At 55.1% G+C, this 115,343-nt stretch carries 105 protein-coding genes, 2 tRNA genes, 1 rRNA gene and 1 pseudogene (1 of these 109 running past the window's edge); 51 read left to right on the top strand and 58 right to left on the bottom strand.

The annotated features are described in order from the left end of the window. The 9 genes from nlpI to A3466_RS14010 form a co-directional block, all read right to left on the bottom strand. Positions 1-779: the 5' portion of a lipoprotein NlpI gene (gene nlpI / locus A3466_RS14050; protein ID WP_063451051.1), read on the bottom strand. The gene continues 106 nt to the left of window position 1, outside the view; the window shows 779 of its 885 coding nt (coding positions 1-779); it begins with the start codon at positions 777-779; its stop codon lies off the left edge, out of view. A 110-nt stretch (positions 780-889) separates the two neighbouring features. Further along, the gene (gene pnp, locus A3466_RS14045) at positions 890-3,028 is read right to left on the bottom strand and encodes a polyribonucleotide nucleotidyltransferase (protein ID WP_063451050.1); all 2,139 of its coding nucleotides are present in this window, start codon (positions 3,026-3,028) and stop codon (positions 890-892) included. Between the two features lie 242 nt (positions 3,029-3,270). Continuing rightward, complete coding sequence (gene rpsO, locus A3466_RS14040; protein ID WP_003861789.1) at positions 3,271-3,540, bottom strand: 30S ribosomal protein S15; 270 nt, start codon at positions 3,538-3,540, stop codon at positions 3,271-3,273. Between the two features lie 154 nt (positions 3,541-3,694). After that, a complete protein-coding gene (gene truB / locus A3466_RS14035) occupies positions 3,695-4,645 on the bottom strand; it encodes a tRNA pseudouridine(55) synthase TruB (protein ID WP_063451049.1) in 951 nt (316 codons plus the stop codon). Continuing rightward, positions 4,645-5,049, bottom strand: coding sequence for a 30S ribosome-binding factor RbfA (gene rbfA, locus A3466_RS14030; RefSeq protein ID WP_063451048.1), 405 nt, complete (start codon positions 5,047-5,049; stop codon positions 4,645-4,647). The genes truB and rbfA overlap by 1 nt, the downstream gene beginning before the upstream one ends. Positions 5,050-5,155: 106 nt before the next feature. After that, positions 5,156-7,843, bottom strand: a complete 2,688-nt coding sequence (gene infB, locus A3466_RS14025) for a translation initiation factor IF-2 (protein ID WP_063451047.1) — start codon at positions 7,841-7,843, stop codon at positions 5,156-5,158. A 24-nt stretch (positions 7,844-7,867) separates the two neighbouring features. Continuing rightward, positions 7,868-9,370, bottom strand: coding sequence for a transcription termination factor NusA (nusA, locus tag A3466_RS14020; RefSeq protein ID WP_014885374.1), 1,503 nt, complete (start codon positions 9,368-9,370; stop codon positions 7,868-7,870). Positions 9,371-9,398: 28 nt separating this feature from the next. Then, entirely contained in the window at positions 9,399-9,851 is a 453-nt protein-coding gene (gene rimP, locus A3466_RS14015) for a ribosome maturation factor RimP (protein WP_014833432.1), read from the bottom strand. Between the two features lie 207 nt (positions 9,852-10,058). Further along, positions 10,059-10,135: transfer RNA gene (locus tag A3466_RS14010), tRNA-Met, on the bottom strand. A 287-nt stretch (positions 10,136-10,422) separates the two neighbouring features. Between A3466_RS14010 and argG the strand changes: the two genes are divergently transcribed. Then, the gene (argG, locus tag A3466_RS14005; RefSeq protein ID WP_063451046.1) at positions 10,423-11,769 is read left to right on the top strand and encodes an argininosuccinate synthase; all 1,347 of its coding nucleotides are present in this window, start codon (positions 10,423-10,425) and stop codon (positions 11,767-11,769) included. Between the two features lie 182 nt (positions 11,770-11,951). Here argG and A3466_RS14000 read toward each other — a convergent pair. The 6 genes from A3466_RS14000 to rlmE all read right to left on the bottom strand — a co-directional run bounded on the left by A3466_RS14000 (position 11,952) and on the right by rlmE (position 17,544). Further along, positions 11,952-12,038: transfer RNA gene (locus A3466_RS14000), tRNA-Leu, on the bottom strand. Positions 12,039-12,047: 9 nt separating this feature from the next. Continuing rightward, a complete protein-coding gene (gene secG, locus A3466_RS13995) occupies positions 12,048-12,380 on the bottom strand; it encodes a preprotein translocase subunit SecG (protein ID WP_003861803.1) in 333 nt (110 codons plus the stop codon). 222 nt (positions 12,381-12,602) lie between these two features. Continuing rightward, positions 12,603-13,940 (bottom strand): phosphoglucosamine mutase, encoded by a 1,338-nt coding sequence (gene glmM / locus A3466_RS13990; protein WP_006812119.1) that lies wholly within the window; start codon positions 13,938-13,940, stop codon positions 12,603-12,605. Then, the gene (gene folP / locus A3466_RS13985) at positions 13,933-14,781 is read right to left on the bottom strand and encodes a dihydropteroate synthase (protein ID WP_063451045.1); all 849 of its coding nucleotides are present in this window, start codon (positions 14,779-14,781) and stop codon (positions 13,933-13,935) included. Before folP ends, glmM begins: the two co-directional genes overlap by 8 nt. Positions 14,782-14,880: 99 nt before the next feature. After that, complete coding sequence (gene ftsH / locus A3466_RS13980) at positions 14,881-16,815, bottom strand: ATP-dependent zinc metalloprotease FtsH (protein WP_003861810.1); 1,935 nt, start codon at positions 16,813-16,815, stop codon at positions 14,881-14,883. A 102-nt stretch (positions 16,816-16,917) separates the two neighbouring features. Next, positions 16,918-17,544, bottom strand: a complete 627-nt coding sequence (gene rlmE / locus A3466_RS13975) for a 23S rRNA (uridine(2552)-2'-O)-methyltransferase RlmE (protein WP_063451044.1) — start codon at positions 17,542-17,544, stop codon at positions 16,918-16,920. A 127-nt stretch (positions 17,545-17,671) separates the two neighbouring features. On the opposite strand from rlmE, the gene yhbY reads away from it, so the two are divergent. Then, the gene (yhbY, locus tag A3466_RS13970) at positions 17,672-17,965 is read left to right on the top strand and encodes a ribosome assembly RNA-binding protein YhbY (RefSeq protein WP_003861814.1); all 294 of its coding nucleotides are present in this window, start codon (positions 17,672-17,674) and stop codon (positions 17,963-17,965) included. A gap of 151 nt (positions 17,966-18,116) precedes the next feature. Here the strand turns inward: yhbY and greA are convergent, their stop codons facing one another. Continuing rightward, entirely contained in the window at positions 18,117-18,593 is a 477-nt protein-coding gene (gene greA / locus A3466_RS13965; RefSeq protein ID WP_063451043.1) for a transcription elongation factor GreA, read from the bottom strand. A gap of 228 nt (positions 18,594-18,821) precedes the next feature. On the opposite strand from greA, the gene dacB reads away from it, so the two are divergent. From dacB to pmrB, 3 genes are read left to right on the top strand one after another with little or no spacing between them, the layout of a single operon-like run. Then, positions 18,822-20,255, top strand: coding sequence for a serine-type D-Ala-D-Ala carboxypeptidase (gene dacB / locus A3466_RS13960; RefSeq protein WP_063451042.1), 1,434 nt, complete (start codon positions 18,822-18,824; stop codon positions 20,253-20,255). A 2-nt stretch (positions 20,256-20,257) separates the two neighbouring features. Next, entirely contained in the window at positions 20,258-20,920 is a 663-nt protein-coding gene (gene pmrA, locus A3466_RS13955) for a two-component system response regulator PmrA (RefSeq protein WP_063451041.1), read from the top strand. Further along, positions 20,917-21,960, top strand: coding sequence for a two-component system sensor histidine kinase PmrB (gene pmrB, locus A3466_RS13950; RefSeq protein ID WP_063451040.1), 1,044 nt, complete (start codon positions 20,917-20,919; stop codon positions 21,958-21,960). Before pmrA ends, pmrB begins: the two co-directional genes overlap by 4 nt. 31 nt (positions 21,961-21,991) lie before the next feature. Here pmrB and cgtA read toward each other — a convergent pair whose 3' ends face one another. The 4 genes from cgtA to rplU all read right to left on the bottom strand — a co-directional run bounded on the left by cgtA (position 21,992) and on the right by rplU (position 24,832). Beyond that, positions 21,992-23,167 carry an Obg family GTPase CgtA gene (cgtA, locus tag A3466_RS13945; protein ID WP_063451039.1) on the bottom strand — a complete coding sequence of 392 codons (1,176 nt, stop codon included), beginning with the start codon at positions 23,165-23,167 and terminating at the stop codon, positions 21,992-21,994. Between the two features lie 15 nt (positions 23,168-23,182). Further along, positions 23,183-24,148 carry a DMT family transporter gene (locus tag A3466_RS13940; protein WP_003861826.1) on the bottom strand — a complete coding sequence of 322 codons (966 nt, stop codon included), beginning with the start codon at positions 24,146-24,148 and terminating at the stop codon, positions 23,183-23,185. Positions 24,149-24,243: 95 nt separating this feature from the next. Beyond that, entirely contained in the window at positions 24,244-24,501 is a 258-nt protein-coding gene (gene rpmA / locus A3466_RS13935) for a 50S ribosomal protein L27 (protein WP_003861831.1), read from the bottom strand. Between the two features lie 19 nt (positions 24,502-24,520). Further along, the gene (gene rplU, locus A3466_RS13930) at positions 24,521-24,832 is read right to left on the bottom strand and encodes a 50S ribosomal protein L21 (RefSeq protein ID WP_003025032.1); all 312 of its coding nucleotides are present in this window, start codon (positions 24,830-24,832) and stop codon (positions 24,521-24,523) included. A 257-nt stretch (positions 24,833-25,089) separates the two neighbouring features. On the opposite strand from rplU, the gene ispB reads away from it, so the two are divergent. Beyond that, the gene (gene ispB / locus A3466_RS13925; RefSeq protein ID WP_063451038.1) at positions 25,090-26,061 is read left to right on the top strand and encodes an octaprenyl diphosphate synthase; all 972 of its coding nucleotides are present in this window, start codon (positions 25,090-25,092) and stop codon (positions 26,059-26,061) included. A gap of 228 nt (positions 26,062-26,289) precedes the next feature. Then, positions 26,290-26,577 carry a DNA-binding transcriptional regulator SfsB gene (gene sfsB / locus A3466_RS13920; protein ID WP_063451240.1) on the top strand — a complete coding sequence of 96 codons (288 nt, stop codon included), beginning with the start codon at positions 26,290-26,292 and terminating at the stop codon, positions 26,575-26,577. Between the two features lie 63 nt (positions 26,578-26,640). Here the strand turns inward: sfsB and murA are convergent, their stop codons facing one another. The 7 genes from murA to mlaF all read right to left on the bottom strand — a co-directional run bounded on the left by murA (position 26,641) and on the right by mlaF (position 31,434). Beyond that, positions 26,641-27,900, bottom strand: a complete 1,260-nt coding sequence (murA, locus tag A3466_RS13915; protein WP_006812128.1) for a UDP-N-acetylglucosamine 1-carboxyvinyltransferase — start codon at positions 27,898-27,900, stop codon at positions 26,641-26,643. Positions 27,901-27,950: 50 nt separating this feature from the next. Further along, complete coding sequence (ibaG, locus tag A3466_RS13910) at positions 27,951-28,205, bottom strand: BolA family iron metabolism protein IbaG (RefSeq protein ID WP_003861840.1); 255 nt, start codon at positions 28,203-28,205, stop codon at positions 27,951-27,953. Between the two features lie 126 nt (positions 28,206-28,331). Next, positions 28,332-28,625, bottom strand: a complete 294-nt coding sequence (gene mlaB / locus A3466_RS13905; protein WP_063451037.1) for a lipid asymmetry maintenance protein MlaB — start codon at positions 28,623-28,625, stop codon at positions 28,332-28,334. Then, a complete protein-coding gene (gene mlaC / locus A3466_RS13900; RefSeq protein WP_063451036.1) occupies positions 28,625-29,260 on the bottom strand; it encodes a phospholipid-binding protein MlaC in 636 nt (211 codons plus the stop codon). Before mlaC ends, mlaB begins: the two co-directional genes overlap by 1 nt. Positions 29,261-29,278: 18 nt before the next feature. Continuing rightward, entirely contained in the window at positions 29,279-29,827 is a 549-nt protein-coding gene (gene mlaD, locus A3466_RS13895; RefSeq protein ID WP_063451035.1) for an outer membrane lipid asymmetry maintenance protein MlaD, read from the bottom strand. Positions 29,828-29,831: 4 nt separating this feature from the next. Further along, a complete protein-coding gene (mlaE, locus tag A3466_RS13890; protein ID WP_003861848.1) occupies positions 29,832-30,614 on the bottom strand; it encodes a lipid asymmetry maintenance ABC transporter permease subunit MlaE in 783 nt (260 codons plus the stop codon). 7 nt (positions 30,615-30,621) lie between these two features. Beyond that, positions 30,622-31,434 carry a phospholipid ABC transporter ATP-binding protein MlaF gene (gene mlaF / locus A3466_RS13885; RefSeq protein ID WP_063451034.1) on the bottom strand — a complete coding sequence of 271 codons (813 nt, stop codon included), beginning with the start codon at positions 31,432-31,434 and terminating at the stop codon, positions 30,622-30,624. Between the two features lie 227 nt (positions 31,435-31,661). Between mlaF and A3466_RS13880 the strand changes: the two genes are divergently transcribed. The 11 genes from A3466_RS13880 (at position 31,662) to npr (ending at position 39,581) form a co-directional block, all read left to right on the top strand. Then, positions 31,662-32,639 (top strand): calcium/sodium antiporter, encoded by a 978-nt coding sequence (locus A3466_RS13880; protein ID WP_063451033.1) that lies wholly within the window; start codon positions 31,662-31,664, stop codon positions 32,637-32,639. 13 nt (positions 32,640-32,652) lie between these two features. Further along, positions 32,653-33,639 (top strand): arabinose-5-phosphate isomerase KdsD, encoded by a 987-nt coding sequence (gene kdsD / locus A3466_RS13875; RefSeq protein ID WP_003861853.1) that lies wholly within the window; start codon positions 32,653-32,655, stop codon positions 33,637-33,639. Between the two features lie 14 nt (positions 33,640-33,653). Further along, on the top strand, positions 33,654-34,220 hold the full coding sequence (gene kdsC / locus A3466_RS13870; RefSeq protein WP_063451032.1) for a 3-deoxy-manno-octulosonate-8-phosphatase KdsC: 567 nt from the start codon (positions 33,654-33,656) through the stop codon (positions 34,218-34,220). After that, positions 34,217-34,792 (top strand): LPS export ABC transporter periplasmic protein LptC, encoded by a 576-nt coding sequence (gene lptC / locus A3466_RS13865; protein ID WP_063451031.1) that lies wholly within the window; start codon positions 34,217-34,219, stop codon positions 34,790-34,792. The genes kdsC and lptC overlap by 4 nt, the downstream gene beginning before the upstream one ends. After that, positions 34,761-35,315 carry a lipopolysaccharide ABC transporter substrate-binding protein LptA gene (lptA, locus tag A3466_RS13860; RefSeq protein WP_063451030.1) on the top strand — a complete coding sequence of 185 codons (555 nt, stop codon included), beginning with the start codon at positions 34,761-34,763 and terminating at the stop codon, positions 35,313-35,315. Before lptC ends, lptA begins: the two co-directional genes overlap by 32 nt. A 6-nt stretch (positions 35,316-35,321) precedes the next feature. Then, positions 35,322-36,047: an LPS export ABC transporter ATP-binding protein gene (lptB, locus tag A3466_RS13855; RefSeq protein ID WP_003861862.1), complete on the top strand. Its 726-nt coding sequence runs from the start codon at positions 35,322-35,324 to the stop codon at positions 36,045-36,047. A gap of 47 nt (positions 36,048-36,094) precedes the next feature. After that, the gene (rpoN, locus tag A3466_RS13850; RefSeq protein WP_063451029.1) at positions 36,095-37,528 is read left to right on the top strand and encodes an RNA polymerase factor sigma-54; all 1,434 of its coding nucleotides are present in this window, start codon (positions 36,095-36,097) and stop codon (positions 37,526-37,528) included. 22 nt (positions 37,529-37,550) lie between these two features. Beyond that, entirely contained in the window at positions 37,551-37,838 is a 288-nt protein-coding gene (gene hpf / locus A3466_RS13845; protein ID WP_003861866.1) for a ribosome hibernation promoting factor, read from the top strand. A gap of 82 nt (positions 37,839-37,920) precedes the next feature. Next, on the top strand, positions 37,921-38,412 hold the full coding sequence (ptsN, locus tag A3466_RS13840) for a PTS IIA-like nitrogen regulatory protein PtsN (RefSeq protein WP_003861869.1): 492 nt from the start codon (positions 37,921-37,923) through the stop codon (positions 38,410-38,412). Between the two features lie 45 nt (positions 38,413-38,457). Next, entirely contained in the window at positions 38,458-39,312 is an 855-nt protein-coding gene (gene rapZ, locus A3466_RS13835) for an RNase adapter RapZ (RefSeq protein WP_063451028.1), read from the top strand. Further along, positions 39,309-39,581 carry a PTS phosphocarrier protein NPr gene (npr, locus tag A3466_RS13830; RefSeq protein WP_003861872.1) on the top strand — a complete coding sequence of 91 codons (273 nt, stop codon included), beginning with the start codon at positions 39,309-39,311 and terminating at the stop codon, positions 39,579-39,581. Before rapZ ends, npr begins: the two co-directional genes overlap by 4 nt. A gap of 39 nt (positions 39,582-39,620) precedes the next feature. Here npr and mtgA read toward each other — a convergent pair whose 3' ends face one another. From mtgA to lptF, 5 genes are all read right to left on the bottom strand, one after another. Next, positions 39,621-40,346 carry a monofunctional biosynthetic peptidoglycan transglycosylase gene (mtgA, locus tag A3466_RS13825; RefSeq protein ID WP_063451027.1) on the bottom strand — a complete coding sequence of 242 codons (726 nt, stop codon included), beginning with the start codon at positions 40,344-40,346 and terminating at the stop codon, positions 39,621-39,623. After that, the gene (gene elbB, locus A3466_RS13820) at positions 40,343-40,996 is read right to left on the bottom strand and encodes an isoprenoid biosynthesis glyoxalase ElbB (RefSeq protein ID WP_063451026.1); all 654 of its coding nucleotides are present in this window, start codon (positions 40,994-40,996) and stop codon (positions 40,343-40,345) included. The genes mtgA and elbB overlap by 4 nt, the downstream gene beginning before the upstream one ends. A gap of 232 nt (positions 40,997-41,228) precedes the next feature. Then, positions 41,229-43,562, bottom strand: a complete 2,334-nt coding sequence (arcB, locus tag A3466_RS13815; protein WP_063451025.1) for an aerobic respiration two-component sensor histidine kinase ArcB — start codon at positions 43,560-43,562, stop codon at positions 41,229-41,231. 137 nt (positions 43,563-43,699) lie between these two features. Then, a complete protein-coding gene (gene lptG / locus A3466_RS13810) occupies positions 43,700-44,782 on the bottom strand; it encodes an LPS export ABC transporter permease LptG (RefSeq protein WP_063451024.1) in 1,083 nt (360 codons plus the stop codon). Beyond that, a complete protein-coding gene (lptF, locus tag A3466_RS13805) occupies positions 44,782-45,882 on the bottom strand; it encodes an LPS export ABC transporter permease LptF (protein WP_063451023.1) in 1,101 nt (366 codons plus the stop codon). The genes lptG and lptF overlap by 1 nt, the downstream gene beginning before the upstream one ends. A 265-nt stretch (positions 45,883-46,147) precedes the next feature. On the opposite strand from lptF, the gene pepA reads away from it, so the two are divergent. From pepA to A3466_RS13790, 3 genes are all read left to right on the top strand, one after another. Beyond that, positions 46,148-47,659: a leucyl aminopeptidase gene (gene pepA, locus A3466_RS13800; protein WP_063451022.1), complete on the top strand. Its 1,512-nt coding sequence runs from the start codon at positions 46,148-46,150 to the stop codon at positions 47,657-47,659. A gap of 117 nt (positions 47,660-47,776) precedes the next feature. Next, entirely contained in the window at positions 47,777-48,220 is a 444-nt protein-coding gene (gene holC / locus A3466_RS13795; protein WP_063451021.1) for a DNA polymerase III subunit chi, read from the top strand. Next, positions 48,220-51,075: a valine--tRNA ligase gene (locus tag A3466_RS13790; protein ID WP_063451020.1), complete on the top strand. Its 2,856-nt coding sequence runs from the start codon at positions 48,220-48,222 to the stop codon at positions 51,073-51,075. The genes holC and A3466_RS13790 overlap by 1 nt, the downstream gene beginning before the upstream one ends. A 39-nt stretch (positions 51,076-51,114) precedes the next feature. Here A3466_RS13790 and A3466_RS13785 read toward each other — a convergent pair whose 3' ends face one another. Both A3466_RS13785 and A3466_RS13780 read right to left on the bottom strand, forming a co-directional pair. Further along, positions 51,115-51,633, bottom strand: coding sequence for a DUF943 family protein (locus A3466_RS13785; RefSeq protein WP_063451019.1), 519 nt, complete (start codon positions 51,631-51,633; stop codon positions 51,115-51,117). After that, complete coding sequence (locus A3466_RS13780) at positions 51,630-52,481, bottom strand: DUF3289 family protein (protein WP_063451018.1); 852 nt, start codon at positions 52,479-52,481, stop codon at positions 51,630-51,632. Before A3466_RS13780 ends, A3466_RS13785 begins: the two co-directional genes overlap by 4 nt. Positions 52,482-52,688: 207 nt before the next feature. On the opposite strand from A3466_RS13780, the gene A3466_RS13775 reads away from it, so the two are divergent. After that, positions 52,689-53,189 (top strand): GNAT family N-acetyltransferase, encoded by a 501-nt coding sequence (locus A3466_RS13775; RefSeq protein ID WP_063451017.1) that lies wholly within the window; start codon positions 52,689-52,691, stop codon positions 53,187-53,189. An 83-nt stretch (positions 53,190-53,272) separates the two neighbouring features. After that, positions 53,273-54,292, top strand: coding sequence for an NADPH-dependent aldehyde reductase Ahr (ahr, locus tag A3466_RS13770; protein WP_063451016.1), 1,020 nt, complete (start codon positions 53,273-53,275; stop codon positions 54,290-54,292). A 46-nt stretch (positions 54,293-54,338) separates the two neighbouring features. On the opposite strand, the gene A3466_RS13765 is transcribed toward ahr, so the two are convergent. Next, positions 54,339-55,976, bottom strand: coding sequence for a dihydroxyacetone kinase subunit DhaK (locus A3466_RS13765; protein ID WP_063451015.1), 1,638 nt, complete (start codon positions 55,974-55,976; stop codon positions 54,339-54,341). A 137-nt stretch (positions 55,977-56,113) separates the two neighbouring features. Here A3466_RS13765 and A3466_RS13760 point away from each other — a divergent pair, with 137 nt between their 5' ends. Next, a complete protein-coding gene (locus A3466_RS13760) occupies positions 56,114-57,616 on the top strand; it encodes a helicase HerA-like C-terminal domain-containing protein (RefSeq protein WP_063451014.1) in 1,503 nt (500 codons plus the stop codon). Here A3466_RS13760 and A3466_RS13755 read toward each other — a convergent pair. Next, entirely contained in the window at positions 57,596-58,537 is a 942-nt protein-coding gene (locus tag A3466_RS13755; RefSeq protein WP_120286598.1) for a TIGR01212 family radical SAM protein, read from the bottom strand. The genes A3466_RS13760 and A3466_RS13755 overlap by 21 nt on opposite strands. A gap of 687 nt (positions 58,538-59,224) precedes the next feature. Here A3466_RS13755 and gltB point away from each other — a divergent pair. The 4 genes from gltB (at position 59,225) to A3466_RS13735 (ending at position 67,821) form a co-directional block, all read left to right on the top strand. Continuing rightward, the gene (gene gltB / locus A3466_RS13750; protein ID WP_047367043.1) at positions 59,225-63,685 is read left to right on the top strand and encodes a glutamate synthase large subunit; all 4,461 of its coding nucleotides are present in this window, start codon (positions 59,225-59,227) and stop codon (positions 63,683-63,685) included. A gap of 9 nt (positions 63,686-63,694) precedes the next feature. Continuing rightward, the gene (gene gltD / locus A3466_RS13745; protein ID WP_063451012.1) at positions 63,695-65,113 is read left to right on the top strand and encodes a glutamate synthase subunit GltD; all 1,419 of its coding nucleotides are present in this window, start codon (positions 63,695-63,697) and stop codon (positions 65,111-65,113) included. A gap of 187 nt (positions 65,114-65,300) precedes the next feature. After that, positions 65,301-66,551 carry a cytosine permease gene (gene codB / locus A3466_RS13740; RefSeq protein ID WP_063451011.1) on the top strand — a complete coding sequence of 417 codons (1,251 nt, stop codon included), beginning with the start codon at positions 65,301-65,303 and terminating at the stop codon, positions 66,549-66,551. After that, entirely contained in the window at positions 66,541-67,821 is a 1,281-nt protein-coding gene (locus tag A3466_RS13735) for a cytosine deaminase (protein WP_063451010.1), read from the top strand. The genes codB and A3466_RS13735 overlap by 11 nt, the downstream gene beginning before the upstream one ends. Positions 67,822-67,911: 90 nt before the next feature. Here the strand turns inward: A3466_RS13735 and A3466_RS13730 are convergent. The 6 genes and pseudogenes from A3466_RS13730 to zapE all read right to left on the bottom strand — a co-directional run. Beyond that, a pseudogene (locus A3466_RS13730) lies at positions 67,912-68,217 on the bottom strand (MFS transporter); the annotation flags it as partial. 104 nt (positions 68,218-68,321) lie between these two features. Beyond that, the gene (gene sspB, locus A3466_RS13725) at positions 68,322-68,822 is read right to left on the bottom strand and encodes a ClpXP protease specificity-enhancing factor (RefSeq protein ID WP_028014588.1); all 501 of its coding nucleotides are present in this window, start codon (positions 68,820-68,822) and stop codon (positions 68,322-68,324) included. Positions 68,823-68,827: 5 nt separating this feature from the next. Beyond that, the gene (gene sspA / locus A3466_RS13720) at positions 68,828-69,466 is read right to left on the bottom strand and encodes a stringent starvation protein SspA (protein ID WP_014071978.1); all 639 of its coding nucleotides are present in this window, start codon (positions 69,464-69,466) and stop codon (positions 68,828-68,830) included. 307 nt (positions 69,467-69,773) lie between these two features. Further along, on the bottom strand, positions 69,774-70,166 hold the full coding sequence (gene rpsI / locus A3466_RS13715; protein ID WP_003860436.1) for a 30S ribosomal protein S9: 393 nt from the start codon (positions 70,164-70,166) through the stop codon (positions 69,774-69,776). Positions 70,167-70,181: 15 nt separating this feature from the next. Further along, complete coding sequence (gene rplM, locus A3466_RS13710; protein WP_006178824.1) at positions 70,182-70,610, bottom strand: 50S ribosomal protein L13; 429 nt, start codon at positions 70,608-70,610, stop codon at positions 70,182-70,184. Positions 70,611-70,912: 302 nt separating this feature from the next. Then, on the bottom strand, positions 70,913-72,037 hold the full coding sequence (gene zapE, locus A3466_RS13705; protein ID WP_063451008.1) for a cell division protein ZapE: 1,125 nt from the start codon (positions 72,035-72,037) through the stop codon (positions 70,913-70,915). A gap of 189 nt (positions 72,038-72,226) precedes the next feature. Here zapE and zapG point away from each other — a divergent pair, with 189 nt between their 5' ends. The 3 genes from zapG (at position 72,227) to degS (ending at position 75,323) form a co-directional block, all read left to right on the top strand. Further along, positions 72,227-72,625: a Z-ring associated protein ZapG gene (gene zapG / locus A3466_RS13700; protein WP_003860432.1), complete on the top strand. Its 399-nt coding sequence runs from the start codon at positions 72,227-72,229 to the stop codon at positions 72,623-72,625. A gap of 170 nt (positions 72,626-72,795) precedes the next feature. Further along, complete coding sequence (degQ, locus tag A3466_RS13695; RefSeq protein WP_063451007.1) at positions 72,796-74,163, top strand: serine endoprotease DegQ; 1,368 nt, start codon at positions 72,796-72,798, stop codon at positions 74,161-74,163. 92 nt (positions 74,164-74,255) lie between these two features. After that, on the top strand, positions 74,256-75,323 hold the full coding sequence (gene degS, locus A3466_RS13690) for an outer membrane-stress sensor serine endopeptidase DegS (RefSeq protein WP_063451006.1): 1,068 nt from the start codon (positions 74,256-74,258) through the stop codon (positions 75,321-75,323). An 86-nt stretch (positions 75,324-75,409) separates the two neighbouring features. Here the strand turns inward: degS and mdh are convergent, their stop codons facing one another. Beyond that, on the bottom strand, positions 75,410-76,348 hold the full coding sequence (gene mdh / locus A3466_RS13685; protein ID WP_006812159.1) for a malate dehydrogenase: 939 nt from the start codon (positions 76,346-76,348) through the stop codon (positions 75,410-75,412). Positions 76,349-76,745: 397 nt separating this feature from the next. Between mdh and argR the strand changes: the two genes are divergently transcribed. Both argR and yhcN read left to right on the top strand, forming a co-directional pair. Beyond that, a complete protein-coding gene (gene argR / locus A3466_RS13680; protein ID WP_003860428.1) occupies positions 76,746-77,216 on the top strand; it encodes a transcriptional regulator ArgR in 471 nt (156 codons plus the stop codon). A gap of 378 nt (positions 77,217-77,594) precedes the next feature. Further along, the gene (gene yhcN / locus A3466_RS13675; RefSeq protein WP_063451005.1) at positions 77,595-77,858 is read left to right on the top strand and encodes a peroxide/acid stress response protein YhcN; all 264 of its coding nucleotides are present in this window, start codon (positions 77,595-77,597) and stop codon (positions 77,856-77,858) included. Positions 77,859-77,914: 56 nt separating this feature from the next. Here yhcN and A3466_RS13670 read toward each other — a convergent pair whose 3' ends face one another. From A3466_RS13670 to aaeX, 5 genes are all read right to left on the bottom strand, one after another. After that, entirely contained in the window at positions 77,915-78,190 is a 276-nt protein-coding gene (locus A3466_RS13670; RefSeq protein WP_063451004.1) for a barstar family protein, read from the bottom strand. A gap of 45 nt (positions 78,191-78,235) precedes the next feature. Continuing rightward, the gene (locus A3466_RS13665; RefSeq protein ID WP_063451003.1) at positions 78,236-79,690 is read right to left on the bottom strand and encodes an NAD-dependent succinate-semialdehyde dehydrogenase; all 1,455 of its coding nucleotides are present in this window, start codon (positions 79,688-79,690) and stop codon (positions 78,236-78,238) included. Between the two features lie 86 nt (positions 79,691-79,776). Beyond that, positions 79,777-81,744, bottom strand: a complete 1,968-nt coding sequence (gene aaeB, locus A3466_RS13660; protein ID WP_063451002.1) for a p-hydroxybenzoic acid efflux pump subunit AaeB — start codon at positions 81,742-81,744, stop codon at positions 79,777-79,779. Between the two features lie 5 nt (positions 81,745-81,749). Further along, positions 81,750-82,682, bottom strand: coding sequence for a p-hydroxybenzoic acid efflux pump subunit AaeA (gene aaeA / locus A3466_RS13655; RefSeq protein WP_063451239.1), 933 nt, complete (start codon positions 82,680-82,682; stop codon positions 81,750-81,752). Positions 82,683-82,689: 7 nt separating this feature from the next. Beyond that, positions 82,690-82,893: a p-hydroxybenzoic acid efflux pump operon protein AaeX gene (gene aaeX, locus A3466_RS13650; protein ID WP_003860416.1), complete on the bottom strand. Its 204-nt coding sequence runs from the start codon at positions 82,891-82,893 to the stop codon at positions 82,690-82,692. 179 nt (positions 82,894-83,072) lie between these two features. On the opposite strand from aaeX, the gene aaeR reads away from it, so the two are divergent. Beyond that, a complete protein-coding gene (gene aaeR / locus A3466_RS13645; RefSeq protein ID WP_063451001.1) occupies positions 83,073-83,999 on the top strand; it encodes an HTH-type transcriptional activator AaeR in 927 nt (308 codons plus the stop codon). A 66-nt stretch (positions 84,000-84,065) separates the two neighbouring features. Here the strand turns inward: aaeR and tldD are convergent, their stop codons facing one another. From tldD to csrD, 8 genes are all read right to left on the bottom strand, one after another. Then, on the bottom strand, positions 84,066-85,511 hold the full coding sequence (gene tldD / locus A3466_RS13640; RefSeq protein ID WP_063451000.1) for a metalloprotease TldD: 1,446 nt from the start codon (positions 85,509-85,511) through the stop codon (positions 84,066-84,068). Positions 85,512-85,595: 84 nt separating this feature from the next. Beyond that, the gene (yhdP, locus tag A3466_RS13635; protein ID WP_063450999.1) at positions 85,596-89,396 is read right to left on the bottom strand and encodes an AsmA2 domain-containing protein YhdP; all 3,801 of its coding nucleotides are present in this window, start codon (positions 89,394-89,396) and stop codon (positions 85,596-85,598) included. Between the two features lie 42 nt (positions 89,397-89,438). Continuing rightward, positions 89,439-90,908 carry a ribonuclease G gene (rng, locus tag A3466_RS13630; RefSeq protein WP_063450998.1) on the bottom strand — a complete coding sequence of 490 codons (1,470 nt, stop codon included), beginning with the start codon at positions 90,906-90,908 and terminating at the stop codon, positions 89,439-89,441. Further along, on the bottom strand, positions 90,898-91,491 hold the full coding sequence (locus tag A3466_RS13625) for a Maf family protein (RefSeq protein WP_063450997.1): 594 nt from the start codon (positions 91,489-91,491) through the stop codon (positions 90,898-90,900). The genes rng and A3466_RS13625 overlap by 11 nt, the downstream gene beginning before the upstream one ends. Positions 91,492-91,500: 9 nt before the next feature. After that, positions 91,501-91,989, bottom strand: coding sequence for a rod shape-determining protein MreD (gene mreD, locus A3466_RS13620; protein ID WP_063450996.1), 489 nt, complete (start codon positions 91,987-91,989; stop codon positions 91,501-91,503). After that, positions 91,989-93,005, bottom strand: a complete 1,017-nt coding sequence (mreC, locus tag A3466_RS13615; protein ID WP_003860400.1) for a rod shape-determining protein MreC — start codon at positions 93,003-93,005, stop codon at positions 91,989-91,991. The genes mreD and mreC overlap by 1 nt, the downstream gene beginning before the upstream one ends. 62 nt (positions 93,006-93,067) lie before the next feature. Continuing rightward, the gene (gene mreB / locus A3466_RS13610; protein ID WP_000913396.1) at positions 93,068-94,111 is read right to left on the bottom strand and encodes a rod shape-determining protein MreB; all 1,044 of its coding nucleotides are present in this window, start codon (positions 94,109-94,111) and stop codon (positions 93,068-93,070) included. Between the two features lie 282 nt (positions 94,112-94,393). Then, entirely contained in the window at positions 94,394-96,334 is a 1,941-nt protein-coding gene (gene csrD / locus A3466_RS13605; RefSeq protein WP_063450995.1) for an RNase E specificity factor CsrD, read from the bottom strand. 183 nt (positions 96,335-96,517) lie between these two features. On the opposite strand from csrD, the gene A3466_RS13600 reads away from it, so the two are divergent. The 14 genes from A3466_RS13600 (at position 96,518) to A3466_RS13535 (ending at position 109,447) form a co-directional block, all read left to right on the top strand. Next, positions 96,518-97,492, top strand: coding sequence for an MDR family oxidoreductase (locus A3466_RS13600; RefSeq protein WP_063450994.1), 975 nt, complete (start codon positions 96,518-96,520; stop codon positions 97,490-97,492). A 77-nt stretch (positions 97,493-97,569) separates the two neighbouring features. After that, positions 97,570-98,571, top strand: coding sequence for a protein-methionine-sulfoxide reductase catalytic subunit MsrP (gene msrP / locus A3466_RS13595; protein ID WP_063450993.1), 1,002 nt, complete (start codon positions 97,570-97,572; stop codon positions 98,569-98,571). Continuing rightward, positions 98,572-99,171 (top strand): protein-methionine-sulfoxide reductase heme-binding subunit MsrQ, encoded by a 600-nt coding sequence (msrQ, locus tag A3466_RS13590; RefSeq protein WP_063450992.1) that lies wholly within the window; start codon positions 98,572-98,574, stop codon positions 99,169-99,171. A 234-nt stretch (positions 99,172-99,405) separates the two neighbouring features. Next, positions 99,406-99,858 (top strand): type II 3-dehydroquinate dehydratase, encoded by a 453-nt coding sequence (gene aroQ / locus A3466_RS13585; RefSeq protein WP_022649568.1) that lies wholly within the window; start codon positions 99,406-99,408, stop codon positions 99,856-99,858. 21 nt (positions 99,859-99,879) lie between these two features. Then, positions 99,880-100,344: an acetyl-CoA carboxylase biotin carboxyl carrier protein gene (gene accB, locus A3466_RS13580; RefSeq protein ID WP_063450991.1), complete on the top strand. Its 465-nt coding sequence runs from the start codon at positions 99,880-99,882 to the stop codon at positions 100,342-100,344. A 10-nt stretch (positions 100,345-100,354) separates the two neighbouring features. Beyond that, positions 100,355-101,704, top strand: a complete 1,350-nt coding sequence (gene accC, locus A3466_RS13575; RefSeq protein ID WP_003860388.1) for an acetyl-CoA carboxylase biotin carboxylase subunit — start codon at positions 100,355-100,357, stop codon at positions 101,702-101,704. A 108-nt stretch (positions 101,705-101,812) separates the two neighbouring features. Next, complete coding sequence (locus A3466_RS13570; RefSeq protein WP_022649569.1) at positions 101,813-102,055, top strand: YhdT family protein; 243 nt, start codon at positions 101,813-101,815, stop codon at positions 102,053-102,055. Beyond that, positions 102,045-103,496, top strand: coding sequence for a sodium/pantothenate symporter (panF, locus tag A3466_RS13565; RefSeq protein WP_063450990.1), 1,452 nt, complete (start codon positions 102,045-102,047; stop codon positions 103,494-103,496). Before A3466_RS13570 ends, panF begins: the two co-directional genes overlap by 11 nt. Positions 103,497-103,507: 11 nt before the next feature. Then, positions 103,508-104,389, top strand: coding sequence for a 50S ribosomal protein L11 methyltransferase (gene prmA / locus A3466_RS13560; protein WP_063450989.1), 882 nt, complete (start codon positions 103,508-103,510; stop codon positions 104,387-104,389). Between the two features lie 137 nt (positions 104,390-104,526). Further along, positions 104,527-105,267 (top strand): carbonic anhydrase, encoded by a 741-nt coding sequence (locus tag A3466_RS13555; RefSeq protein WP_063450988.1) that lies wholly within the window; start codon positions 104,527-104,529, stop codon positions 105,265-105,267. 328 nt (positions 105,268-105,595) lie between these two features. Further along, positions 105,596-106,561 carry a tRNA dihydrouridine synthase DusB gene (dusB, locus tag A3466_RS13550; RefSeq protein ID WP_006812176.1) on the top strand — a complete coding sequence of 322 codons (966 nt, stop codon included), beginning with the start codon at positions 105,596-105,598 and terminating at the stop codon, positions 106,559-106,561. 23 nt (positions 106,562-106,584) lie between these two features. Then, a complete protein-coding gene (gene fis, locus A3466_RS13545) occupies positions 106,585-106,881 on the top strand; it encodes a DNA-binding transcriptional regulator Fis (protein WP_000462905.1) in 297 nt (98 codons plus the stop codon). A 177-nt stretch (positions 106,882-107,058) separates the two neighbouring features. Continuing rightward, positions 107,059-107,223, top strand: coding sequence for a DUF2556 family protein (locus A3466_RS13540; RefSeq protein ID WP_063450987.1), 165 nt, complete (start codon positions 107,059-107,061; stop codon positions 107,221-107,223). 139 nt (positions 107,224-107,362) lie between these two features. Continuing rightward, on the top strand, positions 107,363-109,447 hold the full coding sequence (locus tag A3466_RS13535) for a putative bifunctional diguanylate cyclase/phosphodiesterase (protein ID WP_063450986.1): 2,085 nt from the start codon (positions 107,363-107,365) through the stop codon (positions 109,445-109,447). On the opposite strand, the gene A3466_RS13530 is transcribed toward A3466_RS13535, so the two are convergent. After that, positions 109,442-109,816 (bottom strand): TetR family transcriptional regulator, encoded by a 375-nt coding sequence (locus A3466_RS13530; protein WP_063450985.1) that lies wholly within the window; start codon positions 109,814-109,816, stop codon positions 109,442-109,444. The two genes, A3466_RS13535 and A3466_RS13530, sit on opposite strands and share 6 nt — an antisense overlap. A gap of 397 nt (positions 109,817-110,213) precedes the next feature. Between A3466_RS13530 and A3466_RS13525 the strand changes: the two genes are divergently transcribed. The 3 genes from A3466_RS13525 to A3466_RS13515 all read left to right on the top strand — a co-directional run bounded on the left by A3466_RS13525 (position 110,214) and on the right by A3466_RS13515 (position 114,945). Then, positions 110,214-111,350 (top strand): efflux RND transporter periplasmic adaptor subunit, encoded by a 1,137-nt coding sequence (locus tag A3466_RS13525; protein ID WP_063450984.1) that lies wholly within the window; start codon positions 110,214-110,216, stop codon positions 111,348-111,350. Positions 111,351-111,361: 11 nt separating this feature from the next. Further along, entirely contained in the window at positions 111,362-114,475 is a 3,114-nt protein-coding gene (locus A3466_RS13520; RefSeq protein WP_063450983.1) for an efflux RND transporter permease subunit, read from the top strand. A gap of 248 nt (positions 114,476-114,723) precedes the next feature. Beyond that, the gene (locus tag A3466_RS13515; RefSeq protein WP_003860364.1) at positions 114,724-114,945 is read left to right on the top strand and encodes a lipoprotein; all 222 of its coding nucleotides are present in this window, start codon (positions 114,724-114,726) and stop codon (positions 114,943-114,945) included. Positions 114,946-115,264: 319 nt separating this feature from the next. On the opposite strand, the gene rrf is transcribed toward A3466_RS13515, so the two are convergent. Further along, positions 115,265-115,343 (bottom strand): 5S ribosomal RNA (gene rrf, locus A3466_RS23890); the annotation flags it as partial.

Below are 115,343 nucleotides of genomic sequence, written 5' to 3'. Positions count from 1 at the left end.
GCTAATTTGAACAGTGCCGTAGCGCTGTCCATATCCCCCAGACTTAGGTAGTACTTACCTAAATAGAAGTTGGTTTCACTGAGATGCTCAGCGAGCGAGGTGTTATCCGTTGCGTCCGCCTTGAGGCGTTCCATCAGCGTTGCTTCGCTAATGTTGCCCAGGTAGAACTCGACAATGTTCCATCCCCACTGTTCCTTATCCGATTTCTCGAAGCGCTGTTGTAGTGCTTCTTTGGCCTGCTTCTCATCAAGCTTCTGCTCAACGATGTAAAGCCACAGGCTGCGGAAAGGATCATTAGGATCGTCTTGATAAAACGCCAGCAGATCATCTTGCGCTAACTTATCACGACCGCCGTAATACAATGCGATACCGCGATTCAAGTGCGCGTAGTTGTAAGTTGGATCAAGCTCAAGTACAGAATCAAACGCTTCATAGGCAGCATCAAAATTGCCTGCCTGCGTTAAATAAATGCCTAAGTAGTTGAATACTTCAGGCATATCAGGTCGAATCGCCAGCGCTTGTGAAAAATCATTTCGCGCCAGTGCCCTCAGACCGAGACTATCATACAACACTCCGCGCTCATATAAAAGCTGTGCGCGTTCGTCATCGGTTAAAGCCCGACTGGCAAGTATTTGTTCCATGCGTGCCAGAATCACTTCCTGCTGCAAAGTCGGTTGCAATGGCACTGCGAGGACTTCGCTCTTACGCCAGGCAGAGTTGCTGCATCCTGCCAGCGTTAAAGCTGTCGCAACGAAACACCAGCGCAAAAAAGGCTTCATTTCCCACTCCCGAAGACAACTATTGGATGAACGTCCTGTCCCCCGGCGGCTTAACAAGGCGTCCTGCCTGATAATAAGCCCTCCGCCAGGGCGGAGGGCAAAGGGCAACCTTACTCGCCTTGCTGTTCAGCAGCCGGAGCTTCCGGCGCCGCAGCAGGCTGAGACTGCTCGGTTGCTTCTTTAATGCTCAGACGGATACGGCCCTGGCGGTCAACTTCCAGAACTTTCACCGGTACTTCCTGACCCATTTGCAGGTAGTCAGTCACTTTCTCAACGCGTTTGTCAGCGATCTGAGAGATGTGAACCAGACCTTCTTTACCGCCGCCGATGGCAACGAATGCGCCAAAGTCAACGATACGGGTCACTTTACCTGCATAGATACGGCCCACTTCGATTTCTGCGGTGATCTCTTCGATGCGACGGATAGCGAATTTCGCTTTCTCGCCGTCGGTTGCTGCGATCTTCACAGTACCGTCATCTTCGATTTCGATGGTGGTGCCAGTCTCTTCGGTCAGCGCGCGGATAACAGAACCGCCCTTACCGATAACATCTTTGATCTTGTCTGGATTGATCTTGATGGTGTGGATACGTGGAGCGAACTGAGAAATGTCGCCACGCGGCGCGTTAATCGCCTGTTCCATCACGCCCAGGATGTGCAGACGCGCACCTTTAGCCTGGTTCAGAGCAACCTGCATAATCTCTTTGGTGATACCTTCAATTTTGATATCCATCTGCAAGGCAGAGATACCGTCGCGGGAACCCGCCACTTTGAAGTCCATATCGCCCAGGTGGTCTTCGTCACCCAGAATGTCAGACAGAACAACGAAGTTGTCGCCTTCTTTCACCAGACCCATTGCGATACCTGCAACGGCGGCTTTGATTGGCACGCCTGCATCCATCAGCGCCAGAGAAGCACCACACACGGAAGCCATGGAAGAAGAACCGTTGGATTCGGTGATTTCAGACACTACGCGCACGGTGTACGGGAATTTGTCTGCTTCTGGCATCACTGCCAGCACGCCGCGCTTCGCCAGACGACCGTGACCAATTTCACGACGCTTCGGTGAGCCAACCATACCGGTCTCGCCCACAGAGTACGGAGGGAAGTTGTAGTGGAACAGGAAGCTGTCAGTGCGCTCGCCCATCAGTTCATCGATGATCTGTGCGTCACGTGCGGTACCCAGGGTCGCGGTAACCAGCGCCTGCGTTTCACCACGGGTGAACAGCGCAGAACCGTGAGTACGCGGCAGTACGCCAGTGCGCACGTCCAGACCACGAATCATGTCTTTTTCACGGCCATCGATACGCGGCTCGCCTGCCAGTACGCGGCTACGAACAACGTTTTTCTCGATAGCGTGCAGGATTTCGCCAATTTCGTTAGCGTCCAGCGTTTCGTCTTCGGCAACCAGGGTCGCGGTTACTTCAGATTTGATCGCATCAACCTGAGCGTAACGCTCCTGTTTGTCGGTGATGCGGTATGCATCGCTCAGACGAGATTCTGCCAGTGCCGCAACGCGTGCGTTCAGCGCGTCGTTGGCCGCTTCTGGCTGCCAGTCCCAACGTGGTTTACCGGCTTCTTTCACCAGGTCGTTGATGTTCTGGATAACAACCTGCTGCTGCTCGTGACCGAACACCACAGCGCCCAGCATCTGGTCTTCGCTCAGCAGTTCAGCTTCGGATTCAACCATCAGCACAGCCGCTTCAGTACCGGCGACAACCAGGTCCAGCTTACTCTCTTTCAGCTCTTCCTGAGTTGGGTTCAGCACGTACTGGTCGTTGATGTAACCGACGCGTGCGGCACCGATTGGGCCATTGAATGGAATGCCAGACAGTGACAGGGCCGCAGAGGCACCGATCATCGCAACGATGTCCGGGTTAACCTGTGGGTTAACGGAAACAACGGTAGCGATAACCTGCACTTCGTTAACGAAGCCTTCCGGGAACAGCGGACGAACCGGGCGGTCGATCAGACGCGCAATCAGGGTTTCGCCTTCGCTTGGACGGCCTTCACGACGGAAGAAGCCACCCGGGATTTTACCAGCAGCGTAGGTACGCTCCTGGTAGTTAACGGTCAGCGGGAAGAAGTCCTGACCTGGTTTAGCTTTTTTCTGGCCAACTACGGTAACGAATACCGCGGTGTCATCCATGCTTACCATAACGGCAGCAGTCGCCTGACGCGCCATCATGCCGGTTTCCAGCGTGACGGTATGTTGGCCATACTGGAATTTACGTACGATCGGATTCAGCAAAATTCTGTCCTTTCTCAAATGATTGTCAGCACACCTCTGGTGTGCTGACGATTTAACCCGACCTTCTTCGCATCCTCGCGACTAATGACAACCGACACCCCCCTGGGTGAAGCCTCTCATTAGCCGCGCGAACCTCTGCAATGAAGATCATTTATAGCAACAATACAATAGTTTCCATTGAATTGCTGCCGTCTGGTTGAAAAAAGGGGCCATCAGGCCCCCTTTTCTGAAACTCGCAAGAATTAGCGACGCAGACCCAGACGCTCGATCAGCGCGGTGTAGCGTGCAACATCTTTACGCTTCAGGTAGTCGAGCAGTTTACGACGCTGAGAAACCATGCGCAGCAGACCACGACGGCTGTGGTGATCTTTTTTGTGCTCTGCAAAGTGACCTTGCAGGTGGTTAATCTGTGCAGTCAGCAGTGCAACCTGAACTTCGGTAGAACCGCTGTCGTTAGTACCACGACCAAACTCAGAAACGATTTTAGCTTTAGCTTCAACGCTTAGAGACATTTTCAAACTCCAAAGTATAAAGAATGTAAGGATGCCGATCTCTAATTCAGCTATCCCATGTACGCCCCGCAAATTGTTAAACAATTTACCAGGCGTTAAGCGGCGATATTCTACTCGTCTCCCCTGCTTATCGCAAGGTGAGGCGTTATCACCGTCATGCTTCGACCGGATAGTCGACGACCAGACGACGCGGCGCCACGCGCCCTTCACCGTCCATTTCGCCCATTCCGATAAACTTGCCTTTATCACCTTCCGTCACGCGCACCAGGCCCTCAAGCGGCGCCCCCGTTGTGCGGACCGGGTTTCCGTTCTTAAAGTAAACGGACGATGTTAAAGGAAGATTAACAACCGGGAAGTCCACTGCCGGGCTGTCCATTGGCATCAGCAGCGGATCCAGCAGATCTGCCGGCGCAATTCCCTGTGCTTCCGCCTGCTCAACCAGCGCGCGCAGATGCTCAAGCGTCACCATGCGTTCGACCGGATATTTGCTGACCGCCAGACGACGCAGATAAATCACGTGCGCGCCGCAGCCCAGCTTTTCACCGAGGTCATCAATGATGGTGCGAATGTAGGTCCCTTTCGAACAGTGGACCTCCAGCTCCAGCTCGTCACCTTCGTGGCGGATGAACAGCAGCTCATACACGGTAATCGGACGGGCCTCGCGCGGAACGTCAATGCCCTGGCGCGCATATTCGTAGAGCTTCTTACCCTGATATTTCAGCGCCGAATACATCGACGGCACCTGCATCGTGTCACCACGGAAGCTCTCCAGCGCGGCTTCAAGCTGCTCTGCGCTGAAGGTCACCGGGCGCTCTTCCACCACCTGGCCGTCTGCATCGGAGGTATCCGTGCGCTGGCCCAGTCTGGCAATCACGCGGTAGCGCTTATCGGAATCCAGCAGGTACTGGGAAAACTTTGTTGCTTCCCCCAGGCAGATCGGCAGCATACCTGTTGCCAGCGGATCCAGCGCGCCGGTGTGCCCCGCACGGTTGGCGTTATAAATACGCTTCACTTTTTGCAGCACGTCGTTGCTGGATGCGCCCTGCGGTTTATCCAGCAACAGCACGCCATGCACGTCGCGACCGCGACGACGAGGACGACTCATCAGTCCTCCTTGCTGTCGTCCGCCGGGTTAACACGACGCTCGTCGTCATGTTTCACCACGCTGGTCACCAGGTTGGACATACGCATACCTTCGACCAGCGAGTTGTCATAGAAGAAGGTCAGCTCCGGCACGATACGCAGGCGCATCGCTTTGCCAAGCAGAGAGCGGATGAAACCAGAGGCTTCCTGCAACGCTTTGATACCATTCTTCACGGCGTTTTCATCCTGATCATTCAGGAACGTCACGAACACTTTGGCATACGCCAGGTCACGGGACATTTCCACGCCAGACACGGTGGTCATCATTCCCACGCGTGGATCTTTGATTTCACGTTGCAGAATGAGAGCGATCTCTTTCTGCATCTCCTGCGCGACGCGCTGAGGGCGACCAAATTCTTTCGCCATAATAAATTCTCCAGACAAAAAAGGGGCTTAAGCCCCTTTTTAAAATTATTGCCGGGTGGCGCTTCGCTTACCCGGCCTACGCTAGTTAATCTTCAGTTGAAGAAGATTACGCGATGGTACGCTGAATTTCGATGATCTCGAACACTTCGATCATATCGCCAACGCGAACGTCGTTGTAGTTCTTCACGCCGATACCACATTCCATGCCGTTACGGACTTCGTTAACGTCATCTTTGAAGCGGCGCAGGGATTCCAGTTCGCCTTCGTAGATAACCACGTTGTCGCGCAGTACGCGGATTGGATTGTGACGCTTGATGGTCCCTTCGGTAACCATACAGCCCGCGATCGCACCGAATTTCGGTGATTTGAACACGTCACGTACTTCAGCCAGACCGATAATCTGCTGTTTCAGCTCAGGAGACAGCATGCCGCTCATCGCTGCTTTCACTTCGTCAATCAGGTTATAGATGACGGAGTAGTAACGCAGATCCAGGCTTTCAGCATCAATCACTTTACGCGCAGAAGCATCAGCACGAACGTTGAAGCCAACCAGGATAGCGTTGGACGCGGCTGCCAGGGTTGCGTCGGTTTCGGTGATACCACCTACGCCAGAACCGATGATCTTCACTTTCACTTCGTCGGTAGACAGTTTCAGCAAGGAGTCGGAGATCGCTTCCACAGAACCCTGAACATCCGCTTTCAGAACGATGTTCACTTCGTGAACTTCGCCTTCGGTCATGTTGGCGAACATGTTCTCGAGTTTAGATTTCTGCTGACGCGCCAGCTTCACTTCACGGAATTTACCCTGACGATACAGAGCCACTTCACGCGCTTTCTTCTCGTCACGAACGACGGTCACTTCGTCACCAGCAGCAGGAACGCCGGACAGGCCGAGGATTTCCACTGGAATGGACGGACCCGCTTCCAGCACTTCCTGACCCAGTTCGTTACGCATCGCACGAACGCGACCGTATTCGAAACCACACAGAACGATGTCGCCCTTGTGCAGAGTACCTTCGCGAACCAGAACGGTTGCAACCGGACCACGACCTTTATCCAGGAAGGATTCGATTACCGCGCCGCTCGCCATACCTTTACGGACCGCTTTCAGCTCCAGAACTTCAGCCTGAAGCAGGATGGCGTTCAGCAGGTCGTCAATACCGGTACCCGCTTTTGCAGATACAGGGATGAACTGCGCTTCACCGCCCCACTCTTCCGGCATAACGCCGTACTGGGAGAGTTCGTTCTTCACGCGATCCATATCGGCTTCTGGCTTATCGATTTTGTTGACTGCAACAACCAGAGGCACCTGCGCCGCTTTCGCGTGCTGGATAGCTTCAATGGTCTGTGGCATCACGCCATCGTCGGCAGCAACAACCAGGACAACGATATCCGTTGCCTGAGCACCACGCGCACGCATTGAGGTAAACGCTGCGTGGCCTGGGGTATCCAGGAAGGTGATCATGCCGTTTTCAGTTTCTACATGGTAAGCACCGATGTGCTGGGTAATACCACCCGCTTCGCCGGAGGCAACCTTAGTAGAACGAATGTAGTCAAGCAGAGAGGTTTTACCGTGGTCAACGTGACCCATAATGGTCACAACCGGTGCGCGCGGTTCAGCCGCTGCGCCAGTGTCACGGTCGCTCATGACGGCTTCTTCCAGCTCGTTTTCACGACGCAGGATAACTTTGTGGCCCATCTCTTCGGCAACCAGCTGTGCGGTTTCCTGGTCGATCACCTGGTTGATGGTGGCCATTGCGCCCAGTTTCATCATCGCTTTGATGACCTGAGAGCCTTTCACCGCCATCTTGTTAGCCAGTTCGCCAACGGTGATGGTTTCACCGATCACAACGTCACGGTTAACGGCCTGAGCAGGCTTCTGGAAGCCCTGCTGGAGAGCGGAACCTTTACGCTTGCCGCCTTTGCCACCGCGAACCGCTGCACGTGCTTCTTCACGGTCAGCTTTAGATTCAGCGTGTTTGTTACCTTTTTTCGCAGGACGCGCCGCTTTTGCACTGCGGGTACGGCTACGACCACCTTCAACCTCACGGTCGTTGTCGTCTTCTGCCTGACGCGCATGCTGAGAGGTGGTGACGTGATAATCGCTGGTGTCTTCAGTTGGTTCAGCGGTATTCACGCCGTTCTTCTCGTTTTCTTCTGCCATGCGACGCGCTTCTTCGGCGACGCGGCGAGCTTCTTCTTCAAGCTTGCGGCGGGCTTCTTCTTCCGCTTTACGCTTCAGCTCGGCAGCTTCATTTTCACGGCGGGCTTTTTCAGCCTGGGCAGTTTTGGTCATTTCGTCGGTCTGTTGATTGCTCACTTTGTCTTTTTCCGCAGCGTCACGCTTCGCTTTTTCACCGGCGTCGCGTTTCGCTTTTTCTGCGGCCTCACGTTCAGCTTTTAATTCTGCTTCACGTTTGGCAGTGGCTTCTGCCTCACGCTGAGCTTGTTCTTCCGCTTCACGCTGTGCCTGCTCTTCCGCGGCAAGGCGTTCTGCCTCTTGCGGATCACGTTTTACAAAGGTGCGCGTCTTGCGGACTTCGATTTGTACCGACTTGCTTTTGCCACCGGTACCAGGGATGTTCAACGTGCTACGCGTTTTACGCTGTAGCGTTAACTTGTCAGGCGTTGAGCCGTGTTCACGGTTCAGGTGCGATAACAAGGTTTGTTTTTCTTGCGCGGTCACCGAGTCATCAGCGGACTTCGGGATCCCTGCATCAGCAAATTGCTGTACCAGGCGGTCCACGGAGGTCTGAATCTCAGCAGCCAGCGATTTTACAGTTACATCAGTCATGCTGTTCCTTCCTGCTACAGTTTATTACGCTTCGTCGCCGAACCAGCAAATATTACGTGCGGCCATGATGAGTTCGCCGGCTTTCTCGTCGGTTAAACCTTCGATATCAGCCAGGTCATCAACGCCTTGCTCAGCGAGATCTTCCAGCGTACAAACACCACGGGCAGCCAGCTTGAACGCAATCGCACGATCAAGACCTTCCAGATTCAGCAGGTCATCAGCCGGCTTCTTATCGCCAAGGCTTTCTTCCTGAGCCAGTGCCAGGGTGGTCAGTGCGTTTTTAGCGCGTTCACGCAGGGCTTCAACGGTTGGTTCATCCAGACCGTCAATTTCCAGCAGCTCTTTCATTGGCACGTAGGCCAGTTCTTCCAGCGTTGAGAAACCTTCTTCAACCAGCACAGTGGCGAAGTCTTCGTCAATGTCCAGGTATTTGGTGAAGGTATCGATCGCCGCGTGGGCTTCAGCCTGATGCTTGGCCTGAAGGTCATCAACGGTCATGACGTTGAGTTCCCAGCCGCTCAGCTGTGACGCCAGACGTACGTTCTGACCGTTACGGCCAATCGCCTGCGCCAGGTTGCCCGCTTCTACAGCGATATCCATGGTGTGTTTGTCTTCGTCAACAACGATAGACGCCACATCAGCCGGAGCCATTGCGTTGATCACGAACTGCGCCGGGTTGTCGTCCCACAGAACGATATCAATGCGCTCGCCGCCCAGTTCGGTAGAAACCGCCTGAACGCGTGCGCCGCGCATACCGACGCAAGCACCGACCGGGTCGATACGCTTGTCGTTGGTTTTCACCGCAATTTTCGCACGGGAACCCGGATCGCGGGCCGCCGCTTTGATTTCAATAACTTCTTCGCCGATTTCCGGCACTTCGATACGGAACAGTTCAACCAGCATTTCTGGTTTAGAACGGGTCACGAACAGCTGTGCACCACGCGCTTCAGGGCGTACGGCATACAGCACACCACGGATACGGTCGCCTGGGCGGAAGTTTTCACGCGGCAGCATGTCTTCGCGCAGGATCACGGCTTCAGCGTTACCCGGCATCCCTTCGGATTTAATCTCCAGAGAGATGTTGTCGCGGTTCACTTTCTTCACCACGCCGGTGATGATTTCGCCTTCCTGATCGCGGAACTGATCGACAACCAGCGCGCGCTCGGCTTCGCGCACTTTCTGCACGATAACCTGCTTCGCGGTCTGGGTGGTGATACGGTCGAAGGTAACAGATTCGATCTGATCTTCAACGTAGTCACCCACGTTCAGACTTTCGTCTTCAAAACGTGCCGCTTCCAGGGTGATCTCTTTGGTCGGCTGGGTCACTTCTTCAACGATTACCCAACGACGGAATGTATCGAAGTCACCGCTTTTACGATCGATTTCTACGCGAACATCGATCTCTTGTTCGTATTTTTTCTTGGTTGCTGTAGCCAGTGCACTTTCCAGCGCTTCGAAAATCTTCTCACGCGGCAGTGATTTCTCGTTGGAGACGGCTTCAACAACAGCCAAAATTTCTTTGTTCATCGCGGGCTTTTCACCTCAATCCAGACTGTTAAAAGTGGGGAACCAGGTTCGCCTTCTGGATATTACTCAGCGCGAACACTTCATCTTTGCCTTCGACTGTCACCGTGATCATTTCACCATCAACGGCTTTGATAATTCCCTGCCATTTACGGCGGTTCTGTACGGCCATACGCAGAACCAGAGCCACTTCTTCACCGGTAAAGCGCACATAGTGCTCGGCCGTGAACATCGGGCGATCGAGGCCAGGTGAGGAAACTTCCAGGTTGTACGCAACGGTAATCGGGTCTTCAACGTCAAGAACCGCACTCACCTGGTGGCTAACATCAGCACAATCATCAACATTGATGCCATCTTCACTATCAATATAGATGCGCAGCGTCGATGTGCGGCCGCGAACGAATTCGATGCCGACCAGTTCGTAGCCCAGTGCTTCGACCGGTGCAGTAATCATCTCTGTTAATTTTTGCTCTAATGTGGACAAGCCCACCCCCAAGACATAAAAAAAGGGCGTAAAGCCCAGTTATTCTGTAGTCAGATAACAAAAAACCCCGATAAATCGGGGCTTTAGATAACTGAACCCTATAGCCACAACTGTGGCCTGGAGCACTCTCCGAAAGAATTTTTTCAAATCCAGCTACGAAGGCTCTAAGTCTTCACAGTATATTTGAAAAAGAACTTTATAGGAAAGTGGTTGCGGGGGCCGGATTTGAACCGACGACCTTCGGGTTATGAGCCCGACGAGCTACCAGGCTGCTCCACCCCGCGCCTGAAACGTGGCAAATTCTACGCGTTTTGGACAGAATTTGCAAATAATGCTGGGATTTGGTACCGAAGACGGGACGTAAAATCGGCGTTCAGTATATTGATAGTTGACCCCACCTGTCAACCCGGCTTCCGCCAGATCGTTTAGACCAAAATTTTTACAAAAAACGCACGCATCTCTTCCGGTCTTCGCCAAAAGATGATTAAATGAATACTCACTTATTTTGCATAAAAATGCACAAGAGAACGAAAGCGATCTCTCATCAGTCAATCAAGCAGGGTTTTATTCTATGACGACGATTCTCAAGCATCTCCCGGTAGGACAACGTATTGGCATCGCTTTTTCTGGCGGCCTGGATACCAGCGCTGCACTGCTGTGGATGCGCCAGAAGGGAGCGGTTCCTTATGCATATACAGCGAACCTGGGTCAGCCGGACGAGGAAGATTATGACGCGATCCCTCGTCGTGCCATGGAATATGGCGCAGAGAACGCACGTCTGATTGACTGCCGTAAGCAGTTGGTTGCCGAAGGCATTGCCGCTATCCAGTGCGGTGCATTCCATAACACCACCGGCGGCTTGACCTATTTCAACACCACTCCGCTGGGCCGTGCCGTCACCGGCACCATGCTGGTCGCCGCCATGAAAGAAGACGGCGTGAACATCTGGGGTGACGGTAGCACCTATAAAGGCAACGATATTGAACGTTTCTATCGTTACGGCCTGCTGACCAACGCTGAATTGCAGATTTACAAGCCGTGGCTGGATACTGACTTCATCGACGAGCTGGGTGGCCGTCATGAAATGTCCGAGTTTATGATTGCCTGCGGCTTCGACTACAAGATGTCCGTTGAGAAAGCGTACTCAACCGACTCCAACATGCTGGGTGCGACGCACGAAGCGAAAGATCTGGAATTCCTCAACTCCAGCGTAAAAATTGTTAACCCGATTATGGGCGTGAAGTTCTGGGACGAAAGCGTGAAGATCCCGGCAGAAGAAGTGACCGTGCGTTTCGAACGTGGTCATCCGGTTGCCCTGAACGGCAAAACTTTCTCCGACGATGTTGAACTGATGCTGGAAGCCAACCGCATCGGCGGCCGTCACGGTCTGGGCATGAGCGATCAGATCGAAAACCGTATTATCGAAGCGAAAAGCCGTGGCATTTACGAAGCTCCAGGGATGGCGCTGCTGCACATCGCTTACGAGCGTCTGCTGACCGGCATTCACAACGAAGACACCATTGAGCAGTATCATTCTCATGGTCGCCAACTGGGCAAACTGCTGTATCAGGGTCGCTGGTTCGATCCGCAGGCCCTGATGCTGCGTGACGCCCTGCAACGTTGGGTGGCGAGTGCTATCACCGGCGAAGTGACGCTGGAATTGCGTCGCGGCAATGATTACTCCATCCTGAATACCGTGTCTGATAACCTGACCTATAAAGCAGAGCGTCTGACCATGGAGAAAGGTGATTCAGTCTTCTCGCCGGACGATCGTATTGGCCAGCTGACCATGCGTAATCTGGACATTACCGATACCCGTGAGAAGCTGTTCAACTACGTTGAGAATGGCCTGCTCTCTGCGAGTACGGGTAACGGCCTGCCGCAGGTTGAGAACCTGGAACACAGCGATAAGAAGTAACTGGCTGCAAGACATGTAAAAGGCGCCCAATGGGCGCCTTTTTTGTGGTCTTTTGTAGGCCCGGTAAGCGCAGCGCCACCGAGCAAAAGGCGCGTGGCGCTGCGCTTACCCGCCCTACGAAAACAACACATAATCTACAGACGAAAAAAAAGACGTCTTTCGACGTCTTTTTTCTGGAATATTGGTACCGAGGATGGGACTCGAACCCACAAGCCCGTTAGGGCACTACCACCTCAAGGTAGCGTGTCTACCAATTCCACCACCTCGGTACGGAATACTTACTGCGGGATATCGCTGGTTGGCTTAGCCGGTGCAGCTGGCTGAGTCTGCTCAGTTTTGGCTGGCGCGCTCAGATTTTCCCACTCGCTTCCTTTACTGGTCTTGTTGCTATTGATATTGCCCAGCACCAGACTGATGATGAAGAACAGCGTAGCCAGAATCGCCGTCGTGCGGGTCATGAAGTTCGCAGAACCACTTGAGCCGAACAGCGTACCGGAAGCGCCTGCTCCGAAGGAGGCTCCCATATCAGCGCCTTTACCTTGTTGCAGCATGATCAGCGCTACGAGAGCGATGGCTACAATAAGGAAAATAACTAAAAGAGCTTCGTACATAATCAACCTGTTCCTTGCGGATTTGCCGCATACCAATGCTTCGACCAATTAGCAGGATTTTGTTTCCCACTGAAGCGGGTGTGAATACTAACCAAAGCGAATCACCTTCGCAAGGGCATTTTCGAGGCATTGTATCAACTGCGGAAAAAAACAGCAAAAAGCCATGAATTGCTTAAAACAAAGGCGGCAACCGCCGCCTTTTTAAACACTTATTCTGAAAGATTATGCAGCTTTTACTGCGTCTGCAATGCGGTGCGCAAATTCGGTCACCTGTGCTTCGTCTTCACCTTCCACCATTACGCGGATCAGCGGCTCCGTACCTGACTTACGCAGCAGGACGCGACCGCGGCTGCCAAGCGCAGCTTCAACGTCTGCCATCACCGCTTTCACGTTATCATTTTCCAGCGGATCGCCTTTACCGGCAGTGAAACGCACGTTCACCAGGATCTGCGGGAACATTTTCATGCCGCTGCAAAGATCGTGCAGGCTCATGTGGTTACGCGCCATCGCGGCAACAACCTGAAGCGCCGCCACAATACCGTCACCGGTGGTGGTTTTATCGAGCAGGATCACGTGGCCGGAGTTTTCAGCACCAATACGCCAGCCTTTCTCCTGAAGTTTTTCCAGCACGTAGCGGTCGCCCACTTTCGCGCGAACAAACGGAATACCCAGCTGTTTTAGCGCCAGCTCCAGGCCCATATTGCTCATCAGCGTGCCCACCGCACCGCCGCGCAGTTGCCCCTGACGCAGGCCTTCACGGGCAATGATGTAGAGGATCTGATCGCCATCGACCTTGTTACCTTCGTGGTCAACCATGATCACGCGGTCCCCGTCGCCGTCCAGGGCAATACCCAGATCGGCTTTTTCAGCCAGCACGCGCGCCTGCAAGGCACGCACGTCTGTCGCCCCGACTTCTTCGTTGATGTTCAAGCCGTCCGGCTCGCAGCCAATGGTGATCACTTTCGCACCCAGCTCGCGGAAAACATTCGGCGCAATGTGGTAAGTCGCACCGTTTGCACAGTCCACCACAATTTTGAGGTGTGCCAGACTCAGTTCATTCGGGAAAGTGCCTTTGCAGAATTCAATGTAGCGGCCTGCGGCATCTACGATTCGGTTTGCTTTACCCAGCTCAGCGGAGTCGACGCAGGTGATCTCTTTTTCCATTTCCGCTTCAATCGCCTCTTCTACGTCATCCGGCAGCTTGGTGCCGTCAATGGAGAAGAATTTGATACCGTTGTCATAAAACGGGTTATGAGAAGCTGAAATGACGATACCCGCTTCCGCACGGAAGGTACGGGTCAGATAGGCAACAGCAGGGGTCGGCATTGGCCCCGTAAAGGAAGCTGAAAGCCCTGCCGCCGCCAGCCCGGCTTCCAGCGCGGACTCCAGCATATAGCCCGAAATACGGGTGTCTTTCCCAATAATGATCTTACGGGAGCCATGACGCGCCAGTACCTTACCCGCCGCCCAGCCCAGCTTCAGGACAAAGTCAGGGGTAATTGGCGCATCGCCTACGCGCCCACGGATGCCATCGGTACCAAAATATTTACGATTACTCATAGCGTTTGTTTTCCTTCGCTGCCAGTGTGGCTTCCACCACACGCATGGCTTCTACTGTTTCTTTTACGTCATGGACACGAATGATGTGTGCACCTTGCATCGCGGCAATCACCGCGCAGGCCAGACTGCCGCTCAGACGTTCGCTCGGCCCAACATTCAGTAACTGACCAATCATCGATTTTCTCGACATACCCACCAGCAGTGGCAGGCCGAACTGATGAAATTCTGATAAGCGCGCAAGCAACGCGTAATTGTGGGAGAGATTTTTACCGAAACCGAAGCCCGGGTCGAGCAGCAATTTCTCTTTTGCGATACCCGCACGTTCACAACGTTCGATATGCTCAATAAAGAAGCGGCTGACGTCAGCAAATACATCTTCATACTTAGGCGCCTCCTGCATCGTCTTAGGCTGCCCCTGCATATGCATCAGACACACCGGTAGCCCGGTTTCCGCGGCGGCTTCAATTGCGCCCGGCTCGGTCAGCGAGCGGATATCATTGATTATGTGAGCGCCCACTCTCGCCACTTCACGGATCACTTCGGGTTTAGAGGTATCCACGGAGATCCACACTTCAAAGCGCTGGGCGATAGCTTCCACCACCGGCACCACGCGCGCTAGCTCTTCTTCCACCGAAACGTCCGCCGCGCCAGGCCGCGTTGATTCCCCGCCAACGTCAATGATGGTAGCACCCGCGTTAATCATCAAATTCGCGTGCTTAACCGCGTCGATGAGCGAGTTATGCGTGCCGCCGTCAGAGAATGAATCAGGCGTGACGTTCAGGATCCCCATCACATGCGGATGTGAAAGATCGAGATGCGAGTCCTGGGCGAAGAGTTTCATGGTTAAATCCCTGGTTTTAATATGGTTAAACAGATAAGAAAAAACCCCGGAGCAAGCTCCAGGGTTTGAGGTACAGACAAACGCTTCAACAGCAGTGACTTACTTGTCGCCCAACTGCTCTGACATGGTGTTACCCGGGTTTGGCGTACGCGGTTCATCGACCGGACGCGGCGCACGCGGGGTGCCATTGTTGTCAGAATTGTTAGACGCACCTGGGTCTTCCCAGCCTGCTGGCGGACGCACTTCGCGGCGAGCCATCAGGTCGTCAATCTGCGGAGCATCGATGGTCTCATATTTCATGAGCGCATCTTTCATCGAATGCAGAATGTCCATATTGTCGTTCAGGATCTGACGGGCGCGAGCGTAGTTACGCTCAATCAGCGCTTTCACTTCCTGGTCGATGATACGTGCCGTTTCATCGGACATATGTTTCGCTTTAGCCACAGAGCGGCCCAGGAATACTTCGCCCTCTTCCTCTGCATACAGCAGCGGACCGAGTTTGTCGGAGAAGCCCCACTGCGTCACCATGTTACGCGCCAGGTTTGTCGCCACTTTAATGTCGTTCGACGCACCGGTGGAAACATGTTCCGCACCGTAGATAATCTCTTCCGCCAGACGACCGCCGTACAGGGTTGAAATCTGGCTTTCCAGCTTCTGACGGCTGGCGCTGATTGCGTCGCCTTCAGGCAGGAAGAAGGTCACACCCAATGCACGACCGCGCGGAATAATCGTCACCTTGTGTACCGGATCGTGTTCCGGCACCAGACGGCCAATAATCGCGTGACCTGCTTCGTGGTACGCCGTGGACTCTTTCTGCGCTTCCGTCATCACCATGGAGCGACGTTCCGCACCCATCATGATTTTGTCTTTCGCTTTCTCGAACTCCACCATGGACACCACGCGCTTGTTACCGCGAGCGGCGAACAGTGCAGCTTCGTTGACCAGGTTAGCCAGGTCTGCACCGGAGAAGCCTGGAGTACCGCGCGCAATGATAGCCGCGTCGATATCTGGCGCCAGCGGTACGCGACGCATGTGCACTTTCAGAATCTGTTCACGACCACGAACATCCGGCAGACCGACCACAACCTGACGGTCGAAACGACCTGGACGCAGCAGCGCAGGGTCAAGTACGTCCGGACGGTTAGTTGCCGCGATAACGATAATACCTTCGTTACCTTCGAAGCCGTCCATCTCAACCAGCATCTGGTTCAGGGTCTGCTCACGCTCATCGTGACCACCGCCCAGGCCCGCGCCACGCTGGCGGCCTACGGCGTCGATTTCATCGATGAAGATGATGCACGGTGCTGCTTTCTTGGCCTGCTCGAACATGTCACGCACGCGAGATGCACCAACACCCACGAACATTTCAACGAAGTCAGAACCTGAAATAGTAAAGAACGGCACCTTCGCTTCACCCGCGATGGCTTTCGCCAGCAGGGTTTTACCGGTACCCGGAGGGCCGACCATCAGGACGCCTTTCGGGATCTTACCGCCCAGTTTCTGGAAACGGCTCGGCTCACGCAGGTATTCAACCAGTTCACCAACCTCTTCTTTCGCTTCGTCGCAGCCTGCAACATCAGCAAACGTGGTTTTGATCTGGTCTTCCGTTAGCATACGCGCCTTGCTCTTACCGAACGACATGGCACCTTTGCCACCGCCGCCCTGCATCTGGCGCATAAAGAAGATCCAGACGCCAATAAGCAGCAGCATCGGGAACCAGGAAATGAAGATAGAAGCCAGCAGGCTTGGTTCTTCTGGCGGCTCGCCTACCACTTTGACGTTTTTGGTCAGAAGGTTATCAAGCAGCTTAGGATCGTTCACCGGGATGTAAGTCGTGTAACGGTTACTATCTTTCTTGGTAACGTTGATCTCACGTCCGTTGATACGCGCTTCGCGAACCTGGTCCTGATTGACCTCTTGCAGGAAGGTAGAATAATCCACCTTGCGGCCATTCGACTCGCTGGGCCCAAAGCTCTGGAATACTGACATCAGCACAACGGCAATGACCAGCCAGAGTATTAGGTTTTTCGCCATGTCACTCAAGGGATTAACCTCATATTACAACTGTGTTAAAAACAGCGTCAGGATACTCTATATCCAGTTTCATTCAAACTTTCGTCTGAAATCTCCCGGTTATCATTTTCGCCCGGTCGCTACAATATACACTTCACGGGAACGGGCCCGGGAAGAGTCCGGCTTACGAACTTTGACCTTCGCAAACAGGGAGCGAATTTCCTTAAGATACTCCTCGAAACCTTCGCCCTGAAACACCTTCACAACAAAACTACCACCAGGCGCTAGTACATCACGACACATTTCTAACGCTAGCTCCACCAGATACATGGCGCGGGGGATATCCACCGCCGGTGTTCCGCACATATTTGGTGCCATATCCGACATGACAACCTGGACCTTGCTGTCACCAACATGATCAAGTAATGCTTTAAGCACTAATTCATCACGAAAGTCGCCCTGAAGGAAGTCGACACCAACGATGGGATCCATTGGTAAAAGATCGCATGCGATGATTCGTCCCGTTCCGCCGATCTGCGTAACCGCATACTGGGACCATCCGCCAGGTGCCGCACCGAGGTCGACTACCGTCATTCCCGGTTTAAAAAGTTTGTCACTTTGCTGTATTTCATCAAGTTTAAACCAGGCGCGGGAACGCAACCCCTTTTTCTGCGCCTGTTGAACATATTTATCGCTAAAGTGTTCCTGAAGCCAGCGGCTGGAGCTGGCAGAACGCTTTTTACCTGTCATTTAACATTTCCGTCCTGGTTCATCGTTGCTTGCCTGTGACGTAAATTTCTACGCAGCTATTTGGCGATATTAGGGAGATGGCGGTAGAATGAACCGTTTTCAATCCCAACGTAAGCAAAAATATACGATGAATCTGAGTACTAAACAAAAACAGCACCTTAAAGGTCTGGCACATCCGCTCAAGCCTGTAGTTATGCTTGGCAACAATGGTTTGACCGAAGGGGTGCTTGCCGAGATTGAACAAGCGCTGGAACACCACGAGCTGATCAAGGTGAAAATCGCCTCTGAAGACAGAGACACTAAAAACCTGATCGTGGAAGCCATCGTGCGCGAAACCGGCGCCTGTAATGTACAGGTCATCGGTAAAACGCTGGTGCTCTATCGCCCATCTAAAGAGCGTAAAATCTCGCTGCCACGTTAAGGATATCCTGAATCAATCACATTTTCTGTGTGAAACGAGGGATTTCTTTCAGCAGGCGAGCAAAATGCCATGCTCCTTGAGTTGATAAAAGGCCGCTATGCGGCCTTTTTCTTTTCTTTACAATGTATCAACATCTTAGAAGAGAAGCGAATTACAGGTATTCAACCTTAGTAATTTCGTATTCCACTTCGCCGCCCGGGGTGCGGATAGTCACAACATCGTCCTGCTCTTTGCCAATCAGGCCGCGAGCGATCGGGGAATTCACCGAAATCAGGTTCTGTTTAAAGTCCGCTTCGTCATCACCCACGATGCGGTAGGTTTGTTCTTCGTCGTTGTCCAGATTCAGGACGGTGACGGTAGAGCCGAAGATCACGCGACCGTTGTTTGGCATTTTAGTGATATCGATAACCTGCGCGTTGGACAGTTTCGCTTCGATATCTTTGATGCGCCCCTCGCAGAAGCCCTGCTGCTCACGCGCCGCGTGGTATTCAGCATTCTCTTTCAGGTCGCCATGCTCACGCGCATCCGCGATAGCGGCGATGATTTCAGGGCGACGTACGGATTTCAGAAAATCCAGCTCTTCGCGCAGTTTTTCGGCACCACGTAAGGTCATCGGAATAGCTTGCATTTGTTATACCTCTTAAACATTCCTGTTGGGAGCAGTGTTCCCTGCTCCTGCCCCCCGAAGCGGGCAAGAAGCAAAAAGAAAACCGACCCGGGAGCGGCGCCCCAGGTCAGCAGCAATTTTTCAATTTGATACGCATTTTACCGCGAAGTTCACTATGGGTCATCGTTTACTTTACAGTGCCATGCACCGTAGTATGACGGTTTGTTTTCGGGTTGTTAGCGCGAGATTATGCGATTTTCCAGTTTTATCATCGGATTGACCACCAGTATAACGTTCACCGTTCAGGCCGCGAATGTTGATGAGTACATTAATCAGCTGCCCGCCGGCGCGAACCTTGCCCTGATGGTGCAAAAGGTTGGCGCGCAGGCTCCCGAGATTGACTATCACAGTCAACAGATGGCGCTGCCTGCGAGTACCCAGAAGGTGATCACTGCCCTCGCCGCCCTGCTCCAGCTCGGGCCTGACTTCCGTTTTACCACCACCCTTGAAACCAAAGGTAACGTCGCGGGTGGCGAACTGAAAGGCGATCTTATCGCCCGTTTTGGTGGCGATCCCACCTTTAAGCGGCAGGATGTCCGCAACATGGTGACGGCGCTAAAAAAATCCGGCGTGACAAAAATCGACGGTAACGTCCTGATCGACACCTCCATTTTCGCCAGCCACGATAAAGCACCCGGCTGGCCGTGGAATGACATGACGCAGTGCTTTAGCGCCCCGCCAGCCGCCGCAATCGTCGACCGTAACTGCTTCTCCGTTTCGCTTTACAGCGCGCCTAAGCCCAATGACTTAGCGTTTATCCGCGTTGCCTCTTATTACCCGGTCACGATGTTCAGCCAGGTACGGACGCTGGCGAAAGGCTCCCCGGAGGCGCAGTATTGCGAGCTGGACGTGGTACCGGGCGATCTCAACCGCTATACGCTCACCGGCTGCCTGACCCAACGGGCTGACCCGCTGCCGCTGGCCTTCGCCATTCAGGACGGTGCGGGCTATGCCGGGGCCATTTTCAAAGACGAACTGAAGCAGGCGGGTATCACCTACACCGGAACGCTGCTGCGCCAGACGCAGGTGAATGAGCCAGGCACGGTGATCGCCAGCAAACAGTCTGCGCCACTGCATGATTTGCTTAAGATTATGCTGAAAAAGTCGGATAACATGATTGCCGACACGGTGTTCCGCATGATTGGGCACGCGCGCTTTGGCGTGCCTGGCACCTGGCGGGCCGGTTCTGACGCCGTACGTCAGATCCTGCGCCAGCAGGCGGGTATCGATCTGGGCAATACGATCGCCGTCGATGGTTCCGGTTTATCGCGCCATAACCTGATCTCCCCGGCAACCATGATGCAGGTATTGCAGTACATCGCTCAGCATGACGCTGAGCTAAACTTCATCACAATGCTGCCGCTGGCCGGACACGACGGTTCACTTCAGTACCGCGCGGGGCTTCACGCTGCGGGCGTGGATGGCAAAGTGTCAGCCAAAACGGGTTCCTTGCAGGGTGTTTACAACCTTGCCGGTTTCATCACGACAGCCAGCGGGCAACGTATGGCATTTGTGCAGTATCTCTCCGGGTATGCCGTCGAACCGGCCGACCAGCGCAATCGTCGTATTCCACTGGTGCGTTTCGAAAGCAGGCTCTATAAGGACATCTACCAGAATAACTAGCGATGAAACTACTCATAGTTGAAGACGATCTGTTATTGCAGGAAGGGTTAGCGCTGGCGCTGGGGAATGAAGGCTACGCTCTGGATTGTGCCGCCACGGCCGCTGAAGCAGATGCCCTGATCCAGAGCGGAGAATACAGCCTGGTGATCCTGGACTTGGGCCTGCCAGATAAAGACGGCGCGGCGCTGCTCTGCCAGTGGCGTCGTCGCGGAGTGGAGAATCCCGTATTGATTCTTACCGCCCGCGATGCCATTGAAGACAGAATTAACGGGCTGGATTCCGGGGCTGACGATTATCTGGTAAAACCCTTCGCCCTTGCCGAGCTACAGGCGCGCGTACGGGCACTGATTCGGCGCTATCAGGGCCATAGCGACAACCTGCTGACGGACGGGGATATCACCCTTAATCTGCAAACCCAGCAGGTGCTTCGCCAGTCTCAGCCTGTAGAAGTGACGCCAAAAGAGTTCGCTCTGCTGACGCGCCTGATCATGCGCAGCGGGCAGACCGTGCACCGCGAGACGCTGCAACAGGACATCTACTCCTGGCAGGACGATCCGGGTTCAAACACGCTTGAAGTGCACATTCATAATCTGCGGCGCAAGCTCGGTAAAGATCGTATCAAAACCGTACGCGGCGTAGGTTACCGTCTGGAGAGCCAGAAATGAACAGTATGCGCCGGCGATTAATGGTGTTGCTGGCGGTGATACTGCTCTTTTTTCAACTGATTAGCGTGGTCTGGCTGTGGCATGAGAGCCGCGAGCAAATCGGTTTTCTGGTGAACGAAACGTTGTCTGCAAAAGCGCGCAACAACCATGTTGAAAAAGAGATCCGCGAAGCCATTGCCTCCCTGCTGGTCCCTTCTCTGGTAATGGTCGGTTTTACACTTTTTTTCTCATTCTGGGCAGTCACCTGGATCACCCGGCCACTCAACCAACTTCGCGCCAGCCTTGCGAACCGCTCGGCGGATAATCTGACTCCCCTGCCGATCTATTCGGATATGGAAGAGATAGGCGCGGTAACCGCGTCGCTTAATCAACTGCTCGCCCGACTGGACCACACTATCCAGCAGGAACGCCTGTTCACCGCCGATGCGGCGCATGAGTTACGAACGCCGCTTGCGGGGATCAGGCTTCATCTTGAACTGATGGCCCAGTCTGGTTCTGCGCAGGCCACGCCACTGATAAGCCGTATCGACCAGCTGATGCATACGGTAGAACAGCTGCTGATGCTGGCGCGTGCCGGACAGGCGATGGCCAGCGGCCATTACGATACCGTGAACTGGACAGAGACTATTATTACCCCGCTCAGACTGGAGCATGAAGCTAAAGAGCATACGGTGATATGGCCTGCTGAAAGCACGCTGACGGTGCAGGGAGATGCCGTTCTGTTACGTCTGATGTTAAGAAACCTTCTGGAGAATGCCGCCCGCTACAGCCCGGCAGGCACAACCATTGAAGTGGCATTAACGGCGACGGAAGGCGGTACCCGGGTCAGCGTTGCCGATCAGGGGCCGGGTATTGATGAGGCGCACCGACAGTCGATTACTGAACCCTTCCGACGTCTCGACCAGCGCTACGGCGGCAGCGGCCTTGGGCTGAGCATTGTACAGCGTATCGTGCAGCTCCATCATGGTCATTTAACGCTGGAGAACGGTGCTGAGGGCGGCTTAATCGCCAGCTGCTGGCTACCCGCGAGGATAGGATAAAAAAAGCCCCGTAAGGGGCTTTATGCAGGGCTTAGTGCTTGTAAATGAACTCGACGCCTTCTTCGTCGTCTTCATCCCAGTCATCGTCCCAGTCTTCATCATCCTCTTCCGCTTCCAGCTCTTCGAGCTGCTGGCGGTGGTAGTCATCCCACATGAATTCGACTTTTTCAGGCTGTTTCGCTTCTTCTGCCTGAACAACCGGATTCTCGATGATAAAGGTCATTACATCCCAGCAGAGTTCTTTCACGCCAACCTGGCTGGCGGCAGAGATCAGATAGTACTTATCTTCCCAGCCCATTGCTTCGGCAATCGCTTTTGCTTTCGCTTCAGCTTCCGCTTTGTCCATCAGGTCGATCTTGTTGAACACCAGCCAGCGTGGTTTTTCCGCCAGTTTTTCACTGTATTTTTCCAGCTCGCCGATAATGATACGGGCGTTTTCAACCGGGTCGGAACCGTCGATTGGATCAATATCGATGAGATGCAACAGTACGCGGCAACGCTCAAGGTGCTTCAGGAAGCGAATACCCAAACCAGCGCCTTCTGCCGCCCCTTCAATCAGACCCGGAATGTCAGCTACCACGAAGCTCTTTTCGTTATCCATACGGACAACGCCCAGGCTCGGCACCAGCGTAGTGAACGGATAGTCCGCCACTTTTGGTTTCGCCGCAGACACCGCACGGATAAACGTTGATTTACCGGCGTTTGGCATACCCAGCATACCTACGTCTGCCAACAGCATCAGTTCAAGTTGCAGGTCGCGCTTATCGCCCGGGGTACCCATTGTTTTCTGACGCGGAGTACGGTTAACGGACGATTTGAAACGGCTGTTACCCAGACCGTGCCAGCCACCTTTCGCCACCATCAGACGCTGACCGTGTTTGGTCATATCACCCATGGTTTCGCCCGTGCCCTGATCGATGACACGCGTACCCACCGGCACTTTGATCGTCACGTCTTTACCGCGTTTACCGGTACAGTCGCGGCTCTGGCCGTTCTGGCCACGCTCGGCGCGGAAAGATTTTTCGAAACGGTAGTCGATCAGCGTGTTGAGGTTTTCATCCGCCTCCAGCCACACGTCACCGCCGTCACCGCCGTCACCGCCGTCAGGACCGCCACGAGGAATATACTTTTCACGGCGGAAGCTTACACAACCGTTACCGCCATCACCTGCCACGACCAGAATCGTCGCTTCATCAACAAACTTCATTTTACTCTCCGTAACTCATTCGCCTGAGCGGGGGACTATTACAACCGCTTCATTTTTGCGCCAACGTCCCCAGAGACGATGACCAATGGCGGAATACATCGCGCCCGCAACCACGACAAACGCACCGAGATAACCCAACAGGTTGAGCATCGGCTTGACGAAGACATCGGGCCAGGCCATTGATAACAAATCTGAAAATAACAGCGTAAACAGCGGGGTAAGCGTGATTAGGGCGCTCACCTGTGCTGCCTGCCAGCGCGCCATGGCTTCCGCCAGCGCGCCGTAACCAACCAGCGTATTCAGCCCACAAAAAATGAGGCACGCCAGTTGCCAGTCGCTGAGCTGGGTAATCACACCCGGCTTCGCTAACGGCAATAATGCCAGTGTACACAAAGTGTACAGCAAAAAGAGGATCTGCTGTGAGGCAAGACGGCGCAATAACACCTTTTGCGCGACGCCATAACTCACCCAGACCGTTGCTGCACCCACCCCAAAAATGACACCCCAGGTGTAATCCGTCAGGCGGGTAAAAATCTCGATCAGGCTGGTGTTAAAGAACATCACCAGACCGCAAAGCAGCATGCTTGCCCCGATGATCTGCGTGCCGCGCATCTTCTCCTTGAGGATAAAGACGCTGGCGACCATCATGCCGACCGGTGAAAGTTGCCCAATCACCTGCGACGCTGTAGGGCTAAGATATTGCAGGGAAGAACTGAACAGAATGAAGTTCCCGAACAGACCGCCCGTCGCGATAGCCAGTAATACCAGCCAGCGCGGTTTTCGGAAGATGCGCAGCGGTGGCAGCTTACCTTTGACGGCCAGAATGGCGCCCAGGCCAATGCTTGCCATCAGGAAGCGATAAAACACCACCGTAGGCGGTTCCATCACTTCCAGTACCTGCTTCATTGCAATTGGCAGCGCACCCCAGCACATTGCGGTAGTGAGCGCCAAAAGAATACCAATGCCGGCCTGCTGCTTCATGCCCGTTTTCCCTACAGAAAATTTTCCGGGTTTCCAATGTAAAAAGCCCCGCAACACGTTGCGGGGCTTTAATCCGTTACCGGACCGAGAAAACCTTACTCAGCAACGATGCTGATGTATTTACGGTTGTTCGGGCCTTTAACTTCAAATTTCACTTTACCGTCTGCTTTAGCAAACAGAGTGTGGTCACGACCGCAACCTACGTTGGTACCCGCGTGGAACTTGGTGCCACGCTGACGAACGATGATGCTACCCGCCAGAACGGATTCGCCACCGAAACGCTTAACGCCCAGGCGTTTAGCTTCTGAATCGCGACCGTTACGTGTGGAGCCGCCAGCCTTTTTATGTGCCATTTAAATCTCTCCTCAGGTCTTAGGCGCTGATGCCAGTAATTTTCACATCAGTGAACCACTGACGGTGGCCCTGCTGCTTACGATAGTGTTTACGACGACGAAACTTAACGATTTTAACTTTCTCGCCACGACCGTGAGCAACAACTTCAGCTTTGATAACGCCGCCATCAACGAAAGGAACGCCGATTTTGACTTCTTCACCGTTTGCGATCATCAGAACTTCTGCGAACTCAACAGATTCGCCAGTTGCGATGTCCAGCTTTTCCAGGCGAACGGTCTGACCTTCGCTTACTCGGTGTTGTTTACCACCACTTTGGAAAACCGCGTACATATAAACTCCGCTTCCGCGCACATCCTCGTATGATTCAGAGTGCGCTATAAATATTCACAATAGGGCGCGAATATTACGCAAAACGCGAGCCTTTGACAAGTGCTACCATCAATACATGAAGAAAAAAAACACAACACGTACGGTAACGTTTATCTGAGCCGTTTTTTCAGTACAATCAGCAATACTATTTATAAACCGAAACCCTTTGTGTACCCATCTCGTGTGGGATAAACAGGATAAAAAGCCCGGCTTTTGCGATGAATTTAGAAAAAATCAATGAGTTAACCGCGCAAGATATGGCGGGTGTGAATGCAGCAATCCTGGAGCAACTCAACTCTGACGTTCAGCTGATCAATCAGTTGGGCTATTACATCGTCAGCGGCGGCGGTAAACGTATTCGTCCAATGATTGCCATTCTGGCCGCACGCGCGGTTGGCTATCAGGGGAACGCCCACGTCACAATCGCGGCGCTGATCGAATTTATCCACACCGCCACCCTGCTTCACGACGATGTTGTGGATGAATCAGACATGCGTCGGGGTAAAGCCACCGCCAACGCCGCGTTTGGTAATGCGGCAAGCGTTCTGGTCGGGGATTTTATCTATACCCGCGCTTTCCAGATGATGACCAGCCTTGGCTCGCTGAAGGTGCTGGAAGTGATGTCAGAAGCGGTGAACGTTATCGCTGAAGGCGAAGTCCTACAGTTGATGAACGTTAACGACCCGGACATCACCGAAGAAAACTACATGCGGGTGATTTACAGCAAGACCGCACGTCTGTTTGAAGCCGCCGCGCAGTGCTCCGGGATTCTGGCAGGCTGTAGCGAAGCGCAGGAAAAAGGGCTTCAGGACTATGGCCGCTATCTCGGTACCGCATTCCAGCTGATTGATGATTTGCTGGACTACAGCGCGGATGGCGAAACGCTCGGTAAAAACGTCGGTGATGACCTGAACGAAGGCAAGCCAACGCTGCCGCTGCTCCACGCGATGCACAATGGCACACCGGATCAGGCGAAAATGATCCGCGAGGCTATCGAGCAGGGAAATGGTCGCCATCTTCTGGAACCGGTACTGGAAACAATGGCAGTCTGTGGCTCCCTGGAATGGACGCGTCAGCGTGCAGAAGAAGAAGCAGACAAAGCCATCGCCGCCATTCAGGTCATTCCTGACAGCCCATGGCGCGATGCGCTAATCGGCCTCGCGCATATCGCCGTCCAGCGCGATCGTTAATCCTCTCCTCGTCTCCCTGCGATCCGCAGGGAGATTCCAGTACGCCCCAGTAAATTACATTTCCGTGTAAGCTCATCAGGTTACAGGCCGCATGTATAAAGCCATGCCTTATTCTGAATATTGCTTCTCGTAACATGAACTTTTTAGAACAGATGTTCTAAGTGAGTATAGTAATGCTGTCTTTTCACACGAAAAGGCGTGGACGATAACGAACACAAGGACAGCATTATGGATACAAAATTCATCGACTGGCATTCTGCTGACATTATTGCGGCACTGCGTAAAAAAGGGACATCGCTGGCTGCCGAATCACGTCGCAACGGATTGAGCTCGTCGACGCTGGCAAACGCACTGACCCGCCCATGGCCGAAGGGGGAGCTGATTATCGCGAGGGCGCTGGATACGCATCCGTGGGTGATATGGCCGTCACGCTACCACGATCCCATTACCCATGAATTTATCGACAGAACGCGCATGATGCGTCAGAGCAAAACGAAGAAAGCACATCAGGACTGATGCACCGGGATTTACAGGAACAGCAATCCCCCGGCCTGTTCTGGCAGGGGGGTGCCGGAACGATTACTCGCCCTTCACACGCTCGATATTCGCACCCAGCGCGCGCAGTTTGTCTTCAATGCGCTCGTAACCACGATCGATGTGGTAGATACGATCGACAACGGTAGTCCCTTCCGCAATACACCCTGCCAGTACCAGACTCGCAGACGCACGCAGATCGGTCGCCATCACCTGCGCACCGGACAGTTTTTCAACGCCGTGACAGATGACCGTGTTGCTTTCAATCTCAGCATGCGCCCCCATACGGATCAGCTCCGGGACATGCATGAAACGGTTTTCGAAGATGGTTTCCGTGATGAAGCCCGTGCCTTCGGCCACCAGGTTCAGCAGGGTGAACTGCGCCTGCATATCCGTCGGGAAGGCCGGGTGTGGCGCAGTGCGCACGTTAACGGCTTTAGGACGCTGCCCGTGCATATCCAGGCTTATCCAGTCTTCACCAATTTCAATGTCTGCGCCCGCATCGCGCAGCTTCGCCAGCACCGCATCCAGGGTATCCGGCTGTGCGTTGCGGCAGACAATCTTACCGCCAGAAATGGCCGCCGCCACCAGGAAGGTCCCGGTTTCGATACGGTCTGGCAGGACGCGGTACACGCCGCCACCCAGACGCTCAACGCCTTCGATGGTGATACGGTCCGTGCCCTGCCCGCTGATCTTCGCACCCAGTGCGACCAGGAAGTTCGCGGTGTCCACGATTTCCGGTTCACGCGCGGCGTTTTCGATGATGGTAGTGCCTTCTGCCAGCGTAGCAGCCGACATGATGGTCACCGTTGCGCCCACGCTCACTTTGTCCATGACAATGTGCGCGCCTTTCAGACGACCATTGACGGACGCTTTCACGTAGCCTTCTTCCAGCTTGATCTCCGCGCCCAGCTTTTCCAGGCCAAAGATATGCAGGTCGACGGGACGCGCGCCGATAGCGCATCCGCCCGGCAGTGAAACCTGCCCCTGACCGAAACGCGCCACCAGCGGCCCAAGGGCCCAGATGGAAGCACGCATGGTTTTCACCAGCTCATACGGTGCTGAGAAGTTGTTCACGTTGCTGGCATCGATCCAGACGGAACCGTTACGCTCCACTTTGGTGCCCAACTGGCCGAGCAACTTCATGGTCGTGTCGATATCTTTCAGCTTCGGTACGTTCTGGATCTCTACCGGCTCTTCTGCGAGCAGCGCAGCGAAAAGAATGGGCAGCGCGGCGTTTTTAGCGCCAGAAATTGTGACTTCGCCCTGGAGACGCGTGGGTCCCTGTACACGAAATTTATCCATTGTTTGCTCTCTTATAAATTCAACCGTGCTGCGGGCGCTTCGCCCCCAGCTCAAAAACCGTTTAGTTTGCGATCGCGTGCCCACTCCTGTGGGGTGAACGCTTTAATCGACAGGGCGTGAATGCGGTTGTCCGCAATGTATTCCATCAGCGGCGCGTACACAGCCTGCTGTTTTTTCACGCGACTCATTCCGTCGAACATCTCACCCACAGCAATAACCTGGAAGTGACTGCCATCGCCAGAGACGTGGGCTTCCTGAAGGGAGAGTGCATTCATCAGCACAGTCTGGATTTCATTATTTTCCATGGGGTCTACATCATCTGATAGTGAAAACAAGCCCAACATCTTAGAGCAAAGTGGCGCGGTCTTAAACAAGCAAAAAGCCCCGACGCATAAACTGTCGGGGCTTTCGGAAGTAACGTACTGAAAAAATTAGCGAGGTAATACGTCTTCGGGCAAATTGTAAAGCTGTGCAAGGGTGACGACGTTGTCGCTTACCCCCGTCAGGGTAACGCTGCTCCCCTGCTTTTTGCCAGTGGCAACCAGGTGCGCCAGCAGCGCAATACCGGCGGTATCTACCCGCGTGACGCCATGTAGATCAATCCGCGTCACGCCCTGCATCGCGTTATGGCGAGCGTCCCACAGCGGGTTAAGTAGATCCTGATCCAGCTCTCCCGTCAGCGTCAGCGTCTCGCCGTCTCGCGCCCAGCTAAGCTGCTGCGACATTACTTCTTCTCGTCCAGGGTAATTTTCTGACGAGAGATAGACTGAAGCTGAGCCGTCAGGCCATCAATACCTTTGGTGCGCAGCAGATCGCTCCACTCGTTCTGTTTAGTGGTGATCATGCTTACGCCTTCGGCGATCATGTCATACGCCTGCCAGTTTCCGGTCTGGCTGTTCTTACGCCACTGGAAGTCCAGGCGAACCGGCGGACGGCCGTTTGGATCGATAATTGTCACGCGGATAGGAATGATGGTGGCATCGCCCAGCGGCTGTTCAGGGGCAATCTGATAGGTCTGACCGTGATACATCGCCAGCGCCTGACCGTAAGCCTGTTTCAGGTATTCACGGAACGCCGCGAAGTAAGCCTCGCGCTGCGCCGGGGTCGCCTCTTTGTAATAACGGCCCAGCACCAGCGCGCCCGCATACTTGATCTGCACATACGGCAGCAGCTCCTGATCCACGACATCACGCAGATAGTCAGGGTTAGAGCGAATTTTGGGCTGTTCGTTTTTAAGACGGTCGAAGGTTTTCTTCGCAGCCTCATCCATCAGTTTGTACGGGTTACTCTGATCCGCAGCGTGTACCGCAGTCAGAGGGGCAATGACCAGCATGGCAACCATTAACAGTCGTTTAAACATGAATGACTTCTCCTGAAATTAATTCGTCGCGCCTGGCGTCGGTTCGACGTTGGTGTGGTCTTCACTCTGCGCAGGGGCATCGTCAGACTTTTTATCATCCCCTTTACTGTTGTAAAGGAACTGACCAATCATATCCTCCAGCACCATCGCTGACTTGGTATCCTGGATTACGCTACCGTCTTTAAGGATAGACGTTCCCAGCTCAGGATCTTCAAAACCAACGTTGAGGGCCAGATATTGCTCCCCCAGCAGGCCAGAAGTGCGGATAGAGAGCGAGCTGGTGTCAGGAATGTGGTTATAGCGCTCTTCGATATCCATCGCGACGCGCGGCAGATACGTTTTTTCATCAAGCGTAATGTCCGCTACACGTCCAATGACGACGCCACCAATACGCACCGGCGAGCGCGCCTTCAGGCCGCCGATATTATCGAAGGTCGCGTAGACGCGATACGTCGGCTCGGCGCGAACAGAGGTAATGTCCGCCGCTCGCAGGCAGATGAACAGCGCGGCCAGCAGCGCCAGAAGCAGAAACACGCCAACCCAAATTTCATTTTTTCTCGTTTGCATGAACTCAATTCCCAAACATCAGTGCGGTGAGCACAAAATCCAGACCTAAAACGGCCAGCGACGAATGTACGACAGTACGCGTCGTTGCGCGGCTAATGCCCGCCGACGTCGGAATGGCATCGTAACCATTAAACAACGCAATCCAGGTAACCGTCACAGCGAAAACCACGCTCTTGATCAGACAGTTCACCAAATCCATCCGCAGATCGATGGCGTCCTGCATGGCGGACCAGAAGAACCCGGCATCAATGCCTTTCCAGTTGACGCCGACCAGCGCGCCGCCCCAGATACCGACCGCCACAAAGAGGATAGTCAGTAACGGTAAGGAGATAACCCCGGCCCAGAAGCGCGGTGAGATCACCCGGCGCAGCGGATCGACCGCCATCATCTCCATGCTGGAAAGCTGCTCGGTGGCGCGCATCAGGCCAATTTCCGCCGTCAGTGCTGACCCGGCACGCCCGGCGAACAGCAGCGCGGCAACCACCGGCCCGAGCTCACGCAGCAGCGAGAGCGCCACCAGCATGCCAAGGCTGGTTTCCGCGCTGTAGGTTGTCAGCACCAGATACCCCTGCAACCCCAGCACCATGCCGATAAACAGCCCCGACACGATGATGATAAGCATCGACAGTACGCCGACGTTATAAAGCTGCCGCACCAGTAACGGCGCATGCTTGCGGAACTCCGGTTTGCCAACCAGCGCGTTGAACAACATTAATCCGGCACGCCCGAACGTACTGATGGTTTTTAGGCCACGGTGTCCAAGACCCGCCAACGCATTTAACAGCATGAGTGGCTTAACTCCCTATTCCCAGTAAATCGTCATGATAGTCGCCTGCCGGATAGCGGAAAGGCACCGGCCCATCTGCGATACCGTCCAGGAACTGCCGCACGCGCGGATCGCCATTCTCCTGCAACGCCTGAGCGCTGCCGTGGGCGACGATCTTTTTGTCAGCCACAATATAGGCGTAATCAGCAATGCTCAGCACTTCCGGCACGTCGTGGGAAACCACCACGCAGGTGACGCCAAGGGCGCTGTTCAGTTCTGAAATGAGCTTCACCAGTACGCCCATAGTGATAGGGTCCTGCCCGACGAACGGTTCGTCGAACATGATTAAATCCGGTTCAAGGGCGATAGCACGCGCCAGCGCGGCACGGCGCGCCATTCCGCCGGAGAGTTCGGACGGCATAAGTTTCGCCGCCCCCCGCAACCCCACGGCTTCGAGTTTCATCATCACCGTGCTGTGCAACAGCGCAGGAGGAAGATGGGTGTGCTCACGCAGCGGATAGGCCACGTTGTCAAATACGTTCATATCGGTGAACAGCGCACCTGACTGAAAGAGCATGCTCATTCGTTTGCGAACCGTGTAGAGGCGCGAGCGAGACATCTCCGGGACGTTTTCACCGTCGAAGAGAATTTCGCCGCTGTCAGGGGGGATTTGCCCGCCGATAAGACGCAGCAACGTCGTTTTACCGATCCCTGACGGCCCCATGATGGCGGTGATTTTACCGCGCGGCACAGTCACCGAAATATCATCAAATATCACCCGGCTGCCGCGAGAAAAACTGACGCCCCGGACATCGACTATATTCGCCATCGTTTGGCTCATTTATGGTTCCTTACTTACCTTGCTTCACGGCTGGCATGAAGCGTAAATCAGCCCTAAACCCCGCATTTTTACAGAATATTCACTATTGGGGTTAGCTAAAGCTGGCATTTGTTTTACTTTTCCGGCGCATAAAGTCAAAATTAGGAATTCGTCACGTCTCAGACTTCATCTGGCGCCAGAATCCGTGCGCAGTGGACCAGCGAGTATACCTGAAGAAAGGACTTTTGATGCTTTTAGCAACAGCACTGTTAATAATTGGTTTACTGTTGGTGGTCTACAGTGCTGACCGTTTGGTCTTTGCCGCATCCATTCTTTGTCGACTCATTGGCATGCCGCCCATCATTATCGGGATGACGGTGGTCAGTGTAGGCACATCGCTTCCTGAAATCATTGTTTCTGTTTCAGCCTCGCTGCATGGTCAGGTCGACCTCGCTATCGGCACCGCGATTGGCTCTAACATCGTCAATATCTTACTGATTTTAGGCTTAGCCGCATTGCTGCATCCATTTCGCGTCCATTCTGATGTTTTGCGCCGCGAATTGCCGCTAATGTTAGTCGTTAGCCTGCTGGCTGGCTACGTGCTTTACGACGGGGTGCTGAGCATTGATGACGGTATATTCCTGCTCGCCCTGGCCGGGATCTGGTTGCTTTACAGCGTGAAAATCGCACGTCTGGCGGAAAAACAGGGCAACGATAGCCTCACGCGTGAGCATCTCGCCGAGCTGCCCAGGGAAGGCACCTTACCCGTCGCCTTGCTGTGGCTGGGCGTCGCGCTGATCATCATGCCGATGGCCACGCGGATGGTCGTCGATAACGCGACGGTGCTGGCGAACGCGTTTGCGATGAGCGAACTGACTATCGGTTTGACGGTCATCGCCATCGGCACCAGCCTGCCAGAGCTGGCCACCGCCATCGCCGGGGCGCGTAAAGGGGAAGATGATATCGCCATCGGCAATATCATTGGCTCTAATATTTTCAATATCGCGATCGTGACAGGGCTGCCGGCGCTGATCTCGCCGGGGCCGTTTAACCCCATGGTCTTCACGCGCGATTACGGTGTGATGCTGCTGGTCAGCGTCATTTTCGCCCTGCTCTGCTGGCGGCGAAAAGAGCAGATCGGAAAAGTTGCAGGCGCGCTGCTGACGGGTGGATTTATCGTATGGCTGGCGATGCTGTACTGGCTCTCGCCACTTCTCTCTGGGTAAACGGAAACGCATTATGTCGCAAATAGAATTGCAGCCGGGTTTTGACTTTCAGAAAGCAGGCAAAGACGTTCTGGAGATTGAACGTGAAGGTCTGGCGCAGTTAGATCAGTACATTAATCAGGATTTTAGTCTGGCCTGTGAGAAGATGTTCTACTGTGCCGGTAAAGTCGTGGTGATGGGGATGGGCAAGTCTGGCCATATCGGGCGCAAAATGGCGGCGACCTTTGCCAGCACCGGCACCTCGTCCTTCTTCGTTCATCCGGGTGAAGCCGCGCACGGTGACCTCGGGATGGTTACGCCGCAGGACGTGGTTATTGCGCTGTCTAACTCCGGGGAATCGAATGAAATTCTGGCGTTAATCCCGGTGCTGAAGCGCCTGCACGTCCCGCTGATTTGCATGACCAGCCGCCCGGAAAGCAGCATGGCGCGGGCGGCAGATATTCACCTGTGCGTGAAGGTGCCGAAAGAAGCCTGTCCGCTGGGACTGGCGCCGACCTCCAGCACCACCGCCGCGCTGGTGATGGGCGATGCCCTTGCCGTTGCGCTGCTGGAAGCCCGCGGTTTTACGCCTGAGGATTTCGCCCTGTCTCACCCCGGCGGCGCGCTCGGACGCAAACTGCTGCTGCGGGTTAACGATATTATGCACACCGGGGATGAAATCCCGCACGTCAGCAAAGAGGCTTCTCTGCGCGACGCGTTGCTGGAAATCACCCGCAAAAACCTGGGCATGACGGTCATCTGTGACGACTTAATGAAGATTCAGGGCATTTTCACCGACGGTGACCTGCGCCGGGTGTTCGATATGGGTGTGGATGTCCGAACGCTGGGCATCGCGGATGTGATGACGCCAGGCGGGATCCGCGTCCGTCCGGGCACGCTGGCGGTCGATGTGCTGAACCTGATGCAGTCCCGTCATATTACCTCAGTGATGGTTGCCGATGGCGACCAACTGCTGGGTGTGGTACATATGCATGATCTGCTGCGCGCAGGCGTAGTGTAATGAAGGATAAGACAATGAGTAATGCGGGTGCATCCCTTGCAACCTGTTATGGCCCGGTAAGCGCCCAGATGATGGCAAAGGCGGAAACTATCCGCCTGCTGATCCTCGATGTAGACGGCGTACTTTCTGACGGTCTGATTTATATGGGCAATAACGGCGAAGAGCTGAAAGCCTTTAACGTTCGCGACGGTTACGGCATCCGCTGTGCGCTCACGTCCGGTATTGAAGTTGCAATCATCACCGGGCGGAAAGCTAAACTGGTAGAAGATCGGTGTGAAACGCTGGGCATTACGCATCTCTATCAGGGACAGTCTGATAAGATGGTAGCCTTCCGGGATTTGCTGGGAAAACTGGCCATTGCGCCAGAGAATGTGGCGTACGTCGGGGATGATTTGATCGACTGGCCAGTGATGGCGGAGGTGGGTCTGAGCATTGCCGTGGCTGACGCGCACCCGCTGCTGATCCCGCGTGCTGATTACGTTACCCATATTCACGGTGGCCGCGGTGCCGTGCGTGAAGTCTGCGATCTGCTTCTGCTGGCGCAGGGCAAGCTTGATGAGGCGAAAGGGCAATCGATATGAGTAAAACCAGACGTTGGGTTATCATTCTGCTTTCGCTTGTCGTCCTGATCCTGATTGGCGTGAACCTCGCTGACCGCGATGATACGCAAACGGAAGTGGTCAACACGAGCGACCCGACCTACAAAAGCGATCGCAGCGATACCGTGGTCTATAGCCCGGAAGGCGCACTGAACTATCGCCTGATTGCTCAGCATGTCGAATATTTTTCAGATGACGGTGTTTCGTGGTTTACCCAGCCGGTGCTGACCACCTTTGATACCGACAAAGTGCCGACGTGGTCGATCAAGTCTGACCGGGCAAAACTGACAAATGACCGTATGCTTTATCTGTATGGTCACGTTGAGGTCAACGCCCTGACCGCTGACGCTCAACTGCGCAAAATTACGACCGATAACGCCCAGATCAACCTGGTCACCCAGGATGTCACGTCGCAGGATTTAGTCACCCTGTATGGCACAACATTTAATTCCAGCGGTTTAAGAATGCGCGGGAACTTACGCAGCAAAAACGCCGAGCTGATTGAAAAGGTTAGAACCTCCTATGAAATTCAAAACAAACAAACTCAGCCTTAAAGTTGTTATCGCCAGCGCGCTGCTGGCGGCCAGTCTTCCCGCGCTTGCTGTGACTGGCGACACCGAACAGCCGATTCATATCGAATCTGATACGCAGTCTCTGGATATGCAGGGTAACGTCGTTACCTTTACCGGCAACGTCGTCGTGACCCAGGGCACCATCAAAATCAATGCCGACAAAGTGGTCGTTACCCGTCCGGGCGGCGAACAGGGCAAAGAGATTATTGATGGTTATGGCAACCCGGCCACGTTCTACCAGATGCAGGACAACGGCAAGCCGGTAAAAGGCCATGCCTCGCATATGCACTACGAACTGGCGAAGGATCTGGTCATCCTGACCGGTAATGCTTACCTGGAACAGCTGGACAGTAACATCAAAGGCGACAAGATCACCTATCTGGTGAAAGAGCAGAAAATGCAGGCCTCCAGCGAAAAAGGTAAACGCGTCACTACCGTGCTTGTGCCTTCGCAGTTGCAGGACAAGAACAACGGTCAGGCTCCGGCACAGAAAAAGAGTAACTAATTCGTTATGGCAACATTAACTGCAAAAAACCTCGCGAAAGCGTACAAGGGCCGCCGCGTCGTCGAAGATGTCAGTCTGACCGTCAACTCCGGCGAAATCGTGGGCTTGCTTGGCCCTAACGGTGCGGGTAAAACTACAACCTTCTACATGGTGGTGGGCATTGTCCCGCGTGACGCTGGCAACATCATCATTGATGATGAAGACATCAGCCTGCTGCCGCTGCATGCCCGCGCGCGTCGTGGCATCGGCTACCTGCCGCAGGAAGCGTCTATCTTCCGCCGCTTAAGCGTGTTCGATAACCTGATGGCCGTGCTCCAGATCCGTGACGATCTGACCAGCGAGCAGCGCACCGACCGCGCGAACGAGCTGATGGAAGAGTTTCATATTGAACACCTTCGCGACAGCCTCGGTCAGGCGCTGTCCGGCGGTGAACGCCGCCGCGTTGAGATTGCGCGCGCGCTGGCAGCAAATCCGAAATTTATCCTGCTGGATGAACCGTTTGCGGGCGTTGACCCGATTTCGGTTATCGATATCAAACGTATCATTGAGCATCTGCGCGACAGCGGGCTTGGCGTACTGATCACGGACCACAACGTACGCGAAACGCTGGCCGTGTGTGAACGCGCCTACATTGTGAGCCAGGGCCATCTGATTGCCCACGGTACGCCGCAGCAAATCCTCGAAGATGAGCATGTTAAGCGCGTGTACCTTGGGGAAGACTTCAGACTCTGATAGGGTAGAGGTTAAGTCACGCCGAACCGGAGAAAAACGCGCTGAACATGAAGCAAGGTTTGCAATTACGGCTCAGCCAGCAACTGGCCATGACGCCGCAGCTACAACAGGCCATCCGTCTGTTGCAGTTGTCCACGTTAGAACTCCAGCAGGAGCTCCAGCAGGCGCTGGACAGCAATCCGCTGCTGGAGCAAACCGATCTTCATGACGAGGTAGATACCCAGCAAACGCAGGACACGGAAACGCTCGACACCGCCGATGCGCTCGAACAAAAAGAGATGCCAGACGAGCTGCCGCTGGATGCCAGCTGGGATGAAATCTACACCGCAGGAACGCCTTCCGGCACGCGCGCGGACTATCAGGACGACGAACTGCCGGTCTATCAGGGCGAAACCACCCAGTCGCTTCAGGACTACCTGATGTGGCAGGTGGAGCTGACGCCTTTCTCGGATACCGATCGCGCGATTGCCACCTCGATTGTCGATGCCGTTGACGACACGGGCTATTTGACCGTGACGCTGGACGATATTCTGGAAAGCATCGGCGATGACGACATTGAGATGGAAGAGATCGAAGCCGTCCTCAAGCGCGTCCAGCGTTTCGACCCGATTGGCGTCGCCGCGAGAGATCTGCGCGACTGCCTGCTGATCCAGCTTTCGCAGTTTGCCAAAGAGACACCGTGGATTGACGAAGCCCGGCTCATCATCAGCGATCATCTGGATCTGTTGGCGAATCACGATTTCCGCACCCTGATGCGCGTCACGCGCCTCAAAGAAGAGGTGCTGAAGGAAGCCGTGAATCTGATCCAGTCACTTGATCCGCGTCCGGGACAGTCGATCCAGACCAGCGAACCGGAATATGTCATTCCTGATGTGCTGGTGAGAAAGCACAACGGCCGCTGGGTCGTTGAACTGAACGCCGACAGCCTTCCTCGCCTGCAAATCAACCAGCAATATGCCTCCATGTGCACCAGCGCACGTAACGACGCCGATAATCAATACATTCGCAGCAACCTTCAGGAAGCACGATGGTTGATTAAGAGCCTGGAGAGCCGAAATGACACGCTGCTGCGCGTCAGCCGCTGTATTGTCGAACAGCAGCAGGCGTTCTTTGAACAGGGCGAAGAGTTTATGAAACCGATGGTGCTGGCAGACATCGCCCAGGCCGTCGAGATGCATGAATCAACCATTTCCCGCGTAACTACGCAGAAGTACCTGCACAGCCCGCGCGGTATTTTTGAGCTTAAGTATTTCTTCTCCAGCCACGTGAATACCGAAGGCGGCGGCGAAGCCTCGTCAACGGCCATTCGCGCACTGGTGAAGAAGTTGATCGCCGCGGAGAACCCCGCGAAGCCACTCAGTGACAGTAAGTTAACCACCATGCTGTCCGATCAGGGTATTATGGTGGCACGCCGTACTGTTGCGAAGTATCGAGAGTCTTTATCCATTCCGCCGTCTAACCAGCGTAAACAACTGGTTTGACACAACCGATAAGGAAGACACTATGCAGCTCAATATCACCGGACATAACGTCGAGATTACTGAGGCCTTACGCGATTTTGTGAACACTAAGTTCGCAAAACTCGAGCAGTATTTCGAAAGGATCAATCAGGTCTATGTTGTGTTGAAAGTGGAGAAAGTGACGCATATCTCGGATGCGACTCTGCACGTCAACGGAGGGGAACTCCATGCCAGTGCGGAAGGGCAAGACATGTACGCGGCTATCGACGGCTTGATTGATAAGCTTGCGAGACAGCTCAATAAACATAAAGATAAACTGAAACAACACTAATTGTCCGGGCAGTTAACGGGTGCAGGACGGCCTGTTGTGAGACACAACAGGCCATTTGTACGGTTAGCGCTTAGGTGAAATTATGATAAACAACGATTCCGCTCTACAACTGAGCAATGTCCTTAACCAGGATTGTACCCGCAGTGGCGTTCACTGCCAGAGCAAAAAACGTGCGCTGGAAATTATCAGTGAACTGGCCGCAAAACAGCTGGGTCTGCCGCCGCAGATCGTGTTTGAAGCCATTCTGACCCGTGAAAAAATGGGCAGTACCGGCATCGGCAACGGCATTGCGATCCCGCATGGCAAGCTGGAAGAAGATACGCTGCGTGCCGTGGGGGTGTTTGTGCAACTGGAAACGCCTATCGCTTTTGACGCCATCGATAACCAGCCTGTGGATCTGCTCTTCGCGCTGCTGGTTCCTGCCGATCAGACCAAAACCCATCTGCACACGCTGTCGCTGGTGGCCAAACGTCTGGCGGACAAAACCATTTGTCGTCGACTGCGCTCAGCCCAAAGTGATGAAGAGCTTTATCAAATTATCACTGAAGCAGAAGGCAATCAGGATGAGGCATAATCGGGAGAAGGCCTTCAGAACGGCTGCCCTGAGGAGAAACGGAACATGGTGCTGATGATCGTCAGCGGTCGTTCGGGGTCCGGGAAGTCCGTGGCCCTGCGTGCGCTGGAAGACATGGGATTTTACTGTGTAGATAACCTGCCGGTAGTGTTGTTACCCGATCTGGCGCGGACGCTTGCGGACCGGCAAATCTCTGCCGCCGTCAGTATTGACGTGCGCAACATGCCGGAATCGCCGGAAATCTTCGAGCAGGCAATGAACAATCTGCCGGAGTGTTTTTCACCGCAGCTTTTGTTCCTTGACGCTGACCGCAACACGCTGATCCGCCGCTACAGCGATACCCGTCGTTTGCATCCGCTCTCCAGTAAAAATCTGTCGCTGGAAAGCGCCATTGATAAAGAAAGCGATCTGCTTGAGCCGCTGCGTTCCCGCGCCGACCTGATTGTCGACACCTCTGAAATGTCCGTCCACGAGCTGGCGGAAATGCTGCGTACTCGCTTGCTCGGCAAGCGCGAGCGCGAACTGACGATGGTGTTTGAATCCTTCGGCTTTAAGCACGGCATTCCTATCGATGCGGATTACGTTTTTGATGTGCGTTTCCTGCCGAACCCACACTGGGATCCGAAACTGCGTCCGATGACCGGTCTGGATAAGCCCGTGGCGGCGTTCCTTGACCGACACACAGAAGTACATAATTTTATCTACCAGACGCGAAGCTACCTTGAGCTATGGTTACCTATGCTGGAAACAAACAATCGCAGCTACCTGACGGTGGCGATTGGCTGTACCGGCGGTAAACATCGTTCGGTCTATATTGCCGAACAGCTGGCCGATTACTTCCGCTCACGCGGGAAGAACGTTCAGTCCCGTCATCGCACGCTGGAAAAACGCAAAACATGACCGTAAAACAGACCGTCGAAATCACCAACAAGCTGGGCATGCATGCGCGCCCGGCGATGAAGCTGTTTGAACTGATGCAGGGTTTTGATGCTGAGGTGCTGCTGCGCAACGACGAGGGAACCGAGGCAGAAGCCAACAGCGTGATTGCGCTGCTGATGCTGGATTCTGCCAAAGGACGCCAGATTGAAGTCGAAGCGACCGGCCCGCAGGAAGAAGAAGCGCTGGCCGCGGTGATTGCCCTGTTTAATGCCGGGTTTGACGAAGACTAACGTTCGCTACGTCGGCGGGTGGCGCAACGCTTACCCGCCCTACATAAGATGATTTCGCTCCATAAACCCTTCCCCACCCAGCTGACGCATCTGGCGCATGATCCACGCCTGGCGGCTTCGCACGTAGCCTGACGGCGCGCTGGCCTTGAAACGCAGAGGGTTCGGCAGCACGGCGGCAAGCAGCGCCGCTTCGGACATACTCAGCCTGCTGGCGGGCTTGCCGAAATAACGTTGCGATGCCGCTTCGACGCCAAACACGCCATCCCCAAACTCCGCGATATTCAGATAGACGGTCAAAATGCGTTTTTTGCTCCACACCGTCTCGACGCCCAGCGTCAGCCCGGCCTCCAGACCTTTCCTCACCCAGCTGCGACCGTCCCATAAGAACAGGTTTTTTACCGTCTGCTGGGACAGCGTCGACGCGCCGCGCACGCGGTTTTCATGACGCTCGTTATGATCCAGCGCCTTCTCGATAGCCGCCACGTCAAAACCCCAGTGCTCGGGGAATTTCTGATCTTCTGCCGCAATGACCGCCAGCCCCATCCACGGGGAGATGTCATCCATGCCGACCCAGTCTGAGTGGGCAACGTAGCCGAAATCACCTGAAAGCCAGGCGCTAATCTGCCGCTCTGCCATCACGGCGGAGAACGGGACGGGCAGGATGCTGAACAGCGCAATGCCTCCGCCCCAGAAAACGGCCAGCACAAGCACAATACGCAGCAGGATCCGTTTTAACCACCCGCCTGGGGATAATTTACGACTCATTCGGTAAGAACCAGCACTCTGTCCACCAGCTTTTCAATGCCGGCGGCAGCCTCAGCGATGTTCTGCGCCAGCATGTACGCCGGCGTGGTGATGATTTTGTTGTCCTCATCCACCACAATGTCGTCGACCGGGCATGGCACGTGCTCGCCGCCCATATCCTCGATAATTTCAGCGGTATCAATGTCGGTTCCGATCGTGAGCCGCAGCGGGAAATCAAAAATTTTCGGCAGCATGGCTGGCGCAATGCAGATAAAGCCCTGCGGCTTACCCGCCGCATGCATCGCCAGCGATAGCGCTTTTAAGTCGGGATCGACCTGACACGCAGCCCCATCAGTGGCAAACGTGCTCAGGTTTTTCGCCGCGCCAAAGCCGCCCGGCACGATGAGCGCATCAAGTTCAGCGGCATCGGCCTGTGCCAGCGGATGAATATCGCCACGCACAATACGCGCCGCTTCAATCAGCACGTTACGGCTTTCCGCCATTGGCTCGCCGGTAAGATGATTCATTACGTCTGCTTGAGTTTTATCCGGCGCGAAGCAGATAACGTCTGCCCCCTGGCGCGATAATGCCAGCAGCGTTAATACGGCTTCATGTATCTCTGAACCATCGTAAACGCCACATCCGCTCAGCACGACACCCACTTTCTTCATTCTGACGATCCTTCTAAGCAACTCGCCGAAGCACATTAAAAATTCTGATTAAAACGCTATGCTTCACACATTTCACTGATTCATGTAACAAACTGTTTAAGATTTGCTATCTTATCTGCGTGCGGCCTCAATTTTCAGGCGGCGTCCATGCGAAAACAACCCATAAAAATCAGGCGCAGCCACGATTTCCCTGGTGTTGGCGCAGTATTCGCGCACCCCGGTATAGCCGGGGTCATTTTTTTCTGGATTCCACCCAGGCTTTCAGCACCGCCACATCGTTCTGCCACTCCTGCTTCATCTCTTCAACCCAGTCACCCACGTTATCTTCCCACGCAGGTAAATCAGGCGACTGAATCTGTTGGCCCAGCTGCTGGAGATGGCGTAACCCGACGGAGCCAGCCGCGCCCTTGATTTTATGTCCCTCTTCGACGATGCCCTTCTGATCACGCGCCGTCAGGTTAGATTCGAGCACGTTCAGATAGCCCGGCATCATTTTTTCGAACACGGCCAGACCGTCGGTGATCAGTTTTGGTCCCACCAGATCGATATACTGCTCCAGCATGGCGGTATCGAGTATCGTTTGGGCTTTGGCGCTATCAACAGACGTCATGGTGCTCTCCTCTTCATCACAGGTATCCCAGAACTTCTTGATCATCGCCGTCAGGGCGGGTACCGCCAGCGGCTTGCTGAGCACATCGTCCATACCGGCCTCGAGGTACTCTTTTTTATCTTTCAGCACGTTTGCGGTCAGCGCCACCAGCGGCGGCAGCTCGTCAGGGGCGTACTTGCGCGTCAGCTCGCGGGAGATATCCAGCCCGGTCATGTCCGGTAGCTGAATATCAAGCAGCACCAGGTCGTACTCGCCCGGCGTGAACATCTCCAGCGCGGCTTTGCCGGTCATTGCCACATCCACGCTGTTGCCGAGTTTTTCCAGTACCGACCGGGCGACAATAACGTTCAGCTCAATATCTTCCACCAGCAGAACGTGCAGGGCCGGCAGTGGCATATCGTCGTTCTCGAACGTATCTTCCACTTCTTCAGCGACGGCAGGCGCGTGTACGGTAAGGGTAAAGGTTGAGCCTTTACCCGGCTGGCTGGCAACGGTGATATCCCCGCCCATACTTTTCGCCAGGCGTTTCGACACCGCCAGGCCAATGCCCGTACCCGTTGCCGGTTTACCGCCGTGGCTGTCTTTAACCTGATAATACATGGCGAAGATCTTGTCCTGCTCCTCCTGAGGAATGCCGATACCCGAGTCCTCAACTTCAAAGTGCAGCATGTCCCCTTCGTCATAGCGAATGCGCACCGCAACCTGCCCCTTCTGGGTAAACTTCACGGCGTTGCTGATGAGGTTCCACAGGATCTGACGCAGCCGCGTGCCGTCCGTCACCACTTTATGCGGCAGCGGCAGAGTTGGCTCCATCACGAAGCTCAACCCTTTTTGCTGGGCCTGCAAACCTGACAGGTTCTCCAGGTCCGCAAGGAAGCCGGTAAAATCAACCGGCTGGTTGTCAAGCTGGACCTTACGGCGCTCCATCTTATCCATATCGATAATATCGTTGAAGATATTGCCCAGCGTGACCGCCGAAACGTGGATCGTTTTGAGGTATTTTTCCTGCTCGCTGGTCAGGTCGGTATCCAGCAGAATGCGGCTCAATCCCACAATGCCGTTAAGCGGCGTACGAAGCTCATGGCTAATGGTGGAGATGAAGGTGGTCTTGTCACGGCTGGCGCGCTCCAGCGCATCCTGATAGCGCTTACGCTCGGTGATATCGCGGCCAAAGCCCATCAGACCATGACGTTTACCCACCCGATCGTAATAAGGCACTTTGCGGATCTCAAAGCAGGCTTTACGCCCATCGGGGTAGTCCAGCCACTGCTCGTAGGTCAGCGAGACGTTGTGGCGGAAGACTTTTTCATCCGTCTCCATCACTTTTGCCGCCGCCTCTTCGGAGTAGACGTCCTGCGGCTTCAGGTGGATCAGCTGCTTTTCGCTTTTCCCGGTCAACAGCTCCATGGCCCGGTTACAGCCGGAAAACTCTTTATCTTCGTTACGGTAGAACACCAGATCCGGCGACGCATCGAGGAACGAGCGCAGGAAAGAGGATTGCTGTTCAAGCTGGATCTGCGTGACTTCACGCTCTTTCATCTCAATTTTGAGTTGCTCCAGCGTGGTCTGGCGCTCGGCTTCCGCCTTTTCACGGTCTGAAATTTCCTGATTCAGCTGGGCAATATTGTCCTTGAGCTGGACGTTGAGCTTGAGATCGCGTTCACGCATCTCTTCCAGCTTATCCACCAGCTTTGATAAACGCTGTCGGGACTCCTCCAGTTGCTCAACCACCACGGAGAGGAAATAGACCGCCCACGGGGTAATCAGCAGGCCAAAGAAAATAGAGCGGATGACGTCGATGCTCTCGACCTGGCCATGCAGAACCATGGTGACGGCCATTTGCACGACGATGGCCAGAACGACCAGCGCCAGCGCCAGCAGCATGGAAAAACGCACCAGCCCGAGCTTCATCATCAGATCGACGTAGTACTGGGCCAGCATTCGAATTTGCTTCATAGAGGATCCCTTCACGACTTTATCGCTCAATAATACTCAAATTCACGGCGAGGCGTTGCAGGTTGTGAGAAAAAGTGCGGAGTGAAACAGGAGATTAGCCTCGCCCCCGAGCAACCGGGGGCGAGGATGAAGGTTTATCAGGAACGTTTTAGCAGCATCCAGAGGCTGATCAGGAAGAAACTGGCGCTCGGCAACAGCGCGCCGATAATTGGCGGAATGCCGTACACCAGCGTCAGCGGACCAAAAATCTGATCGAGGACGTAGAACACGAAACCAAAGCTGATACCGGTCACCACGCGAACCCCCATCGGCACGCTACGCAGTGGGCCAAAGATGAACGACAGCGCCATCAGCATCATCACCGCCACCGACAGCGGCTGGAAGATTTTGCTCCACATGTTGAGTTGGTAACGCCCCGCATCCTGTCCGCTGGACTTCAGATACTTCACGTAGTTATGCAGACCGCTGATGGAGAGCGCATCGGGGTCAAGCGCCACGACGCCGAGCTTGTCTGGCGTCAGGTCGGTTTTCCAGGTACCGCTGACGGTCTGCGAGCCGGTGATCTGTTTCGGGTTCGTCAGGTCAGATTCATCAACCTGCGATAACCGCCACAGCTTATTGTTGGCATCAAATTTCGCAGAGGCGGCATAACGCACGGACTGCAAACGACGCTGGTCGTTAAAGGCATAAATACTCACGCCGCCCAGCTCGTCATCCCCCTTCACGCGTTCGATATAGACGAAGTTCTGACCGTCTTTCGCCCATAACCCCTGCTGAGTGGAGAGCAGTGAACCGCCGTACATCGCCTGAGCACGGTAGTTACGCGCCATCTGTTCGCCCTGCGGCGCAACCCATTCGCCGATCGCCATGGTCAGCAGCACCAGCGGGATCGCGGTTTTCATCACCGACAGCGCAACCTGCATACGGGTAAAGCCCGATGCCTGCATCACCACCAGTTCGCTACGCTGAGCCAGCATCCCCAGACCCAGCAGCGCACCCAGCAGGGCCGCCATCGGGAAGAAGATCTGCACATCTTTTGGCACGCTGAGCAGGGTATACATTCCGGCGCCTAACGCGTCGTAACTCCCCTGCCCGGCTTTTTTCAGCTGGTCGACAAATTTGATAATGCCCGAGAGCGACACCAGCATGAACAGGGTCATCATGATGGTGGTAAAAATTGTTTTACCGATATAGCGGTCAAGTACGCCAAACGCCTGCATTAGATGGCTCCTTTACGCGTAAACCGGGCACGTAGACGACGCACAGGCACCGTGTCCCACAAGTTGAGTCCGACTGCCAGCAGCAGATACAAACCATTCACGACCCAGGTCCAGATCATCGGGTCAATTTTGCCTTTCCCGCCGTTAGACTTGATCGAGGTTTGCAGCAGGAAGAACACCAGATACAGCAGCATCGCCGGCAGCATCGACAGTACGCGGCCCTGACGCGGGTTCACCACGCTCAGCGGCACCACCATCAGCGCCATCATAAATACGGTGAATACCAGCGTAATACGCCAGTGCAGCTCAGCACGTGCACGATCGGTATCGGTATTGATTAAGGTGCGCATGTCCATCTGCTCGGTATCCGTAGGATCGAGCGCGACGGCCTGGTGACCAATGATGGCCTGGTAGTTCTGGAAGTCCGTAATGCGGAAGTCGCGCAGCATTGCCGTGCCTTCGAAACGCGTTCCTTTGTTCAGCGTGACGACCTGAGAGCCATCTTTACGCTGCGCCAGCTGGCCGGAATCCGCCACCACCACCGAAGGGCGAGCGTTACCTTTCGGGCGCAATTGAGCAAGAAACACGTCGTTGAAGCGATTGCCATCAACGCTTTCGATAAACAGAACGGAATTACCGTCGGTCGCCTGCTGGAACTGCCCCTGCGCCAGCGCCGCCAGCCCCGGGTTAGCTTTTGCTTCGGCCAGCACCTCATCCTGATGACGAGAGGATGTCGGCCCCGCCCACATGACGTTGACCGCGGCAACAATGCCCGTGAACAGAGCCAGCACCATGGCTGCTTTTACCAGTACGGCCTTACTGAGGCCGCAGGCATGCATCACGGTGATTTCACTTTCGGTATAGAGCCTACCCAGCGTCATCAGCAAACCGAGGAAAAGGCTTAACGGCAGGATAAGCTGCGCCATTTCCGGCACGCCAAGCCCGAGCAGGGAAAGCACCAGATTCGTTGGGATTTCGCCATCAACCGCCGCGCCGAGGATCCTGACCAGCTTCTGACAGAAAAAGATCAGAAGGAGGATAAAGAGGATCGCCAGTTGGCTCTTCAGCGTCTCCCGAACCAGATATCTTATGATTATCACTTTAAATACGCCCGTTAAAACTCGTCTTATGCAGGAATTTAGCTTGTTTCATGGCTTAAACGTCATTTATTCTCTTGAGTCGTCGAAATCATCGCTAAGATTAAAAAACCCGGCGGATTCGCGCTTCATGACATTTATTGACGTGTCGAAACCGTAGTAACGTAAGATTAACACGAAGTCACCACAACGGCGGACATGAGTTACGAAAGGTTTCAATTCTATCCGTAGCCGCCGCCGTTGTCTTTAAGATTCAGGAGCGTAGTGCATGGAGTTCAGTGTAAAAAGCGGTAGCCCGGAGAAACAGCGGAGTGCCTGCATCGTTGTGGGCGTCTTTGAACCACGCCGACTCTCCCCGATCGCCGAGCAACTCGATAAAATCAGCGACGGCTATATCAGCGCCCTGCTGCGCCGTGGCGAACTGGAAGGCAAACCAGGGCAGACCCTGTTGCTGCACCATGTTCCGAACGTCCTGTCCGAGCGTATTCTGCTGATTGGCTGCGGTAAAGAACGTGAGCTTGATGAGCGCCAGTACAAACAGGTTATTCAGAAAACCATTAATACACTGAATGATACTGGTTCGATGGAAGCGGTCTGCTTCCTGACCGAGCTGCACGTTAAGGGCCGCAACACGTACTGGAAAGTACGCCAGGCCGTCGAAACCGCAAAAGAGAGCCTCTACAGCTTCGATCAGCTGAAGACCACCAAAAGCGAGCCGCGTCGCCCGCTGCGTAAAATGGTCTTCAACGTGCCAACCCGTCGCGAGCTGACCAGCGGCGAGCGCGCTATTCAGCACGGCCTGGCCATTGCTGCGGGCATTAAAGCCGCTAAAGATCTTGGCAATATGCCGCCAAACATCTGTAACGCCGCGTATCTGGCCTCTCAGGCGCGCCAGCTGGCTGACTCCTACAGCAAGAACGTTATCACCCGCGTCATCGGCGAACAGCAGATGAAAGAGCTGGGGATGCACTCTTATCTGGCGGTGGGTAACGGCTCTCAGAATGAATCCCTGATGTCGGTCATCGAATACAAAGGCAATCCGTCTGAAGACGCGCGTCCGATCGTGCTCGTCGGTAAAGGGCTGACCTTTGACTCCGGCGGTATCTCCATCAAGCCTTCAGAAGGCATGGACGAGATGAAGTACGACATGTGCGGCGCGGCGGCGGTTTACGGCGTGATGCGTATGGTTGCGGAGCTTCAGCTGCCCATCAACGTGATCGGTGTGCTGGCAGGCTGCGAAAACATGCCTGGTGGTCGCGCCTATCGTCCGGGCGACGTGCTGACCACGATGTCCGGCCAGACCGTGGAAGTGCTGAACACCGACGCGGAAGGCCGTCTGGTGCTGTGTGACGTGCTGACCTACGTTGAGCGTTTCGAACCTGAAGCGGTCATCGACGTGGCCACCCTGACCGGTGCCTGCGTGATTGCCCTGGGCCACCACATCACCGGCCTGATGTCGAACCACAATCCGCTGGCGCACGAGCTTATCGGCGCGTCCGAGCAGGCCGGTGACCGCGCATGGCGTCTGCCGCTGGGGGACGAGTTCCAGGAACAGCTGGAGTCTAACTTCGCGGACATGGCTAACATTGGTGGTCGTCCAGGCGGCGCAATTACCGCAGGCTGCTTCCTGGCGCGCTTCACCCGTAAATATAACTGGGCGCACCTGGATATCGCGGGGACCGCATGGCGCTCCGGTAAAGCCAAAGGCGCGACCGGACGTCCGGTTGCCCTGCTGTCGCAGTTCCTGCTTAATCGTGCGGGTTTTAACGGCGACGAGTGATGTAATGTGCCGGGTGGCGGCTTCGCCTTACCCGGCCTACACGCCACTCAACCGTAGGCCGGGTAAGCGAAGCACCACCCGGCTTTGCATTTAAATCCACGACAAGAAGCCCCATATATGAAGAATGCAACGTTCTACCTTCTGGACAACGACATCCATCAGGATGGCCTCAGCGCCGTTGAACAGCTGGTGTGTGAAATTGCCGCAGAACGTTGGCGCGCAGGTAAACGCGTACTGATTGCCTGTGAAGATGAGCAGCAGGCGATTCGCCTGGATGAAGCGCTATGGGCGCGTCCGCCGGAAAGTTTTGTTCCGCATAACCTGTCGGGCGAAGGTCCACGCGGCGGGGCACCGGTCGAAATTGCCTGGCCGCAAAAACGCAACAGCAGCGCGCGCGACATTCTCATTAGCCTGCGGACAGACTTTGCAGATTTTGCCACCGCTTTCACAGAAGTGGTAGACTTTGTCCCTTACGAAGAATCCTTGAAACAACTGGCGCGCGAACGCTATAAAGCGTACCGCCTGGCCGGTTTTAACCTGAATACGGCAACCTGGAAATAATGGAAAAGACATATAACCCACGCGATATCGAACAGCCGCTTTACGAGCACTGGGAACAGCAGGGCTATTTCAAGCCTAACGGCGACGAAAGCAAAGAGTCCTTCTGCATCATGATCCCGCCGCCGAACGTCACCGGCAGTTTGCATATGGGGCATGCTTTCCAGCAGACCATCATGGACACCATGATCCGCTACCAGCGCATGCAGGGCAAAAACACCCTGTGGCAGGCAGGGACTGACCACGCGGGTATCGCGACCCAGATGGTGGTTGAGCGTAAAATTGCCGCTGAAGAAGGTAAAACTCGTCACGACTACGGTCGCGATGCGTTCATCGACAAAATCTGGCAGTGGAAGGCAGAATCCGGCGGCACCATTACCCGTCAGATGCGCCGTCTCGGCAACTCCGTGGACTGGGAGCGCGAGCGCTTCACCATGGACGAAGGCCTGTCCAACGCCGTAAAAGAAGTGTTCGTCCGTCTGTACAAAGAAGACCTGATTTACCGCGGCAAACGCCTGGTAAACTGGGACCCGAAACTGCGCACCGCAATTTCTGACCTGGAAGTGGAAAACCGCGAGTCTAAAGGCTCCATGTGGCACATCCGCTATCCGCTGGCCGACGGCGCAAAAACCGCAGACGGTAAAGATTACCTGGTGGTGGCGACCACCCGTCCGGAAACCCTGCTGGGCGATACCGGCGTGGCCGTTAACCCGGAAGATCCGCGCTATAAAGATCTGATCGGCAAATTTGTGGTGCTGCCGCTGGTGAACCGCCGCATTCCGATTGTGGGCGACGAACACGCCGACATGGAAAAAGGCACCGGCTGCGTGAAAATCACCCCGGCGCACGACTTCAACGACTATGAAGTGGGCCGTCGTCACGCCCTGCCGATGATCAACATTCTGACCTTCGACGGCGATATCCGCGAAAGCGCAGAAGTGTACGACACCAAAGGCAACGAATCCGACGTTTACTCCAGCGAGATCCCGGCAGAGTTCCAGAAGCTGGAACGCTTTGCCGCGCGTAAAGCCATCGTAGCCGCCGTTGATGCGCTCGGCCTGCTGGAAGAGATTAAGCCTCACGATCTGACCGTGCCGTACGGCGACCGTGGCGGCGTGGTTATTGAGCCAATGCTGACCGACCAGTGGTACGTCCGTGCCGACGTGCTGGCGAAACCGGCTGTGGAAGCGGTTGAAAACGGCAGCATTCAGTTCGTGCCGAAGCAGTACGAAAACATGTACTTCTCCTGGATGCGCGACATTCAGGACTGGTGTATCTCCCGTCAGCTGTGGTGGGGCCACCGCATCCCGGCATGGTACGACAACGAAGGCAACGTCTACGTTGGCCGCAGCGAAGAGGAAGTGCGTCAGGAAAATAACCTGAGCGCTGACGTTGCCCTGCGCCAGGACGAAGACGTGCTGGATACCTGGTTCTCCTCCGCGCTGTGGACCTTCTCCACCCTCGGCTGGCCGGAAAACACCGACGCGCTGCGTCAGTTCCACCCAACCAGCGTGATGGTGTCCGGCTTCGACATTATCTTCTTCTGGATTGCCCGCATGATCATGATGACCATGCACTTCATCAAAGATGAAGACGGCAAGCCGCAGGTTCCGTTCCATACCGTCTATATGACCGGCCTGATCCGCGACGATGAAGGCCAGAAGATGTCCAAATCCAAGGGTAACGTTATCGACCCGCTGGACATGGTTGACGGTATTTCTCTGGAAGAGCTGCTGGAAAAACGTACCGGTAATATGATGCAGCCGCAGCTGGCTGAGAAAATCCGCAAGCGTACCGAGAAGCAGTTCCCGAACGGGATTGAGTCTCACGGTACCGACGCCCTGCGTTTCACCCTGGCGGCACTGGCCTCTACCGGTCGCGACATCAACTGGGACATGAAGCGTCTGGAAGGTTACCGTAACTTCTGTAACAAGCTGTGGAACGCCAGCCGCTTCGTGCTGATGAACACCGAAGATCAGGACTGCGGCTTTAACGGCGGCGAGATGACCCTGTCTCTGGCAGACCGCTGGATCCTGGCGGAATTTAACCAGACGGTGAAAGCGTTCCGCGACGCGCTGGACAGCTACCGCTTCGATATCGCAGCGGGCATTCTGTACGAATTCACCTGGAACCAGTTCTGCGACTGGTATTTGGAGCTGGCGAAGCCGGTCATGAACGGCGGTTCAGAAGCGGAGCTGCGCGGCACGCGTAATACGCTGATTACCGTTCTGGAAGGCCTGCTGCGCCTGGCGCATCCGGTCATTCCGTTCATCACCGAAACCATCTGGCAGCGCGTGAAGGTCATTGCGGGCATCAATGCCGATACCATCATGCTCCAGCCATTCCCGGAATTCGATGCGACGAAGGTTGATGAAGCCGCGTCTGCGGATACCGAGTGGCTGAAGCAGGCGATCGTTGCGGTACGTAACATCCGTGCCGAAATGAACATCGCGCCGGGTAAACCACTGGAGCTGCTGCTGCGCGGTTGCAGCGAAGCTGCCGTTCGTCGCGTCACCGAGAACAACACCTTCCTGAAAACCATGGCGCGTCTGGAAAGCATCACCGTGCTGCCTGCCGATGACAAAGGTCCGGTTTCCGTGACTAAAATCATCGACGGTGCGGAGCTGCTGATCCCGATGGCGGGCCTGGTCGACAAAGACGCAGAGCTGGCGCGTCTGGCGAAAGAAGTGGCGAAAGTCGACGTGGAAATTGCAAAAATCGAAGGCAAACTGGCGAACGAGGGCTTTGTGGCCCGCGCGCCGGAAGCGGTCATCGCCAAAGAGCGTGAGCGTCTGGTTGCCTTCGCCGATGCGAAGACCAAACTGATCGAGCAGCAGGCCGTTATCGCAGCTCTGTAATATTATGAAAACGCCGGAGGCCCTCTTCGGCGTTTTCTTTTATAAGGCATTTTTTATTCGTACCAGCTTCCCGTCAGGCATGGTTATCCAGTAATACTCACTCCCGCTGAAAGAAAACCTTTCATAGGTTGCCGTGTCGAATTCAACATCAAGAAGAATATTTTTTTCGATACAGTGCTTCTCCGTATCATTTTTCGGGGGAAAACAATACAGATCGCCATCGCTGGATGTTTGAATATCAGCAAATCCGCTGCCAATATCCCAAAAAGTAATAGTATAAGAATCGCTCGAAGGAATATTGTATATTTTCTTCAGCTCTTCTTTATGTTCCAGGTACCAGTGAATTCGCCCCCACTCGGTTAATGGGAAGTGATTCACTACAATATCGTATGACTCGAACCTTCTATCTTTGCTCGCGAACTGCTCTAACACAAACGTAGGGTAGTATTCAACCTGACTCCCTGCCCGGATAACAGTGACAGGTCGTTGTGTCCACAGCAGGTAGCTGAATATCAGTAATACCAGACTCCCGATAACGACTTTAGATTTCGAATTCATACTCCACCCTTAACAGGAATATGCGCACTAAAGTTAGTCATAAATGGCTTGAATGCATAATCACGATGTCGTTGCAGGAAAAACCAGATGCGGAAAAAGCGCAAATTTTTATAAAGTTCGTTAGCAATATCTTCTCTACCGAGGCCAAAATGATCCTGCCCTTTAAAAGAAAGCAATCCCTCCCATGACATGGCATAGCGCTGGAAACGTACCAATGTGATTTGTTGCGCATAAACATCATGTATGCTTATCCCCAAACCATTAAACGTATCAATAAAACGATTGAATTTTGGTAATCTCAAATGATTTATTTTTCCTTTCAAATCCGTAAAAAAACGATAATCCAGACTTGCTTGCCGCTTCAAATATAAATGATTATCTATCGCCTCCCAAATTTTCCTCAGCACATCATTTGTTCCAACACCCTTGATGATCTCTTCATACGCGTGGTTCAAACGGACACCAGTCCATGGTTGCCCGTTGCCGTAATGAAAATGGTCGATTAGCTCACCAATAAGAGGTGCATATAACCCGCTAGCAAATTGCGTAGATAGCTCTTTCATCTCATCGAACATAATATCTGCGCAGTGCTGTCGGCTAATCGGCCTTCCCTGCTTTTGCTGAAGTCCGAATCCGAAAGCATGGGTGTTAAAACTAGCCATCATATCAAATTTCAAACACCTGAATGGGTCGACACGAGCAGAAATGTCCTCCAGACCCAGTTGCTGAAAGTCCCAATCGTTCAAATCGCCACACTGCATATCATCAGTATAATAATTTTCGAAACGATGGAACGTTGCAAAAATCTCACACGGCAGAGACATTGATAAAAGCGCATCTATATTCATGATTCATCATTCTTATAAATTATATAACCCCCCTTTAAACCAGAAGGTAATTTAAGAGAAATTCAAAAAATAAAACTTGAGCAATGCAACGAAAAAAACGGGTTAAAGATGAAAAATTTTCGCATGGTAAATATCGGTCTTGCATGAGAGAAAAGAGGGTGGTATCAAATATCACTATGATAAATTGTTTTTCGATTGAGTAACAAAATGAGTTCCACGCAGTCCCTGCCTACACTCCGCCGGATATCCACCAGCGACAACCCGGCTATCGCCGCCGTTATCCGCACGGTCTCTGCCGAATATGGTCTGACCGCCGACAAAGGCTACACCGTGGCCGACCCGAATCTGGACGAACTTTATCAGCTGTACAGCCAGCCGGGTCATGCGTACTGGGTCATCGAGCAGGACGGACAGGTCGTGGGCGGTGGCGGCATTGCCCCCCTGCTTTGCAGCGAGCCGGATATCTGTGAACTACAGAAAATGTATTTTCTGCCAGCGATACGCGGCCAAGGCCTGGCGAAAAAGCTGGCGCTGATCGCCCTGGAACATGCACGCTCACAGGGCTTTAAACGTTGCTACCTCGAAACCACCGCGTTCCTTAAAGAGGCCATTGGCCTGTATGAACATCTGGGTTTTGAGCATATCGATGCGCCACTGGGCTGCACGGGCCACGTGGACTGCGAAGTCAGAATGCTGAAAAGTCTGTAAGTTTCGTTCCTGCCGTCTTCTGTTAAGCGACTGTAAACTGAATGCTCTACACTCTCAGTTCACACCAAAACAGGGGAAAAGCGATGTCGAAGATAAAAAGCTACGCCGCACCGCAGGCGGGTGCAGAACTTGAGCTGTACGAGTACGATGCGGGCGAACTAAAAGCGGAAGACGTCGAAGTACAGGTTGATTACTGCGGGATCTGCCACTCGGATCTCTCGATGATCGACAACGAATGGGGCTTTTCCAGCTATCCGCTGGTTGCCGGGCACGAAGTGATTGGCCGCGTCGTCGCGCTCGGCAGCGCCGCGCAGGACAAAGGGCTGAAGGTTGGCCAGCGCGTGGGCATTGGTTGGACAGCACGCAGCTGCGGCCACTGCGACGCCTGTATCAGCGGCAACCAGATCAACTGCCTTGAAGGCGCAGTGCCCACCATCCTGAACAAGGGCGGTTTCGCCGATAAGCTGCGCGCCGACTGGCAATGGGTTATCCCGCTGCCGGACAGCATTGATATTGAATCCGCAGGTCCGCTGCTGTGCGGCGGTATCACCGTCTTCAAACCGCTGCTGATGCACCACGTCACCGCCACCAGCCGCGTGGGCGTAATCGGTATTGGCGGTCTGGGGCATATTGCCATCAAACTGCTGCACGCGATGGGCTGCGAAGTGACGGCGTTCAGCTCCAACCCGGCAAAAGAGCAGGAAGTGCTGGCGATGGGTGCAGACAAAGTGGTGAACAGCCGCGATCCTGAAGCGCTGAACGCGCTGGCTGGGCAGTTTGATCTGATCATTAACACCGTCAACGTCGATCTCAACTGGCAGCCGTACTTTGAAGCCCTGGCCTACGGCGGTAACTTCCACACGGTGGGCGCGGTGATGAAGCCGCTGCCGGTTCCGGCGTTTACTCTGATCGGCGGCGATCGCAGCATATCCGGCTCGGCTACCGGCACGCCATATGAGTTACGCAAGCTGATGAAGTTTGCCGGCCGCACCAAAGTGGCGCCGACCACCGAGCTGTATCCGATGTCGAAAATCAACGAAGCGATACAGCACGTGCGCGACGGTAAAGCCCGTTACCGCGTGGTGTTGAAAGCGGATTTCTGATGTGAGTTTGCCGGGTGGCGGCTTCGCCTTACCCGGCCTACTTTTGCTACTGCGCCAATATATTAAACACTTCCGCCACCGCGACCGCTCCCGGATCCATCACCCCATCCAGGTTTTCCTTGTTAACATACGACGAGCGTCCCGCTCCCGCTTTCGCCATTTTCGCCGTGGCTTCGGCGCCCTGCTGCGCAGCCTGCGCCGCCGCCTGAATAGTGCCTTTCTGTAACGCTTCCAGCGCCGGTTGCAGGGCGTCGATCAGCGTGCGATCCCCGAGATCGGCCCCGCCGTACTGCTTCATCTGCGCCAGCCCGCTCAACAATGCTTCAGGTAGCGGCTGTCCATCGTGAAGCTTTTGCCCCGCCGCCGTAAAGAAGATCGACATCAATACGCCGCTCGATCCGCCCATCACCGTAGCCAGCCGCTCACCCACAAGCTGGAGTAATGTCGGCACGTCGTTAAGGGGCAGGTTGTTCTCCTCCAGACGCTGCGCAATATCCCGCGCCCCTTGCGCAAAGGTTGAGCCGGTATCACCGTCGCCCACTTTGGCATCCAGCGCGTTCAGGCGATTTTCAAGCTGAATCAATGTATTCGTCACTGAGGAGACAAACCCGCCCACCTGCGGATTGTCCGACGGGGTATATTCCACGCGGTCATGAAGGGCGCTATGTGGGACGGTACGCAGGGGCGCAAACGCGACGGGCTTATGCCAGCCCAGCGTCTCAACCTCGGCGTGAATCGCCTTCTCAACGTAATCGTTGAGCTTTAACAGCGTCAGCGAAAAGCCTTTCATATCCAGCGCGCTCACCAGCGGCGCGGGGCCAATCAGGTAAGCGATCTCCGCTTTCAGCGCTGAATGTGCCAGCTCTTTGGTGAGCAGAGCCATCTCCAGCGCGGACACACCGCCGAGGTTGTTGATCAGCACCGCAAAGCGTCCTTCACCCGCCTGGGCTTTCAGCGGCGTCACCAGCGTATCGATAATCGCCCTGCTGTTTTGCGTATCCACCACCGATGCCCCCGGCTCGCCGTGAATACCCAGCCCCAGCTCCACGTGGCCCTGTTTGATCCGCCCTTCTTCGTCATCGCTCCCCGGCAGGTTGCAGGTTTGCATCGCAACGCCCAGGCTCCAGAGGTTATCGCAGGCCTGTTGCGCAATGTCCCGCACCTCGGTGAGCGATTTCCCCTGCTCTGCCGCATATCCCGCAATCTTATGCACCAGCGCCGTTCCCGCGATGCCGCGCGGCTGCTTGTTATCCGGCAGGGCGATGTCATCCGCCACGATAACCATTTCCACCTTCAGACCGTAGCGTTTGGCTTTTTCCGCGGCCAGGCCAAAGTTAAGCCGGTCACCGGTATAGTTTTTTACGATCAGCAGGCAGCCACGATCGCCCGTCACCGCCACAATGGCGTTGAGAACCGCATCCACGCTTGGGGAGGCAAACAGATCGCCACACACCGCGGCGGTGAGCATGCCTTTACCGACAAACCCGGCATGCGCCGGTTCGTGACCGGAGCCGCCACCGGAGATCACCGCCACGCGGCTTTTATCCCAGTCGCCGCGCGTCACCACGCGGATGGCCGGATCAATATCGAGTTTGACGAGATTACCGTGCGGCGCGGAGAGGAGTATGCCTTCAATGGCGTCGTTGACAAGCTGTTTGCGGTCGTTAAAAAAGAATCTGGACATAGTTTCCCAAAAATTTGTTTACCGTATGCAAAAGCATAGTTCGCACTGGATAATGCGCCGCAAAGTGAGGAATTTACGCAGACATTTTGCCGTCAGGTTGCCTATACTCCACCCAGGACTACGAGAGGACGCGCATCATGAGTACACCATTGTTAATCGCCAGGACGCTGGAAAAAGAGCTGTTTTTACTGCCTGCGATGACGAACCGTCATGGCCTGATCACAGGCGCGACCGGGACGGGGAAAACCGTCACCCTGCAAAAGCTGGCGGAGTCATTGTCAGACATTGGCGTGCCGGTCTTTATGGCTGACGTGAAGGGCGATTTAACCGGGGTGGCTCAGGAAGGTACAGCGTCAGAAAAACTGCTCGAGCGTCTGAAAAATATCGGTATCACGGACTGGACGCCACACGGCAATCCTGTCGTGCTATGGGATATCTTCGGCGAAAAAGGGCATCCGGTGCGCGCCACCGTCTCCGATCTCGGTCCTTTGCTGCTGGCCCGTCTGCTTAATCTTAACGACGTACAGTCCGGGGTGCTGAACATTATCTTCCGTATCGCCGACGATCAGGGGCTGCTGCTGCTTGATTTCAAAGATCTGCGCGCCATCACCCAGTACATCGGCGATAACGCCAAATCCTTCCAGAACCAGTACGGCAATATCAGCAGCGCCTCTGTCGGTGCCATTCAGCGTGGGCTACTGACGCTGGAGCAGCAGGGCGCCGAACACTTCTTCGGCGAGCCGATGCTGGATATTAAAGACTGGATGCGCACCGACAGCAACGGCAAAGGCATCATCAACATTCTGAGTTCAGAAAAGCTCTACCAGATGCCAAAGCTTTACGCCGCCAGCCTGCTGTGGATGCTCTCCGAACTGTACGAGCAGTTACCGGAAGCGGGCGATCTGGAAAAACCCAAACTGGTCTTCTTCTTTGACGAAGCACACCTGCTGTTTAACGACACGCCGCAGGTGCTGCTGGATAAAATTGAACAGGTTATCCGCCTGATCCGCTCCAAAGGGGTTGGGGTCTGGTTTGTGTCGCAAAACCCGTCGGATATTCCTGACAACGTGCTGGGGCAGCTGGGTAACCGCGTACAGCACGCCCTGCGCGCCTTTACGCCGAAAGATCAGAAAGCCGTCAAAGCCGCCGCGCAAACCATGCGTGCCAATCCGGCCTTTGATACCGAAGCGGCCATTCAGGCGTTAGGCACCGGCGAAGCGCTGATTTCGTTCCTGGACGTAAAAGGCAGCCCGACAGTTGTCGAGCGCGCCATGGTGATCGCGCCCTGCTCGCGCATGGGGCCGGTGACGGACGATGAACGCAACAGCTTGATTAACCACTCTCCCCTTTACGGGAAGTATGAAGACGAGGTGGATCGCGAATCCGCGTTCGAGATGCTGCAAAAAGGGGTTCAGGCAACCACCGAATCGCAGGATGCTCCACCCGCTAAGGGCCAGTCAGTCGCAGTGGATGACGGCATTCTCGGCGGGCTAAAAGACATTTTGTTTGGCACAACCGGACCGCGCGGCGGCAAGCGCGACGGCGTGGTACAGACTATGGCGAAAAGCGCCGCGCGGCAGGTCACCAATCAGATTGTGCGCGGCATGCTGGGAAGTCTGCTAGGCGGCCGTCGCCGGTAGCGGGGGAACCCACGGGCGGCCCAGCGCCGAACCCTGTACACCGTGTTCACGCAGATAACGGTCAATTTCTACCATCCCCGTCCAGCGGTTCTCGCACCATAGCGGTGCCAGAAGCGTTGGGCGGCGGGCGCTTGCCGAGATACGGTGATAAACAATGTCCGGCGGCGTGTGGCGAATCATCTCCCCCGCCGTGACCGTATAGTCGTCGAGTTCAATACCGCTTAACCGCCCCGCTTCCCAGGCTTTCGCCATTATGCTGCCCTTTACGATGTGCAGCGGATGCAGCTTGATCCCGTCCACGCCGGTCTCAACGACTTTTTCCAGCGTCTCCAGGCCATGCTGCTGCCCTTCTCCGGGCAAGCCGACAATCAAATGCGAACAGACTTTCAGGCCACGCTCGCGGGCGAGACGCGTGGTGCGCTGGTAGCAGGCGAAATCATGCCCGCGATTGATACGGTGCAGGGTTTTATCGTGCGCGGTCTGCAAGCCCAGCTCCAGCCAGATCTCGTAGCCTTTCTCTTTGTACTCGCTAAGTAAATCCAGCACCGCCTCCGGCACGCAGTCCGGGCGCGTACCCACGCACAGCCCGACAATGTTCGCCTGAGCAACCGCCTGCTGATACATGGAACGCAGCACCTGCACCTCGGCCCACGTGCTGGTGTAGGCCTGGAAATAGGCCAGATATTGCCTGGCACGGTTCACGAGGCTGGCCTGATGGGCGAGCTGTTCTGCGATAGATTTATGCTGCTGGGCTTCGTCAGCAAACGACGCCACGTTGCAGAACGTGCAGCCACCACGCCCGATGGTGCCGTCGCGGTTCGGACAGCTAAAGCCGCCGTGCAGCGTCAGCTTATGCACCTTTTGCCCGTAACGCTGCAAAAGATCCCCACCAAACATATTGACTAATTTCTGTAACTGCATAATCTGATAGACCGTCCCGAAGAAAGGGGACAAGCCTGCCATTTTTAGCCTCTGTCGGCGATGACCTGGATCAATCGCCCTGGACGGCCTTTATCTATTTGAATAAATAATCACGATTACCGAGATTTCATTCATCCGCCGCGTAATTACTTTTCCTTATGTTCCGATGGTTTTTTTCATTTATAGCGCCAGGACTGAAAAACAGTGATTTTATGCGGGGTCTAGCACTACACCAGATTATTATTCTGCCATAAATCCGCATTTCAGCATGCTGCATCAATAATACCGCTTTCATATAGTGAGTCAGATCACACTCCCCTGCACCTTCCTGACGCTTTAAGTGGTTGTAAAATTAGTTATATAACCAATTAAAACAAAGGGATAATAACTCTTTAGCACATTTTTGTATAAATAAGATTGCCATTTGACCTGTGTACTAATTCCCGATAAGTTGGAAATCCGCTGGAAGCTTTCTGGATGAGCGGCCTGCTCATCATATTTATGCAGTAATTGAGATTCCCTCTGAAGCAAGTCCTCAAACTTGTTTACCTGCGCGAAAGGATGAAAAAGAGGGCGAATGCGAGGTTCGCGTATGAAACGCAAACCCCGTCGCCATGCTCTTTTTGCGCCTGCGCGCCACGGTAAAGTTCAGTGGGAAGCCCGACGAGCCTGGGGAGGTTCACTGATATGTTGTACGATAAATCCCTTGAGAAGGATAACTGTGGTTTCGGCCTGATCGCCCACATAGAAGGCGAACCTAGCCACAAGGTAGTGCGTACCGCTATTCACGCACTGGCCCGTATGCAGCACCGTGGCGCCATCCTGGCCGATGGTAAAACCGGCGACGGTTGCGGCCTGCTGCTGCAAAAACCGGATCGTTTCTTCCGCATCGTGGCGGAAGAGCGCGGCTGGCGTTTAGCCAAAAACTACGCTGTCGGCATGCTGTTCCTGAATCAGGATCCTGAAAAGGCTGCCGCCTCACGCCGCATCGTTGAAGAAGAACTTCAGCGCGAAACCCTGTCGATTGTCGGCTGGCGCGATGTGCCAACCAACGAAGGGGTACTCGGTGAAATCGCCCTCTCCTCGCTGCCTCGTATTGAGCAGATTTTCGTTAACGCGCCTGCGGGCTGGCGTCCGCGCGATATGGAACGCCGTCTGTTTATCGCCCGTCGCCGCATTGAAAAACGTCTTCAGGACGATAAAGAGTTCTACGTCTGTAGCCTCTCTAACCTGGTGAACATCTATAAAGGTCTGTGTATGCCGGCTGACTTGCCGCGCTTCTACCTGGACCTGGCGGACCTGCGTCTGGAATCGGCCATTTGCCTGTTCCACCAGCGCTTCTCCACCAACACCGTACCACGCTGGCCGCTGGCGCAGCCGTTCCGCTACCTGGCGCACAACGGCGAGATCAACACCATCACCGGTAACCGCCAGTGGGCGCGTGCTCGTACCTATAAGTTCCAGACCCCGCTGATCCCTGACCTGCACGATGCCGCACCGTTCGTGAACGAAACCGGCTCTGACTCCAGCTCCATGGATAACATGCTGGAACTGCTGCTGGCGGGCGGGATGGATATCGTGCGCGCCATGCGTCTGCTCGTGCCACCGGCCTGGCAGAACAACCCGGATATGGATCCGGAGCTGCGCGCGTTCTTCGACTTTAACTCCATGCATATGGAGCCGTGGGACGGCCCGGCAGGTATCGTGATGTCCGACGGTCGCTTCGCTGCGTGTAACCTGGACCGTAACGGTCTGCGTCCGGCGCGCTACGTCATCACCAAAGATAAACTCATCACCTGCGCCTCTGAAGTGGGGATCTGGGATTACCAGCCTGACGAAGTGGTCGAGAAAGGCCGCGTCGGTCCGGGCGAGCTGATGGTTATCGATACCCGCGGGGGCCGTATTCTGCACTCTGCGGAAACCGATAACGATCTGAAAAGCCGCCATCCGTATAAAGAGTGGATGGCGAAAAACGTCCGTCGCCTGGTGCCGTTCGAAGATCTGTCTGACGACGAAGTGGGCAGCCGCGAGATGGACGACGATACCCTCGCAAGCTTCCAGAAGCAGTTTAACTACAGCGCGGAAGAGCTGGATTCGGTTATTCGCGTGCTCGGCGAAAACGGCCAGGAAGCGGTCGGCTCGATGGGTGACGATACCCCGTTCGCCGTGCTCTCCAGCCAGCCGCGCATTATTTACGACTATTTCCGTCAGCAGTTTGCGCAGGTGACCAACCCGCCAATCGATCCGCTGCGTGAAGCCCACGTGATGTCGCTGGCCACCAGCATCGGCCGTGAGATGAACGTCTTCTGCGAAGCCGAAGGCCAGGCGCACCGTCTGACCTTTAAATCGCCGATCCTGCTGTACTCTGATTTTAAACAGCTCACCACCATGACCGAGGAGCACTACCGCGCCGACACGCTCGATATCACCTTCGACGTGACCGAAACGAGCCTCGAAGAGACGGTGAATGCGCTGTGCGACAAAGCCGAGCAGATGGTGCGTAACGGCACCGTTCTGCTGGTGCTGTCTGACCGTAACATTGCGAAAAACCGTCTGCCGGTGCCTGCGCCAATGGCGGTGGGGGCTATCCAGACGCGTCTGGTCGACAAGAGCCTGCGCTGCGACGCCAACATCATTGTGGAAACCGCCAGCGCCCGCGATCCGCACCACTTTGCCGTGCTGTTAGGCTTTGGTGCGACGGCGATCTACCCGTACCTGGCCTACGAAACGCTGGCCCGCCTGGTAGACACCCGCGCCATCGACAAAGATTACCGCACGGTGATGCTGAACTACCGTAACGGCATCAACAAAGGCCTGTACAAGATCATGTCCAAAATGGGCATCTCGACCATTGCCTCTTACCGCTGCTCGAAGCTGTTTGAAGCGGTCGGCCTGCACGACGACGTCGCCAACCTCTGCTTCCAGGGCGTGGTCAGCCGCATCGGCGGCGCCGGTTTTGCTGACTTCCAGCAGGATCTGGTGAACCTGTCGAAGCGCGCCTGGCTGGCACGTAAGCCGCTGGAACAGGGCGGCCTGCTGAAATACGTTCACGGCGGCGAATATCACGCCTACAACCCGGACGTGGTGCGCACGCTGCAACAGGCGGTACAGAGCGGCGAGTACAGCGATTATCAGCAGTACGCTGAGCTGGTGAATAACCGTCCGGCAGCGACGCTGCGCGACCTTATTGCCCTCAATCCGGGCGATGAAGCGGTCAGCGTTGACGAAGTTGAGCCTGCATCCGAACTGTTCAAACGCTTCGATACCGCGGCGATGTCCATCGGCGCGCTGAGCCCGGAAGCCCACGAAGCGCTGGCGGAAGCCATGAACAGCATCGGCGGCAACTCCAACTCCGGCGAGGGCGGTGAAGATCCGGCCCGTTACGGCACCAACAAAGTGTCGCGCATCAAACAGGTGGCGTCCGGCCGCTTTGGCGTAACCCCTGCCTACCTGGTTAACGCCGACGTGATCCAGATTAAGGTCGCTCAGGGTGCAAAACCGGGCGAAGGCGGTCAGCTGCCGGGTGATAAAGTCACCCCGTACATCGCCAAACTGCGCTACTCGGTGCCGGGCGTGACGCTGATTTCCCCGCCGCCGCACCACGATATCTACTCTATCGAGGACTTAGCGCAGCTCATTTTCGACCTGAAACAGGTCAACCCGAAAGCGATGATCTCCGTGAAGCTGGTTTCCGAGCCGGGCGTCGGCACCATCGCCACCGGCGTGGCGAAAGCCTATGCGGACCTGATCACCATTGCCGGCTACGACGGCGGTACCGGCGCAAGCCCGCTCTCCTCCGTGAAATACGCGGGCTGTCCGTGGGAGCTTGGCCTGGTGGAAACCCAGCAGGCGCTGGTGGCTAACGGTCTGCGTCACAAGATCCGTTTGCAGGTGGACGGCGGTCTGAAAACCGGCCTCGACATCATCAAAGCGGCGATTCTGGGTGCGGAAAGCTTCGGCTTCGGTACCGGCCCGATGGTTGCGCTCGGCTGTAAATACCTGCGCATTTGCCACCTGAACAACTGCGCAACCGGCGTTGCGACCCAGGACGAGAAGCTGCGTAAGAATCACTATCACGGCCTGCCGTTCAAAGTGACCAACTACTTTGACTTCATCGCCCGTGAAACCCGCGAGCTGATGGCGCAGCTGGGCGTGAAGCGTCTGGTGGATCTGATTGGCCGTACCGACCTGCTTAAAGAGCTGGAAGGCTTCACCGCCAAGCAGCAGAAGCTTGAGCTGTCTAAGCTGCTGGAAACGGCTGAGCCGCATCCTGGCAAAGCGGTTTACTGCACCGAGAACAACCCGCCGTTCGACAACGGCGTGCTGAACGCGCAGCTGCTGCAACAGGCGAAGCCGTACGTGGACGAGAAGCAGAGCAAAACGTTCTGGTTTGATATTCGCAATACCGACCGTTCTGTCGGCGCGTCCCTCTCCGGTTATATCGCGCAAACGCACGGCGATCAGGGGCTGGCGTCGGATCCGATTACCGCGCACTTCAGCGGTACCGCGGGCCAGAGCTTCGGCGTGTGGAACGCCGGCGGCGTTGAGTTATACCTGACCGGCGATGCCAACGACTACGTCGGCAAAGGCATGGCGGGTGGTCTGCTGGCGGTGCGTCCTCCGGTCGGTTCAGCCTTCCGCAGCCATGAAGCCAGCATCATCGGCAACACCTGTCTGTACGGTGCGACCGGCGGTCGTCTGTTTGCCGCGGGCCGTGCGGGCGAACGTTTTGCGGTGCGTAACTCCGGTGCCATCACCGTGGTGGAAGGCATTGGCGATAACGGCTGCGAATACATGACGGGCGGAATTGTGTGCGTCCTGGGTAAAACCGGCGTGAACTTTGGCGCCGGCATGACGGGCGGTTTTGCCTACGTGCTGGATGAAGACGGTGAGTTCCGCAAACGCGTGAACCCGGAACTGGTGGAAGTGCTGGATGTTGATTCGCTGGCCATTCACGAAGAACACCTGCGCGGTTTGATTACCGAACACGTGCAGCATACCGGTTCTTCGCGCGGCGAAGAGATCCTGGCGAACTGGCCAGCGTTCTCTGCGAAATTCGCGCTGGTTAAGCCGAAGTCCAGCGATGTTAAAGCCCTGTTGGGTCACCGTAGTCGTAGCGCAGCAGAGCTGCGCGTGCAGGCGCAGTAAGGAATTCAGATGAGCCAGAACGTTTACCAGTTTATCGACCTTCAGCGTGTTGATCCGCCAAAGAAACCGCTGAAGATCCGTAAAATTGAATTTGTTGAAATCTATGAGCCGTTTTCAGAAGGCCAGGCCAAAGCACAGGCAGACCGCTGCCTGTCCTGCGGTAACCCTTACTGCGAATGGAAATGTCCGGTCCATAACTACATTCCGAACTGGCTGAAGCTGGCCAACGAAGGGCGTATTTTTGAAGCCGCCGAGCTGTCTCACCAGACCAACACCCTGCCGGAAGTGTGCGGGCGCGTGTGTCCTCAGGATCGCCTGTGCGAAGGCTCCTGTACGCTGAACGACGAGTTTGGTGCGGTGACCATCGGCAATATCGAACGCTATATCAACGATAAAGCCTTCGAGATGGGCTGGCGTCCGGATATGACCGGCGTGCGTCAAACCGACAAGCGCGTGGCGATCGTCGGTGCGGGTCCGGCAGGCCTCGCCTGTGCCGACGTGCTGACACGCAACGGCGTGAAGGCGGTGGTTTTTGACCGTCATCCGGAAATCGGCGGTTTGCTGACCTTCGGCATCCCGGCCTTCAAACTGGAAAAAGAGGTGATGACCCGCCGCCGTGAAATCTTCACCGGCATGGGCATTGAGTTCAAACTCAACACCGAAGTGGGCCGCGACGTGCAGCTCGACGATCTGCTGAAGGATTACGACGCCGTGTTCCTGGGCGTGGGTACCTATCAGTCCATGCGCGGTGGTCTTGAGAACGAAGATGCGCCAGGCGTGTACGACGCGCTGCCGTTCCTGATTGCTAACACCAAACAGCTGATGGGCTACGGCGAAACCGCCGACGAGCCGTTTGTCAGCATGGAAGGTAAACGCGTTGTCGTGCTGGGCGGCGGTGATACCGCGATGGACTGCGTGCGTACCTCCATTCGTCAAAACGCGGCGCACGTCATCTGCGCCTACCGTCGTGACGAAGAGAACATGCCGGGCTCTAAACGCGAAGTGAAAAACGCGCGTGAAGAGGGCGTGGAGTTCCAGTTCAACATCCAGCCTCTGGGCATTGAAGTGAACGCCAACGGTAAGGTGAGCGGCGTGAAGATGGCGCGCACGGAGATGGGCGCGCCGGATGCAAAAGGTCGTCGTCGCGCGGAGATCGTGGCAGGCTCTGAGCACGTGATCCCGGCCGACGCCGTGGTGATGGCGTTTGGTTTCCGCCCTCACAGCATGGAGTGGCTGGCGAAGCACAGCGTAGAGCTGGACTCTCAGGGCCGCGTGATTGCGCCGGAAGGCAGCGACAACGCCTTCCAGACCAGCAACCCGAAAATCTTCGCCGGTGGCGATATCGTTCGCGGTTCAGACCTGGTGGTTACCGCGATTGCCGAAGGGCGTAAAGCGGCTGACGGGATCATGAACTTCCTGGAAGTATAAGCCCCTCCGACTCCCCGGCAGAAGCATAAAGCGGAACGCCGGGGAGTCTGTTTTCAGTAACCTACCCTTGAGCCAACGATACCCTCTACCCCAAAAAAGCAGCGTAAATCCCGACGTAAACGTTTGCATTGTCGAAAAAAATGTATATTATGCGGCGGATTTTTTGGCCAAAATTCAAGGAGGCGTTGTGTCGCAAGATAACAATTATAGCCAGGGCCCCGTTCCTCTGGCGGCGCGGAAAGGCGTGGTTCCACTCACTTTTGTGATGTTAGGGTTAACGTTTTTTTCCGCCAGTATGTGGACCGGAGGCACGCTCGGTACCGGTCTTTCCTATAAGGATTTCTTTCTCGCAGTTCTCTTCGGCAATCTCCTCCTCGGTATTTACACTGCTTTTCTTGGCTATATTGGCGCAAAAACCGGCCTCTCAACCCATCTTCTTGCGCGTTACTCGTTCGGTATAAAAGGTTCCTGGCTTCCCTCCATGCTTTTAGGCGGTACGCAGGTAGGATGGTTTGGCGTTGGCGTAGCGATGTTTGCCATCCCGGTGAGTAAAGCCACGGGCATCGACGTGAACGTCCTGATTGCGGTTTCCGGCCTGTTGATGACGTTGACCATTTTTTTTGGCATCTCAGCACTGACGATTTTATCCATCATCGCCGTACCCGCTATCGTCATCCTGGGTAGCTACTCCGTCTGGCTGGCGGTGGACGGCGTGGGAGGGTTGGACCACCTCAAATCCATTGTGCCGCAGACGCCGCTCAACTTTTCCAGCGCGCTGGCGCTGGTTGTAGGTTCGTTTATCAGCGCAGGCACGCTGACCGCCGACTTCGTCCGCTTTGGCCGCAATGCCAAAGGGGCCGTTTTGGTGGCGATGGTGGCATTTTTCCTTGGCAACTCGCTGATGTTTATCTTCGGTGCGGCAGGCGCTGCCGCCGTAGGACAGGCCGATATTTCTGACGTGATGATTGCCCAGGGACTGCTGCTACCGGCAATTGTCGTTCTCGGCCTGAATATCTGGACCACCAATGACAACGCGCTGTACGCCTCTGGTCTGGGTTTCGCCAATATTACTGGCCTTTCCAGCCGTACGCTGTCGGTGGCGAATGGCATTATCGGTACGCTGTGCGCGCTGTGGCTATACAACAACTTCGTTGGCTGGCTGACCTTTCTGTCGGCAGCAATTCCGCCGATTGGCGGGGTGATTATCGCCGACTATCTGATTAATCGCCGCCGCTATGCCAGCTTCGACCCCGCAAATTTCGTGTCCGTTAACTGGATTGCCATTTTCTCGGTCGCCCTGGGCGTTGCTGCCGGGCACTACATTCCGGGAATTGTCCCCGTTAACGCAGTATTGGGTGGCGTCTTCAGCTATTTGGTGTTAAACCCATTCGCCAAACGTACCCTTGCTAATCCTTCGGAGGCTTCCCATGCAGAATAATTCCCTCACTATCCGTCAGGCCCGTTTGCAGGGGCAGGAGGGTTTATGGCAGATCACGATTGAGAACGGACGCTTCAGCCGTATCGATCCTCAGGAAACTGCCCCTGCGCCAGTCGGTCAGGTGCTGGACGCGGAATGCGGGCTGGTTATCCCTCCTTTCATCGAACCGCATATCCATCTGGATACAACGCAAACGGCGGGTGAACCGAACTGGAATCAGTCAGGCACCCTTTTCGAGGGAATCGAGCGCTGGGCCGAACGTAAGGCGATGCTCACCCACGAAGACGTTAAAGCTCGCGCGATGCAGACCCTGAAGTGGCAGATCGCCAACGGCATTCAGTACGTACGTACTCACGTTGACGTCTCGGACCCTACCCTTACGGCACTGAAAGCCATGCTGGAGGTGAAGCAGGAAGTCGCCCCGTGGGTCGATATGCAAATTGTGGCATTCCCGCAGGAAGGCATTCTTTCTTATCCGAATGGTGAAGCACTGCTTGAGGAAGCAGTACGTTTAGGGGCGGATGTCATCGGCGCAATCCCGCACTTCGAATTTACGCGTGAATATGGCGTGGAGTCGCTGCATAAAACGTTTTCCCTGGCCAGAAAGTACGACCGCCTGATTGATGTCCACTGTGACGAAATTGATGATGAGCAATCGCGCTTCGTTGAAACCGTTGCCGCCCTGGCACATCGTGACGGAATGGGTTCGCGCGTGACCGCCAGCCATACCACGGCAATGCACTCCTATAATGGCGCGTATACGTCCCGGCTGTTCCGCCTGTTAAAAATGTCAGACATTAACTTCGTGGCAAACCCGCTGGTTAACACGCATTTGCAGGGCCGTTTCGATACCTATCCCAAACGCCGCGGCATTACACGCGTCAAAGAAATGCTGGAAGCGGAGATCAACGTCTGCTTTGGTCATGACGACGTTTTCGATCCGTGGTATCCGCTGGGAACCGCGAATATGCTTCAGGTTCTGCATATGGGGCTGCACGTCTGCCAACTGATGGGCTACGGGCAAATAAACGATGGGCTTAACCTGATCACTACCCACAGCGCGAAAACGCTTAATTTGCAGGACTATGGCGTGCGCGTTGGGAATTCAGCAAACCTGGTGATCCTCCCGGCAGAGAATGGGTTTGATGCCGTTCGTCGCCAGACGCCGACACGATACTCTGTTCGCCACGGCAAGGTGATTGCCGAGACGGTGCCCAGCCAGACAACCTTGCATCTGACGCAGCCGGAAGCGGTGACGTTTAAGCGCTAATTCTTGGTTGGAAACCGCGTGGCAAACGTCATCGCGTACATAAAGATATCCTCACGGCGGAGCTAACGCCCTGCCGCTTTTTCCAGCGGATTAACTTTTGCTTTTGGCTAAAGCGCTTTTATCGCCGCCAAACGGGAAGGCTCCGCTGAAAGGTTTACCGTCGATGGCATCGTGGGTTCGAATCGCCTCCGGCCGCAGCCAGCGCTGAACGCGGGACGGCATATCCAGTCCAATCAGCAGGATCACCACAAAGGTCAGGCCGAAGGAGAGCGATCCCAGGGCTGTGCCCAGCGCCATATTCTGCGACAGCAGCGCACCAATCACCGGGGCGATCGCCCCACCCAGCGCCCCGACGTTATAGGTAAAGCCCAGACCCGCCGCACGCTGGTCGGTTTCATTGCAGTCCGGTGCCATTGAAGGAAAACGCTGCATCGTCACACAGGAAATTAGAGGGGGCGAAAAGGGGCAAAAAGCAAAACAGGCCCGTCGGGCCTGTTTGTTTATTTCACAACGCGCAGTGCGGGACGACCACCGCGCGGTGGCGGTTCATCATCCGGACCCTCGTCGTCGTCCTGACGATCGGGTTTGTCGCCATCAATCACAGACATTACCGGGTCGCTTTCGCGTTCATCGGATGCCTCATCGTCATTCAGGCTGGCAACCTCTTCATCATAAGCTGCTTCCGGCTCGAACATGGTACCTGCACCGTTTTCACGGGCGTAGATAGCCAGAACCGCAGCCAGCGGAACGGAAACCTGACGCGGCACGCCGCCGAAGCGCGCATTGAAGCGCACTTCGTCGTTTGCCAGCTCCAGGTTACCCACTGCACGTGGCGCAATATTCAGTACAATCTGTCCGTCGCGTGCGTATTCCATTGGAACCTGCACGCCCGGCAACGTCACATCCACAACCAGGTGCGGCGTGAGCTGGTTATCCAGCAGCCATTCATAGAAGGCGCGCAGCAGATACGGACGGCGTGGGGTAAGTTGTGACATTTCCACAGTCATTAGCCTCGGCCGAGACGCATTTCGCGCTCCGGTTCAGTTAAGGATGCCAGGAAAGAGTCGCGCTCAAAGACGCGCGTCATATAGCCTTTCAGCTCTTTCGCGCCCGGGCCGCTGAACTCCACGCCCAGGGTTGGCAGACGCCACAGCAACGGCGCCAGGTAGCAATCCACCAGGCTGAACTCGTCGCTCAGGAAGAACGGTTTTTGACCAAATACCGGCGCAATCGCCAGCAGCTCTTCACGCAGCTGTTTACGCGCAGCATCTGCTTCTGAAGAGGAACCGTTGACGATAACGTTCATCAGCGTGTACCAGTCTTTCTCGATACGCTGCATGTACAGGCGGCTTTCACCACGCGCAACAGGATAAACAGGCATCAGTGGCGGATGCGGGAAACGCTCATCCAGGTATTCCATAATGATACGGGATTCCCACAGGGTCAGCTCGCGATCCACCAGCGTCGGTACGCTTTGGCTCGGGTTGAGATCGATCAGATCCTGAGGCGGGTTATCCTTTTCCACATGCTCGATCTCAAAACTGACACCCTTCTCGGCCAGCACGATACGAACCTGATGGCTATAAATGTCAGTAGGACCAGAAAACAGCGTCATTACCGAACGTTTGTTGGCAGCGACAGCCATGAAAACCTCCAGGTATATTCAGAATTTTTACTGCTACCGGCCCAACGGGGCCAGCCAGATGAAGTATCGCCCATCCCGGAGAAGACACATTGTTCAAGAATCGAACAAAAATCGAGTATTCACCGATATTTGGGCAGAAAATTGGATGATAGTTTACCAGATTTTGATGGCTTTGTGGTGAGGGGATGCCGGAAATGTGGAAAAAGAGAAGATATATGAAATGTTACTGTGGATAACCTGCGCATTATCCATAAAAAAACCCGCCGAAGCGGGTTTTTCGCCAATCGTTCTGCGTAAGCAGAATGGATTAACGTTTGGAGAACTGTGGACGACGACGTGCTTTACGCAGACCCACTTTCTTACGTTCAACCTGACGAGCGTCACGAGTAACGAAGCCAGCTTTACGCAGTTCAGAACGCAGGGATTCGTCGTACTCCATCAGAGCGCGGGTGATACCGTGACGGATCGCACCTGCCTGACCGGAGATACCACCACCTTTAACGGTGATGTACAGATCCAGTTTTTCTACCATATCAACCAGTTCCAGCGGCTGGCGAACTACCATGCGGGCAGTTTCGCGACCGAAGTACTGTTCCAGAGAACGCTGGTTAATTACGATTTTACCACTGCCCGGTTTAATGAAAACGCGAGCTGCGGAACTTTTGCGGCGACCAGTGCCGTAGTATTGATTTTCAGCCATTGCCTATAATCCCGATTAGATGTCAAGAACTTGCGGTTGCTGTGCCGCGTGGTTGTGCTCGTTGCCTGCGTAAACTTTCAGTTTACGGAACATAGCACGACCCAGCGGGCCTTTTGGCAGCATGCCTTTAACCGCGATTTCAATCACACGCTCAGGACGGCGGGCAATCATCTCTTCAAAGGTCGCTTCTTTGATACCACCGATGTGGCCGGTGTGGTGGTAGTACACTTTGTCAGTACGCTTGTTGCCGGTAACAGCAACTTTGTCAGCGTTCAGAACGATGATGTAATCACCAGTATCAACGTGCGGAGTGTATTCCGCTTTATGCTTACCGCGCAGGCGACGAGCCAGTTCAGTAGCCAGACGGCCCAGAGTTTTACCGGTCGCGTCAACAACATACCAGTCGCGCTGTACGGTTTCTGGTTTAGCTGTAAAAGTTTTCATTAAAAGCTTACCCAAATAATAAGTTACACGTTGGTGAACACCCAAACGTTTAGTCAGTTGAGGTTCACACGACAAAGTCCGGCAAACCTACCCCTTCGAATAGCACATGCCGACACATAGAAAGTTCCGGGAAAAAAACCTTCTCGTAACGTGGGGTCGCAAGATTATAGAGAAGTTGAGGTCAAAGATCGACCCTTAAATGTGATTTGGAATGGGTTTTTCGAGACGGTGGAAAATGCCGGGTGGCGGCTGCGCCTTACCCGGCCTACATGGTTCCCCTCTCAGGGAGAGGGTAGCATTTTTTATGGCATATGCTCACGCTTGAGGTACTCTTCGCTCTGCATCTCTTGTAGGCGCGACAGGCAGCGCTGGAACTCAAACTTCAGGCGCTCGCCCTGATAAATCTCATATAAAGGTACTTCGGCGCTGACCACCAGCTTAACGTGACGCTCGTAAAACTCATCTACCAGCGCAATGAAGCGGCGCGCTTCGCTCTCCATGAGCGGGGTCATGATGGGCACATCCCACAACATAACGGTATGGAACAAACGCGACAGCGCAATGTAGTCATGCTGACTGCGGGCATCCACGCAGAGCGTTGCAAACGAGACGGCCAGCGTCTGGTTCTCAACGCCCAGCGTCGGCAACGGACGATGGTTGATCTCCAGCGCTGGGGCGTTATCTCGCGGCGCACCTGCCAGCGCCAGCCACAGTTTATCCATCTCGCGGGAGGTGTCGGCGTTCAGCGGTGAAAGCCACAGGTGCGCCTGCGTCAGCGTGCGCAGACGATAATCAACACCGGCATCGACGTTCATGATGTCGCAATGCTGTTTGATAGCATCAATGGCCGGCAGGAAACGCGCCCGCTGGAGACCATTGCGATAAAGCTCATCAGGCGGGATATTTGAGGTTGCCACCAGGGTGATCCCACGCGCAAACAGCGCTTTCATCAGCCCCCCCAGCAGCATGGCGTCCGTAATATCGGAAACAAAGAACTCGTCGAAGCAGAGCACGTCCGTTTCCGCCTTGAAGCGATCGGCCACGATCTCCAGCGGGTCGGTTTCGCCCTGGAGCGCCGTCAGCTCTTCATGAACCCGCAGCATGAAACGGTGAAAGTGCAGACGCTGCTTACGTGTGCCGGGCAGGCTCTGGTAAAACATATCCATCAGCCAGGTTTTACCCCGTCCAACGCCTCCCCACATATATAAGCCGCGAACCGGTGCGTTTACCGGCGGCTCTTTTTTGCCCAGCAAACGGCCAAATGCCGCCTTCAGCCCGCTGCTCTGCACCGCATCGGCGGGTTTCGCCAGAAGTTCCTGGTAAATCGTGTCCAGGCGGTTAACCGCTTCACGCTGGACATCATCCGGCTGGTGTGTGCCCTCACTCAGGGCCAGTTGGTAACGCGATGAAGGGGACAGGTTTTGCATGATGTTGTTGTTATTCCTTTAGTTAAACCTCACCAGCGCGCGCGGCTGATGAAAAAAAGGCCGTTCTACACTACGCGATGATACGTCAGGATTCCACTTCTGCGGAAATAGCGGTTATAGTGGCATAATCAGGCACAGGCAGGAGCCGAGCCAACACCCTACGGAACAACAAGACAACGGGAGAAGTTCATGACCTGGGAATATGCGCTAATCGGTTTAGTCGTCGGCATCATCATCGGTGCTGTGGCCATGCGTTTCGGTAACCGCAAATTGCGTCAGCAGCAGTCACTGCAATACGAACTGGAAAAGAACAAAGCCGAGCTGGAAGAATATCGTGAAGAGCTGGTCAGCCACTTTGCCCGTAGCGCCGAGCTGCTGGACAACATGGCGACAGATTATCGCCAGCTCTACCAGCACATGGCGAAAAGCTCCAGCAGCCTGCTGCCGGAAATGACCGCAGAGACCAACCCCTTCCGCAATCGTCTGGCGGACTCTGAAGCCGGTAACGATCAGGCACCGGTTCAGATGCCACGCGACTATTCAGACGGCGCGTCCGGCCTGCTGCGCGGTGGTGTAAAACGCGATTAATCGCAAAACCTGAATAAATTTTACGGGCGCACCTCATGCGCCCGTCCTTTCTTCCCGTCCCCAGCTATTATTTACTCATTCACCTCATTGTTCAGCGGTTGAAAATTCAATAACATCAAGATGTTTTTGGGGCCGTTCTTTTTCATTCCAGGATACGAGAGTCAGCATCGATGAAGAAAAAAAACCAGCTGTTGAGCGCCTTAGCGTTAAGTGTCGGGTTATCTCTCTCGGCCTCCTTCCCTGCCAATGCGGCTCTGCCTTCGCAGGTGCCCGGACAAGAAGCCATTCCCAGCCTCGCGCCGATGCTTGAAAAAGTCCTGCCTGCGGTGGTCAGCGTGCAGGTGGAAGGGACCGCACGACAAAGCCAGCGCATCCCCGAAGAGCTGAAGAAATATTTTGGCGAAGAGGCGCCGGATCAGCAGGCTCAACCGTTTGAAGGCCTGGGTTCGGGCGTGATTATCGACGCGGCTAAGGGCTATATCCTGACCAATAACCACGTGATCAGCCAGGCCGATAAGATCAGCGTTCAGCTGAACGATGGCCGTGAGTTCGACGCCAAACTGATCGGCGGTGACGATCAAAGTGATATTGCCCTGCTTCAGGTGCAAAACCCCAGCAACCTGACCCAGATCGCCATCGCAGATTCCGATAAGCTGCGCGTCGGTGATTTTGCCGTCGCGGTCGGTAACCCGTTCGGCTTAGGCCAGACCGCCACCTCCGGGATTGTCTCCGCCCTGGGGCGCAGCGGCCTTAATCTCGAAGGACTGGAAAACTTTATCCAGACCGACGCCTCCATCAACCGGGGCAACTCCGGCGGCGCGCTGCTTAACCTGAACGGTGAGCTGATCGGCATCAACACCGCGATACTCGCGCCAGGCGGCGGCAGCATCGGGATTGGTTTTGCCATTCCGAGCAACATGGCCAAAACCCTGTCTCAACAGCTGATTCAGTTTGGCGAGGTTAAGCGCGGGCTGCTGGGCATCAAAGGCATGGAGATGAGCGCCGATATCGCCAAAGCCTTTAAGCTCAACGTCCAGCGCGGGGCGTTTGTCAGCGAAGTGCTAGCCAACTCGGGCTCTGCAAAGGCGGGCGTGAAATCCGGCGACGTTATTGTCAGCCTGAACGATAAACCACTGAGCAGCTTCGCTGAATTACGTTCACGTATTGCCACCACGGAGCCTGGCGCTAAAGTGAAGCTGGGCCTGATCCGCGAGGGCAAACCGCTGACTGTGGAAGTGACGCTGGACAAGAGCACCTCCTCTTCCGCCAGTGCAGAACAGATCTCCCCGGCGCTCCAGGGCGCTACGCTGAGCGACGGTCAGCTTAAAAACGGCACGAAAGGCATTTCTGTCACTAACGTTGAGAAGAGTAGCCCGGCCGCGCAGGCAGGTTTGCATCAGGACGATGTGATTATTGGCGTGAACCGCACTCGCGTGCAGTCTATTGCGGAAATGCGTAAGGTGCTGGAGAGTAAACCGGCGATCATTGCCCTGCAAATTATCCGTGGCAACGACACTCTGTACATTTTACTGCGTTAACCATTTGCGACTCCGGGCATCGCCGCTGCGTGTGATGTCCGGATAACTCATGTTATGCTGCAAACCGTTCCTTTTTTAACGACACACGCATCATGCTTTTAAAGCTCTTTCGTTCAATTGTCATTGGTTTGATCGTTGCCGGTCTGCTGCTGGTGGCTATGCCATCTTTACGCCAGTTCAACAAACTGTCGGCTCCCAAGTTCGACAGCACGGATGAAACGCCTGCGACGTACAATCAGGCAGTACGCCGTGCCGCCCCCGCCGTGGTTAACGTTTATAACCGCGGGCTTAACAGCTCCGCGCATAACCAGCTGGAGATCCGCACGCTCGGTTCCGGCGTGATCATGGATGACCGGGGTTATATCATCACCAATAAACACGTCATTAACGATGCCGACCAGATTATCGTCGCCTTGCAGGATGGCCGCGTGTTTGAAGCCCTGCTGGTGGGGTCGGACAGCCTGACCGATCTGGCGGTTCTGAAGATCAACGCCACGGGCGGTCTGCCGACTATCCCGATAAACCGCAAACGAACGCCGCACATCGGCGATGTGGTGCTGGCGATCGGTAACCCGTACAACCTGGGCCAGACCATCACGCAGGGGATCATCAGCGCGACCGGTCGAATTGGCCTGAACCCGTCAGGACGACAGAACTTCCTGCAAACCGATGCCTCGATCAACCACGGTAACTCCGGCGGCGCGCTGGTGAACTCCCTGGGTGAACTGATGGGCATTAATACCCTCTCCTTCGATAAGAGCAACGACGGCGAAACACCGGAAGGGATTGGCTTTGCCATTCCGTTCCAGCTGGCGACCAAAATCATGGACAAGCTGATCCGCGATGGCCGCGTGATCCGCGGCTACATTGGTATCGGCGGGCGTGAAATCGCGCCGATGCATACGCAGGGTGGGGGTATCGATCAGATCCAGGGGATTGTGGTCAACGAAGTGGCGCCTGGCGGCCCGGCGGCCAATGCGGGCATCCAGGTGAACGACGTTATCCTCTCCGTCAACGGCACGCCGGCGGTCTCTGCGCTTGAAACCATGGACCAGGTGGCCGAGATTCGACCGGGCTCCATTATTCCTGTTGAAGTCATGCGCAATGATAAGAAGCTGACGATTCAGGTCACCATTCAGGAATATCCGGCCACTAACTGACGGCCATAAAAAAACCGAAGCCTGTGCTTCGGTTTTTTTTGCCGGTTGGCGCTTACGCTTACCGGCCTGCTATGGGAGAGGACGTTTTACTTGTTAACGAACTCTTCGCCCAGAGTGATATCTTTCTTCAGCGTGTCCAGCATGCCTTCCATCGCGTTTTGCTCAAACGCGCTCAGCGTGCCGATAGACTTACGCTCTTCAACACCGTTTTTACCCAGCAGCAGCGGCTGAGAGAAGAAACGCGCGTGTTCACCGTCGCCTTCAACATAGGCACATTCAACAACGTCTTTTTCGCCCTGCAACGCGCGCACCAGAGAGAGGCCGAAACGTGCCGCCGCCTGGCCCATAGACAGGGTTGCAGACCCGCCACCCGCCTTCGCTTCCACCACTTCGGTGCCCGCGTTCTGAATACGTTTAGTCAGGTCAGCCACTTCCTGCTCGGTGAAGCTCACGCCCGGGATCTGCGACAGCAGAGGCAGGATGGTCACGCCAGAGTGACCGCCGATAACCGGCACTTCAACTTCCGTTGGCTGCTTGCCTTTCAGCTCAGCCACGAAGGTATTGGAGCGGATGATATCCAGCGTCGTCACGCCGAACAGTTTGTTCTTGTCGTATACGCCCGCTTTCTTCAGCACTTCTGCTGCGATAGCAACGGTGGTGTTCACCGGGTTGGTGATGATACCGATGCACGCTTTCGGGCAGGTTTCAGCGATCTGCTGAACCAGGTTTTTCACGATGCCCGCGTTGACGTTGAACAGATCTGAACGATCCATACCCGGCTTACGTGCAACACCCGCAGAGATCAGCACCACGTCGGCACCCTGCAACGCAGGACGCGCATCTTCACCGGAGAAGCCTTTAATTTTCACAGCTGTCGGGATGTGGCTCAGGTCAACCGCCACGCCTGGGGTTACCGGAGCAATATCGTACAGGGAGAGTTCTGAGCCTGAAGGCAGTTGGGTTTTCAGTAGTAGGGCAAGCGCCTGGCCGATACCACCAGCAGCGCCGAGGACTGCGACTTTCATCCTAAACTCCTTATTATGGTTAACTTAAGTATCTGTAAATCCGTTGCGGCGACCATAATTCAGCACGTCATTAATTACAATTTTCATCGCTAAAGAATTTGAGGTCGCACGTCTTTCGCCTTCACCTGAATGCTATCAGGCTGTGGGCAACAACGTATTAAGAGGGGGTTACAATACACCCTGCCACGCCACCAAAACAACATCATTTTGATAACATTTAATTTACTTTTAAGCTTATTTGCACGGCGTGACCCAGGCATGTTTTCCGATAACGAAATCTGATAAAATCACGCCCTTTCATAACATTATTTCAGCCTGGCGTCAGGTAGATAATTTGCATAAAAATTCATCCACATGCATAATAATGTTGTTTCTTTCGTCATATTCCGGGTGACTTATGCGAAGCTCGTCTAAGCAAGAAGAATTAGTAAAGGCGTTTAAAGCGCTACTCAAAGAAGAAAAATTCAGTTCTCAAGGAGAAATTGTTCAGGCGTTGCAGGAACAAGGCTTCGATAACATCAACCAGTCGAAGGTCTCCCGCATGTTAACCAAGTTTGGTGCGGTGCGTACGCGCAACGCCAAAATGGAAATGGTTTATTGCCTGCCAGCTGAACTTGGCGTCCCGACAACCTCCAGCCCACTGAAGAACCTGGTTCTGGACATCGACTATAACGATGCCGTGGTTGTGATCCACACCAGTCCAGGTGCTGCACAGCTGATTGCTCGCCTGCTGGATTCGCTGGGTAAAGCTGAGGGGATCCTCGGCACTATCGCCGGTGATGACACCATCTTTACCACCCCGGCAAATGGTTTCTCTGTGAAAGACCTCTACGAAGCGATTCTGGTCCTGTTCGAACAGGAGCTGTAATTGTCTGCCCCGTAGCGCACGGCTACGGGGATCATTCTGCTGTTGCCTCATTTTACCCTGCTTTCCACTGCCTGCTGCTTTTGCAAATAGTGCTTTTTACCGCCTGTTAACATTCACCCAGTGGATGATTTGCTGCAAAATCGCACTAAAAATCAAAGTCATCTATCAATCTGATTTTAAATACAAAAATGAACAAACATCGCCTTGCCATGCCTTTTTTTATGCACTCCCGTTATAAAAATCGAATTTTTTAATACGTAATAACAAGGGAAACCATTAGTCTGGTATTAATTTTTCGCGTGATTAGTGTATACTTGATTTTGTGATGAGGGTCACAGAACAAAGACCCCAGTAGAATAATTGACGAGGTAACCGATCATGAAAATTAAAAACACTGTTGCTGCCCTGAGCGTACTCTCTGTCCTGTCATTCGGTGCGTTTGCTGCCGACGCCATTAATGCCGAACAGGCACAATCCCGCCAGGCTATCGGGACGGTTTCTGTTGGTGCCATCGGCGCATCTCCGATGGACATGCACGACATGCTGAACAAAAAAGCGGAAGAACAGGGTGCATCATCCTATCGCGTAATTGAAGCACGCAGCGGTGACCACTGGCACGCTACGGCTGAACTGTACAAATAAACCCTCGTCGTATCTCATCATACGACTTGCCCCTGACCTCCCGGTCAGGGGCTTTTTTATGACTGACGCACATTGAAACGCAGTTGCCCTTCCAGCTCCTCCTCCGCTTCATCAAACAATAAAATCAGTGCGCCAAAGCGTCTGCGCAGCTTTTCAGGCAGATGGGTAAACTCGATTTCAAGCGGTAACGGCAGCCTGTCGCCGGTCACCACATCCCACAGCATATCAAGGTTGCTTACGCTGTCCCGCTCCAGGTCGAACGCCCGAATAAACTCGCGGTAGAAGTCTTCCTGACTATCAATTTCGTCAAAATCAAAGGTATAAATTTTCATTGCCAGCCACCCGGTACAGGCGGGCGGCAGATGCCGCCCTGTCTATTATAATCCCCCGATATGCAGGGTTTTAACTTCCAGAAACTCCTCCAGCCCCAGCACGGACCCCTCGCGTCCCAGCCCGGACTCTTTTACCCCCCCAAACGGGCCCAGTTCGGTCGATACCGCACATTCATTTATCCCGATCATGCCGCTCTCAATGGCCTGTGAGACGCGGAACACCCGCGACAGATTCTGGGTATAGAAGTAGGCTGCCAGCCCGTAAGGCGTATTGTTCGCACGCATCACAACTTCGTCTTCCGACGTGAAGCGGAAGCAGGCGGCAACGGGTCCGAAGGTCTCCTCTTCCGCCAGCTTCATGCCTTCATGGCAGTCACCGAGGACGGTGGGCGTCCAGAAGTTACCGCCAAGCTCGTGCGGGTTACCGCCGGCCAGCACCGTGGCGCCCTTCGCTACCGCATCTTCGACGTGCTCACGGACTTTATCGACAGCCGAAGGCTCAATCAGCGGGCCGACAACGACGCCCTCGTCCAGGCCATTACCCACCTTCAGCGCCTTCACCGCATCAGCAAGTTGATTGACAAACTTGTCGTAGACCGTCTCCTGAATATAGAAACGGTTTACGCTGACGCAGACCTGCCCGGCGTTACGGAACTTATTGGCGATGGCGCCTTTAACGGCGGCCTCAATGTCCGCGTCCTCAAAAACGATATACGGCGCATTGCCGCCCAGCTCCATCGACACCTTTTTCATGGTGTCTGCGGAATTGCGGACAAGCGTTTTCCCGACGGCGGTTGAACCGGTAAACGAGATTTTGCGCACGTCATGGCTGGCCATAATGGCGTCGCTAATTTCAGAGGTGCTCCCCGCTACCGCATTCAGCACACCATCCGGCACGCCGGCCTGCTTCGCCAGCGTCAGCAGCGCAAAGGCGCTCAGCGGCGTGTTGTTTGCAGGTTTGATCACGCCGGTACACCCAGCAGCCAGCGCCGGGCCGAGCTTACGGGTGAGCATGGCCATCGGGAAGTTCCATGGCGTGATAGCGGCAACCACCCCGACAGGCTCCCGGGTGGCCAGAATACGGGAGCCGGGTTTAACCGGAGGAATAATTTCGCCGTTGGCACGCTTGGCCTGCTCGGCAAACCACTGAATGAAGCTGGCGGCATACTCTACTTCGCCCTCAGCTTCTTGCAGCGGCTTGCCCTGCTCGGTGGTCATCAGCCTTCCGAGCCAGCTTTTATTCTCAATAATCAGTTCATACCAGCGATAGAGGATCGCAGAACGCTCTTTTGCCGTTTTTGCGCGCCATGCGGGAAAGGCTTTCGTCGCGGCCGCAATAACTTCTTCGGTTTCGGCTTTACCTGCTTTCGCTACTTTTGCAATGACCTCGCCCGTGGCCGGGTTTTGCACATCAAACGTGGTGTCGAGTGTTTTCCAGATACCGTTAACCAGATACCCGGTCTGAAAAAGCGTACTGTCCTGAAGCGCCTGGGTTGTCATGTGTCCTCCCTTCCTGAATGTTTGAACCTACAGGAATAAGTATAGCCACAAAAAAACCGACGCTTTTGGCGTCGGTTTTCTCTTCATCAGCTGTCCGTCAGCGCGTTCTGGTAGCGGTGCAGCATAAATACCAGCCGCTCAACCGGCTCGGTAACCTGCGGCGGCGCTTCCCAGATCCGCAGTTTTTCCTGGTAGATATCCAGCTCGTCCAGCAGTTGCTTAAAGTAGCGGCGACGTTTGTCATCGCTGGATGCCGATATCACGTGGTCCGCCGTGCGCCGTAGCTGGCGGTGGAAGGCGGACAAATCGTCGTTAATCGGCACCGGCGCGTTCCGCAGGCGCTGGTGCGCGATAATCATGGTCAATGCCAGGCGGAAACGGGCCACATCGCCCGGGAATTTATTCAGCAACAGGAACAGCTGCTGATAAAGAGCCGGCAGGTGGTTCTCCTTGCGTCGTGCGGTATTGGTAGTCAGGGACGAAACGGCGGCCGACACAAACTGATTCAGCAGCACACGCCCTGTCCGCGCCCGGGAGTTATCCCGCACCAGCAGGATCACCATCATCGCCAGGAAACAGCCCACCAGCTGGCCTAATGCGCTATCCAGGAACTGGCTAAAATGGAAGGTCATCGGGTTATCCAGCACAATGATGTTAATCGTACTCGCCAGGGCACCTAACGATCCCAGTCGGCGTTTTTGTACCTCTATCCCGATAAAGAACGCCATTACCGCCAGGCTGATGCAGAGCAAAAGCATGCTTTGCTGTGTCGAGGGGATAATCACCAGGAAATAGAGCGCGCCAATCGGTAACGCCGCAATGGTACCGTACAGAAAATCGATAGCGACCATGCGCGGGTTGGGCAGACGCATTGCCAGCGCGGTCACGACGGCAATCATCACCATCGCGCCGCTACCGGACGTCCAGCCGGTCCACAGCCAGAACAGCGTGCCGAGTATACAGGCCAGCGTGGTGCGCCAGAAGTTGACCATCGCATGATGCCGCTCGGCAGATTCTGGTTTAATGACCACTTCGCCCTGTAACACCTCTTCTTCCGCCGCACTGATTTTGGTGTTGCCAATCACGCCGCGTTTCAGAAGCAGGTAGCGCGTCGCGGCGCCAACCCAGGTATAAATGGTGACTGGCGTATCCCGCTCTCCCGTCCAGGCAATCACGCGGCGCATGCGTTTAAGTTGTCGATGCACGTCCTGCACCGTCTCCACAGGCTCATCAAACAGTTCGCGGAAGGTATCCGTTACCGCTTCGGGCCGAGTGTTCTGAATCAGGTAGGTTTCACACGCCTGGGTGATCAGCGTTAACGAGACGGTATTGATCGCTTTCAGACGACGATTGGCACGCTCCCAGCGGGAAGACTCCATGTTGAGGTTACTGCGCATCCCTTCCAGCGCCTGCGTGCGGCGCACCAGCCCGCTCCAGGCCTTGTCGACCTCTTCGCTGTCACCGTGCTTAATGCACAGCTGCATGAGCTGGTACTGGGCAACGATCAGCGCGTCCAGCTCACGATCCACTTCCTGCTTAATAGAACGCGGAGAGAAAAGCAGATCGGCGACAATCGCGCAGACGATACCAATCACAATCTCGCTGCAACGTTCCACGGCGAACTGCGGGGCGAGCAGCGGATCGGTCTGGATGGTGATGATAATAATCAGCGCGGTATATCCCGCCAGGCCCCAGGCGTACGAGTTCTCAACCTTCACCAGGGAGGAGACCCAGGTACAAAAACCCGCCCAGATACAGCACACGATCAGCATCAGCAGCGGCGTGCGGATCATCAGGATGATAATGGTCAGGGCGGCGATACAGCCGATAAAGGTCCCGATAATACGCAGCATCCCGCGATAGCGGATGGCCCCGGAATAGGGTTCGCCACCCGCCGCGAAGGCGGGACCGGCGGCAACAATCGCGGCGGTCAGAACGGCCCAGCGCGGCGTTTCAAGCTGGAAATGGAAGCCAACAAACAGCGCCAGCACAATGGCGCATGCCAGCTTCACGGCGAAGCGGATGTGCTGGCTGGCGATGGAAAAAATGCCCATAGCGATCAACCAAACTCGCGCAGGCGATGGGCGATTTGACGGAAGATGGAGTCCTGGCTGGCATCACGGTCTTTTTCACCGGTGATCACCACCGTCGCCGTGGTGCCTGCGGGCCAGAGGTTGCTCTGCTGCTCGTCCAGACGAATGCGCACCGGTACGCGCTGCGCCAGGCGAACCCACTCAAGGTTGGAATCGACGGTCGCCATCCCTTTGTTATCAACCGTACTGCTGGAGTTGGTCACCCCCGCGGCAACGCTGTCCACGGTCCCTTTCAGGACACGGTTGCTGCCGAGCGGCGTGATTTCAGCGCGATAGCCCGGACGCACGCCTTCCAGCTTGGTCTCTTCCATATAGGCGAGGACGTAGAAGGAGTTTTGTTTCACCAGCGCCACGGCGGTTGAGCCGCGCGTGATAAACTCACCGGCATAGACGTTAAGGTTAGTCACCCAGCCATCGGACGGGGCGCGGATCACGGTACGTTCCAGGTCGAGCTTCGCCAGATCGCGCGTCGCCTGAGCTTTTGCCAGCTGGTGCAGCACGGTTTGCAGCACGTTATTGGACTGGTCAATCTCTTCCCTGGACATGGCCTGGATGCCCAGCTTGTTACGGCGTCCTGCTTCACGGCGTTTTTCAGAGGCCAGCGCGTTGTAATACGCCACGTCGGCTTCTGCTTCTTCAAGGGCTTTTTGATAGCGCGGCTGGTCGATGGTGAACAGTACCTGATCTTTCTTCACCAGCTGGTTATCGTGGACGTTGACCGCCGTAATAAGACCGGCGACATCGGGCGCTATTGCAACCACCTCTGCGCTGAAACGCGCGTCGCGCGTCCACGGCGATTCGGTGTAATAGACCCAGGCGCGAAAAATAGCGATGAACGCCAGGATGACCAGCGCCATAGTGATGGCAGTGCGGGAGATTTTTCTTGTTAGCGTTTTCACATCAACCTCAGACAAACATGCGCGATATTAAATAGAACAGGCAGCAATACAGCGCGGTATTAAACAATGCAGGATGCCAGACGAAATCATAAATCCCGGTAGGGACCAGCACCTTGCGCACCAGCCAGAAGATCGCCAGTGATAAAAGAAGCTCGAAAAATATCGGTGGGAACGACAGACCGAACACCACGATAACGGGAAACAGACTCATGTTGACCTTGATTATAGAGAATGCAGGCTACTGGATTGTTAAGCTCGCGCCGCCGCAGGAGAGCAAGAAATGCCGGGCGAGAGTGGCGCAGCCGTTATGTAATTAATAGTATATTAACGTAACTGTTATGCTGTTATCTATCATATGTGATCTAAATCACTTTTAAGCCAGAGTGAATAATGGAACGACTAAAACGCATGTCGGTGTTTGCCAAAGTTGTCGAACAAGGCTCTTTTACCGCCGCAGCACGTCAGCTACAAATGAGCGTCTCATCCATTAGCCAGACGGTGTCAAAACTGGAAGACGAGCTTCAGGTGAAGCTGCTCAACCGCAGTACCCGCAGCATCGGGCTAACGGAAGCGGGTAAAATTTACTATCAGGGCTGCCGTCGAATGCTGCATGAAGTGCAGGATGTTCACGAGCAGCTTTATGCCTTTAACAACACCCCTATCGGCACGCTGCGCATCGGGTGTTCTTCAACTATGGCACAAAATGTTCTCGCTGCCATGACGGCGGAAATGCTGAAAGAGTATCCTGGCTTAACCGTCAATCTGGTGACGGGTATTCCCGCACCGGACCTGATTGCCGATGGGTTAGACGTGGTGATCCGCGTTGGCGCCTTGCAGGACTCGAGCCTGTTCTCGCGTCGGCTGGGCAGCATGCCGATGGTGGTCTGCGCCTCAAAGAGCTATCTGGCACAGTATGGCGTGCCGGAAAAACCCGCCGACCTGAGCAACCACTCGTGGCTGGAATATAGCGTGCGCCCGGATAACGAGTTTGAGCTGATCGCGCCGGAAGGGCTTTCCACCAGGCTGCTGCCTGAAGGCCGCTTCGTGACCAACGATCCGATGACCATCTCGCGCTGGCTGGTGGCCGGGGCCGGTATCGCCTACGTGCCGCTGATGTGGGTGATCAACGAGATCAACAGCGGCGAGCTGGAGATCCTGTTCCCGCGCTACCAGTCGGATCCGCGCCCGGTTTACGCGCTGTATACCGAAAAGGACAAGCTGCCGCTGAAGGTGCAGGTCTGTATTAACTATCTGACGGACTATTTTGTGGAAGTGGCGGAGCTGTTTCAGGGCATGCGGGGAAGAAGGAAAGAGTAGGCCTTCCCCCTCACCCCAATCCTCTCCCCAACGGGGAGAGGGCCGGTGTGAGGGGAAAATGAAAAATTACGCCGTGCCGCCCACGGTCAGGTTATCAACCTTCAGCGTCGGCTGGCCGACGCCTACCGGCAGGCTCTGGCCCTCTTTGCCGCAAACGCCCACGCCGTTATCCAGCTTCAGGTCGTTACCGACCATGGAAATCTGCTGCATGGCCTCAATGCCGGAGCCAATCAGGGTTGCGCCCTTCACTGCTTTAGTCACTTTGCCCTTCTCAATCAGGTACGCCTCTGAAGTCGAGAAGACAAATTTACCGGAGGTGATATCCACCTGGCCGCCGCCAAAGTTCGGCGCGAAGATACCGTAATCAACGGATTCGATAATCTCCTGCGGCGTGGATTTACCCGGCAGCATGTAGGTGTTGGTCATGCGCGGCATCGGCAGGTGCGCGTAAGATTCGCGACGACCGTTGCCCGTTGGTGCAACGCCCATCAGACGCGCGTTGAGCTTGTCCTGCATGTAGCCTTTCAGCACGCCGTTTTCGATCAGCACGTTGTACTGGCCCGGCGTGCCTTCATCGTCGATAGAAATCGAGCCGCGACGGTCAAGCATGGTGCCATCATCGACCACGGTACACAGCTCAGAGGAGACAAGTTGCCCCATCTGACCGCTGAATACAGACGTACCACGGCGGTTGAAATCGCCTTCCAGCCCGTGACCGACCGCTTCGTGCAGCAGCACGCCGGGCCAGCCTGCGCCCAGCACAACCGGCAGCGTACCGGCGGGTGCCGCCACGGCAGAAAGATTAACCAGCGCCATGCGCACGGCTTCTTTTGCCCACGCATCCGCGCGCGCTTCGCCGTCAACGTCGCCGAGGAACCAGTCATAGCCAAAACGACCGCCGCCGCCGCTTGAGCCGCGCTCGCGCTTGCCGTCGTCTTCCACCTGCACGCTGATGGAGAGGCGCACCAGCGGACGCACGTCGGCGGCCAGCGTACCGTCCGTTGCTGCCACCAGGATCAGCTCATAGACGCCGCTCAGGCTGGCGGACACTTCCTGCACGCGTTTGTCGGCGGCGCGGGCCACTTTGTCCACGCGACGCAGGATGTCCAGCTTCTCTTCGCGGCTCATGCTTTGCAGCGGGTCGATGCTGGTATAGAGCGCCGAATGCTGCACTTCGCCCAGGGTTTTTACGCGGCCATCGCCCGCGTCGCGCACGATGGTGCGTGCGGCCTGCGCGCTCTGCTCCAGCGCGGCCAGGCTTATCTGGTCGGCATAGGCAAAACCGGTTTTCTCGCCGCTTACGGCGCGCACGCCGACGCCCTGGTCGATGTTATAGGAGCCATCTTTAATGATGCTGTCTTCTAAAACCCAGGATTCGTGATAGCTCGACTGGAAATAGAGATCGCCGTAGTCGAGACGGCGTTCGGTCAGTTGACCAAGAATGGAGAACAGGTCCTGATGGCTCAGGCCGTTCGCTGCGAGCAAATGTTCACTTACCAGGTTCAGACTCATCGTATTGCTACTCGTTCGTTGCCGCCCGTGGCGGTGTAAAAATCGTATTTATTGAGAGTGAGGCAATTACCTGCCCACGTCAAATCATTGCTGTGCTTCTTTGCGCGGCTGGCGCAGCACCTCATTAATCTGCGGTTTATCGATTGGGCCCGTAATGCGGTAGCGCAGAATCGAGACCTTGCTCCAGAGCGGCCCCAGCACTTTGCTGGCGGCAAATACCGCCGCACCGACAATCGGGTTAACCACAAACGCCGTCGCCACGCCCACGGTAGCGGAAATCTCCGGGGCGACGACCGCTTCCATATCCAGTTCACGACGCACCAGATCCACCGAACCTTTCATGGCGATGTCTGCCTCCAGGCCGTCCAGCAGCGTATCGTCGGTATGCATCACGCCGTCCTTGATCCAGGCCGTTCCGCGAATGGAGTCATAATAGAAACCGTCGTTGAAGGTATCGCTGAAATCGAAGCGCAGCTTGCGCAGCAGCGCGTCAAAGCTCAGCAGGCGCAGTATTTGCCCCGCATGGCCGGTGCTGACATCGGCAATTTGTCCCTTACCAAAACGGGTTCTGAGAATACCGTTCAGCGTGGCGACGTCCGGCTGCCACGGCGCCGCACGCCAGTGCAGATCGTAATTCACATCGAATGACGATCCCCGAAGCGGCGTGCTGATGCCGAAGAAGTTAGCCGCCGCATCCAGCTTGCTGCCTTTGATATCACCTTTCAAGGAGGTGCGCTGCGCGCCCGGCTTATTCACCCATTCCCCGGCGGCGGTCAAACGGCCAAAACCGGTATCCACCAGACCACCGGTAAGGCTCAGCGTCGTGCCCTTGATGGCGACATCTCCGTCGATACGGCCATATTTTTGCCCCCACAGCCAGCACTCCGCACAGCGCAGCTGGAGATCGGGCCAGCCGCTGAAATCAACGCGCGAAGCCTTGCTGAAGGGCGAAGCGGCCGTCGGCTCTTTTGCAGCCACGGCAAAGGTCGGGTTGTAATACAGGTAGCGGATCGCCGCCTGCCACGGCGCGTTATCGCGCATCGTCAACGTGCCGTTAATTTCACGGCCCTGAGCCTCAACCTTTGAGCCGTTAGCCGTCGGCCGGGAAACGATACTCAGGTTGTTCCACCGCTGCCCACCCAGCGTCAGCGCAGGCGTACGTAAGGTAATGGCCTGCGGGAACTGTGCCGTTTGATCGACGTTTTGCCCAACACCTTTCTGGAATAGCGCCAGCCACTCTGCGCCATCCATCGCCGGCAGATTCAGCTCAATGCCCGCCTGCTCCGGCAGCGGTGGCGTGGTACGGCTGTCCGTCGTCCAGATCGCCCTGTCCAGCGTCAGCTTGCGGTTAAGCAGCCAGCGGCTGTTAAAGTGGTTTGTTCCGCCAGCGTTACCGGTTACTTCAAAGCCGTTGAGGTTACCGTCTACGTTGACGTTGACAGGCAGCGGCTCGCCGCTTTTTTTATTCAGGGGCGCGGGCAGCTGGCTGCTGAGATTTTTCAGATCGCCCATGATGTCGACCTTATACCGGGCGCCGGACTGATAAGGCAGGTCGATGGCCACCTTGCCATTCCACGACACCGCGCCGTCCACCGCGTTCTCAACCGGCTTCGGCAGAACATTCATGCGTGACGGCTGCCAGTTCGCGTCCATATTTACCGCCACCTGGTAGGCTTTATCACCCTCGGTGGTGGAGAAATCGATATTGACGGGTTGATTGAACCAGGTCGCTTTCAGCGGCTCACTTTTCAGATTGCCGTTAACAAAGCTGAACTGACCGCTGAGGTTTTTCAGCGTACTGTCCAGCGGCTTGATATAGAGGCTGTTGTTATTAAGGCGAACGTCGCCTTTGGCGGTAGTCATTTCCCCGTCGAGTGGGATATCCAGATGTAAGCGAGCATTCACATCGCCATCTAACTGCAACTGCTGAAGGGTGGCCGCCAGTGAGTCATTCAGCGGCGTATCTTCAAAATACGGACCAACCGCATTACCCGGCCCCTTAATATCCGCATCAATCAGCAATTTCTCTTTCGAGTAATCCGGGATGTTTGCGGTCAGGTTGCTCGCCGTCACGCCGCCCAGCGCCACGCTGTCCGTCTTCATCCACAAGCCGTCATTCAGGAAGTTGAGTTCGATATCGAGATTTTTCAGCGCGGGCCAGTCCGGCTGGAAGGCATAGGTTGCGTTGCGCAGCGGCACCAGAACCTGGAACTGACCTTCGTTATGCTTATACGGGAACAGGTGTGGGTTGCCGCCGTAGACCAGCGTGGCGTTATCCGCCTGACCGCCCTGAATGGCGCCGCTGAGATAGTCCACCAGCGCTTTCCCCATCAGGTTCTCCGGGAAGTAGCGCCACGCCTGCGAGCCGTCATCCGTGCTGATGCCTGCCAGGATACCCAGCCACGGCTCATCGCCTTCAGGCTGTAGGTAACGGAAATTGCCGCGGGCATGCACCGCCCTGGCTTTTACATCGATATCGCGGCCATCAAGCTGAAAACCTTTGTCATTCTTCAGCCAGTTGAGGGTGACATTACCCTGCGCGATCTCCAGCGGCGCACGAAAGACCGTTTCGTACGGCATTTTGGCATCCTGCATTTCTGCCGTCAGCCTGCCGTTTTCCACGCTTCCTTCCAGCTTGCCGCTGAAGTGCTCAGCGCCCGGCAGCAGTTTCCACTGTTTCCAGGCGAGATTTTTCCATGCCGCCTGGAAGCGTGTTTTTTCCGTGGCCTGAAGCGGAATATCCAGCGCCAGACGGTTTATCTGCCCGCTCGGCTGCGTCGCCAGCCAAATGTCACCCAGCTCCGGGGAGAGTTTTGCGGCCATTGAACGCAGGCCCTCGATCGCCGTCAGGTCAAGGTTACTGGCGCGGATACGCAACTCGTCGCTGCGTTTACCGTTTACCCCGCCAACGTCCTGCTCCGGCATCCACGCCAGCGTCAGCGCGCCGCTTGGCCAGGGTTTGTTGTCCATGGAGATGCGTGTATCCGGAATAGCGAACTGCCAGCCGCCTTTTTCCTGGGTTACATGGGCGGTGAGGTTATCGACCGAAAGCTGATGCTGATGGTTTTCCCCCTTCCAGCTCGCGCCCCCCTGCTTGAGCCAGATATCGCCGCTGGCGAATGCCCCGTTCGTCAGGGTCATCCAGCCTTCGAGACTGAAACGCGCGGTTTCCAGCTGCATGTTCTGCTGGATCCACTCGCCGAGCCACGGCTTCACGTCCACGTCGTCCGCCTGCAACCACACCCGGCCGTTGTTCAGCAGGCCATTGTCGTCGCGCAGATCCATCCGCACCTGCATCACGCCGTGCTGCCCGTTCAGGCTGGAGAGATTCACCTGCCCCTCGGCGCGGTGGCGATCTTTTCCGTTTAGCCAGGTCAGCTGTGGGATCGCCAGCTCGGCGCGCTGCCCGGAAAGGGTAATAAAGCTGATTTCGCTGTCGCGTAGATCGAAATGATCGAACTGACGCAGGAAGAGATCGCTGATACGGCTGGTTTCCAGCCCCCGATCGCCTTCGCCGCTTTGCAGCGGCGTATTGGTCTTTAGCTGAAGTTGCCAGAAGGTGAGATCACGGAACTGCCAGCGCAGATGCAGCAGGCTTTGCCAGACATCCAGCGCCAGGGTAACGCGTTTGATTTTAAGGTGGCCACCGTCTTTCAGGCTGGCGCTGATATCCCGCGCATCAAGCGTCGGGCCAAAGGTTTGCCAGCTTGCCTCGATATGGCTTACGTCTAACGGCAGGCCGGTGGTGGACTCGATTTTCGCCAGGATCTGCGGACGCCAGCTGTCAAGATGCGGCAAGACGAGACGCAACCCGCTCACGAGCAACGCGACAATCACGACCAGCGTTGCCCCTGTAAGCAGTAAAATCCCCGGCAATCGCCTCACGCGTCTCTCCTTGTCAGCCTTTAATCTCGCAGCGAACTGCGTTTACATCATTACGACGTCAAACTGCTCCTGGTTATAGAGCGGCTCAATCTGCACTTTTACCTGTTTGCCGACAAAGATTTCCACTTCCGCCAGCGCGTGCGACTCTTCCCCTTTCAGGGCCTCCGCCACCGCAGGGGAAGCATAGACCAGAAAACGGTCGGAGTCGTAGGCATGATGGACGCGGACAATCTCACGCATGATCTCGTAGCAGACCGTCTCCACCGTCTTTACCGTTCCGCGTCCATGGCAGGTTGGACACTCGTTGCAGAGCACGTGTTCCACGCTTTCGCGGGTCCGTTTCCGGGTCATTTCTACCAGACCCAGCTGGGAGAAGCCGTTGATGCTGGTTTTCACGCGATCTTTACTCAGCGCCTGCTCCAGCGAGTGCAGCACGCGACGGCGGTGATCTTCATTATTCATATCAATAAAGTCGATGATGATAATGCCGCCCAGATTGCGCAGGCGAAGCTGGCGCGCGATGGCCTGCGTCGCTTCGATGTTGGTGTTGAAGATGGTGTCATCGAGGTTGCGATGGCCGACAAAGGCGCCGGTGTTGATATCCACGGTGGTCATCGCTTCGGTCTGGTCGATAATCAGGTAACCGCCCGATTTCAGCTCAACCTTACGCTCCAGCGCGCGCTGGATTTCGTTTTCAACATCATAGAGGTCAAATATCGGCTGGCGTCCCGTGTAATGCTCCAGCAGACCCGGCATTTCCGGAATGTACTCGGCGGTAAACTCCAGCAGGGCTTCATACGTCAGGCGGGAGTCCACACGGATGCGGTCAAGCTGCGCATCGGCGAAATCACGCAATACGCGCTGAGCGAGCGCCAGCTCGCCGTACAGACGGTAGCGGGTCTGGTTGCGTTTTTTACGCTCCATCACCTTGGTCCAGACGCGCTTCAGGTAGGCCGCATCCGAGGCAAGATCGTCTTCGCTGATCCCTTCCGCCGCGGTACGAATAATAAAGCCGCCCTGCTCGTCGCAGTAGGCGCTCACAACTTTTTTCAGGCGCTCGCGCTCGCTTTCGCTTTCAATACGCTGTGAAACGCCAACGTGCGACGCGCCCGGCATAAACACCAGATAGCGTGAAGGCAGGGTGATGTCGGTGGTCAGACGCGCGCCTTTGGTGCCCAGCGGATCTTTCACCACCTGCACCATCAGATCCTGGCCCTGACGCACCAGCTCAGATATGTCGCGCACGGCAAACTGTTTTTGCTCTTCACCAGCCACGCATTCGGTATGCGGCATGATATCGGAGGCATGTAAAAACGCCGCCTTATCGAGCCCAATATCTACAAAAGCCGCCTGCATACCCGGTAGTACACGACTGACACGACCTTTGTAGATATTGCCTACGATTCCGCGTCGCGCTTCACGCTCAATATGAATTTCCTGAAGAATGCCACCATCAATGTAGGCCACACGGGTTTCCGAGGGCGTTACGTTTACCAACAATTCAGCCGTCATAATTATCCCTTCCCTCACGCAGTGAGTTAAAATTACTCAGCAACTCATACGTTTCCACCAGCGGTAAGCCGACTACGGCGTGATAGCTGCCATTTATCTTCCTGACAAAACAGCCACCCAACCCTTGAATACCGTATGCACCTGCTTTATCCATCGGTTCACCGCTGGCGATATAGCCGGCGATCTCCTCGTCGGTGAGGACTCTGAACGTCACTTCCGTTACCACCAGGCAATCCAGAACGTACTGGCTGTCCGCCAGCGCCACCGCCGTCATCACCTGATGCGTTTGTCCGGACAGGTTGCGCAGCATCTGCGCCGCATGGTCTGCGTCACGGGGTTTCTCAAGCACTTCACCCTTGAGAATGACGATGGTGTCCGCACCCAGCACCGGTAAGTCACGCGGCACGCATGCGACGCCCGCCTGCGCTTTTTCACGCGCCAGACGAGAGACGTACTGCTGAGCGCTTTCGCCCTCAGCACGTTTTTCTTCAATGCCGGTAACGATGCGTTCGAAGGAGACACCCAGCTGCGCGAGCAGTTCCTGGCGACGCGGAGAACCGGAGGCAAGATACAGAGACGTCATAGAAACCTTTTATTGCACGGCAAACTGCTGGCGAATTTTACGCATCAGCAGGAACAGCCACGGCCAGAGCACACCGTTTACTACACTACTCCAGAACACTTCCGGTCGGAAAGAGACGTTGATCACTAAAAACTCTGCCCAGAAAACAACGATATCCGCAGCGAGCGACAACAACATCACCACCAGCGCCTGTTGCCAGAGCGCAAGGTTACGAAAGAGCTGGAATTTGAGTGCGACGAGGTACGCAATAATGCTCATGGATAAGGCGCGCACGCCAAGCGTAGAGCCACTGATGAGATCCAGTATGGCACCCATCACAAAACCTGTGCCGACATTTACGCGGTGCGGCAGGGCAAGGATCCAGTAGAGCAAAATGAGCAATACCCAGTTTGGCCGGTAAACAAGAATGTCGTCCGGCCAGGGCATAATTTGCAGCAACAGTGCAACGAGGAATGAGAGCCAGATTACCCAGCGTCCCTGGCTACGATAACTGGCCACTACTGCCCTCCACCCGAGACTTGCGGCGGCGGCGGTGCATCCGGTAGCGGCTGCGTTAACCCTGTCGCCGGAGCCGGTACGGGCGCAGGTGGCCCCATCGCATCCGGCGCAGGCAGCACCTGCGGCATCATCTGCATCAGGCGTTCGTTCGCGACGCGATGCACATCTTCCGGTGTCATCGGGTTCGCACCGTTACGATCGGCCCCCCACAGCAGCAGCAGGTAGCGTAAACGCTGCAAGCCCGCCGTTGGACGCGCCTGGATTACGGTGTAAGCACGCTGAGTGTCGAGCTTCACGGAAGAGACCACCGCAACCGGGTAGCCTTCAGGGAAACGACCGCCCAGACCGGACGTCACCAGCACGTCGCCCACGCGGATGTCCGTGTTGGCTGGCAGATGTTCAAGCTGAAGATCGTCCGTACAGCCATTGCCGGCGGCAATCACGCGAATGTCGTTACGCAGCACCTGAATCGGCAGCGCATGGGTAGCATCGCAAATCAGCAGCACGCGGCTGGTCAGTTTGGCAACCGCCACGACCTGGCCCACAACGCCTTTATCGCTGATCACAGGCTGACCTTCGTATACGCCGTTCACGCTGCCTTTATCAATCACCACCTGATCGCTGTAGGGATCGTTTACGGTGGAGATCACCTGGGTGACCATTTTCTGTTCATCCTGGCGCAGCGGCGAGCCAAGCAGTTCACGCAAGCGTGCGTTTTCCTGCTTATATTGCCCCAGCATCAGCAGCTCGCTGTTTTTCAGCAGCAGTTCCTGGCGTAACGCACGATTTTCAAGTTCGAGCTGGTCACGCGATGAAAGCGTTTGTGACACGGAGTCGAGCAGTTCACGGGGACCATTTGAAATAAAGTAGAAAGGACTGACGGCGGTATCCATGTACGTTCGGATCTGGCTGAACGTACCGAGGCGGCTATCGGCAATAATGACCCCGAGCGCCACCAGAACCGCCAGGATCAGGCGAAACTGTAGCGACGGGCCACGGCTAAAAATTGGCTTCATAGGCTATGCGTATTCTCGCGTCAGAGAGAAAGGGTAGCAAATTGCTACCCTCTCACACCCGACTACTCTTCGCTAAACAAGTCGCCGCCGTGCATGTCGATCATTTCCAGCGCCTTGCCACCACCACGGGCGACGCAAGTCAGTGGATCTTCTGCAACTACGACAGGAATACCTGTCTCTTCCATTAACAGGCGGTCGAGGTTACGCAGCAGCGCACCACCACCGGTCAGCACCATACCGCGCTCGGAGATATCGGAAGCCAGCTCTGGCGGGCACTGTTCCAGCGCAACCATCACCGCGCTCACGATGCCGGTCAGCGGCTCCTGCAACGCTTCCAGAATTTCGTTAGAGTTCAGGGTGAATCCGCGCGGCACGCCTTCAGCCAGGTTACGACCGCGAACTTCGATCTCGCGTACTTCGTCACCCGGATAAGCAGAACCGATTTCGTGCTTGATACGCTCTGCGGTTGCTTCACCGATCAGAGAGCCGTAGTTACGGCGAACGTAGTTGATGATGGCTTCGTCGAAGCGGTCACCGCCGATACGTACGGAGGAGGAGTACACCACGCCGTTCAGGGAGATGACGGCCACTTCGGTAGTGCCGCCACCAATATCCACCACCATAGAACCGGTTGCTTCAGAAACCGGCAGACCCGCACCAATTGCCGCAGCCATCGGCTCTTCAATCAGGAACACTTCACGCGCACCGGCACCCTGAGCGGATTCACGGATCGCGCGGCGTTCAACCTGAGTTGCGCCAACCGGCACACACACCAGCACGCGCGGGCTTGGGCGCATGAAGCTGTTGCTGTGAACCTGCTTGATGAAGTGCTGAAGCATTTTTTCGGTCACGAAGAAGTCAGCAATAACGCCGTCTTTCATTGGGCGGATCGCGGCGATGTTGCCCGGCGTACGGCCCAGCATCTGCTTCGCATCATGACCTACTGCGGCCACGCTTTTTGGCGAGCCGGCACGATCCTGACGAATGGCCACAACGGAAGGCTCATTCAATACGATGCCTTGTCCTTTTACATAAATAAGGGTATTCGCGGTACCCAGGTCAATGGACAGGTCATTGGAAAACATGCCACGAAATTTTTTCAACATACTAAGGGATAATCCTGAAAGCTGGGGCGGAAAACAAAATCCGCTTACTTTACCAACCACACGCAGCAGCGACAAGGCGCAAAAATCGTCTGCTACGGTGAAAATTAGTGCAGCACGTTTCCTTTGTTACAAATTCATCCCCTGAATCCGTCAGGGCTGAGTAAACAGCAGCGTCCCTCACTTTCACTTGTAACCCATTAAAGGTCGTTCACTGGCTTTTATGCTCGTCTTACTCAAAGCTACAGGCGCGATATTCTACGTGAAAACAAAGTAAACGGCAGGTCAAACAGAGTATCTTTGCAAATATTTTTTCACATTGGTGTCAAGGGGCTGTGAGGCCGCAAAAAAATCCCCCTGACCGCCCGCTACACCGCGCTCTTTCAACATCTGCCATTCACTGCGTGAACGTACGCCTGTGGCAAATACCTGCGTTTGCGTTCCTTTGCACGCTTCCACCAGGCTCTGTACCAGCAGCTGGTTTTCCGTGCGTTTTTCAATCGTTCTGACCAGACCAGGATGCAGCTTCAATAATTCAACATCCAGCTCTTTGATCCAGCTGGTGCTTACCAGCGTCAGACCCGCCTGGGTGACGGCCACACGAGCCCCAAGCGCATTGATTAAACGTACCACCGGACGTAACCGGCTGATGTGTTGACCTACATCTGCCTCTGCAAGTTCAAAAATAATGCGTTTACGTTGCGATTTTTCGCACTGCATTAACGTGTCGCGTAACCAGCGCTGGAAGCGCGGACGAATCAGCGACTCGACTGTCACCTGTAAAGCCAGATTTTCCTCAGGCCAATACGATAAAAACGGGATGAGGCGGGTGATTTGCTGGCGGTCATACTCTTCGGATAAGCCAAATTGCAGCACCATCGGCAGATATTCCGCCGAGATAACCTCTTCGGTGCCATCAAAAATACGGCACATCAACTCACGGTGATGAACACGACCATTCTTCATGACCGCCGGTTTTTGATAGATACGCGGCCCACCGCGGCTCAGCATCTGTTCAATCAGGGTTCGCCAGCGCACGTTGCCGCGCCCTTTCTCTGGCAGAGTATCATCATAGACCGCCCAGCCGTTCGCGCCCTGTAATACGGCGTTACGCGTAGCCGCTTCCGCATGTTCCATCACCTGCTCCGTCGACTGACCGCCGCGCCAGGCACAGATGCCCATATGCACCATGTCATCTCTGTCGAGCATTTTGCTCTGCGGCAGCGCATCAACGGCTTTCAGCAGCTGGCTGGCGATACTCTCGGACTCCTTTAAGGTGCGATGCGGCAGCAAGACGGCAAAGTCACTGCGGTGGTAGCGCGCCAGCAGCGCGCCGGGGTAGCGCATAATAAAGGTGGACAGCAGGTTAATCAGCGTGAAGAAATTCTCTTCCGCCACGCGCTGTCCCCAGGTATCACGGAGCAGATCGAAGTCCGGCAGGCGAATCATCATCACCACGCCGTGCGTACCCACCTTTTCGGGGTCATCAAGCAGCGTAGCCAGCTGATTATCAAAGAAGAGACGGTTGTTAAGGCCCGTTTTGTTATCCTGCGCGGCGTAGGAGCGGATCAGCGTGTCCATACGGCTACGCTGGTCGCTGGCAAACTGGATTTCGGAGAGCAGCACGTCCAGGGCGCTACTGGTGCGCGACGGCCATTCATAAACCGATCCCCGCACCTGCGGCCCCCGCTCGCCATTGAGTATCCGCACGGAGCGTGTTTCCAGCAGTTCCTGGCCGGAAAGCTGACGACGCTGCCAGCGAACGGCGAGGAAAATGAGCAGCACGATAAAGGCAACGGCGATGGTCAAAGGTGCGGTGGTCATGAGCGAGCGTAAATAGTTGCTCATCGGATCCTGGTACACCATAGCGATCGTCATACCAGGGTGTTTAAGCGAATGGACCGTTACGTCCCGATACTGGTCTACCGTGCCGGCAGGACGATAGCTGCCCTGGCGGGTATGGCTGAAAACGGTCTGCTTTCCCTGTTTAATCTCGATCCGCACAATATCCACAGGCACCATTAACTCATCCAGCTCACGCGAAAGCGCCGGGAAGGGTGTGGTAATCAGGCGGGTGTCGATAACCGATGCGACCGATTCAACACGGTTAACCAGCTTATCCTGGATGGCATTATAAAAGCTCAGCGAGCAGCCGATCAGCGTGACAATGATAGTCAGCCCCGTCAGCAAAGTGATAAAAGCTGAGAACTTCGTCGTTAATCGCATCCTTGAGATTACTCCGTGGGTTGAAGGGGTCGCAAGTGAGCGCTAACTTGCATTTCAAACGCGGCATACTACCAAACCTGGTGTATCTGGCAATTTATTGCGTTACATCGGCACGGTGTTTCACTGAGCGAGTATAGTCTTCAGAACATATTTTCCCATTACTAAACCTGGTGAGGTCCCCCTATGCAGGCTTTGATTTTAGAACAGCAGGACGGCAAAACCGTTGCCTCAGTGCAAACCATCGAGGAGAGCCGCCTGCCGGAAGGCGACGTGACCGTGGATATCGACTGGTCCAGCCTGAACTATAAAGACGCACTGGCCATTACGGGGAAAGGTAAAATCATCCGAAATTTCCCGATGGTGCCCGGAATTGACTTTGCAGGCCGCGTGCATACCAGTGAAGATCCGCGCTTCCACGCCGGACAGCAGGTTCTGCTCACCGGCTGGGGCGTGGGTGAAAACCACTGGGGCGGGCTGGCAGCGCAGGCACGCGTAAAAGGTGACTGGCTGGTCCCGATGCCGAAAGGCATGGACGGCCGCAAAGCGATGATCGTCGGCACGGCGGGCTTCACCGCCATGCTGTGCGTCATGGCGCTGGAAGAGGCCGGGATCCGTCCTGACTCCGGTGAAATCGTCGTCACCGGCGCAAGCGGCGGTGTGGGCAGCACGGCCGTCACGCTGCTGCACAAGCTGGGATATCAGGTCGCCGCCGTCTCTGGCCGCGAAAGTACGCATGATTATCTGCGTCAGCTGGGCGCAAACCGTATTCTGAGCCGCGACGAGTTCGCCGAAACCCGCCCGCTGGAAAAACAGGTCTGGGCTGGCGCGGTCGATACCGTCGGCGACAAAGTGCTGGCGAAGGTGCTGGCGCAAATGAACTACGGCGGCTGCGTGGCGGCCTGTGGACTGGCGGGTGGTTTTGCCCTGCCGACGACAGTGATGCCGTTTATTCTGCGCAACGTGCGACTTCAGGGCGTCGATTCGGTTATGGCTCCAGCCGAGCGGCGTGCCGAGGCCTGGGAACGTCTGGTCCGCGATCTGCCGGCCTCGTTCTATGAGCAGAGCGCCACGGAGATTACCCTGAGCCAGGCGCCAGAGTTCGCGAATAAAATCATGGACAACCAGTTCCACGGTCGTGCGCTGGTCAAAATTGCCTAATCTTCAAATTTTCGTGACATATTCGCGCTAACCCGCCTCCTCCGTCATGCTTAGAAAAACGCCTGACGGAGGATGCCATGAAAACCCGAAAACTGACGGAAGCCGACGTAACGTCTGAATCTGTCTTTATGCTACAGCGCCGCCAGATCCTGAAGATGCTTGGCATCAGCGCCACCGCACTGACGCTCACGCCTGCGGCCCACGCTGATCTGCTCGACTGGTTTAAGGGTAACGATCGCCCGAAAGCCCCCTCTGGTGCCCCCCTTAACTTCACCAAACCGGCGCAATGGCAAAATAAGCTGGCGCTGACCCCGGAAGAGAAAGTCACCGGCTATAACAACTTCTATGAGTTTGGTCTTGATAAGGCCGATCCTGCCGCCAACGCGGGCAGCATGAAAACCGATCCCTGGACCCTGAAGATTGATGGCGAAGTGGCTAAACCGCTGACGCTGGATCATCACGACCTCACCACCCGCTTCCCTCTTGAAGAACGCATTTACCGCATGCGCTGCGTGGAAGCCTGGTCGATGGTCGTGCCGTGGGTGGGCTTCCCTTTGCACAAGCTGCTGGCCCTGGCTGAGCCCACCAGCAATGCGAAGTATGTCTCCTTCCAGACGCGCTATGCGCCGGACGAGATGCCGGGCCAGAAGGATCGGTTCATCGGCGGCGGGCTGGAATATCCGTACGTTGAAGGGTTACGCCTCGACGAAGCCATGCATCCCCTTACGCTGCTGACCGTGGGCGTTTACGGCAAAGCACTGCCGCCGCAAAACGGTGCCCCCATTCGCTTAACCGTACCGTGGAAATACGGCTTCAAAAACATTAAATCCATCGTCAGCATCAAGCTCACCCGCGAGCGCCCGCCGACCACCTGGAACCTGGCGGCGCCCGACGAGTACGGGTTTTACGCCAACGTTAACCCACACGTTGACCATCCTCGCTGGTCCCAGGCGACGGAACGTTTTATCGGTTCCGGCGGCGCGCTGGACGTTAAACGCCAGCCAACGCTGCTGTTTAACGGCTATGCAGATGAGGTGGCATCCCTCTACCGTGGGCTGAATTTACGGGAGAACTTCTGAGTGCGTTTAACGGCAAAGCAGATAACCGGGCTGAAGTTTCTCCTGCACTTAGCCGGATTACTCCCCTTTATCTGGCTCTTTTGGGCAGCCAGTCAGGGGCAGTTTAGTGCCGATCCGGCTAAAGATATTCAGCATTTTACGGGTCGGATGGCTCTGAAATTTTTGCTGGCGACCTTGCTCGTCTCACCGCTGGCGCGCTACGCTAAACAGCCCTTATTGATACGCACGCGACGGCTTTTGGGGCTATGGTGTTTTGCCTGGGCGACGCTGCATCTCACCAGCTACGCCCTGCTGGAGCTGGGCATTAACAACCTGGCACTACTCGGCAGCGAACTGGTGACGCGCCCTTATCTGACGCTGGGTATCATAAGCTGGCTGGTTTTACTGGCGCTGACGCTGACGTCCACGCAGTACGCGCAGCGAAAACTGGGTCGACGTTGGCAACGGCTGCACAACTTCGTCTATCTTGTCGCGATCCTCGCCCCCCTTCATTACCTGTGGTCGGTGAAGATTTTATCCCCTCAGCCAGTCATCTACGCCCTGCTGGCATTGGCCCTTTTAGCATGGCGTTACAAGAAGTTCCGCCAGTGGTGGCGATAGTTAACGAAACTGTGCGTTTTCCCGCAGAATATTTATCAACCGCGAATCTTTTTCGGATAGCGGTTGATAATCTTCCCTGATAAGACCAGTATTTAGCTGCCAAATGCTACGAAATCGTTATAATGTGCGACTTCGGTTTTCCGGACAGGGGTTTTAGGCCTCTGAAAGGGTGACAATTGCGCGTTGAGGGTATATGTTGTTTTTTACCCGAAAATCGCAGGAGATAGCGGCACAATGGCTGACAAATTCCAAATTTTAGTTTTGAACGGACCGAACCTGAACATGCTCGGCACCCGTGAGCCAGAGAAGTACGGCACGCTGACATTGAGCGAAATTGTTAACCGTCTGGGTACGGAAGCAGCCTCGCTGAATGTGGATTTGGATCATTTTCAGTCAAATGCGGAGTACGCAATCATCGACCGTATTCATCAGGCTAAAGACACTGTGGACTATATCCTGATCAATCCGGCCGCGTTTACGCACACCAGTGTTGCTATACGCGATGCACTGCTCGCGGTGAGTATCCCGTTTATCGAGATCCACCTGAGTAATGTGCACGCCCGAGAGCCGTTCCGCCACCATTCCTACCTGTCGGATATCGCCGCTGGCGTGATTTGTGGGCTGGGTGCAGACGGCTATTCATACGCTTTACAGACAGCGGTAAAACGCTTGTCACAATCACACTAAACAAGAGTACGGAACCCACTCATGGATATTCGTAAGATTAAAAAACTGATCGAGCTGGTTGAAGAATCAGGCATCTCCGAACTGGAAATTTCTGAAGGCGAAGAGTCTGTACGCATCAGCCGTGCAGCCCCAGCCGCTAGCTTCCCGGTAATGCAGCAAGCTTACGCTGCGCCAGTGCAACAGCCTGCGCTCGCCGCAGCCGTTGCGCCAGCGGCAGCAGAAGCAGCACCTGCGGCTGCAACAGAAATCAGTGGTCACATCGTACGTTCCCCAATGGTTGGTACTTTCTACCGCACCCCGAGCCCGGATGCGAAAGCGTTCATCGAAGTGGGTCAGAAAGTCAACGTAGGCGATACCCTGTGCATCGTTGAAGCCATGAAAATGATGAACCAGATCGAAGCAGACAAATCAGGTACTGTGAAAGCGATTCTGGTCGAAAGTGGTCAGCCGGTAGAATTTGACGAGCCGCTGGTCGTCATCGAGTAACGAGGCGAACATGCTGGATAAAATTGTTATCGCCAACCGTGGCGAGATTGCACTGCGTATTCTTCGTGCCTGTAAAGAACTGGGCATCAAGACCGTGGCCGTGCACTCAAGCGCGGATCGCGATTTAAAACACGTATTGCTGGCGGATGAGACGGTCTGTATCGGTCCGGCTCCGTCCGTAAAAAGCTATCTGAACATTCCGGCGATCATCAGCGCCGCCGAAATTACCGGCGCGGTCGCGATTCACCCGGGCTACGGCTTCCTCTCTGAGAACGCCAACTTTGCTGAGCAGGTTGAACGCTCTGGCTTTATCTTCATCGGCCCGAAAGCCGACACCATTCGCCTGATGGGCGATAAAGTGTCTGCCATCACCGCGATGAAAAAAGCCGGTGTTCCAACCGTACCAGGCTCTGACGGCCCGTTGACCGACGACATGGATGCTAACCGTGCTCATGCTAAACGCATTGGCTACCCGGTTATCATCAAGGCGTCCGGCGGCGGCGGCGGTCGCGGTATGCGCGTTGTGCGCAGCGATGCCGAACTGGCGCAGTCCATCTCCATGACCAAAGCGGAAGCGAAAGCGGCTTTCAGCAATGACATGGTGTACATGGAAAAATACCTGGAAAACCCACGCCACATCGAAATTCAGGTGCTGGCCGACGGTCAGGGTAACGCGATCTATCTGGCAGAACGTGACTGCTCCATGCAGCGTCGTCACCAGAAAGTCGTTGAAGAAGCGCCAGCGCCGGGCATTACCCCGGAACTGCGTCGCTACATCGGCGAGCGTTGCGCTAAAGCCTGTGTTGATATCGGCTATCGCGGGGCGGGTACCTTTGAGTTCCTGTTCGAAAACGGCGAGTTCTACTTCATTGAGATGAACACCCGTATTCAGGTTGAACACCCGGTTACCGAAATGATCACCGGCGTTGACCTGATCAAAGAGCAGCTGCGTATCGCAGCCGGTCAGCCGCTGTCCATCAAGCAGGAAGAAGTTGTGGTGAAAGGCCATGCGGTAGAGTGCCGTATCAACGCCGAAGACCCGAACACCTTCCTGCCAAGCCCGGGTAAAATCACGCGTTTCCACGCGCCGGGTGGCTTCGGTGTGCGCTGGGAGTCCCATATCTACGCCGGTTACACCGTACCGCCGTACTATGACTCAATGATCGGTAAGCTGATCTGCTACGGCGAAAACCGTGACGTGGCAATTGCCCGCATGAAGAACGCCCTTCAGGAGCTGATCATCGATGGGATCAAAACCAACGTTGATCTCCAGATGCGCATTATGAGCGACGAGCACTTCCAGAATGGTGGAACTAACATCCACTACCTGGAGAAAAAACTCGGTCTGAACGAGAAGTAACAGACCAGCGCTGCTAAAAGGCCGGATAATCCGGCCTTTTTTATTTCTGGGGATCGCAAAGCCCCATCATGTACAATCCCCGCTTTCTTCATCCACAAGGGACAAAAAATGGACAAGCGTTTTGTTCAGGCCCATAAAGAAGCGCGCTGGGCGCTGTGGCTGACCCTTCTCTATCTTGCCGCTTGGTTAGTAACTGCTTACTTACCTGATTCAGCTATCGGCATAACCGGCCTTCCGCACTGGTTTGAAATGGCCTGCCTGCTGCTGCCGCTGGTGTTTATTGTGCTGTGCTGGGCGATGGTGAAATTCATCTATCGCGATATTTCTCTGGAGGACGATGATGCAGCTTGAAGTCATTCTGCCCCTTATCGCTTACCTGTTCCTGGTGTTTGGCCTGTCGGTTTATGCGATGCGTAAACGTTCGACCGGCACCTTCCTGAACGAGTATTTCCTCGGGAGCCGCTCGATGGGTGGCGTCGTGCTGGCCATGACGCTGACCGCCACCTACATCAGCGCCAGCTCGTTTATCGGTGGCCCCGGCGCAGCCTATAAGTACGGACTGGGCTGGGTACTGCTGGCCATGATCCAGCTTCCTGCCATCTGGCTCTCGCTTGGCATACTGGGTAAAAAATTTGCCATCCTGGCTCGCCGCTACAATGCCGTGACGCTGAACGATATGCTGTTTGCCCGCTATCAGAGCCGCCTGCTGGTATGGCTGGCAAGCCTGAGCCTGCTGGTGGCGTTCATCGGGGCGATGACCGTGCAGTTCATCGGCGGCGCGCGCCTGCTGGAAACGGCGGCCGGGATCCCCTACGAGACGGGTCTGGTCATCTTCGGCGTCAGTATCGCGCTGTATACCGCGTTTGGCGGGTTCCGCGCCAGCGTGCTGAACGACACGATGCAGGGGCTGGTCATGCTCGTTGGCACCCTCGTTCTTCTGGTCGGCATCGTGCATGCCGCGGGTGGCCTGGGCCATGCGGTTGAAACCCTGGAAGCGATCGATCCGAAGCTGATCTCGCCGCAGGGGGCAGATGATATTCTCTCTCCAACCTTCATGACTTCGTTCTGGGTGCTGGTGTGCTTTGGGGTCATTGGCCTGCCGCATACCGCCGTGCGCTGCATCTCTTATAAAGACAGTAAAGCCGTGCACCGGGGGATCATCATCGGGACAATTGTGGTGGCGATCCTGATGTTTGGCATGCACCTGGCGGGCGCGCTGGGACGTGCGGTGATCCCTGACCTTACCGTGCCGGATCTGGTCATCCCGACCCTGATGGTAAAAGTGCTGCCGCCGTTTGCCGCCGGGATTTTCCTCGCCGCGCCCATGGCGGCCATTATGTCGACCATCAACGCCCAGTTACTGCAAAGTTCCGCTACGATCATTAAAGATCTCTACCTGAACCTGCGCCCTGAACAGGTCGAAAATGAACGTCGCCTGAAGCGTATGTCGGCCGCGATCACCCTGGTGCTGGGTGCGCTGCTGCTGCTGGCCGCGTGGCGTCCACCGGAGATGATCATCTGGCTGAACCTGCTCGCCTTTGGCGGGCTGGAGGCCGTTTTCCTGTGGCCGCTGGTGCTGGGCCTTTACTGGGAACGCGCTAATGCCGCGGGTGCGTTAAGCGGCATGATTGTCGGGGGCGTTCTTTATGCCGTTCTCGCAACGTTTAAAATTCAGTATCTGGGCTTTCATCCGATTGTGCCCTCGCTGCTGTTAAGTTTACTGGCGTTTGTGGTGGGTAACCGTTTCGGTCGCCCCGTACCACCCGCCCCCCTGATTTCTACTGATAAATAAAGAGTTTTGCCATGCCGTGGATCCAATTAAAACTGAACACAACCGGTGCGAACGCCGAAGAACTGAGTGATGCGCTGATGGAAGCCGGTTCGGTCTCTATCACTTTCCAGGATACCCATGACACGCCGGTCTTTGAGCCGCTGCCGGGCGAAACGCGCCTGTGGGGCGATACCGACGTTATCGGCCTGTTTGATGCAGAAACCGACATGAAAGAAGTGGTGGCGATTCTGGAAAACCATCCGCTGCTGGGCGCAGGCTTCGCGCATAAAATTGAACAGCTGGAAGACAAAGACTGGGAACGCGAGTGGATGGACAACTTCCATCCGATGCAGTTTGGTCAGCGTCTGTGGATCTGCCCAAGCTGGCGCGAGGTTCCCGATGAAAACGCGGTGAACGTGATGCTCGATCCGGGTCTGGCGTTTGGAACCGGTACTCACCCGACAACTTCCCTGTGCCTGCAATGGCTGGATGGTCTGGATCTGGAAGGCAAAACCGTGATCGACTTCGGCTGCGGATCCGGGATCCTCGCTATCGCGGCGCTGAAGCTGGGCGCGGCCAAAGCCATCGGGATCGACATCGATCCGCAGGCGATTCAGGCCAGCCGTGATAACGCCGAGCGTAACGGCGTTTCCGATCGCCTTGAACTGTATCTGCCCGATGCACAGCCAGAGGCCATGAAAGCCGATGTGGTGGTCGCGAATATCCTGGCTGGCCCGTTACGCGAGCTGGCGCCGTTAATCAGCGTCCTGCCGGTTGAGGGCGGCCTGCTGGGTCTGTCCGGCATTCTGGCAAGCCAGGCAGACAGCGTCTGCGACGCCTACGCCGATCTCTTTGCGCTTGACCCGGTCGTCGAGAAAGAAGAGTGGTGCCGCATTACCGGTCGTAAAAAATAAGCATTTGGCGTGGTCCTCTGACCACGCCTTTCCCCTCAGGTTTTCCCTCCCGCCTTCATCCTTTCTCCGATAAAATAACCCTGCAAACAATAATGTTAATTATTGATTTGGATAATAAAATTTACAGGAAGAATACGATGAAACATATTGCAGGCAAGGCAGCGCTGCTGGCGCTGAGCATGATGTCGGCTTCGGCTTACGCATCACACTGGAGCTATCAGGGAGAAGGCGCACCGGAGCACTGGGGCGAACTGGACGAGGCGTATAAAACGTGTAAAAGCGGGATGTATCAGTCGCCGATTAACATTGATAGCACGGTCAAAGCCCATATCTCTCCGCTGGAAACGCACTACATCGACGGCCCGGTCACCCTGACAAATAACGGCCATACTATCCAGGCGAGTGAAAACGCCGATACACGCGACAGCATCACGCTTGATAAACAGACCTGGACGTTACAACAGTTCCATTTCCATGCGCCGTCCGAAAACACGGTGCACGGTAAAAAATACGCCATGGAAATGCATCTGGTGCACAAAAATGCTGACGGCGAACTGACGGTCGTTGCCGTTATGTTCGACCAGGGAGCGGCAAACGCTGAGTTGGATAAACTCTGGAGCGTAATGCCAGGACAGGTTGACCAGAACGTCACGATCAAGGCAACCCTCGATATAAATAAACTCCTGCCCGCGGATAAAACCTACTGGCGCTTCAGCGGCTCTCTGACCACGCCGCCGTGCTCAGAAGGGGTAACGTGGCTGGTGCTTAAGCAACCGCTGACCGTCTCTGCTGAACAGCTGCAAAAATTCACTCACACCCTGCATCACGATAACAACCGCCCGGTACAGCCGCTTCATGGCCGCCTGGTGGCTGAATAAGGCGTTTTTTTGCGCTGATATCCTGTGCTGAAATGCGACACAGATCGCAAGAAGCACCCTAATCTGCTGCATATCGCAGCAGATTATCCCGGACAATTGATCCATTTATTCAGAAATGATGAGAAGTTACGGGAAATTGTAAGAGCCCATAAAACGTTCATTTATTCATAACCCAATGATTTAAATAGCGAATAATCTTATCCCAAAAGTATGACTGGCGATTCATTGATCTACAGCAGTGGATTGTTCAAAGTTTGGCCTTTCATCTCGTGCAAAAAATGCGTAATATACGCCGCCTTGCAGTCACAGTATGGTCATTTCTTAACTCATGCGCATCGGACACCACCAGCTCAGAAATCGCCTGATCGCAGCACCCATGGCAGGTATTACCGACCGGCCGTTCAGGACGCTGTGCTACGAGATGGGAGCAGGACTGACCGTTTCCGAGATGATGTCGTCTAACCCGCAGGTTTGGGAAAGCGATAAGTCCCGCCTACGGATGGTGCACGTTGATGAGCCAGGTATTCGTACCGTGCAAATTGCCGGAAGCGTGCCTGAAGAAATGGCTGATGCCGCGCGTATTAACGTGGAAAGTGGCGCCCAGATTATTGATATCAATATGGGTTGCCCGGCCAAAAAGGTGAATCGCAAGCTTGCAGGTTCAGCCCTTCTGCAATACCCCGACCAGGTGAAGTCAATCCTGACGGCGGTTGTCAGCGCAGTGGACGTTCCTGTTACGTTAAAGATTCGCACGGGTTGGTCGCCGGAGCACCGTAACTGCGTAGAGATTGCCCAACTGGCCGAAGACTGTGGCATTCAGGCCCTGACCATTCATGGACGCACTCGCGCCTGTTTGTTCAACGGTGAAGCTGAATACGACAGCATTCGGGCAGTTAAGCAGAAAGTTTCCATTCCGATTATCGCGAATGGCGACATTACTGACCCGCTTAAAGCCAGAGCTGTGCTCGACTATACGGGAGCTGATGCTCTGATGATAGGACGTGCCGCTCAGGGAAGACCCTGGATCTTTCGGGAAATCCAGCATTATCTGGACACTGGGGAGCTGCTTGCCCCGCTGCCTCTGGCAGAGGTTAAGCGCTTGCTTTGTTCGCATGTTCGGGAACTGCATGACCACTACGGTCAGGCAAAAGGGTACCGAATTGCGCGTAAACACGTCTCCTGGTATCTCCAGGAGCACGCTCCAAATGACCAGTTTCGGCGCACATTCAACGCCATTGAGGATGCCAGCGAACAGCTGGAGGCGTTGGAGGCATACTTCGAAAATCTTGCGTAATGAAATAAAGAGCTGACAGAACTATGTTCGAACAACGCGTAAATTCTGACGTACTGACCGTATCTACCGTTAACTCTCAGGATCAGGTGACTCAAAAGCCCCTGCGTGACTCGGTTAAACAGGCACTGAAGAACTATTTTGCTCAACTGAACGGTCAGGATGTTAATGACCTGTATGAGCTGGTACTGGCTGAAGTTGAACAGCCACTGTTGGACATGGTGATGCAATACACCCGTGGTAATCAAACCCGCGCTGCCCTGATGATGGGCATCAACCGTGGTACCCTGCGTAAGAAATTGAAAAAATACGGCATGAACTAATTTCGATTAGCTAACTGCTTGTTTAAAAAGGCGCTCTTCGGCATGGGGAAGCGCCTTTTTTATCGCCCAAACGGGCGACCGTCAACCTTTGTAAACCTTTTCTTTCCCCACTTTTCAACGCCCACTTTTCGTGTATATTTCCAGCACCTTACAGGCTCTCTTTTCGCGGAATGACACATGATTCGTAAATACTGGTGGCTGGTCGTTTTTGCTGTTTCTGTTTTCCTTTTCGATGCGCTGCTGATGCAGTGGATTGAACTAATGAGCACTGAAACCGATAAATGTCGCAATATGAATTCCGTGAATCCGCTAAAACTGGTGAACTGTTCAGAGCTGGACTAACCGCTACCCCCTGCGCCATCCCTGCTATCACCTAATAAAAACAGGGATTTAAATCACTTTTCGTCATTTCCTGACGATGATACTGTCTGTGCCCTTTCCAACCGCTCTTGCCTAACATCCCCCAACGAGTGAACAGACCATGCTGGTTAGCCAATACAACCAAATCCTCGTCGTCATCTCCTTTGTTGTCGCCATTCTTGCCGCCTATACCGCATTGAATATGACTGCGCGCGTTGCCGGTAGCCAGGGCGTCGCTGCGCGCGTCTGGTTGGCAGGCGGCGGGGTATCGATGGGGATTGGCGTGTGGGCGATGCATTTCATCGGTATGCTGGCGATGGATCTTTCCATGAGCATGAGCTACAACGCGGCCCTGACCGTGCTTTCGATGGTTATCGCTATCAGCTCGTCGATGTTCGCCCTGTGGCTCGTTAGCGGTGAGCAGTTGCGTTTGCGCCAGCTGCTCCCCGGCGCAGCAGTAATGGGAGCGGGCATTGTTGCCATGCACTACACCGGAATGGCTGCACTGGAAGTCACACCGGGCATTGTGTGGGATAAAACGTGGGTGGCCATCTCTGTGGTCATTGCCCTGGCTGCGTCACTGACCGCGCTTTGGCTGACGTTCCGTTTACGACAGGAAGCCGCACAAATGGCGCTGATGCGACTGGGGGCGGCGATCACCATGGGCATCGCTATCGCTGGTATGCATTACGCCGGCATGGAAGCCGCCCAGTTTCCGGTGTCGACGATGGTCCACCATCATGGCATTAACGGTAGCTGGCTGGCGGTACTGGTAAGCGTGGTCGCGCTTGCTATTTTGGGGATCACATTACTGGTGTCGATGTTCGATGCCCGCCTTCAGGCTCGTACCTCGCTGCTGGCCTCATCGCTGGCAGAAGCTAACCGCGAGCTCGCACAACTGGCGTTACATGATACGCTGACGCGTTTACCCAATCGCATTCTGCTGGAGGATCGTCTCGATCAGGCTATCAGCAAGGCCGATCGCGAGGGCAACGCCTTCGCGCTGATGTTTATGGATCTCGATGGTTTTAAAACCGTTAATGATGCCTACGGTCATGACGTCGGTGACAAGCTTCTGGTTGCCGTGACTCAGCGCCTGCTGTTGCAGTTGAAAGGTCAGTACACGCTGGCGCGTATCGGTGGGGATGAATTCGTCCTGCTGGCCGAAACTGACAGCCCGGATGATGCAGCCTCACTGGCCAATTCACTGGTGCGCGTTATTGATAGCCCGTTCCATCTCGATCCTTACGAGCTGATGGTCACCCTGAGCATTGGCATCGCGCTCTATCCGCACGACGGCAACACCGATCGTGAACTGATGTTTAACGCTGATGCGGCGATGTATCACACGAAACATATGGGTCGCAACGGTTATCACTTCTTCCAGCCGTCAATGAATACGCTGGCGCAGACGCATCTTCAGTTGATGAACGATCTGTGGCAGGCCATTGAACGTAATGAGTTACGCCTGCTATATCAACCTAAATTCCACGCCCCTGCCGGGCCAGTACTTGGGTTTGAAGCGCTGTTACGCTGGCAGCATCCAAAACAGGGATTATTGTCTCCCGAGCTGTTTCTGCCGCTGGCAGAGAAAACCGGGCTGATTATTCCCATTGGAAACTGGGTCATCGACGAGGCCTGCCGCCAGCTGCGTGAATGGCATCTTCAGGGCCACACGGACTGGTCAATGGCGGTGAATCTTTCTACGTTGCAGTTCGAACAGCCGACGCTGGTTAAAACGGTTCTCGATTGTCTTTCGCGCCATAGCGTACCGCCCGGTATGTTGATCCTGGAGGTGACAGAAACCACGGCGATGAACAATCCAGACGAAAGCGTTCGCGTCCTGACAGCGCTGACGGAAGCCGGCGTAAAAGCCTCGATAGACGATTTTGGTACAGGTTACTCAAGCCTGCTGTATCTTAAGCGGCTCCCCGCCTGTGAGTTAAAAATCGATCGCGCTTTCGTGAAAGAATTAAGTGGAGAGAGCGAAGATGCAACGATTGTCTCAGCGATTGTCGCTCTGGCAAAAACGCTGAATCTGAAGGTTGTGGCGGAAGGGGTGGAAACCGCAGCGCAGCAGGCGTTTTTGACCGAACTGGGATGTAATACGCTACAGGGTTATCTGCTGGGCAAACCGATTACCGCGCAAGCGATTACGGAGCAGTGCCAGCACGGGGAAATGTCGCCACCCCGGAAGCAGTCATGAGGCCGTATCGTAAACCACTGGTGTCACTCGGGTGATATGCAGCGTCGCCAGAATATTATCCACCAGCGCCGGCGCCTGTTGGTACAGATTGAAACTGTTGCTGTGCATTAGCCAGTTTTTGATGACTCCGCTAAAAATGGCGTGGAAAGCTATTACCGCAAGTTCAATATTCGTTTGTGACGAGATGGCGTTAAATATTTCCGCTTTACTCGAAAAATGCCAGTAAACTGCCCCGCGAGTGAGTTGCGCAGCATCGGCGATGTCGGTGAGCGTGGTGTTAGCCACGCCTCGCGTCGCAAATAGCCCGATAGCGGCTTCAATCAACTGCTGACGGGTCTTTTGAGCCTCTTCTTTCTTTTTACGCGCCATAGCCTGCTACTCATTGCTCATACGATTAATACACTACCAAACGTAATGATGGGGTCGGATAAATAAAAGCATTCATTATAACCGGCTTTCATTTTGCACAAAAAAAGTCAATTTACTTAATTTATAATTCAGTCAAATAAGTTCAAAACATTGCATTCACAAAGTATATGAATAAAGCGAACCCAAAAATGTTGCGCTGGTTATCCTGACAGAAATTGCATATTGAAAGCACAGGACCAGATTCTGATTTTCACTTTCTAATGCCTTCCTCAGCACGTATAAATTAAAAAACATTAAATACCCTCATTATTATACGCAGCTACATTTTTATTTTTGCCTCATACCCTTTCACCGATTCACGGTAATTATCAGTTTAGGGGTAGTTCAAGGAACAGTAATGACGACTCATTTCAGACGCTTACCCTTATACGGTTTCATTGTCTGTGCCGCACTGCTCGCCGGGTGCGATGGGCAGGAAAATTCACAGCAGCATGCGCAAGCCCCCCAGGTAAGTGTTCATATAGTCAAAAGCGCGCCGCTGGCCGTAACGACGGAATTACCAGGCAGAACAGATGCGTATCGTGTTGCGGAGGTTCGTCCCCAGGTCAGTGGTATCATTCTGCACCGTAATTTTACCGAAGGCAGCGATGTTAAAGCGGGTGAATCCCTTTATCAGATCGATCCTGCCACCTATCAGGCAGCCTACGACAATGCGAAAGGTGAACTGGTAAAAGCGCAGGCGGCGGCAAATATTGCCCATCTGACGGTGAAACGTTACGTTCCGCTGGTCGGTACGCAATATGTGAGCAAGCAGGAGTACGATCAGGCGGTGGCAACCGCCCAGCAGGCGGATGCGAGCGTCGTTGCCGCGAAGGCTGGCGTTGAAAGCGCGCGTATCAACCTCGCCTACACGAAAGTCACATCGCCAATCAGCGGGCGCATTGGTAAATCCATCGTCACTGAAGGGGCATTAGTCACGAATGGTCAGTCAACTGCGCTGGCGACGGTTCAGCAGCTCGATCCAATTTATGTCGACGTGACCCAGTCCAGCAGCGATTTTATGCGTCTGAAGCAGACAAGCCTGCAAAAGGGCGACACCAGCAGCGTCGAGCTGCTGATGGAAAACGGCCAGCCTTATCCGTTAAAAGGAACGTTACAGTTCTCTGACGTCACGGTAGATGAAAGTACCGGCTCAATCACCCTTCGCGCCCTCTTCCCTAATCCTCAGCATATGCTGTTACCGGGTATGTTTGTCCGTGCACGCATCGATGAAGGTACGCAGCCGGATGCCATTCTTGTTCCCCAGCAGGGGGTAACCCGTACACCGCGCGGAGATGCCACCGTGCTTGTGGTAAACAATAAAAACCAGGTGGAATCTCGCACTGTCGTTGCACCGCAGGCGATTGGCGATCGGTGGCTGGTCACGGACGGCCTTAAAAACGGCGACCGCGTCATCACCAGCGGCCTGCAAAAAGTTCGCCCTGGGGTCACCGTCGTGGCTATTCCTGATACCGCCGCTACTCCAGCCAGTTAAGGGATATCGACATGGCTAATTTCTTTATTCAACGGCCTGTTTTCGCCTGGGTACTCGCCATCATTCTGATGATGGCGGGCGGGCTGGCCATTTTAAAACTGCCGGTCGCGCAATATCCGACCATTGCGCCCCCCGCGGTTGCGGTGACAGCAACCTACCCTGGAGCGGATGCCCAGACGGTACAGGACACGGTGACGCAGGTTATCGAACAGAACATGAACGGAATAGACAATCTGATGTACATGTCGTCCACCAGTGATTCTGCCGGTAACGTTACCATCACCCTGACGTTCGAGTCGGGTACGGATCCTGATATCGCGCAAGTGCAGGTTCAGAACAAGCTTCAGCTCGCCATGCCGCTGCTGCCGCAGGAAGTGCAGCAACAGGGGATCGGCGTGGAAAAATCGAGCAGCAGCTTCCTGCTGGTTGCGGGCTTCGTGTCGGATAATAAAAACCTCACCCAGGATGATATCTCCGACTATGTTGCTTCTAACGTAAAAGATGCGATCAGCCGTACTTCCGGCGTTGGTGACGTGCAGCTGTTCGGCGCGCAGTATGCCATGCGCATCTGGCTGGACAGCAACGCAATGAATAAGTACCAGCTCACGCCGCTGGACGTCATTAACCAGCTGAAAACCCAGAACGACCAGATTGCGGCGGGCCAGCTGGGGGGGACGCCGTCTGTACCGGGTCAGCAGCTGAACGCCTCTATTATTGCTCAAACGCGCCTGAAATCGCCGGAGGAGTTTGGCCGTGTGACGCTGAAGGTGAACCAGGACGGTTCAATGGTCCACCTGAAAGATGTGGCCCGCATTGAGCTGGGTGGTGAAAACTACAACATGGTCACCAAAATCAACGGGCAGGCCGCGACGGGGCTCGGGATCAAGCTGGCGACTGGCGCAAACGCGCTGGATACCGCAGCCGCCATCAAAAGCAAACTGGCGCAGTTGCAGCCCTTCTTCCCGCAGGGCCTGAGAGTTGTCTATCCCTACGACACCACACCTTTCGTGAAGATCTCAATACATGAAGTGGTGAAGACGCTGTTTGAAGCGATCGTTCTCGTGTTCCTGGTGATGTACCTGTTCCTGCAAAACCTGCGGGCAACCCTTATACCGACTATCGCGGTACCCGTGGTGTTGCTGGGTACTTTTGCGGTACTGGCTGCGTTCGGTTTCTCCATTAACACCCTGACGATGTTCGGGATGGTATTGGCGATAGGTTTGCTCGTCGATGATGCCATCGTGGTGGTCGAGAACGTAGAACGTGTGATGGTGGAGGACAAGCTGCCGCCAAAAGAGGCGACGCAGAAGTCGATGGAACAAATCCAGGGCGCTCTGGTGGGCATTGCCATGGTGCTTTCGGCGGTGTTTATACCGATGGCATTTTTTGGAGGCTCTACCGGGGCTATCTATCGTCAGTTCTCGCTAACCATCGTCTCCGCGATGGCCCTGTCGGTGCTGGTCGCGCTGATATTAACGCCAGCGCTTTGTGCTACCCTGCTCAAACCCGTTGCCAGCGAGCATCATGAAAAAAAAGGTGGCTTCTTTGGCTGGTTTAACGCGCTTTTTGATAAGAGCGTGGAGCACTACAGCAACAGCGTAAGCGGTATTTTACGTAAGACCGGGCGCTATCTGCTGGTGTACGTCATCATCGTCGGCGGCATGGCAGTCCTGTTCCTGCGCCTGCCTTCCTCCTTCCTGCCGGAAGAGGATCAGGGGGTGTTTATGACGATGGTTCAGCTTCCGGCAGGGGCGACGCAGATGCGCACCCAGCAGGTGCTCGATCAGGTTCAGGATTATTATCTGACGAAAGAGAAAGCGAACGTTGAATCGGTCTTCACCGTAAACGGCTTTAGCTTTAGCGGACAGGGCCAGAACGCCGGTATCGCGTTCGTCAGCCTGAAGCCCTGGGAAGAACGTCCGGGCGATGAAAACGGCGTTAGCGCCATTGTCGGCCGTGCGACGAAAGCGTTCAGCCAGATCAAAGATGGCCTTGTATTTCCGTTTAACCTGCCCGCGATTATTGAGCTGGGCACGGCGACAGGCTTCGACTTCGAACTGATTGACCAGGCAAACCTGGGACATACGCAGCTAACGCAGGCGCGTAACCAGCTGCTTGGCATGGTGAGAGAACATTCAGAATTACTGGTCCGCGTGCGTCCTAACGGCCTGGAGGATACGCCTCAGTTCAAGCTGGATGTCGATCAGGAGAAAGCACAGGCGTTAGGTGTGAGCGTATCTGATGTTAATCAGACCATCTCAACAGCACTGGGTGGCACCTATGTGAATGACTTTATCGATCATGGACGCGTGAAAAAAGTTTACGTACAGGCTGATGCTCGCTTCCGTATGCTGCCAGAAGACATTAACGGCCTGTATGTGCGTAGCGCTAACGGCGAAATGGTGCCTTTCTCTGCCTTTAGCAGCTCTCACTGGGTATACGGTTCACCCCGTCTGGAACGTTACAATGGGATGCCGTCAATGGAGATCCTCGGTGAGTCTGCGCCAGGCAAAAGTACCGGTGAGGCAATGGCGTTGATGGAAAGCCTTGCGTCGAAACTGCCTTCCGGCATCGGCTACGACTGGACGGGGATGTCTTACCAGGAACGTCTTTCCGGGAATCAGGCTCCAGCGCTGTACGCCATTTCGCTGATAGTGGTGTTCCTGTGTCTGGCTGCCCTATATGAGAGCTGGTCAATTCCATTCTCGGTCATGCTGGTCGTGCCCCTGGGGGTAATCGGCGCGCTTCTGGCTGCATCGGTGCGCGGGCTGAACAATGACGTCTACTTCCAGGTTGGTCTGCTTACGACAATTGGTTTATCCGCTAAGAACGCCATACTGATTGTTGAGTTCGCCAAGGATCTCATGGATAAAGAAGGCAAAGGGATTATCGAAGCCACGCTGGAAGCCTCACGTATGCGTCTGCGTCCTATCCTGATGACTTCTCTGGCATTCATCCTTGGCGTTATGCCTCTGGTAATCAGTAGTGGTGCAGGAAGTGGGGCACAAAATGCTGTCGGTACGGGGGTAATGGGCGGGATGCTGTCAGCTACGCTACTGGCCATTTTCTTCGTTCCTGTTTTCTTTGTGGTTGTCCGAAGACGGTTTACAAAGCACAAGGATTAATGAAAAATTAAAAGGCATCTCGGGTGCCTTTTTTATTTACGGCAAACAACCGAATAAATATATCGGTTCTTCACATTTTCTCCATTAATTATCTCCACCCACTCCTTTTCTCCATGATTTTTACAATCCACACAAATTGAGATTATTCACCGTTCTGCATGGTATTAGCACGGTGGTAAAATAATCATCAATTCGTTAATTGCCGCATAGGCTCTGAAGCGAATAAGCGATTATTTTGAGGTAACATCATGAAAAGATTCCTTTCCGTTGCACTCCTCGCTGCGCTGCTTGCTGGCTGTGCGCATGACTCTCCTTGTGTACCGGTATACGACGATCAGGGCCGACTGGTTCACACCAATACCTGCATGAAGGGCACCACCCAGGATAACTGGGAAACAGCAGGTGCGATAGCTGGTGGCGCTGCGGCAATAGCGGGCCTGACGCTGGGTATTGTTGCCCTGACTAAATAAGGCTTTTAAAAGCGCGGCGATGTCCGCGCTTTTATTTTGTTGTGATGCAAGCGCTTATATTTTCCATCCTGGCTTTACCCGCTATTAACTCTATTTATTACCCTGCTACGCTTCCTGCTTTACACAGTTAACCCTGTCAGTAACCTCACTCCTGCTGCGTTTCGATTACTTTATGTATACGCACTATTTTGCCAGCTAAACGCATAGGTATACGCCGATACGTGCGAATTTCGCGAGAGGGATTAACGGAGTGAGGGATTTAGCAGTACGCATAACGCAAAAAGGCCATCCTTTCGGATGGCCTTTCTACTTATTTGATGTCTGGCAGTTCCCTACTCTCACATGGGGAGACCCCACACTACCATCGGCGCTACGGCGTTTCACTTCTGAGTTCGGCA

Source organism: Enterobacter genomosp. S, from assembly GCF_001631805.1.
Classification (GTDB): Bacteria; Pseudomonadota; Gammaproteobacteria; order Enterobacterales; family Enterobacteriaceae; genus Enterobacter; species Enterobacter quasihormaechei.
Note: the sequence above shows the minus strand (reverse complement) of the source record. Positions and strands in the feature narration are given on the sequence as shown.

Bases quoted from the DNA above. Each gene is read 5' to 3' on its own strand.
- rpsO (WP_003861789.1), bottom strand. From the start codon at position 3,540: ATGTCTCTAAGCGTTGAAGCTAAAGCTAAAATCGTTTCTGAGTTTGGT.
- truB (WP_063451049.1), bottom strand. From the start codon at position 4,645: ATGAGTCGTCCTCGTCGTCGCGGTCGCGACGTGCATGGCGTGCTGTTG.
- rbfA (WP_063451048.1), bottom strand. From the start codon at position 5,049: ATGGCGAAAGAATTTGGTCGCCCTCAGCGCGTCGCGCAGGAGATGCAG.
- infB (WP_063451047.1), bottom strand. From the start codon at position 7,843: ATGACTGATGTAACTGTAAAATCGCTGGCTGCTGAGATTCAGACCTCC.
- nusA (WP_014885374.1), bottom strand. From the start codon at position 9,370: ATGAACAAAGAAATTTTGGCTGTTGTTGAAGCCGTCTCCAACGAGAAA.
- argG (WP_063451046.1), top strand. From the start codon at position 10,423: ATGACGACGATTCTCAAGCATCTCCCGGTAGGACAACGTATTGGCATC.
- secG (WP_003861803.1), bottom strand. From the start codon at position 12,380: ATGTACGAAGCTCTTTTAGTTATTTTCCTTATTGTAGCCATCGCTCTC.
- glmM (WP_006812119.1), bottom strand. From the start codon at position 13,940: ATGAGTAATCGTAAATATTTTGGTACCGATGGCATCCGTGGGCGCGTA.
- folP (WP_063451045.1), bottom strand. From the start codon at position 14,781: ATGAAACTCTTCGCCCAGGACTCGCATCTCGATCTTTCACATCCGCAT.
- ftsH (WP_003861810.1), bottom strand. From the start codon at position 16,815: ATGGCGAAAAACCTAATACTCTGGCTGGTCATTGCCGTTGTGCTGATG.
- rlmE (WP_063451044.1), bottom strand. From the start codon at position 17,544: ATGACAGGTAAAAAGCGTTCTGCCAGCTCCAGCCGCTGGCTTCAGGAA.
- yhbY (WP_003861814.1), top strand. From the start codon at position 17,672: ATGAATCTGAGTACTAAACAAAAACAGCACCTTAAAGGTCTGGCACAT.
- greA (WP_063451043.1), bottom strand. From the start codon at position 18,593: ATGCAAGCTATTCCGATGACCTTACGTGGTGCCGAAAAACTGCGCGAA.
- dacB (WP_063451042.1), top strand. From the start codon at position 18,822: ATGCGATTTTCCAGTTTTATCATCGGATTGACCACCAGTATAACGTTC.
- pmrA (WP_063451041.1), top strand. From the start codon at position 20,258: ATGAAACTACTCATAGTTGAAGACGATCTGTTATTGCAGGAAGGGTTA.
- pmrB (WP_063451040.1), top strand. From the start codon at position 20,917: ATGAACAGTATGCGCCGGCGATTAATGGTGTTGCTGGCGGTGATACTG.
- cgtA (WP_063451039.1), bottom strand. From the start codon at position 23,167: ATGAAGTTTGTTGATGAAGCGACGATTCTGGTCGTGGCAGGTGATGGC.
- A3466_RS13940 (WP_003861826.1), bottom strand. From the start codon at position 24,148: ATGAAGCAGCAGGCCGGCATTGGTATTCTTTTGGCGCTCACTACCGCA.
- rpmA (WP_003861831.1), bottom strand. From the start codon at position 24,501: ATGGCACATAAAAAGGCTGGCGGCTCCACACGTAACGGTCGCGATTCA.
- rplU (WP_003025032.1), bottom strand. From the start codon at position 24,832: ATGTACGCGGTTTTCCAAAGTGGTGGTAAACAACACCGAGTAAGCGAA.
- ispB (WP_063451038.1), top strand. From the start codon at position 25,090: ATGAATTTAGAAAAAATCAATGAGTTAACCGCGCAAGATATGGCGGGT.
- sfsB (WP_063451240.1), top strand. From the start codon at position 26,290: ATGGATACAAAATTCATCGACTGGCATTCTGCTGACATTATTGCGGCA.
- murA (WP_006812128.1), bottom strand. From the start codon at position 27,900: ATGGATAAATTTCGTGTACAGGGACCCACGCGTCTCCAGGGCGAAGTC.
- ibaG (WP_003861840.1), bottom strand. From the start codon at position 28,205: ATGGAAAATAATGAAATCCAGACTGTGCTGATGAATGCACTCTCCCTT.
- mlaB (WP_063451037.1), bottom strand. From the start codon at position 28,625: ATGTCGCAGCAGCTTAGCTGGGCGCGAGACGGCGAGACGCTGACGCTG.
- mlaC (WP_063451036.1), bottom strand. From the start codon at position 29,260: ATGTTTAAACGACTGTTAATGGTTGCCATGCTGGTCATTGCCCCTCTG.
- mlaD (WP_063451035.1), bottom strand. From the start codon at position 29,827: ATGCAAACGAGAAAAAATGAAATTTGGGTTGGCGTGTTTCTGCTTCTG.
- mlaE (WP_003861848.1), bottom strand. From the start codon at position 30,614: ATGCTGTTAAATGCGTTGGCGGGTCTTGGACACCGTGGCCTAAAAACC.
- mlaF (WP_063451034.1), bottom strand. From the start codon at position 31,434: ATGAGCCAAACGATGGCGAATATAGTCGATGTCCGGGGCGTCAGTTTT.
- A3466_RS13880 (WP_063451033.1), top strand. From the start codon at position 31,662: ATGCTTTTAGCAACAGCACTGTTAATAATTGGTTTACTGTTGGTGGTC.
- kdsD (WP_003861853.1), top strand. From the start codon at position 32,653: ATGTCGCAAATAGAATTGCAGCCGGGTTTTGACTTTCAGAAAGCAGGC.
- kdsC (WP_063451032.1), top strand. From the start codon at position 33,654: ATGAGTAATGCGGGTGCATCCCTTGCAACCTGTTATGGCCCGGTAAGC.
- lptC (WP_063451031.1), top strand. From the start codon at position 34,217: ATGAGTAAAACCAGACGTTGGGTTATCATTCTGCTTTCGCTTGTCGTC.
- lptA (WP_063451030.1), top strand. From the start codon at position 34,761: ATGAAATTCAAAACAAACAAACTCAGCCTTAAAGTTGTTATCGCCAGC.
- lptB (WP_003861862.1), top strand. From the start codon at position 35,322: ATGGCAACATTAACTGCAAAAAACCTCGCGAAAGCGTACAAGGGCCGC.
- rpoN (WP_063451029.1), top strand. From the start codon at position 36,095: ATGAAGCAAGGTTTGCAATTACGGCTCAGCCAGCAACTGGCCATGACG.
- hpf (WP_003861866.1), top strand. From the start codon at position 37,551: ATGCAGCTCAATATCACCGGACATAACGTCGAGATTACTGAGGCCTTA.
- ptsN (WP_003861869.1), top strand. From the start codon at position 37,921: ATGATAAACAACGATTCCGCTCTACAACTGAGCAATGTCCTTAACCAG.
- rapZ (WP_063451028.1), top strand. From the start codon at position 38,458: ATGGTGCTGATGATCGTCAGCGGTCGTTCGGGGTCCGGGAAGTCCGTG.
- npr (WP_003861872.1), top strand. From the start codon at position 39,309: ATGACCGTAAAACAGACCGTCGAAATCACCAACAAGCTGGGCATGCAT.
- mtgA (WP_063451027.1), bottom strand. From the start codon at position 40,346: ATGAGTCGTAAATTATCCCCAGGCGGGTGGTTAAAACGGATCCTGCTG.
- elbB (WP_063451026.1), bottom strand. From the start codon at position 40,996: ATGAAGAAAGTGGGTGTCGTGCTGAGCGGATGTGGCGTTTACGATGGT.
- arcB (WP_063451025.1), bottom strand. From the start codon at position 43,562: ATGAAGCAAATTCGAATGCTGGCCCAGTACTACGTCGATCTGATGATG.
- lptG (WP_063451024.1), bottom strand. From the start codon at position 44,782: ATGCAGGCGTTTGGCGTACTTGACCGCTATATCGGTAAAACAATTTTT.
- pepA (WP_063451022.1), top strand. From the start codon at position 46,148: ATGGAGTTCAGTGTAAAAAGCGGTAGCCCGGAGAAACAGCGGAGTGCC.
- holC (WP_063451021.1), top strand. From the start codon at position 47,777: ATGAAGAATGCAACGTTCTACCTTCTGGACAACGACATCCATCAGGAT.
- A3466_RS13790 (WP_063451020.1), top strand. From the start codon at position 48,220: ATGGAAAAGACATATAACCCACGCGATATCGAACAGCCGCTTTACGAG.
- A3466_RS13785 (WP_063451019.1), bottom strand. From the start codon at position 51,633: ATGAATTCGAAATCTAAAGTCGTTATCGGGAGTCTGGTATTACTGATA.
- A3466_RS13780 (WP_063451018.1), bottom strand. From the start codon at position 52,481: ATGAATATAGATGCGCTTTTATCAATGTCTCTGCCGTGTGAGATTTTT.
- A3466_RS13775 (WP_063451017.1), top strand. From the start codon at position 52,689: ATGAGTTCCACGCAGTCCCTGCCTACACTCCGCCGGATATCCACCAGC.
- ahr (WP_063451016.1), top strand. From the start codon at position 53,273: ATGTCGAAGATAAAAAGCTACGCCGCACCGCAGGCGGGTGCAGAACTT.
- A3466_RS13765 (WP_063451015.1), bottom strand. From the start codon at position 55,976: ATGTCCAGATTCTTTTTTAACGACCGCAAACAGCTTGTCAACGACGCC.
- A3466_RS13760 (WP_063451014.1), top strand. From the start codon at position 56,114: ATGAGTACACCATTGTTAATCGCCAGGACGCTGGAAAAAGAGCTGTTT.
- A3466_RS13755 (WP_120286598.1), bottom strand. From the start codon at position 58,537: ATGCAGTTACAGAAATTAGTCAATATGTTTGGTGGGGATCTTTTGCAG.
- gltB (WP_047367043.1), top strand. From the start codon at position 59,225: ATGTTGTACGATAAATCCCTTGAGAAGGATAACTGTGGTTTCGGCCTG.
- gltD (WP_063451012.1), top strand. From the start codon at position 63,695: ATGAGCCAGAACGTTTACCAGTTTATCGACCTTCAGCGTGTTGATCCG.
- A3466_RS13735 (WP_063451010.1), top strand. From the start codon at position 66,541: ATGCAGAATAATTCCCTCACTATCCGTCAGGCCCGTTTGCAGGGGCAG.
- sspA (WP_014071978.1), bottom strand. From the start codon at position 69,466: ATGGCTGTCGCTGCCAACAAACGTTCGGTAATGACGCTGTTTTCTGGT.
- rpsI (WP_003860436.1), bottom strand. From the start codon at position 70,166: ATGGCTGAAAATCAATACTACGGCACTGGTCGCCGCAAAAGTTCCGCA.
- rplM (WP_006178824.1), bottom strand. From the start codon at position 70,610: ATGAAAACTTTTACAGCTAAACCAGAAACCGTACAGCGCGACTGGTAT.
- zapE (WP_063451008.1), bottom strand. From the start codon at position 72,037: ATGCAAAACCTGTCCCCTTCATCGCGTTACCAACTGGCCCTGAGTGAG.
- zapG (WP_003860432.1), top strand. From the start codon at position 72,227: ATGACCTGGGAATATGCGCTAATCGGTTTAGTCGTCGGCATCATCATC.
- degQ (WP_063451007.1), top strand. From the start codon at position 72,796: ATGAAGAAAAAAAACCAGCTGTTGAGCGCCTTAGCGTTAAGTGTCGGG.
- degS (WP_063451006.1), top strand. From the start codon at position 74,256: ATGCTTTTAAAGCTCTTTCGTTCAATTGTCATTGGTTTGATCGTTGCC.
- mdh (WP_006812159.1), bottom strand. From the start codon at position 76,348: ATGAAAGTCGCAGTCCTCGGCGCTGCTGGTGGTATCGGCCAGGCGCTT.
- argR (WP_003860428.1), top strand. From the start codon at position 76,746: ATGCGAAGCTCGTCTAAGCAAGAAGAATTAGTAAAGGCGTTTAAAGCG.
- yhcN (WP_063451005.1), top strand. From the start codon at position 77,595: ATGAAAATTAAAAACACTGTTGCTGCCCTGAGCGTACTCTCTGTCCTG.
- A3466_RS13670 (WP_063451004.1), bottom strand. From the start codon at position 78,190: ATGAAAATTTATACCTTTGATTTTGACGAAATTGATAGTCAGGAAGAC.
- A3466_RS13665 (WP_063451003.1), bottom strand. From the start codon at position 79,690: ATGACAACCCAGGCGCTTCAGGACAGTACGCTTTTTCAGACCGGGTAT.
- aaeB (WP_063451002.1), bottom strand. From the start codon at position 81,744: ATGGGCATTTTTTCCATCGCCAGCCAGCACATCCGCTTCGCCGTGAAG.
- aaeX (WP_003860416.1), bottom strand. From the start codon at position 82,893: ATGAGTCTGTTTCCCGTTATCGTGGTGTTCGGTCTGTCGTTCCCACCG.
- aaeR (WP_063451001.1), top strand. From the start codon at position 83,073: ATGGAACGACTAAAACGCATGTCGGTGTTTGCCAAAGTTGTCGAACAA.
- tldD (WP_063451000.1), bottom strand. From the start codon at position 85,511: ATGAGTCTGAACCTGGTAAGTGAACATTTGCTCGCAGCGAACGGCCTG.
- rng (WP_063450998.1), bottom strand. From the start codon at position 90,908: ATGACGGCTGAATTGTTGGTAAACGTAACGCCCTCGGAAACCCGTGTG.
- A3466_RS13625 (WP_063450997.1), bottom strand. From the start codon at position 91,491: ATGACGTCTCTGTATCTTGCCTCCGGTTCTCCGCGTCGCCAGGAACTG.
- mreC (WP_003860400.1), bottom strand. From the start codon at position 93,005: ATGAAGCCAATTTTTAGCCGTGGCCCGTCGCTACAGTTTCGCCTGATC.
- mreB (WP_000913396.1), bottom strand. From the start codon at position 94,111: ATGTTGAAAAAATTTCGTGGCATGTTTTCCAATGACCTGTCCATTGAC.
- csrD (WP_063450995.1), bottom strand. From the start codon at position 96,334: ATGCGATTAACGACGAAGTTCTCAGCTTTTATCACTTTGCTGACGGGG.
- A3466_RS13600 (WP_063450994.1), top strand. From the start codon at position 96,518: ATGCAGGCTTTGATTTTAGAACAGCAGGACGGCAAAACCGTTGCCTCA.
- msrP (WP_063450993.1), top strand. From the start codon at position 97,570: ATGAAAACCCGAAAACTGACGGAAGCCGACGTAACGTCTGAATCTGTC.
- aroQ (WP_022649568.1), top strand. From the start codon at position 99,406: ATGGCTGACAAATTCCAAATTTTAGTTTTGAACGGACCGAACCTGAAC.
- accB (WP_063450991.1), top strand. From the start codon at position 99,880: ATGGATATTCGTAAGATTAAAAAACTGATCGAGCTGGTTGAAGAATCA.
- accC (WP_003860388.1), top strand. From the start codon at position 100,355: ATGCTGGATAAAATTGTTATCGCCAACCGTGGCGAGATTGCACTGCGT.
- A3466_RS13570 (WP_022649569.1), top strand. From the start codon at position 101,813: ATGGACAAGCGTTTTGTTCAGGCCCATAAAGAAGCGCGCTGGGCGCTG.
- panF (WP_063450990.1), top strand. From the start codon at position 102,045: ATGCAGCTTGAAGTCATTCTGCCCCTTATCGCTTACCTGTTCCTGGTG.
- prmA (WP_063450989.1), top strand. From the start codon at position 103,508: ATGCCGTGGATCCAATTAAAACTGAACACAACCGGTGCGAACGCCGAA.
- A3466_RS13555 (WP_063450988.1), top strand. From the start codon at position 104,527: ATGAAACATATTGCAGGCAAGGCAGCGCTGCTGGCGCTGAGCATGATG.
- dusB (WP_006812176.1), top strand. From the start codon at position 105,596: ATGCGCATCGGACACCACCAGCTCAGAAATCGCCTGATCGCAGCACCC.
- fis (WP_000462905.1), top strand. From the start codon at position 106,585: ATGTTCGAACAACGCGTAAATTCTGACGTACTGACCGTATCTACCGTT.
- A3466_RS13540 (WP_063450987.1), top strand. From the start codon at position 107,059: ATGATTCGTAAATACTGGTGGCTGGTCGTTTTTGCTGTTTCTGTTTTC.
- A3466_RS13535 (WP_063450986.1), top strand. From the start codon at position 107,363: ATGCTGGTTAGCCAATACAACCAAATCCTCGTCGTCATCTCCTTTGTT.
- A3466_RS13530 (WP_063450985.1), bottom strand. From the start codon at position 109,816: ATGGCGCGTAAAAAGAAAGAAGAGGCTCAAAAGACCCGTCAGCAGTTG.
- A3466_RS13525 (WP_063450984.1), top strand. From the start codon at position 110,214: ATGACGACTCATTTCAGACGCTTACCCTTATACGGTTTCATTGTCTGT.
- A3466_RS13520 (WP_063450983.1), top strand. From the start codon at position 111,362: ATGGCTAATTTCTTTATTCAACGGCCTGTTTTCGCCTGGGTACTCGCC.
- A3466_RS13515 (WP_003860364.1), top strand. From the start codon at position 114,724: ATGAAAAGATTCCTTTCCGTTGCACTCCTCGCTGCGCTGCTTGCTGGC.